At 61.3% G+C, this 112,996-nt stretch carries 100 protein-coding genes, 3 tRNA genes, 1 pseudogene and 1 riboswitch (1 of these 105 only partly in view); of the genes and pseudogenes, 64 read left to right on the top strand and 40 right to left on the bottom strand.

What is annotated here, in order from left to right:
• On the top strand, positions 1-627 hold the 3' portion of the coding sequence (ilvA, locus tag A9D60_RS13810; RefSeq protein WP_065268131.1) for a threonine ammonia-lyase IlvA. Its footprint begins 600 nt before the window's first position; only the last 627 of its 1,227 coding nucleotides appear in the window; the start codon falls outside the window, past its left edge; it ends in the stop codon at positions 625-627.
• A gap of 14 nt (positions 628-641) precedes the next feature.
• Here the strand turns inward: ilvA and A9D60_RS13805 are convergent, their stop codons facing one another.
• A complete protein-coding gene (locus A9D60_RS13805; RefSeq protein WP_065268130.1) occupies positions 642-965 on the bottom strand; it encodes an Hpt domain-containing protein in 324 nt (107 codons plus the stop codon).
• A gap of 186 nt (positions 966-1,151) precedes the next feature.
• Between A9D60_RS13805 and A9D60_RS13800 the strand changes: the two genes are divergently transcribed.
• Positions 1,152-2,405: a PP2C family protein-serine/threonine phosphatase gene (locus tag A9D60_RS13800; protein WP_141117921.1), complete on the top strand. Its 1,254-nt coding sequence runs from the start codon at positions 1,152-1,154 to the stop codon at positions 2,403-2,405.
• A 54-nt stretch (positions 2,406-2,459) separates the two neighbouring features.
• Here A9D60_RS13800 and A9D60_RS13795 read toward each other — a convergent pair whose 3' ends face one another.
• Positions 2,460-2,924, bottom strand: coding sequence for an NUDIX hydrolase (locus A9D60_RS13795; protein WP_065268128.1), 465 nt, complete (start codon positions 2,922-2,924; stop codon positions 2,460-2,462).
• 77 nt (positions 2,925-3,001) lie between these two features.
• Here A9D60_RS13795 and hslO point away from each other — a divergent pair, with 77 nt between their 5' ends.
• The 8 genes from hslO (at position 3,002) to A9D60_RS13755 (ending at position 12,344) form a co-directional block, all read left to right on the top strand.
• Entirely contained in the window at positions 3,002-3,988 is a 987-nt protein-coding gene (gene hslO, locus A9D60_RS13790; protein ID WP_065268127.1) for an Hsp33 family molecular chaperone HslO, read from the top strand.
• Complete coding sequence (locus A9D60_RS13785) at positions 3,981-4,598, top strand: CoA pyrophosphatase (RefSeq protein WP_065268126.1); 618 nt, start codon at positions 3,981-3,983, stop codon at positions 4,596-4,598. Before hslO ends, A9D60_RS13785 begins: the two co-directional genes overlap by 8 nt.
• Positions 4,589-5,740 carry a CCA tRNA nucleotidyltransferase gene (locus A9D60_RS13780; RefSeq protein WP_065268125.1) on the top strand — a complete coding sequence of 384 codons (1,152 nt, stop codon included), beginning with the start codon at positions 4,589-4,591 and terminating at the stop codon, positions 5,738-5,740. The genes A9D60_RS13785 and A9D60_RS13780 overlap by 10 nt, the downstream gene beginning before the upstream one ends.
• A 214-nt stretch (positions 5,741-5,954) precedes the next feature.
• Positions 5,955-7,793, top strand: coding sequence for an ABC transporter ATP-binding protein (locus A9D60_RS13775; RefSeq protein ID WP_065268124.1), 1,839 nt, complete (start codon positions 5,955-5,957; stop codon positions 7,791-7,793).
• Positions 7,790-9,637, top strand: coding sequence for an ABC transporter ATP-binding protein (locus tag A9D60_RS13770; RefSeq protein WP_065268123.1), 1,848 nt, complete (start codon positions 7,790-7,792; stop codon positions 9,635-9,637). Before A9D60_RS13775 ends, A9D60_RS13770 begins: the two co-directional genes overlap by 4 nt.
• Before the next feature lie 54 nt (positions 9,638-9,691).
• Entirely contained in the window at positions 9,692-10,939 is a 1,248-nt protein-coding gene (locus tag A9D60_RS13765) for a class I SAM-dependent RNA methyltransferase (protein WP_065268122.1), read from the top strand.
• 1 nt (position 10,940) lies between these two features.
• Positions 10,941-11,750, top strand: coding sequence for an ion transporter (locus tag A9D60_RS13760; RefSeq protein ID WP_065268121.1), 810 nt, complete (start codon positions 10,941-10,943; stop codon positions 11,748-11,750).
• 66 nt (positions 11,751-11,816) lie between these two features.
• Complete coding sequence (locus tag A9D60_RS13755; protein ID WP_065268120.1) at positions 11,817-12,344, top strand: L,D-transpeptidase family protein; 528 nt, start codon at positions 11,817-11,819, stop codon at positions 12,342-12,344.
• 87 nt (positions 12,345-12,431) lie between these two features.
• Here A9D60_RS13755 and A9D60_RS13750 read toward each other — a convergent pair whose 3' ends face one another.
• Positions 12,432-12,914: a CAP domain-containing protein gene (locus A9D60_RS13750; RefSeq protein WP_065268119.1), complete on the bottom strand. Its 483-nt coding sequence runs from the start codon at positions 12,912-12,914 to the stop codon at positions 12,432-12,434.
• A 170-nt stretch (positions 12,915-13,084) separates the two neighbouring features.
• On the opposite strand from A9D60_RS13750, the gene A9D60_RS13745 reads away from it, so the two are divergent.
• Together A9D60_RS13745 and A9D60_RS13740 are read left to right on the top strand one after the other, a co-directional pair.
• Positions 13,085-13,702: a L,D-transpeptidase gene (locus A9D60_RS13745; RefSeq protein ID WP_065268118.1), complete on the top strand. Its 618-nt coding sequence runs from the start codon at positions 13,085-13,087 to the stop codon at positions 13,700-13,702.
• A gap of 138 nt (positions 13,703-13,840) precedes the next feature.
• Positions 13,841-14,023 carry a hypothetical protein gene (locus A9D60_RS13740; RefSeq protein ID WP_024092111.1) on the top strand — a complete coding sequence of 61 codons (183 nt, stop codon included), beginning with the start codon at positions 13,841-13,843 and terminating at the stop codon, positions 14,021-14,023.
• Positions 14,024-14,100: 77 nt separating this feature from the next.
• Here A9D60_RS13740 and A9D60_RS13735 read toward each other — a convergent pair whose 3' ends face one another.
• From A9D60_RS13735 to A9D60_RS13725, 3 genes are all read right to left on the bottom strand, one after another.
• Positions 14,101-17,109 carry an aminotransferase class III-fold pyridoxal phosphate-dependent enzyme gene (locus A9D60_RS13735; RefSeq protein WP_065268117.1) on the bottom strand — a complete coding sequence of 1,003 codons (3,009 nt, stop codon included), beginning with the start codon at positions 17,107-17,109 and terminating at the stop codon, positions 14,101-14,103.
• Positions 17,110-17,179: 70 nt separating this feature from the next.
• On the bottom strand, positions 17,180-18,241 hold the full coding sequence (gene hemH, locus A9D60_RS13730; protein WP_065268116.1) for a ferrochelatase: 1,062 nt from the start codon (positions 18,239-18,241) through the stop codon (positions 17,180-17,182).
• Between the two features lie 108 nt (positions 18,242-18,349).
• Positions 18,350-19,165, bottom strand: coding sequence for a methyltransferase domain-containing protein (locus A9D60_RS13725; protein WP_065268115.1), 816 nt, complete (start codon positions 19,163-19,165; stop codon positions 18,350-18,352).
• 13 nt (positions 19,166-19,178) lie between these two features.
• Between A9D60_RS13725 and A9D60_RS13720 the strand changes: the two genes are divergently transcribed.
• The 4 genes from A9D60_RS13720 to A9D60_RS13705 all read left to right on the top strand — a co-directional run bounded on the left by A9D60_RS13720 (position 19,179) and on the right by A9D60_RS13705 (position 21,533).
• Positions 19,179-19,907: a ComF family protein gene (locus A9D60_RS13720; protein ID WP_065268114.1), complete on the top strand. Its 729-nt coding sequence runs from the start codon at positions 19,179-19,181 to the stop codon at positions 19,905-19,907.
• An 82-nt stretch (positions 19,908-19,989) separates the two neighbouring features.
• Positions 19,990-20,247 (top strand): glutaredoxin 3, encoded by a 258-nt coding sequence (gene grxC, locus A9D60_RS13715; RefSeq protein WP_065268113.1) that lies wholly within the window; start codon positions 19,990-19,992, stop codon positions 20,245-20,247.
• A 15-nt stretch (positions 20,248-20,262) separates the two neighbouring features.
• Positions 20,263-21,093 (top strand): carbon-nitrogen hydrolase family protein, encoded by an 831-nt coding sequence (locus A9D60_RS13710; RefSeq protein ID WP_065268112.1) that lies wholly within the window; start codon positions 20,263-20,265, stop codon positions 21,091-21,093.
• The gene (locus A9D60_RS13705) at positions 21,093-21,533 is read left to right on the top strand and encodes a MarR family winged helix-turn-helix transcriptional regulator (RefSeq protein ID WP_019295272.1); all 441 of its coding nucleotides are present in this window, start codon (positions 21,093-21,095) and stop codon (positions 21,531-21,533) included. The genes A9D60_RS13710 and A9D60_RS13705 overlap by 1 nt, the downstream gene beginning before the upstream one ends.
• 306 nt (positions 21,534-21,839) lie before the next feature.
• Here the strand turns inward: A9D60_RS13705 and ubiG are convergent, their stop codons facing one another.
• A complete protein-coding gene (gene ubiG, locus A9D60_RS13700) occupies positions 21,840-22,586 on the bottom strand; it encodes a bifunctional 2-polyprenyl-6-hydroxyphenol methylase/3-demethylubiquinol 3-O-methyltransferase UbiG (RefSeq protein WP_065268111.1) in 747 nt (248 codons plus the stop codon).
• Positions 22,587-22,636: 50 nt separating this feature from the next.
• On the opposite strand from ubiG, the gene pip reads away from it, so the two are divergent.
• From pip to infB, 6 genes are all read left to right on the top strand, one after another.
• Complete coding sequence (pip, locus tag A9D60_RS13695) at positions 22,637-23,617, top strand: prolyl aminopeptidase (protein ID WP_065268110.1); 981 nt, start codon at positions 22,637-22,639, stop codon at positions 23,615-23,617.
• Positions 23,614-24,459 carry an ABC transporter substrate-binding protein gene (locus tag A9D60_RS13690; RefSeq protein WP_065268109.1) on the top strand — a complete coding sequence of 282 codons (846 nt, stop codon included), beginning with the start codon at positions 23,614-23,616 and terminating at the stop codon, positions 24,457-24,459. Before pip ends, A9D60_RS13690 begins: the two co-directional genes overlap by 4 nt.
• A 181-nt stretch (positions 24,460-24,640) precedes the next feature.
• Positions 24,641-25,231, top strand: coding sequence for a ribosome maturation factor RimP (rimP, locus tag A9D60_RS13685; protein WP_039172090.1), 591 nt, complete (start codon positions 24,641-24,643; stop codon positions 25,229-25,231).
• Complete coding sequence (nusA, locus tag A9D60_RS13680; protein WP_039184591.1) at positions 25,231-26,847, top strand: transcription termination factor NusA; 1,617 nt, start codon at positions 25,231-25,233, stop codon at positions 26,845-26,847. Before rimP ends, nusA begins: the two co-directional genes overlap by 1 nt.
• 26 nt (positions 26,848-26,873) lie before the next feature.
• Positions 26,874-27,494, top strand: a complete 621-nt coding sequence (locus A9D60_RS13675; RefSeq protein ID WP_065268108.1) for an RNA-binding protein — start codon at positions 26,874-26,876, stop codon at positions 27,492-27,494.
• A gap of 8 nt (positions 27,495-27,502) precedes the next feature.
• Positions 27,503-29,980, top strand: a complete 2,478-nt coding sequence (gene infB / locus A9D60_RS13670) for a translation initiation factor IF-2 (protein WP_065268107.1) — start codon at positions 27,503-27,505, stop codon at positions 29,978-29,980.
• Here infB and A9D60_RS13665 read toward each other — a convergent pair.
• From A9D60_RS13665 to A9D60_RS13650, 4 genes are all read right to left on the bottom strand, one after another.
• Positions 29,961-30,152 carry a hypothetical protein gene (locus A9D60_RS13665; RefSeq protein ID WP_065268106.1) on the bottom strand — a complete coding sequence of 64 codons (192 nt, stop codon included), beginning with the start codon at positions 30,150-30,152 and terminating at the stop codon, positions 29,961-29,963. The genes infB and A9D60_RS13665 overlap by 20 nt on opposite strands.
• A 277-nt stretch (positions 30,153-30,429) precedes the next feature.
• Positions 30,430-30,828, bottom strand: a complete 399-nt coding sequence (gene mutT / locus A9D60_RS13660) for an 8-oxo-dGTP diphosphatase MutT (RefSeq protein ID WP_065268105.1) — start codon at positions 30,826-30,828, stop codon at positions 30,430-30,432.
• Positions 30,825-32,051 (bottom strand): bifunctional glutamate N-acetyltransferase/amino-acid acetyltransferase ArgJ, encoded by a 1,227-nt coding sequence (gene argJ / locus A9D60_RS13655; RefSeq protein ID WP_065268104.1) that lies wholly within the window; start codon positions 32,049-32,051, stop codon positions 30,825-30,827. The genes mutT and argJ overlap by 4 nt, the downstream gene beginning before the upstream one ends.
• A gap of 2 nt (positions 32,052-32,053) precedes the next feature.
• Complete coding sequence (locus tag A9D60_RS13650) at positions 32,054-32,905, bottom strand: peptidylprolyl isomerase (protein WP_065268103.1); 852 nt, start codon at positions 32,903-32,905, stop codon at positions 32,054-32,056.
• Positions 32,906-33,082: 177 nt separating this feature from the next.
• Here A9D60_RS13650 and secA point away from each other — a divergent pair, with 177 nt between their 5' ends.
• The 3 genes from secA (at position 33,083) to A9D60_RS13635 (ending at position 38,563) form a co-directional block, all read left to right on the top strand.
• On the top strand, positions 33,083-35,782 hold the full coding sequence (gene secA / locus A9D60_RS13645) for a preprotein translocase subunit SecA (protein ID WP_065268102.1): 2,700 nt from the start codon (positions 33,083-33,085) through the stop codon (positions 35,780-35,782).
• 282 nt (positions 35,783-36,064) lie between these two features.
• Positions 36,065-36,985, top strand: a complete 921-nt coding sequence (locus tag A9D60_RS13640) for a hypothetical protein (protein ID WP_065268101.1) — start codon at positions 36,065-36,067, stop codon at positions 36,983-36,985.
• 24 nt (positions 36,986-37,009) lie between these two features.
• Positions 37,010-38,563, top strand: coding sequence for a phosphate ABC transporter substrate-binding/OmpA family protein (locus A9D60_RS13635; RefSeq protein ID WP_065268100.1), 1,554 nt, complete (start codon positions 37,010-37,012; stop codon positions 38,561-38,563).
• Between the two features lie 57 nt (positions 38,564-38,620).
• Here the strand turns inward: A9D60_RS13635 and A9D60_RS13630 are convergent, their stop codons facing one another.
• Positions 38,621-40,222 carry a GMC family oxidoreductase gene (locus A9D60_RS13630; RefSeq protein WP_065268099.1) on the bottom strand — a complete coding sequence of 534 codons (1,602 nt, stop codon included), beginning with the start codon at positions 40,220-40,222 and terminating at the stop codon, positions 38,621-38,623.
• A gap of 104 nt (positions 40,223-40,326) precedes the next feature.
• Between A9D60_RS13630 and A9D60_RS13625 the strand changes: the two genes are divergently transcribed.
• The 4 genes from A9D60_RS13625 to A9D60_RS13610 all read left to right on the top strand — a co-directional run bounded on the left by A9D60_RS13625 (position 40,327) and on the right by A9D60_RS13610 (position 44,475).
• Complete coding sequence (locus A9D60_RS13625; protein WP_065268098.1) at positions 40,327-41,559, top strand: TRAP transporter substrate-binding protein; 1,233 nt, start codon at positions 40,327-40,329, stop codon at positions 41,557-41,559.
• A gap of 102 nt (positions 41,560-41,661) precedes the next feature.
• Positions 41,662-42,330 carry a TRAP transporter small permease gene (locus A9D60_RS13620; RefSeq protein ID WP_065268097.1) on the top strand — a complete coding sequence of 223 codons (669 nt, stop codon included), beginning with the start codon at positions 41,662-41,664 and terminating at the stop codon, positions 42,328-42,330.
• Complete coding sequence (locus A9D60_RS13615) at positions 42,330-43,688, top strand: TRAP transporter large permease (RefSeq protein ID WP_019296368.1); 1,359 nt, start codon at positions 42,330-42,332, stop codon at positions 43,686-43,688. The genes A9D60_RS13620 and A9D60_RS13615 overlap by 1 nt, the downstream gene beginning before the upstream one ends.
• A gap of 13 nt (positions 43,689-43,701) precedes the next feature.
• Positions 43,702-44,475, top strand: a complete 774-nt coding sequence (locus A9D60_RS13610; RefSeq protein WP_065268096.1) for an IclR family transcriptional regulator — start codon at positions 43,702-43,704, stop codon at positions 44,473-44,475.
• 328 nt (positions 44,476-44,803) lie between these two features.
• Here A9D60_RS13610 and A9D60_RS13605 read toward each other — a convergent pair whose 3' ends face one another.
• Positions 44,804-45,154: an META domain-containing protein gene (locus A9D60_RS13605; protein ID WP_065268095.1), complete on the bottom strand. Its 351-nt coding sequence runs from the start codon at positions 45,152-45,154 to the stop codon at positions 44,804-44,806.
• A 350-nt stretch (positions 45,155-45,504) separates the two neighbouring features.
• Here A9D60_RS13605 and A9D60_RS13600 point away from each other — a divergent pair, with 350 nt between their 5' ends.
• The 10 genes from A9D60_RS13600 (at position 45,505) to A9D60_RS13550 (ending at position 60,336) form a co-directional block, all read left to right on the top strand.
• Complete coding sequence (locus A9D60_RS13600; RefSeq protein WP_175392962.1) at positions 45,505-51,000, top strand: hypothetical protein; 5,496 nt, start codon at positions 45,505-45,507, stop codon at positions 50,998-51,000.
• 19 nt (positions 51,001-51,019) lie between these two features.
• Entirely contained in the window at positions 51,020-51,724 is a 705-nt protein-coding gene (locus A9D60_RS13595; RefSeq protein WP_065268093.1) for a CpXC domain-containing protein, read from the top strand.
• 264 nt (positions 51,725-51,988) lie between these two features.
• Positions 51,989-53,029: an NAD-dependent epimerase/dehydratase family protein gene (locus A9D60_RS13590; protein WP_065268092.1), complete on the top strand. Its 1,041-nt coding sequence runs from the start codon at positions 51,989-51,991 to the stop codon at positions 53,027-53,029.
• A 251-nt stretch (positions 53,030-53,280) separates the two neighbouring features.
• Positions 53,281-53,772 (top strand): hypothetical protein, encoded by a 492-nt coding sequence (locus A9D60_RS13585; RefSeq protein WP_065268091.1) that lies wholly within the window; start codon positions 53,281-53,283, stop codon positions 53,770-53,772.
• A 627-nt stretch (positions 53,773-54,399) separates the two neighbouring features.
• Positions 54,400-55,086, top strand: a complete 687-nt coding sequence (locus tag A9D60_RS13575; protein ID WP_065268089.1) for a sugar transferase — start codon at positions 54,400-54,402, stop codon at positions 55,084-55,086.
• 173 nt (positions 55,087-55,259) lie between these two features.
• Positions 55,260-55,958, top strand: coding sequence for a fumarylacetoacetate hydrolase family protein (locus A9D60_RS13570; protein ID WP_065268088.1), 699 nt, complete (start codon positions 55,260-55,262; stop codon positions 55,956-55,958).
• Between the two features lie 323 nt (positions 55,959-56,281).
• The gene (locus A9D60_RS13565; RefSeq protein ID WP_065268087.1) at positions 56,282-57,325 is read left to right on the top strand and encodes a TRAP transporter substrate-binding protein; all 1,044 of its coding nucleotides are present in this window, start codon (positions 56,282-56,284) and stop codon (positions 57,323-57,325) included.
• 81 nt (positions 57,326-57,406) lie between these two features.
• Positions 57,407-57,988 carry a TRAP transporter small permease gene (locus A9D60_RS13560; protein WP_065268086.1) on the top strand — a complete coding sequence of 194 codons (582 nt, stop codon included), beginning with the start codon at positions 57,407-57,409 and terminating at the stop codon, positions 57,986-57,988.
• Positions 57,985-59,490, top strand: coding sequence for a TRAP transporter large permease (locus A9D60_RS13555; RefSeq protein ID WP_065268085.1), 1,506 nt, complete (start codon positions 57,985-57,987; stop codon positions 59,488-59,490). The genes A9D60_RS13560 and A9D60_RS13555 overlap by 4 nt, the downstream gene beginning before the upstream one ends.
• 384 nt (positions 59,491-59,874) lie before the next feature.
• A complete protein-coding gene (locus A9D60_RS13550) occupies positions 59,875-60,336 on the top strand; it encodes an acyl-CoA thioesterase (protein WP_254656696.1) in 462 nt (153 codons plus the stop codon).
• Positions 60,337-60,342: 6 nt separating this feature from the next.
• On the opposite strand, the gene A9D60_RS13545 is transcribed toward A9D60_RS13550, so the two are convergent.
• Positions 60,343-61,545 (bottom strand): winged helix-turn-helix domain-containing protein, encoded by a 1,203-nt coding sequence (locus A9D60_RS13545; protein WP_065268084.1) that lies wholly within the window; start codon positions 61,543-61,545, stop codon positions 60,343-60,345.
• Positions 61,545-62,570, bottom strand: a complete 1,026-nt coding sequence (locus A9D60_RS13540; protein ID WP_065268083.1) for a LacI family DNA-binding transcriptional regulator — start codon at positions 62,568-62,570, stop codon at positions 61,545-61,547. Before A9D60_RS13540 ends, A9D60_RS13545 begins: the two co-directional genes overlap by 1 nt.
• A 145-nt stretch (positions 62,571-62,715) precedes the next feature.
• On the opposite strand from A9D60_RS13540, the gene A9D60_RS13535 reads away from it, so the two are divergent.
• Positions 62,716-62,792 (top strand) — tRNA-Arg (locus tag A9D60_RS13535).
• Positions 62,793-63,265: 473 nt separating this feature from the next.
• On the opposite strand, the gene A9D60_RS13530 is transcribed toward A9D60_RS13535, so the two are convergent.
• From A9D60_RS13530 to A9D60_RS13520, 3 genes are all read right to left on the bottom strand, one after another.
• Positions 63,266-63,341 (bottom strand) — tRNA-Thr (locus tag A9D60_RS13530).
• Between the two features lie 315 nt (positions 63,342-63,656).
• Positions 63,657-63,743 (bottom strand) — tRNA-Leu (locus A9D60_RS13525).
• Positions 63,744-63,840: 97 nt separating this feature from the next.
• Positions 63,841-64,251, bottom strand: a complete 411-nt coding sequence (locus A9D60_RS13520; protein ID WP_065268082.1) for a globin domain-containing protein — start codon at positions 64,249-64,251, stop codon at positions 63,841-63,843.
• A gap of 248 nt (positions 64,252-64,499) precedes the next feature.
• Here A9D60_RS13520 and A9D60_RS13515 point away from each other — a divergent pair, with 248 nt between their 5' ends.
• Complete coding sequence (locus A9D60_RS13515; protein ID WP_065268146.1) at positions 64,500-65,489, top strand: complex I NDUFA9 subunit family protein; 990 nt, start codon at positions 64,500-64,502, stop codon at positions 65,487-65,489.
• 60 nt (positions 65,490-65,549) lie between these two features.
• Here A9D60_RS13515 and A9D60_RS13510 read toward each other — a convergent pair whose 3' ends face one another.
• Positions 65,550-66,356, bottom strand: a complete 807-nt coding sequence (locus tag A9D60_RS13510) for an undecaprenyl-diphosphate phosphatase (RefSeq protein ID WP_065268081.1) — start codon at positions 66,354-66,356, stop codon at positions 65,550-65,552.
• A gap of 242 nt (positions 66,357-66,598) precedes the next feature.
• Here A9D60_RS13510 and A9D60_RS13505 point away from each other — a divergent pair, with 242 nt between their 5' ends.
• The 8 genes from A9D60_RS13505 (at position 66,599) to A9D60_RS13470 (ending at position 78,727) form a co-directional block, all read left to right on the top strand.
• A complete protein-coding gene (locus A9D60_RS13505) occupies positions 66,599-68,038 on the top strand; it encodes an NAD(P)-dependent oxidoreductase (protein ID WP_065268080.1) in 1,440 nt (479 codons plus the stop codon).
• A 109-nt stretch (positions 68,039-68,147) separates the two neighbouring features.
• Positions 68,148-68,582 carry a GFA family protein gene (locus A9D60_RS13500; protein ID WP_065268145.1) on the top strand — a complete coding sequence of 145 codons (435 nt, stop codon included), beginning with the start codon at positions 68,148-68,150 and terminating at the stop codon, positions 68,580-68,582.
• A gap of 63 nt (positions 68,583-68,645) precedes the next feature.
• Entirely contained in the window at positions 68,646-69,422 is a 777-nt protein-coding gene (locus A9D60_RS13495; protein WP_254656695.1) for a hypothetical protein, read from the top strand.
• 12 nt (positions 69,423-69,434) lie between these two features.
• Entirely contained in the window at positions 69,435-73,967 is a 4,533-nt protein-coding gene (gltB, locus tag A9D60_RS13490; RefSeq protein WP_065268078.1) for a glutamate synthase large subunit, read from the top strand.
• Between the two features lie 99 nt (positions 73,968-74,066).
• The gene (gene mtgA, locus A9D60_RS13485; protein WP_065268077.1) at positions 74,067-74,804 is read left to right on the top strand and encodes a monofunctional biosynthetic peptidoglycan transglycosylase; all 738 of its coding nucleotides are present in this window, start codon (positions 74,067-74,069) and stop codon (positions 74,802-74,804) included.
• Between the two features lie 66 nt (positions 74,805-74,870).
• Complete coding sequence (gene fzlA / locus A9D60_RS13480; RefSeq protein ID WP_019297524.1) at positions 74,871-75,536, top strand: FtsZ-binding protein FzlA; 666 nt, start codon at positions 74,871-74,873, stop codon at positions 75,534-75,536.
• A gap of 68 nt (positions 75,537-75,604) precedes the next feature.
• The gene (gene queG / locus A9D60_RS13475; RefSeq protein ID WP_065268076.1) at positions 75,605-76,648 is read left to right on the top strand and encodes a tRNA epoxyqueuosine(34) reductase QueG; all 1,044 of its coding nucleotides are present in this window, start codon (positions 75,605-75,607) and stop codon (positions 76,646-76,648) included.
• 72 nt (positions 76,649-76,720) lie between these two features.
• The gene (locus tag A9D60_RS13470; RefSeq protein ID WP_065268144.1) at positions 76,721-78,727 is read left to right on the top strand and encodes a hydantoinase/oxoprolinase N-terminal domain-containing protein; all 2,007 of its coding nucleotides are present in this window, start codon (positions 76,721-76,723) and stop codon (positions 78,725-78,727) included.
• Positions 78,728-78,875: 148 nt separating this feature from the next.
• On the opposite strand, the gene msrA is transcribed toward A9D60_RS13470, so the two are convergent.
• Both msrA and msrB read right to left on the bottom strand, forming a co-directional pair.
• A complete protein-coding gene (gene msrA / locus A9D60_RS13465) occupies positions 78,876-79,391 on the bottom strand; it encodes a peptide-methionine (S)-S-oxide reductase MsrA (protein ID WP_065268075.1) in 516 nt (171 codons plus the stop codon).
• Complete coding sequence (gene msrB / locus A9D60_RS13460; RefSeq protein WP_019297528.1) at positions 79,388-79,837, bottom strand: peptide-methionine (R)-S-oxide reductase MsrB; 450 nt, start codon at positions 79,835-79,837, stop codon at positions 79,388-79,390. Before msrB ends, msrA begins: the two co-directional genes overlap by 4 nt.
• A gap of 170 nt (positions 79,838-80,007) precedes the next feature.
• Between msrB and A9D60_RS13455 the strand changes: the two genes are divergently transcribed.
• Positions 80,008-80,529, top strand: coding sequence for a glutathione peroxidase (locus A9D60_RS13455; protein ID WP_065268074.1), 522 nt, complete (start codon positions 80,008-80,010; stop codon positions 80,527-80,529).
• On the opposite strand, the gene A9D60_RS13450 is transcribed toward A9D60_RS13455, so the two are convergent.
• The 6 genes from A9D60_RS13450 to ade form a co-directional block, all read right to left on the bottom strand.
• Positions 80,526-81,089, bottom strand: a complete 564-nt coding sequence (locus A9D60_RS13450) for a DUF4202 domain-containing protein (protein WP_065268073.1) — start codon at positions 81,087-81,089, stop codon at positions 80,526-80,528. The two genes, A9D60_RS13455 and A9D60_RS13450, sit on opposite strands and share 4 nt — an antisense overlap.
• A gap of 110 nt (positions 81,090-81,199) precedes the next feature.
• On the bottom strand, positions 81,200-82,105 hold the full coding sequence (locus A9D60_RS13445) for a DMT family transporter (protein ID WP_065268072.1): 906 nt from the start codon (positions 82,103-82,105) through the stop codon (positions 81,200-81,202).
• A gap of 75 nt (positions 82,106-82,180) precedes the next feature.
• A complete protein-coding gene (locus A9D60_RS13440) occupies positions 82,181-82,804 on the bottom strand; it encodes a LysE family translocator (protein ID WP_065268071.1) in 624 nt (207 codons plus the stop codon).
• A gap of 164 nt (positions 82,805-82,968) precedes the next feature.
• A complete protein-coding gene (locus A9D60_RS13435; RefSeq protein ID WP_019297532.1) occupies positions 82,969-83,256 on the bottom strand; it encodes an HU family DNA-binding protein in 288 nt (95 codons plus the stop codon).
• 139 nt (positions 83,257-83,395) lie between these two features.
• Positions 83,396-84,862: an AMP nucleosidase gene (locus tag A9D60_RS13430; protein ID WP_065268070.1), complete on the bottom strand. Its 1,467-nt coding sequence runs from the start codon at positions 84,860-84,862 to the stop codon at positions 83,396-83,398.
• Positions 84,859-86,661, bottom strand: a complete 1,803-nt coding sequence (gene ade, locus A9D60_RS13425; RefSeq protein ID WP_065268069.1) for an adenine deaminase — start codon at positions 86,659-86,661, stop codon at positions 84,859-84,861. Before ade ends, A9D60_RS13430 begins: the two co-directional genes overlap by 4 nt.
• A 162-nt stretch (positions 86,662-86,823) precedes the next feature.
• Between ade and A9D60_RS13420 the strand changes: the two genes are divergently transcribed.
• Together A9D60_RS13420 and A9D60_RS13415 are read left to right on the top strand one after the other, a co-directional pair.
• Entirely contained in the window at positions 86,824-87,246 is a 423-nt protein-coding gene (locus A9D60_RS13420) for a glyoxalase (RefSeq protein WP_065268068.1), read from the top strand.
• Between the two features lie 84 nt (positions 87,247-87,330).
• Entirely contained in the window at positions 87,331-88,521 is a 1,191-nt protein-coding gene (locus tag A9D60_RS13415; protein WP_175392961.1) for a hypothetical protein, read from the top strand.
• Here A9D60_RS13415 and A9D60_RS13410 read toward each other — a convergent pair.
• Positions 88,518-89,459: a GlxA family transcriptional regulator gene (locus tag A9D60_RS13410; protein ID WP_065268066.1), complete on the bottom strand. Its 942-nt coding sequence runs from the start codon at positions 89,457-89,459 to the stop codon at positions 88,518-88,520. The two genes, A9D60_RS13415 and A9D60_RS13410, sit on opposite strands and share 4 nt — an antisense overlap.
• A gap of 80 nt (positions 89,460-89,539) precedes the next feature.
• Here A9D60_RS13410 and A9D60_RS13405 point away from each other — a divergent pair, with 80 nt between their 5' ends.
• From A9D60_RS13405 to A9D60_RS13390, 4 genes are read left to right on the top strand one after another with little or no spacing between them, the layout of a single operon-like run.
• Positions 89,540-90,703 (top strand): acyl-CoA dehydrogenase family protein, encoded by a 1,164-nt coding sequence (locus A9D60_RS13405; RefSeq protein WP_065268065.1) that lies wholly within the window; start codon positions 89,540-89,542, stop codon positions 90,701-90,703.
• A gap of 3 nt (positions 90,704-90,706) precedes the next feature.
• Positions 90,707-91,009 (top strand): SelT/SelW/SelH family protein, encoded by a 303-nt coding sequence (locus A9D60_RS13400; protein WP_065268064.1) that lies wholly within the window; start codon positions 90,707-90,709, stop codon positions 91,007-91,009.
• A gap of 6 nt (positions 91,010-91,015) precedes the next feature.
• Positions 91,016-93,043 (top strand): acetate--CoA ligase family protein, encoded by a 2,028-nt coding sequence (locus A9D60_RS13395; protein WP_065268063.1) that lies wholly within the window; start codon positions 91,016-91,018, stop codon positions 93,041-93,043.
• 50 nt (positions 93,044-93,093) lie between these two features.
• Positions 93,094-93,879, top strand: a complete 786-nt coding sequence (locus tag A9D60_RS13390) for a carnitinyl-CoA dehydratase (protein WP_065268062.1) — start codon at positions 93,094-93,096, stop codon at positions 93,877-93,879.
• 225 nt (positions 93,880-94,104) lie between these two features.
• Here A9D60_RS13390 and A9D60_RS13385 read toward each other — a convergent pair whose 3' ends face one another.
• Entirely contained in the window at positions 94,105-94,740 is a 636-nt protein-coding gene (locus tag A9D60_RS13385) for a class I SAM-dependent DNA methyltransferase (protein WP_065268061.1), read from the bottom strand.
• A gap of 73 nt (positions 94,741-94,813) precedes the next feature.
• Between A9D60_RS13385 and A9D60_RS13380 the strand changes: the two genes are divergently transcribed.
• Positions 94,814-95,683: an SDR family oxidoreductase gene (locus A9D60_RS13380; protein WP_065268060.1), complete on the top strand. Its 870-nt coding sequence runs from the start codon at positions 94,814-94,816 to the stop codon at positions 95,681-95,683.
• Positions 95,684-95,736: 53 nt separating this feature from the next.
• Here A9D60_RS13380 and dxs read toward each other — a convergent pair whose 3' ends face one another.
• The 6 genes from dxs to A9D60_RS13350 all read right to left on the bottom strand — a co-directional run bounded on the left by dxs (position 95,737) and on the right by A9D60_RS13350 (position 101,180).
• Positions 95,737-97,665 carry a 1-deoxy-D-xylulose-5-phosphate synthase gene (gene dxs / locus A9D60_RS13375; RefSeq protein ID WP_065268059.1) on the bottom strand — a complete coding sequence of 643 codons (1,929 nt, stop codon included), beginning with the start codon at positions 97,663-97,665 and terminating at the stop codon, positions 95,737-95,739.
• A 42-nt stretch (positions 97,666-97,707) separates the two neighbouring features.
• The gene (locus tag A9D60_RS13370) at positions 97,708-98,589 is read right to left on the bottom strand and encodes a polyprenyl synthetase family protein (protein WP_065268058.1); all 882 of its coding nucleotides are present in this window, start codon (positions 98,587-98,589) and stop codon (positions 97,708-97,710) included.
• Between the two features lie 3 nt (positions 98,590-98,592).
• Positions 98,593-98,835 carry an exodeoxyribonuclease VII small subunit gene (locus A9D60_RS13365; protein WP_019297546.1) on the bottom strand — a complete coding sequence of 81 codons (243 nt, stop codon included), beginning with the start codon at positions 98,833-98,835 and terminating at the stop codon, positions 98,593-98,595.
• Positions 98,832-99,758 carry a histone deacetylase family protein gene (locus A9D60_RS13360; RefSeq protein ID WP_065268057.1) on the bottom strand — a complete coding sequence of 309 codons (927 nt, stop codon included), beginning with the start codon at positions 99,756-99,758 and terminating at the stop codon, positions 98,832-98,834. The genes A9D60_RS13365 and A9D60_RS13360 overlap by 4 nt, the downstream gene beginning before the upstream one ends.
• 210 nt (positions 99,759-99,968) lie before the next feature.
• The gene (locus A9D60_RS13355) at positions 99,969-100,670 is read right to left on the bottom strand and encodes a response regulator (RefSeq protein ID WP_039184943.1); all 702 of its coding nucleotides are present in this window, start codon (positions 100,668-100,670) and stop codon (positions 99,969-99,971) included.
• 6 nt (positions 100,671-100,676) lie between these two features.
• Positions 100,677-101,180 carry a MarR family winged helix-turn-helix transcriptional regulator gene (locus A9D60_RS13350; protein ID WP_039184941.1) on the bottom strand — a complete coding sequence of 168 codons (504 nt, stop codon included), beginning with the start codon at positions 101,178-101,180 and terminating at the stop codon, positions 100,677-100,679.
• A 162-nt stretch (positions 101,181-101,342) separates the two neighbouring features.
• On the opposite strand from A9D60_RS13350, the gene A9D60_RS13345 reads away from it, so the two are divergent.
• Together A9D60_RS13345 and A9D60_RS13340 are read left to right on the top strand one after the other, a co-directional pair.
• Positions 101,343-102,209 carry a branched-chain amino acid aminotransferase gene (locus A9D60_RS13345; RefSeq protein WP_065268056.1) on the top strand — a complete coding sequence of 289 codons (867 nt, stop codon included), beginning with the start codon at positions 101,343-101,345 and terminating at the stop codon, positions 102,207-102,209.
• 204 nt (positions 102,210-102,413) lie between these two features.
• The gene (locus A9D60_RS13340; RefSeq protein WP_065268055.1) at positions 102,414-102,884 is read left to right on the top strand and encodes an MgtC/SapB family protein; all 471 of its coding nucleotides are present in this window, start codon (positions 102,414-102,416) and stop codon (positions 102,882-102,884) included.
• 56 nt (positions 102,885-102,940) lie between these two features.
• Here A9D60_RS13340 and A9D60_RS13335 read toward each other — a convergent pair whose 3' ends face one another.
• Positions 102,941-103,777 carry a LysR substrate-binding domain-containing protein gene (locus A9D60_RS13335; protein ID WP_065268054.1) on the bottom strand — a complete coding sequence of 279 codons (837 nt, stop codon included), beginning with the start codon at positions 103,775-103,777 and terminating at the stop codon, positions 102,941-102,943.
• A 96-nt stretch (positions 103,778-103,873) separates the two neighbouring features.
• Between A9D60_RS13335 and A9D60_RS13330 the strand changes: the two genes are divergently transcribed.
• On the top strand, positions 103,874-104,578 hold the full coding sequence (locus A9D60_RS13330) for an SDR family oxidoreductase (protein ID WP_065268053.1): 705 nt from the start codon (positions 103,874-103,876) through the stop codon (positions 104,576-104,578).
• A gap of 105 nt (positions 104,579-104,683) precedes the next feature.
• Here the strand turns inward: A9D60_RS13330 and A9D60_RS13325 are convergent, their stop codons facing one another.
• A complete protein-coding gene (locus A9D60_RS13325; RefSeq protein WP_065268052.1) occupies positions 104,684-105,619 on the bottom strand; it encodes a DMT family transporter in 936 nt (311 codons plus the stop codon).
• A 94-nt stretch (positions 105,620-105,713) separates the two neighbouring features.
• On the opposite strand from A9D60_RS13325, the gene A9D60_RS13320 reads away from it, so the two are divergent.
• Positions 105,714-107,216: a malonate--CoA ligase gene (locus A9D60_RS13320; RefSeq protein ID WP_083194202.1), complete on the top strand. Its 1,503-nt coding sequence runs from the start codon at positions 105,714-105,716 to the stop codon at positions 107,214-107,216.
• A gap of 51 nt (positions 107,217-107,267) precedes the next feature.
• Here A9D60_RS13320 and A9D60_RS13315 read toward each other — a convergent pair whose 3' ends face one another.
• On the bottom strand, positions 107,268-107,906 hold the full coding sequence (locus A9D60_RS13315; protein ID WP_065268050.1) for a cation transporter: 639 nt from the start codon (positions 107,904-107,906) through the stop codon (positions 107,268-107,270).
• Between the two features lie 72 nt (positions 107,907-107,978).
• Between A9D60_RS13315 and A9D60_RS13310 the strand changes: the two genes are divergently transcribed.
• Complete coding sequence (locus tag A9D60_RS13310) at positions 107,979-108,395, top strand: MerR family transcriptional regulator (RefSeq protein WP_065268049.1); 417 nt, start codon at positions 107,979-107,981, stop codon at positions 108,393-108,395.
• Positions 108,396-108,398: 3 nt separating this feature from the next.
• Here A9D60_RS13310 and A9D60_RS13305 read toward each other — a convergent pair whose 3' ends face one another.
• Positions 108,399-109,553 carry an AAA family ATPase gene (locus A9D60_RS13305; RefSeq protein WP_065268143.1) on the bottom strand — a complete coding sequence of 385 codons (1,155 nt, stop codon included), beginning with the start codon at positions 109,551-109,553 and terminating at the stop codon, positions 108,399-108,401.
• Between the two features lie 86 nt (positions 109,554-109,639).
• A complete protein-coding gene (aroC, locus tag A9D60_RS13300) occupies positions 109,640-110,740 on the bottom strand; it encodes a chorismate synthase (protein ID WP_019297559.1) in 1,101 nt (366 codons plus the stop codon).
• Positions 110,741-110,972: 232 nt separating this feature from the next.
• Positions 110,973-111,064: riboswitch (TPP riboswitch) on the top strand.
• Positions 111,065-111,096: 32 nt separating this feature from the next.
• Here aroC and thiB point away from each other — a divergent pair.
• Positions 111,097-112,074 (top strand): thiamine ABC transporter substrate binding subunit, encoded by a 978-nt coding sequence (gene thiB, locus A9D60_RS13295; protein ID WP_065268048.1) that lies wholly within the window; start codon positions 111,097-111,099, stop codon positions 112,072-112,074.
• Positions 112,050-112,996 (top strand): annotated as a pseudogene (locus tag A9D60_RS26995) (thiamine/thiamine pyrophosphate ABC transporter permease ThiP); the annotation flags it as partial. The gene thiB and the pseudogene A9D60_RS26995, both read left to right, overlap by 25 nt.

The raw sequence follows: 112,996 nt of genomic DNA, 5'->3' as shown, positions 1-112,996 counted from the left end.
GAGCCAGACGGCGGATCTTGTTTACGGGCGGCGCTGGCGGCAGGTAAGCCCGTTCCGCTGGACACTGTCGATACCTTCGTAGATGGCGCAGCTGTGGGCCGGATCGGCGAAATGCCCTTTGATATATTGAAAGACGTGCCATTGCCGGATGTGCTGGCGATTACCGAAGACCGGATCTGCGCGACCATTATAGAGATGCTGAACGTCGAAGGCATCGTACTGGAACCGGCGGGTGCACTGTCTGTTGAGGCGCTGCAGGATGTGCGCTCTTGGATCCGCGGCAAAACCGTTGTTTGCGTTACATCCGGCGGCAACTTCGATTTCGAACGGCTGCCCGAAGTCAAGGAACGGGCACAGCGTTATTCAGGAGTGAAGAAATACTTCATTCTTCGACTGCCTCAACGGCCGGGTGCACTGAAGGAATTCCTCGGCATTCTGGGGCCTGAGGACGACATCGCCCGCTTCGAATACATGAAAAAGTCGGCGCGCAATTTCGGTTCAGTTCTAATTGGGATTGAAACCAAACGGCCTGAGAATTTTGAGCATCTGTTTGCGCGTCTTGATGCCGCGGGCATGACCTACACGGATATCACCAGAGACGAGACCTTGGCGCAGTTTGTTATCTGACCCAGCGCGGAGATTCAGAATTTTTCGGACAGACCGGTCAGAAAAGCAGACTTGGAAGCTTGGAAATTGGCGATGATGGCGGCGACGTCGACGCCTTTTGCTTCGCCCTGTGCGGACCTCCGCTCGCCATCCAGGCACATTGAGGAAAACTCTTCAAATCCAAGGTTGAGCGCGCTACCTTTCAGGAAGTGCAGGTCCTGCTCAAGCTGGCCGCGATCGCCGCTTTTTAGCTTGCCGATAACTTCTTCGACTTCTTCCAAAAAGATTTCAACAACTTCACCGAAGTCCTCGGCGCCGACTTCTTCACGCAGCTCGGTCACGCGTGGCCAGTCAATCATGTGATACGTCCTTACGATCTTTCGCTGTGTGCACTTCTTAAGTTGATTGCAGTAAAAATATGGTGAAATAAAGGAGGAAGCTCAAATTTTAGGCTTCACCGCCTGTTAAATCTCTGCGCCGATAGTATCACAAGATCTTCTGATTTTGCCATTTGTGAGGTGCCTTCGGTGCTGCCAGAAAGTTCGATGGACGATGAGGACCAGACAGTGGCCGGATCAATACGCCGTGTGCTGGTTGTGGACGACAGCCGCCTGCAAAGACGCATTCTTGTGGCGTCTCTCAAGAAATGGGGATTCGAGGTCGTTGAAGCCGACAGCGGCGAGGCAGCTATGGCTATCTGCCAGAAGGAGACCCCTGATCTGATTCTCAGCGACTGGATGATGCCGGGAATGAACGGGTTGGAGTTTTGCCGTGCGTTCCGTGCCCGCACCAGCGAGGACTATGCCTACTTCATTCTGCTGACATCCAAGAGTGAAAAAAATGAGGTCGCTGAAGGGCTTGATGCAGGTGCGGATGATTTTCTGACGAAGCCGGTCAGCTCTGATGAACTGCGGGCAAGGATCTCCGCCGGTGAGCGGATCTTAAGGATGCAGCGGGAGCTTTCTGAGAAGAACCGCATCGTGTCGGAAACCCTGGGCGAGCTGCAGCGGGTCTATGACGCAATCGACAAAGATCTGATTCAGGCCCGAAAGATCCAGGAATCCCTGGTACCAGAGCTGTCCAAGGAATTCGGTTCCTCAACGGTCAGTCTGCTGCTGAAACCTTGCGGCCATATCGGCGGGGATCTGGTCGGGATGTTTTCGCCCGGCGTGAATCGAATCGGCTTCTATTCGATCGACGTGTCTGGCCATGGCATCACCTCTGCAATGATGACGGCGCGATTGGGCGGTTACCTGTCTTCCAATTACTTTGACCAAAATGTTGGTATGGAAAAGCGATTCAACCGCTTCTATGCCTTGCGCCAGCCGGAGGAGGTGGCCAGCCTTCTGAATGCACGCCTGATTGCCGATACCGGGATCGAAGAGTATTTTACGATGGCGTATTGCATTGCTGATCTTCGCAGCGGGGTCGTCAAGATGGTGCAAGCGGGCCACCCGCATCCGCTGCTGCTGCGCAAATCCGGAGAAATGGAATTCATTGGCAAAGGAGGCGTGCCTGTCGGCCTTGTACCGGACATTGGCTACAGTCAGGAGGAGTTCACGATGGAGCGCGGCGACAGGTTGCTGCTGTTTTCTGACGGATTCACCGAAGCGCGGCTGGAGGACGGGTCCATGCTTGAGCCTGAAGGTCTGATGGGTTTGGTGCAGAAATGCGGACCGGAGCAGAACGGCAAGGAATTTCTTGACGACCTTTATTGGCATCTGACCCAAATGATGAGCAAGGAACATGGGCTGGAAGATGACGTGTCGGCCACCTTGTTTGAATACCAAGGCCCATAGGCGCACTATTTACCGCCGAATGCTGACGTCCCGGCTGCGGCTGGGATTTAGCGTTTAGGACTGCCGCCGCCCCAGGCGCAGGCGGACTGCTAACTGAGCAGCAAAGTAGCGGTCGCCGGCATTACCCAGTTTTGAGGCAGCTTTTGCAGGGTCTATCCAGAGCGCTTCATGCCCTTGCTCTGCCGGCGGGCCGATCCTGCGTAGAGGCCGGGCCACATAAATGTGGCACAATTTCTCGGCCCAAAGATCGTATTCGGGCATATAGGCAAAGCGCCTGAAGGCTCCCAGTTTCCGCGGGTCGTGAATTTTCCAGCCTGTTTCCTCATAGACCTCGCGATGCAGGGCGGGGATCGGCGACTCGCCAGGGTCGATGCCGCCTCCGGGCAGCTGCAGATCCGGATGGGGATCATACTGGCAGGTAATCAATAGTTTGCCGTCGCGGGGCAGCAGCGCATACGCGCCCGGGCGCATCTGGTAGCGCCGGCCCTTCTGCGGTGTGTCGCCAAAACGTCTGATCAAGGGCCGGCCCCTTCACTCTGGTGTCGTTTCTCCTATATAGCCCCGGTATGCCAATCCCCGGCGCGTAAGGAAACCCCATGACTCTTGGTTCGAAAATCGCGTGGGACGACACCGTCCTGCCCTTCCAGCTTGATGCATCCGACATGCGCGGCCGCGTGGCGCGTCTTGACGGTGTTCTGGACGGTATCCTGAAGCAACATGATTACCCGCCTGTAGTCGAGGCGCTTGTTGCTGAGATGGCGCTTTTGACGGCATTGATCGGTCAGACGATTTCCCTGCGCTGGAAGTTGTCGCTGCAGGTGCAGTCCAAAGGGGCGGTGCGGATGATCGCAACTGACTACTATGCGCCGCAAAAGGAAGGCGAGATCGGTCAGATCCGCGCCTATGCCAGCTTTGACCGTGACAGGCTGACGGACAGCGGGCCTTTTGAACAGGTGGGTGAAGGCTATTTCGCTATTCTGATCGATCAGGGAAATGGTACCCAGCCTTATCAGGGTATCACGCCGCTGTCCGGCGGGTCTCTTAGTGCTTGTGCCGAGGCATATTTTGCACAGTCAGAACAGCTGCCGACCATGTTCAAGCTCAGCTTTGGAAAATCGGTAGAACCGGGCGTCTCTGAGCATTGGCGCGCAGGCGGTGTTATGCTGCAGAGCATGCCCAAGGCGTCTCCCTTTGCCGCGCAGGGCGAAGGGTCCGGAGAGGTTCTTCAAGCAAGTGACCTGGTTTCCGGGGACGAGGAAGAGAATTGGAACCGTGCCACAACGCTGCTGAGTACGGTGGAAGAGCTCGAGCTGATCGGCCCGTCGGTAACCCCCACTGATTTGCTGGTCCGATTGTTTCACGAGGAACAACCGCGGGTCTATGACACCCAGCCGGTGCGTTTTGGCTGCACCTGTTCCGAAGATCGGGTGCGGCAAAGCCTGTCAATATACTCGGCGAAGGACATCGAGAAGATGACCACGGATGATGGCCGGGTGACTGCCGACTGTCAGTTCTGCGGCGCGCATTACGATCTGGATCCAGTAAGTGTGGGATTTGACGCGGAAAACCCGCCAAGTGAGTGACCCGGCCCAGGATCTGATTGACCGGATTACCGCTGCTCTGAATGGAAAGGGTGGCGGCTCGTCTGATTTTGACTTGAACCCTGAAACTGTACTGCAGGAGGGGCGCAAGCTGCGCCCGGCCGGTGTGCTGGTACCGGTCACTATTGCTACAGGCACGCCGCGGCTGATCCTGACGAAACGCTCCTCAGCACTCAAGCATCATCCGGGTCAGATTGCCTTTCCCGGCGGTAAAGTGGATGCGGGCGACACAGACGCCTGCGGTGCTGCGCTGCGGGAGGCTTGGGAAGAGATTGGCCTGCCGCAAAACCTTCCTCAGGTCATTGGCTGTTTGCCAGAGCATGAAACAGTGACCGGTTTCTGCGTGACACCTGTGGTTGCCCTGATCCGGGACTGGTTTGAAGTGCGCCCTGAAACCGGCGAAGTGGCAGAGGTGTTTTCGGTTCCGCTGGAACATGTTTTGGAACCGGATAACTACATCATCGAATCCCGCCGCTGGCGCGGGACCCGTCGCCGCTATTATACCGTTCCGTATGGGCCCTATTACATTTGGGGGGCCACCGCACGTATGCTGCGCGGCTTTGCGGCCCGAATGGAGGGGGAATGCGGCTAGATCAGCCATGGTTGAAGAACCCGGCAACTCAGGCGGTGTGCCAAGCCGTCGCGGCCGATGGCGCGCAGGTGCTGTTTGTTGGCGGCTGTGTGCGCAATGCGCTGCTGGGTGAATCGGTTTCCGATATGGACCTTGCCACAGACGCGCGGCCGGAGCAGGTGATGGAGCTTGCCGCCCTGGCTGGGATAAAGGCGGTGCCGACCGGAATAGACCATGGCACGGTAACGCTGGTCCGGAACGGCATCCCGCATGAGATCACCACCTTTCGTAAGGATGTGGCCACTGATGGCCGCCGGGCTGTGGTGGCGTTTTCCAACGACATTGAAGAGGATGCCCGCCGTCGCGACTTCACCATGAACGCGATCTATGCACGCCCGGATGGCGAAGTCGTGGATCCGCTGGGCGGTCTGGCGGATCTCACCAGGCGCCGGGTGCGGTTTATCGGGACCGCGGAAAACCGGATCCGGGAGGATTACCTACGCAGCCTTCGGTACTTCCGCTTTCATGCCTGGTTCGGCGACAAGGCAGAGGGGTTTGACGCGGATGCGCTGGCGGCGATTGCGGCCAATTTGGACGGGCTGGCCGCCTTGTCCAGGGAGCGGGTTGGGGCTGAATTGCTAAAGCTGCTGGCAGCGCCCGATCCGGCTCCGTCGGTTGCGGCGATGCGGCAGTCTGGTGTTCTGGCTAACATCTTACCCGGGGCAGATGACCGCGCTTTGGCGCCGCTTATCCATCTTGAGGCTGGGAAAATGCCTTCTGGTATCCGCCGCCTAGCGGCGCTGGGCGGAGAAGGTCTGCAGGCGGCATTGCGGCTTAGCAAATCCCAGGCCTCATACCTGGCAGCAATACGGGAGGCTGCCGCTGGTACCGCTGGTGCAAGTGAGCTGGGGTACCGGATGGGCGCGGAAAAGGCGCTGGATTCGCTGCTGCTTCGCGCTGCTTTTCTGGAACAGCCGCTTTCTTCCGAGTTAGAGATGGATATCGCGCTGGGCGCTAGTGCGACGTTCCCGGTAAAGGCACGGGACCTTCTGCCGGATCTGAAAGGGCCGCATCTGGGAGCAACCTTAAAGGAACTCGAGGCGGCTTGGATTGCTTCGGGCTTTCGCCTCAGCAGGGAACAGTTGCTGAAATCTGTCCGCTGACAAGTGATGTCAGCAGCGTCACAACCTTGGGGGGTGACAAGACAGGAAATCTTGCGTACCCATAAGGCAGCCACCACATGACGGAGGAATGCTGATGTATTACGGGATCTGGTTTCTCTAACGCCTGAGACCTTGCCCCGTGCGACGTGGGAGCCTTGGGCGGCCCGCTGTCTTCATCTGTATTCCGATATGCTCGAACCTCTGGAGCACCCGCATGTTTCGCTTTTTTGAAAACCTTATTGACCCCTATTGTGCCTACCCGGAAACCAACACACCGCCGACGCGGCTGTGGCCTTTCCTGCGCGACTATTCCAAACCTTTCAAAAAGATCTTTTTATTGACAGCGCTGATGTCGGTGATTGTCGCCGCAATAGAGGTCGGGCTGATCTACTATATGGGCCGGGTAGTGGACATCATGTCCGGCACGCCTGAGCAGGTCTGGGGGGATTACGGTACTGAACTGATCCTGGTCGCCCTGTTCATCTTGCTGCTGCGGCCGCTGATCCAGTTTCTGGATGTTGTGCTGCTGAACAACGCCATTCTGCCGAACTACGGCACATTGATCCGCTGGCGGGCGCACAAGCACGTGCTGCGCCAGTCGGTGGGCTGGTTCGAGAATGATTTTGCCGGCCGGATTGCCAACCGGATCATGCAAACCCCGCCTGCCGCGGGGGAGGTGATCTTTCAGGTTTTTGACGCGATCACCTTTTCGCTGGCCTATCTGGCCGGGGCGGCGGTTTTGCTGTGGATCGCGGACGTGCGGCTGATGCTGCCGCTGGCGGTGTGGTTTGCGCTTTATGCGATGCTTGTGATGTGGACCGTCAAACGGGTTGGCCCTGCCAGCCAGGCGTCTTCCGATGCGCGTTCCACCGTGACGGGGCGTGTTGTCGACAGCTATTCGAACATTCACTCAGTCAAAATGTTTGCCCATCACGACAGGGAACTGACCTATGCGCGGGATGCGATCGAGAACACCCGCAAGACGTTTCAGACAGAGATGCGGATCTTTACCATCATGGACGCCACGCTGGTCACGCTGAACGGGCTGCTGATTGTCGGCGTGGTGGGCTGGGCAGTGATGCTTTGGATGCAGGGCTCCGCTTCGGTCGGGCTGGTCGCCGCGGCAACAGCACTGACTTTGCGTCTGAACGCAATGACGGGCTGGATCATGTGGGCGCTGACGTCCTTCTTCCGCCAGTTGGGCGTTGTGGCCGAAGGGATGGAAACCATCGCGCAGCCGATCGATCTGGTGGATGCGGCCAATGCGGAACCGCTGCAGCTGACAAAGGGAGAAATCGAACTGCGAAATCTCTCGCACCATTACGGGCGCGAGGCTGGCGGGCTGGACAAGATCAGCCTCACCATCCAGCCCGGAGAGAAGATTGGGCTGATCGGGCGCTCAGGTGCCGGCAAATCGACCTTGGTGAAATTGCTCTTGCGGTTCTATGATGCTGAGCGCGGACAGATCCTGATCGACGGTCAGGATATCCGTTGTGTCACTCAGGATAGCTTGCGCAGCTGTATTGGCATGGTGCAGCAAGATAGTGCGCTGATGCACCGGTCGGTGCGGGACAACCTGCTGTATGGACGTCCTGATGCGAGTGAGGATCAGATGATTGCGGCGGCCAAACAGGCGCAGGCGCATGAGTTCATTCTGGATCTGGAGGATCCGCAGGGGCGCCAGGGGTATGACGCCCATGTGGGGGAGCGCGGCGTGAAACTGTCCGGAGGGCAGCGGCAGCGGGTGACCTTGGCGCGGGTGATCCTGAAGGACGCGCCGATCCTGGTACTGGATGAGGCCACCTCAGCGCTGGATTCCGAAGTGGAAGCGGCAATTCAAGAAACCCTTTACGGTATGATGCAAGGCAAGACGGTGATCGCCATTGCACATAGGCTGTCCACCATCGCGCAAATGGACCGTATCCTGGTGATGGATCAGGGCCGAATAGTAGAAGAGGGTTCGCATGAAGCGCTATTGCAGGCACAGGGGATTTATGCGCAGCTCTGGGCGCGCCAGTCTGGCGGCTTCCTGAATATTGAGGCAGCAGAATGAACGTTGGCAACCTGATCGATGCTTTCCGCCCCGCCGACGGGCCGCCGCCGCGCAGGCTGGGGGCCTTCCTGCGCTGGTGCTTGTCAGGCGCTTGGCCGATGCTGCTTATGGCTGCTGGGTTTTCGGCGCTGGCCGGCGGAATGGAGGCTGGAACGGCATTTATCCTGGGAATGGTCATCGACACAGCACTTGCCAGCGGGCCGCAGCAGTTTTTCTCCGCTGGGAATGTTGCCGTTATTTCCCTGGCTCTGGGCTTCTTCCTGTTTGTGCGCCCGGTGCTGTTTGGCCTGTCGGCCGCATCAAATGCGATCATTGTGCAACCGAATGTGAACCCGCTGGTTCTATCGCGTCTGAACCGATGGACACTTGGCCAGTCGGTGCGGTTCTTTGACGATGATTTTGCTGGACGTATCGCCCAGAAACAGATGCAGACAGCAACCGCAGTCACGTCGGTCGCTACAGAAATGATCAATGTTGTGGCCTTTGCGTTGGCCTCCCTCGCTGGGTCGTTGGCCTTGTTAGGCTCTATTGACTGGCGCATCACAGGTGTGTTTCTGGCTTGGCTTGCGGCCTATTTCGCGCTGATCCGCTGGTTCTTGCCGCGTATCCGCAAACGGTCCGGCGCACGGGCTGGGGCGCGGGCGATGGTCACCGGCCAAGTTGTCGACTCGATCACCAACATCAAGACAGTGAAGCTGTTTGCCCATGCTGACCATGAGGAGCGTACCGCCCAGGATGCGATGGTGCATTTTCGCGAAAAGTCGCTGCACTTCGGTTACCTCTCCGCCAGCTTCCGCTTTTGTCTCATGTGCCTCGCAGGTATTTTGCCTGTTTTGCTGATCGGTGCGACGCTGTTTCTTTGGCAGTCAGGGACAGCAACGGAAGGTGACATCGTGGCAGCCGGTGCTGTTTCAATCCGGATTGCGCAAATGACGGGCTGGGTCAGTTTCACACTGATGGCGATTTATTCCAACGTTGGTGAAATCGAAAACGGCATGAAGACCTTGTCTGTCCGTGACAGGGTGGAGGATGTGCCTAGTGCAAAACCGCTGGTGGTCGGCAACGGCGGAATTGTTTTTGATCAGGTGGAGTTTGCCTATGGACGCGATGTCGGCGGGGTGCAGGGGATCGACCTGACAATACACCCGGGCGAAAAGCTGGGCATTGTCGGAGCCTCAGGGGCGGGAAAGTCGACGCTCGTTTCGCTCTTGCTCAGGCTCTATGATGAAGAAAAAGGCCGCATATTTATTGATGGGCAGGAGATATCGGAAGTCACGCAGAACTCTTTGCGCAGTCAGATCGGTATGGTCACGCAGGAGACTGCCATGTTTAACCGGTCTGCACGTGAAAACATCCTGTACGGCCGGCCGGACGCCTCAGAGGCTGATCTGATTGCCGCGGCCAGGAAAGCTGAGGCGCATGAGTTCATCACCGAACTCGAGGACGGTCAGGGGCGCACAGGCTATGATGCGCACCTTGGCGAACGGGGTGTGAAGCTTTCTGGCGGACAGCGGCAGCGGATAGCCTTGGCCCGAGCGATTCTGAAGGACGCGCCGATCCTGGTACTGGATGAGGCAACCTCGGCACTGGATTCTGAGGTTGAAGCATCGATCCAGACTGCGTTGCACCGGGTGATGGAAGGCAAAACGGTTCTCGCCATTGCGCACCGTCTGTCGACGCTGAGCGAAATGGACCGGATTGTCGTGATGGAGAAAGGCAGGATTGCAGAAAACGGCAGCCATCAGGAGCTGCTGACGAAAGGCGGTCTTTACGCTTCTTTCTGGGCGCGCCAATCCGGCGGCTTTATCTGCACGGATGATGAACAAACAGCTGCAGCTGAGTAATCATTCCGGCGCATTTTGCTTTTGCTGGCAGGAACGGCGGGGTAATGAGCGCCCATGACTGACGCAGCCAGAACCACAGTAATGATCAGCCGGCTGGGCCATCAGGGCGATGGCGTGGCCGACGGTCCCCTGTTTGCTCCACGGACCCTCCCGGGCGAGCTTGTCACCGGTATCGCGGAGGGCAGCCGCCTGACACAGGTCCGAATTGAAACTCCGTCTGAACACCGGGTGCAGCCGCCCTGCCGCCATTACAAGGCTTGCGGCGGATGTCAGCTTCAGCACGCCAGCGACGTCTTTGTGGAAAAGTGGAAAACGAATGTGGTCCGCAATGCGCTGGCCGCGCAAGGCCTTGAGACGGAGTTCCGCCCGATTCTGACCTCGCCGCCCCGGTCCCGCCGCCGCGCGACGCTGGCAGTGCGGCGCACCAAGAAGGGGGCGATGGCCGGTTTTCACGGTCAGGCATCTGACGTGATTACCGAGATCCCGGACTGCCAGCTTTTGGATCCAGAACTGCTGGCGGCCATTCCGGTGGCGGAGGCGCTGGCTTTGGCAGGTGCCAGCCGGAAAGCGCCGCTGTCAGTTGCAGTGACCGCTTTGGACGCCGGGCTGGATATACTGGTCAAAAACGGCAAGCCGCTGGATGGGTCGTTGCGCATCGAATTGGCGCAACTGGCGGAAAAGCACCGGATTGCCAGGTTGACTTGGGATGACGAGCCCGTTGCGATGGAGCAGCCGCCTGTACAGCCTTTTGGAGCGGCGCAAGTTTGCCCGCCCCCTGGAGCATTCTTGCAGGCAACCCGCGAAGGCGAGGCCGCGTTGCTGGCCGCAGTTCTCGAGATCACCAAGGGCGCCAAACGGATCGTTGATCTGTTTGCCGGTTGTGGCACCTTCTCGCTGCCTCTGGCGCAATTTGCCGAAGTGCATGCGGTTGAAGGTGAGGGGGAAATGGTGAAGGCCTTGGACGACGGCTGGCGCAAGGCAAAGGGGCTGAAGAAAGTAGCCACCGAAGTCCGCGACCTGTTTCGCAATCCCATGTTGCCTGAGGACCTCAACCCGTTTGGCGCGGCATTTGAAGCGGCGGTGATCGATCCGCCCCGGGCTGGCGCAGAGGCGCAGGTCGCCCAGCTGACTAAGGCGCGCACGCCGGTGATCGCCTATGTGTCTTGTAACCCAGTCAGCTTTGCCCGCGATGCCAAGGCGTTGGTTGAGGCAGGCTACTCACTGGACTGGGTTCAGGTTGTTGACCAGTTCCGCTGGTCAGCCCATACCGAGCTGGCTGCAAAATTCACCCTGAAAGACTAAGATGACGGATATTCAAGTGATGACACCGACCCGCCGCATGGAAGCCATTCTGGATAGCAGCCGTTTCGGCCGCTTCATCACCGCCGTCATTTTGATCAATGCGGTTACCTTGGGCCTTGAGACGTCCCCGCCTGTGATGGCTAAGCTGGGCGGGCTTATCCATTTGATCGACAAAATCTGCTTGTCGATCTTTGTTGTTGAGATCCTGGCCAAGCTGCTGGTGCGGCGGCTGCGGTTTTTCCTGAGCGGCTGGAATGTTTTTGATTTTGTGATTGTCGGCATTGCTCTTGCGCCCGGTACTCAGGGGCTGTCGGTCCTGCGGGCGCTGCGTATCCTGCGGGTGTTGCGGGTGATCTCTGTTGCGCCGCGGCTGCGCCGGGTCGTCGAGGGGTTTATTACCGCACTGCCTGGGATGGGATCGGTGTTTCTGCTGATGGCGATCATCTTCTACATTGGCTCTGTTATCGCAACCAAGCTGTTCGGTCAGGATTTTCCGGAATGGTTCGGAAATCTCGGCCTCAGCGCCTATTCGTTGTTCCAGATTATGACACTGGAAAGCTGGTCGATGGGAATCGTGCGTCCGGTGATGGAAGTGCATCCGCATGCTTGGGCTTTCTTCGTGCCGTTCATCATGGTCACGACATTTGCAGTGGTGAACCTCCTGGTCGGCCTGATTGTGAACTCGATGCAGGACGCCCACGGTGAGGAAGAAGGTGAGCGCACAGATGCTTACCGGGATGAGGTGCTGAGCCGGCTGGAGGCAATTGAGCAAAAGCTAACCAATCAGCCGGTTCAGGACAGGAAATTGTGAATTTCCTTAACAGCATTTTCGCGTTAAAGCCTGAATAGAGGCACAAGAAAAATACAGGCTGGGACAATGAACAGAAGGGCATTTGGCATTAGTGCCGCCGCGAGCCTTGCGCTGGCCGGCTGCAGCACCACCGGTGGCTCAGTGAGCAGGTTCAAATCTTATGACGGTCCGCAGGTCACTTCGATCGTGATCAATAAAGGCGCGCGTAAGCTGTACCTGATGCACAACGACGAAATTTTGCGGGAATACAAGGTTGATCTGGGATTTGCCCCGCTCGGACCCAAACGGTTTGAGGGTGATGGCAAAACACCTGAGGGCACTTATTTGGTCAACCGGCGCAATCCGAACAGCCGTTACCATCTGTCGGTTGGCATTTCGTATCCAAACAATCAGGATCGCGCCATTGCGCAGGCCAACGGTAAGCGGCCAGGCGGGGAAATCTTCATCCACGGTCAGCCAAACAACCCCAAGGAGCGCAAGCGCGCAGCCCGGGTTGATGACTGGACAGCTGGCTGTATCGCTGTGACCAACGAGGAAATCGAAGAGATCTATGCGATGGTGCAGGACGGCACAACTATCGCACTGCGGCCCTGATTTAAGGAAACTGCCTAAACAAAAAGGTCCGGCGCGTCAGCGTCGGACCTTTTTGTTTGGAACCGTATTAATTCTAAGCGCAGTGGGTTAGCTGCCCATCACCAAGGTCCACCAGATCTTGCCGTTCGGTTCCTGGAACCAGGAAAAGCCCATGTTTCTAGCCTTGGGATCCAGAATCACCGCACGGGTGGCCGGTTTTTCCAGCCAGGCAGTCAAGGTTTGCTGCTCATTCTCGTAGGTTTCAGAGATGTTTTCACCCAGCAATGTGCCGGCGTAGCCCGCGCGGGCAACCCGGTCCAGCGGCGACGATCCGTCAGACCCGAAATGCCAGGGCCGGTTCTGCACAGACATATCGCGGGAGTGAGTCGCAGCAGCAGCGGTAAGCTCGGCGTTCAGCTGAACCGCCTGCGCACCGGCAGCCTGGCGCAGCGCATTGACCGAGTCGAGCATTCGCAGCTGCACCTTGTCTGCGTTCCTGATGCGGTAGGATCCGCCGGATTCTGATGACGGTGTACAGGCCGCCGCCAGAGTTAGAATTGCAGCAGCCATCAGCAGAAAAACGCGATTCATTATGCTCTCTCGCTCTATCAGTCGCTGATGCATTTATCCTTCCTGTGGCAGCTGTGCAAACGGGCCGGCAAAATTATGCAGACTTGGCCGCCGGATTGATTTGCGACTGCGGCTTTCCGGCCATAAAATGCTTCAATCTAGGATACTGAAAGCGCAAGTTGGAAGATGTGATGTCCCGAAAACCATTTGAAATCTTCAGCCGGAGGCAGTTCCTCGCCGGAAGTGCTGCCTTGATCTCCTCTTCGGCGCTGGCGCAAGAGGACCCTGACAACGTTGAGCAGGCTTTTGATCCCTTGCGTCCGCCGCCAGAGCCGGAACCGCCGGTACAGCGCAACATTTCGGCTTTCCGGGCAAAATCCTGGCGGCCCTATTTCGATAATTTGCGCAACGGAGCGATTCTGGTCGATATCGACAGCCGGGCGCTGCACTATTGGTCCGCGGACGAAAACACCTACAAGCTGTTCCCGTCATCGGTTCCGCTTTCAGACGATCTGACACGCCGCGGCCGCACTCAGGTTGTGCGCAAGGTGGAGGGACCAAGCTGGGCGCCAACACCCAATATGCGCAAGCGAAACCCGGAATGGCCTGCCTACATTCCACCGGGCCCGGATAATCCGCTGGGTACCCATGCGCTGTACCTGGGGTGGAAGTATTATCGGATCCACGGAACCCACGATACGCGCAAGATCGGGCGCAAGTCGTCGAATGGATGCATCGGGCTCTACAATGAGCATATCGCCGAGCTGTTCAGCCTGGCAAAAGTCGGCACCCAGGTGTTGCTTATTTGACGACACGCGGCGGGGCGCTAAGCTGTTAACTATAACAAGCAATTGCAATCCCGCGTTTTTGCTGGTTAGAAAAAAATACGAGGTAAGTCTTGGGTGCGCGGTTCAGATGTTTGATCCGCGCAAATTCTGGAGGTTAACATGAAAAAACTCGTTATCGCTGCTGCGCTGACCGCTGCTGCTTCCACCGCCACTGCTGGCAACCTGTCCGAGCCGGTTGTTGAACCGCCGGTCATCGTGGAAGAAGCACAGGGCTCTTCCAGCGGCATCCTGCTGCCGCTGCTGCTGCTGGTTCTGGTCGGCGCAGCTGTTGCATCGAACTAATTTCGATACACGGTTACAGAAAAGGCGGTGGTTCCCCACCGCCTTTTTTGTCGCTTGAACCAAAGGCGGGAGGTGTGTCAGGCCGCCTCCACCTCCTGCAGAATGCTATCCAAGGTTTTGACGATCATGTCAGTATCGTCTGAATCGATGGTCAGCGGCGGCCGGATTTTCAGGATATTGTCCTTGGGGCCTTCGCTTCCAATCAGGATCCGGTGATCCCGCATCCGGTTTTTGACATAGGAACAGATCTCTGTGGCTTGGGAGCCGTCCGGGTTGATAAGCTCCAGTCCAAGGAACAGGCCCAAGCCGCGGACGTCGCCGACGCAGGCATATTTCTGTTCCAGAGCTTTCAGGCCTTCAATCAGTTGCTCGCCCTGAATACGGGCGTTTTCCTGCAGACCCTCTTCATCGACGATATCCAGGACCTCTTTTCCAATCCGGCAAGAGAGTGTCGAGCCGCCGAAGGTGGAAAAGAACTCAATCCCGTTGTCAAAGCTTTCTGCAATTGCCTTGGTCGTCACAAGAACGCCTAAAGGATGGCCGTTGCCGATTGGCTTGCCCAGAACAACAATGTCCGGCAGGGCGTCCTGATGTTCGAAACCAAAATAGCAGTCGCCAAGCCGCCCCAGTCCGGTTTGCACTTCATCTGCAATGCAAACACCGCCCGCATTGCGGATTTTTTCATAAACCGCGGGTAAATACCCTTTGGGGGGAATGATTTGCCCGCCAACTGACGGAAAGGTTTCCGCGATGAAACCGGCCACACCGTGGCCCTTTTCCTGAAGGCGATCGATCGCTGCATCTACAAAACCGGCGTATTTTTGCGCCCGGTCCGGATCATCTCGGCGGAAAGAGCCGCGGTAATCATCGGCAACTTCAATTAGCTCTACCCAGTCAGCCTGTCCTATACCGCCGGGTTTGTTGAATTTGTAGGCAGAGATGCTGATCGCACCGGTGGTGTTGCCGTGATAGCCGTGATCTGGCGTCACCATGCCTTTGGCGCCAGTGTGTGCCCGCGCGAGGCGCAAGGCCAGCTCGTTTGCCTCTGTCCCCGAGTTGACAAAGAAGCAGACCTCGAAGTGATCGGGCAGCTTGGACAGTACTTTGCCGGCAAAGGCGGTTTGTGCCGGATGCAGGTAACGGGTGTTGGAGTTCATCCGTTTCAACTGATCCGCAGCAACGGCCTGGATGCGCGGGTGGGCGTGTCCCACATGCGGCACGTTGTTGTAGGCATCCAGATATGGCCGCCCCCATTCGTCAAACAGGTGGTGCTTCCAGCCGCGAACCAGCATCACCGGGTCACTGTAAGTCAGGCTCAGGTTGCCGCCGAAATGCGCGCGGCGTCCTGCTAGAACGCTGTCCTTGCTGGTCGGCTTATAATGGACCTTCTCATTCGGCAGATTGAGCAACGCCGCAGGGTTGGGGCACAGTGCGCGCCAAAGATACATCTCGTCCGGATCACCGACACCGGGCCAGTCGGTTTCGATCCCATCGGTGGTCAGCGCCAGCTGGAAATGAACATGCGGTGCCCATCCGCCATTTTGGCTGGGATCGCCAAGACGGCAGAATTCTTCTCCCTTTTTGACAATATCACCCGGCTTCAAACGGTCCAGAAATTCAGGATCCAGATGGCCGTATAAAGTGAAGAAGGAATCGCCCTCGGGTGTTTCATGACGCAGAATGATCACCCCGCCGTAGTCCAGGTGCCCGCTACGGTATTCAGCGACAACCACTTCACCTCGCAGCGGTGCAAACATCGCAGTCCCGGCCCGCGCGAAAGCGTCTACTGCCAGATGAACCGTGCGTCTGTTGCTGGCTTTCCATGGTCCCTTTCTGAAGGCTGCATCCGTGTAAATCAGCCTGGGCTCATGGTAGTAGCCCAGCCAGATCTGGCCGCGGTCTTCGAACTCGGCGCCGACCTGGGCTGCCTCTTCCAGAGGCATGTGGAAGGGATTCTGCGGCCAAGTTGATTGTTCCACCGACAGCGATCCCATCGGAGCTTCTGCTAGGTCTTCTCCCATGAGGGATGCGAAATTGCCGCGTTCCTGTTCAATCCATGCCATGATGCGGTCTGCTCCATCGACCACGGGCAGGCCAGAGGCCGCGCGCAGCCGGGCATTCAGCAATCCTCCATGCAGTGTATTGCCCTCAAGGAACCGCCAGGCTGGCGCTTGTGAAACGGTCACATAAGGATCATCCGGGTTCTCCGCGGCCATGAGGGTAGAGTTCACCACGCTCACTGCAAGCCGCATCCGCAGAAGCGGCCAGACCATGTCTACTTCGGCGGCGGTCAGCGGGCAGGCCTCGTGATACCCGGCAACCAGCGATGCAAGGGCTGTTTCCGGTGCCGGGTGATCCAGAACGATGTAGGCCGCGGCAATTGCCAGATCGCAAACGCGCGGTGCCGCGCACATATCGCCCAGGTCGATCAGCCCGGATACATGCCGAGGTGCGTTCAATTCACCAGCCACCATGATGTTGTAATCATTCGCATCGTTGTGGATGGCTTGTTTGGGGAGCTTCGCCAATACAGGCTCTAACTTAGCAAACTCCGTAGAAATGTCGTCCAGGATGGCAAGGCGCTCTGGGGGGGTAATGCATGAAAGCTTTTCAGTGACCCATCCCGCTCGCATCAGGTCCCATTTGAAATCGCGTTCAAGACCTTCGTGGCGGAAGTCTGCCAGCGCCTTGGCCGCACCGCCCAAGACCCTGCCGACCTCTTGGATCAGCGCATTGCTTTTCGGCTCTGCTTTGGCATAACAACGCCCCGGCAATTGGTTCAGGAGCCAAACCAGGCGGTACTGGCCGCTTTCATCCGGCAGGGTGAGAAGTGACTGTCCGGAAGGCGATGCAATGACCCGCGGGCAGGGCAGGGCAGGCTGGCGTTCCGCGATATGCTCGAAGGCCTTCACTTGCATGTCGACCAGCCATTCGTCGCAACCGGGACGCATAGCTTTAAGGATATAACCTTGGCCGTCTTGTCCTTTGGCCAGGAAATTCAGGTCGTACTCGCCGTCCAGGCGGGTCAGTTCCGCTTCAATGCCCCAATGCTCCCGGAGGGCTTTGGCCCAGTGCGCAAGCGTCATCCAATATCTCCCCGTTTTCCGGCTGGCCCGGAAATTGAATATTGGATACTTTCTGGACCGAGGCGGCCGGTTAGTCCAGCCAGCCTTTCAGGTTTTCCCCGATGACACCGGCCAGTGCCGCAACGTGATCGTCATCGTCATTGAGGCACGGAATATAGAGGAAATCCTCGCCGCCGGCGTGTTCAAAGCTCTCGCGGATCTCTTCGTTGATCTCTTCGAGTGTCTCGATGCAGTCGGCAGAGAAGGCTGGCGCAATCACCGCGATGTTCTTCTTTCCTTCCTTGGCCAGTGTGGCGACATGGTCCACCGTATAGGGTTTCAGCCACTCCTCAGGTCCGAATACCGACTGGAAAGTGGTGGTGATCTGGGTGTCGTCCCACCCCAGCCGCTCCTTCAGCAGCCGAGTAGTTTTCTGGCACTGGCAGTGATACGGGTCCCCCTGCATCAGATACCGCTTTGGCATCCCATGATAGGAAACCACCAGAATATCCGGGCGTTTCCCGGTTTTGTCATAAGCGTCTTCCACCGAGCGCGCCAAAGCGTCTATATAGGCGGGCTGATCGAAATAAGGTGCGATTGTGCGCGCGGCAGGCTGCCAAGGCTCCTCCATTAGTGCACGGAAAAACTGATCGTTTGCGGTGCCCGATGTTGCGCCTGCGTACTGCGGGTAGAGCGGGACAAACAGGATCTTCTGACAGCCTGCCTCAACCATCTGCCGCACCTTGGATTTGGTGGAGGGGTTGCCGTAGCGCATGCAGAAATCGATCATAACCTGGTCGCCGTAACGCGCCTTCATCACCTCTGCTATCTTGGTGGTCTGGTCCTTGGTAATGGTCATCAGCGGGCTTTCGCCCTTGTCGTGATTCCAGATCGATTTGTAGGCGGCTCCTGAAGAGAACGGGCGTTTCGTCAGGATGATCAGCTGCAAAAGCGGCTGCCATTTCCAGGACGGATAGTCGATGACCCGCTTGTCGGAGAGGAACTCACTTAGATACCGGCGCATCGGCCAGTAGGAATAATCATCCGGGGTGCCGAGGTTGGCCAGCAGGATTCCGACCTTTTCCGCCGGGATCTTGGGATGATCGGCTGGGGCGTGGGCAGGGCATTGGGCGGTCCGGGCGGCGTCCAGCATGGGCAGGTCCTGTGCGGCTGAGATTTTTGTTGGCGGATAATTACTGTGTTTACGTGCGGAAGGCCAATTGGATCACATTGGCGCAGCAATAGCTAAAACTAATCAAGGTCACAGCTTTGATTCGGGCACCTTGAGCGCGTCGGCCAATCGCATCTGGGCTGAACCAGGACGCAGCGGTTTCTGCTGGCTGTCCGAAGGCGACCAGCCAGTCAGACAGACCAGTTCGAACGTCGCGGGCAAGCGGCCGTTGGTGTTGGCGAAATGCTCCCGGTAGATGTGATCAGCCAGCTGGAAGAGCGCGCGCGGCGCCGGGCGCCTCAGGCGCTGTGCAAGAACGTTGGTTTCACCCATGCCGCGAAGGTCATGAATAAGGTGGGTCAGGTCGCGGTATTCGGCAGTAAGAGGCACAAGGTCAGCAACCGGCAGGGCAAAGCCTGCACGTTGCAGCAGACCACCCAGATCACGGATTTCCCCCATCGGCGCTATGCGCGGTGAAAGGCCGCCCAGCACAACAGTCTCGGCTTCAGCCATGGCAGCGCGCAGTTCGTGCAGGGTCTGGCCGCCCAGCAGGATGACCAGCAGCAGCCCGTCCTCCTTCAAGGCGCGGCGGCATTGGATCAGCTGTCCGACCGGATCGTTTGCCCAATGCAGGCACATGGCGTGGATCACCACATCGTGTGCGCCGGCTTCCAGATCCAGCATATCCTCATCCGCGACAATTTTCGCCTCAGGTTCAAACCCCTCCCAGACCTCGGGGAATGGGCAGACAACAGCGGGGGCTGTAAAGGTTCTGTTAACCAAGCTCAGGCGATCCTCAGCCTCGTCCCGTGCCATGTGGTGCAGGAACAGTGCATCCTGTTGCCGGCGTGAACGATGGGCTTCAAGGGCGCGACGGTCGAAAAGCTGCAAGGGTGCTTGTGTCATGGGGGCTATTTAGATGCTGACAGCCCGGATTCAAACTGCTGTTTCACTGATTTATCCATCCCAGTGCCTGGGCTGCGGCGGGCTGGTTGGCAGTGACTTCGGACTGTGTGCAGCTTGCTGGGCTGACACGCATTTCATCAGTGGAACAGTTTGCGAAGGCTGCGGTGCTCCGCTGCCAGGTGAAGCGGACGGGTTCCGTTTGGAATGCGACAGTTGCCTGCGCCACCCAAGACCCTGGAGCCAGGGGCGGTCTGCACTTCTGTATGAGGGGCAGGGGCGCAAACTGGTGCTGGCCCTGAAGCATGGCGATCGCACGGAAATTGCCGGCCCTGCAGCAAGCTGGCTGCACAGGGCAGCAGAACCTTTGCTGGATGGCGGTCCGCTGATTTGCCCGGTGCCTCTGCATTGGACCAGGCTGCTGAAGCGAAAGTACAATCAATCCGCATTGCTGGCCGCTGCCTTGGCGTATCGTGGTGGATGGGAGCACTGTCCGGATTTGCTGAGACGTGAGAGGCGAACAGCCTCGCTGGAGGGGAAAACCCGGGAGCAGCGTTACCGGCTTTTGGGTTCATCCATTGGTGTTCGGCGAAACAGAAAAAACAGGGTCAAAGGGCGGACTGTGCTGATTGTTGACGATGTAATGACCTCAGGCGCCACCCTCAGTGCCTGCACCGATGCCTGCTTGCAGGCGGGTGCGGACGAAGTGCGTGTGGCAGTTCTGGCCCGGGTCACGCAAGCGTGAGGCTGACCCGGAACCACTGGCAATTGTTGCAATGAATGCCCAATTCCTCCACAACCTTCGAAACCTGAACATGGGGTCCTGAATGAAACCGGTTGAAATTTACACCTCGCCGCTGTGCGGCTTCTGTCATGCAGCCAAACGGTTGCTGAACCAGAAAGGTGTATGCTTTGCGGAAATCAATGTGATGGCACAGCCGGACCGCAAGGCAGAAATGATCCAGCGCGCCAATGGCGGCCGCACGGTGCCGCAGATCTTTATCGGCGATACACATGTCGGCGGTTGTGACGACCTCTATGCACTTGAGCAAGCGGGCAAGCTAGACCCGCTGCTGGCGGCCTAAGACCGGAGACCGGACATGCGCGCAGCTCTGCTTCAAATGACGTCCACAGACGCTCCGGCTGAAAATCTGGAGACAGTGAAGACGATGATGGCAGAGGCTGTGCGCGGCGGAGCAGGTTTTGTTCTGACGCCGGAAGTCACCAATTGCCTGTCAGGCAGCCGGACACATCAGAACAGCGTGCTGTGCCACGAGGAGGGCGACCCGACTCTGGCGGCCTTGCAGGAAGAGGCTGCCAGGCATGGTATCTGGCTTCTGCTTGGGTCATTGGGGATCAAAACCCATGACGACGACGGCCGTTTTGCCAACCGCCAGTTCCTGATCTCGCCTGACGGTGAAATCAAGGCGCGCTATGACAAGATCCACATGTTCGATGTGGAGGTCACGCCGGAGGAGACTTACCGGGAATCCGATGGCTACCGCCCCGGCAGCAAGGCTGTGGTGGCCGAAACACCGTTTGCGAAGATCGGAATGACCATTTGTTACGATGTTCGCTTTCCGCGTTTGCACCGGGCTCTTGCGAAGAACGGTGCGCAGATTATCACGGTGCCTGCTGCATTTTCCTACGTGACTGGCGCTGCGCATTGGCACTCACTGCTGCGCGCCCGCGCCATTGAAACCGGCTGTTTTGTGCTGGCGCCTGCGCAAACCGGTAAGCATCCGGCGTCCCGTGGCCACAGCCGCCGAACCTATGGCCATTCCCTGGCTGTTGCTCCCTGGGGCGAGGTTCTGGCAGACGCAGGACAGGAACCTGGCGTGACTTACGTTGATCTCGACATGGAAAAAGTGGCAGAAGCACGCAAGCGCGTGCCTTCCCTGACCCACGACCGGGAGTTTGACGGACCCTGATGGACGAGACCCATTCTCTGGCAGTATCGCTGTTCAGCGAAATTCTGATGGCTGACCAGCTGGCCCGGTCACGTCTCAGCAAAGTGCTGCCCAAGGGGATGGAGCTGTCGCATTTTTCCGTATTGAACCATCTTGCTCGTGCAGGGCTTGAACGGTCGCCAGCGCAGCTGGCCAAGGCATTCCATGTCACCCGCGGAGCGATGACCAACACGCTGAACAAGCTGGAAGTGGCAGGCTACATACATGTCCGCCCCGATTGGGATGACGCCCGGCGCAAGATGGTGGCCATCAGCCCTGCGGGAAAACAAGCCCGTGACGCTGCACTTGCAGGAATTATTCCCGTGATTTCTGAAGTTGTGGGGGAGCTGGGCAGTGACCGGGTCCGGGCTACATTGCCAATCTTGCGAGAGCTGCGCGGCAAGCTTGAAGAGAGCGGTTGAAAGTTTGGCGCCCTTTAAAGTGTTGATTTAATAGATTAAAAAAGACGCCTGCAAGCAAGCGTCTTTTTCCCCATCAGTCCCCATCAATCCGTGAGTGGCGGTTCCGGTTACCTTTGGGTGGACCCACCAACGTTAAAGCGGCAAGCAATCACTCGGTTACGGAGCTTGCGCCCCAGCAAAGAGACGAAAATATTCCATTTCCGCTATTTGACGATAGCAAGCGTCAGTCAGCGGCTAAAGTGTTCATAAGGATTACCACCTATCCATTTGGATAGGCGCCGCAGGAAATGGCTGGCGAAGGGGTCGTCAGCCAGGCTTCACGCTGGCGGTCACATAGTTGACAGACAGATCCCGCTCCGAGATTGACCAGTTCCAGGTGATTGGGTTGAACACGAAACCTTTGCGGTCCACTGGTTTCAGTCCGGCTTGCCGCAGCAATTCGAACAGTTCGTCTGGGGTGATGAATTTCGACCAATCATGGGTGCCTCGCGGCAGCCAGCGCATGATCACTTCTGCCCCGACAATTGCCATGGCAAAGCTCTTGGGGTTGCGGTTGATGGTTGAGCAGATTTCCAGGCCCCCGGGATTGAGTAGCTGCTGAGTTGCCGTAAGGTAACTGAGCGGATCAGCGACATGCTCCACAACTTCCATATTCAGCACAACGTCGAACTGCTCGCCTGCATCGGCCAACGCTTCTGCGGTGGAGTGGCGGTAATCGATTTCCAACCCGGATTGTTCGGCGTGAATGCGCGCAACCGGCAGGTTGCCTTCAGCAGCATCGGCACCAACCACTGTCGCGCCCAACCGAGCCATCGGTTCGCTCAGCAATCCGCCGCCGCAGCCAATGTCCAGCAGCCGCAGCCCTTCGAAAGGGCGCTGTGACGTCAGGTCGCGTCCAAACTCACCGGAGATCTGGCTTGTGATATAGTCCAGGCGGCACGGGTTCAGCATATGCAGGGGCTTGAACTTGCCGTTCGGGTCCCACCACTCCGCCGCCATCGCTTCGAATTTGGCGATTTCCGCAGGGTCGACCGTGGATTGAGGCGCTTGCATTCCTGTCTCCGTGTGCTCTTTTGTAGTCTGACGTTTCACTAAGGTCAGTAATGGATAGATACCCGGACCAAAAGCGCGCTGTGCATTATCTTTACCCGCCGGTCGAACCATTTGACCAGCGCATGATCGACGCAGGCCAGGGCCACCGAATTTACGCGGAGCAAAGCGGCAATCCGAATGGTATTCCGGTAATTGTCTGCCATGGCGGCCCCGGCGGGGGCAGCAGCCCGGCGATGCGGCGTTACTTCGATCCGCATATCTTTCGAATCATCCTGTTCGACCAGCGCGGATGCGGCCGGTCGCGCCCGTATGCCTCCTGCGAGAATAACACCACCTGGCACCTGGTGGCAGATATGGAGTTGATTCGAACACAGCTCGGTATCGAGTCTTGGATCTTGTTCGGCGGCAGCTGGGGCGCGACCCTTGCACTTATCTATGCGCAAGCTCATCCGGAACGTGTGCAGCAGATCATCTTGCGCGGTGTCTTCCTGATGACCAAAGCAGAGCTGGATTGGTTCTACGGCGGTGGTGCAGGGAAGTTCTGGCCGGAGACCTGGGCAAAGTTTGTTTCCTTGATTCCGGATGCGGAGCGAAACGATATGATTGCCGCATATAAAAAGCGGCTGTTTTCGGGCAAGCTTGAAGAAGAGGTGCGATACGGCCGGGCCTGGTCTGCCTGGGAAAACGCGTTGGCCTCCGTCCATTCAAATGGCCAAAGCGGTGAAAGCCCTAGGGATTATGCACGTGCCTTTGCGCGGTTGGAGAACCACTACTTCAGCAATGGCGGATTCCTTGACTACGATGGTCAGATCCTTGCCAATATGGGCCGGATTTCGCACGTGCCCGGTGTAATCGTGCAGGGCCGCTACGACATGATCTGCCCGCCATCCTCTGCCTGGCGCCTGAAGGAGCTGTGGCCAAATGCGGAGTTGAAGATGGTGCGTAACGCTGGCCATGCATTGTCAGAACCGGGAATCAGTGCAGAACTGGTCCGGGCAATGGACCGGATCGCAGGAGAGCTTGTGCCATGACGCGCATCGACCGCCGCGCGCTGTTCACCTCAGGTGCTGCTGCTGCCTTGCTGGCGGCGGCTGGCGGGTCGGTCAATGCATCACCCAAGGCTGGCGGTGTCTTGCGCCTGGCGGTTCCGCGCGAGCACGGGATGCTGGAACAGGCCGCCCGCGGCGCGGTTTATGACACGCTGACGGAAATTGCGCCTGACGGTCTGCTGCGTGGTGAACTTGCAAACAATTGGCAGTCCGCACCGGATGCGCGCGCTTGGACCTTTGATTTGCGCGACGGCGTAACTTTTCACGATGGCACTCAGTTAACTGCGGAGGATGCCGCGGCCTCTTTGAATGCGCTGGGCGTGGCCGGGGCTGATCTTCGGGCCGCCACCGCGTTGCACAGCCATCAGCTGCTGCTCGAACTGGAAGCGCCGAATCCTCATCTGCCGTATTTGCTGGCCGGAGCGGACCATCTGATCGCCCCGCGGGGTGAACTGTCAGCCCCTCTTGCAAAGGCGGTTGGAACAGGCTGCTATCGCGTTGAGCGTGCTCAGGAGGACCGCCACTTCCGCGCATCGAAGGTGGCAGGGCATTACAAGGCCGGCACAGCGGGCTGGGCCGAGACGGTGGAAATTATTGTGATTCCGGATGCCTCAGTCCGGGCTGAGGCACTGCGCGACGGCTATGTCGATGTGGCTGCGCTACCTGATCCCCGCGGCCTGCTGAAGCGCGGTGAATTCCTGTATCACCCGTCGTCCAAAGATATGGCGCTGGCCGCCCGCCACGATGTCGGCATCCCGCGTAAGGTAGGCCAGCGTGCACCGCTGGATGACGGCCGCATCGCGGAACGGTGGTGGCGGCTGTAAGGCCGTCCGGAGGCTCGCCACAACACAAGCCTTGCAGTTTTCCCCAATCCCCCCTATATGCCTTTGACAACAGCGGCGCGTTGAACCTCTGGCTCAAGGCTCCACCGGGAATTTCGACGGGCCGCGCGCCCGTTTTTTTGTGTTTGCAGGCGTTTGTCTGCGCGCCCCAAGTGGAGGTCTGATGACCAACGACCTGATTGCCAAAGCTGCCATTGACCGGCGCCTGGCCGAGATCGTCACTCCGGTGATCGAAGATCTGGGATATGAGCTGGTGCGAATCCGGCTGATGTCTGGTAAGGCGACGACGCTGCAGATCATGGCCGATAAGCCTGATGGCGGCATTGAAGTGGACGACTGCGCCGCGATCTCGAACGCGGTCAGCGCAACGTTGGATGTCGAAGACCCGATCATCGACGCCTATGCGCTGGAAGTCTCCAGCCCGGGTATCGACCGGCCGCTGACCCGGCTGAAGGACTTTGATATGTTTGAAGGCTACGAGGCCAAGCTGGAAACCGAAGAGCTGGTCGGTGGCCGCCGCCGCTTCAAAGGTGAACTGGCGGGCACTGAAGAGGATGAAGTTCTGATCAATATCGACGATCAGGGCGAGACCGTGACCATTGGTCTGAAATTCGACTGGCTGAGCGACGCCAAGCTGGTCCTGACCGATGATCTGATCAAGGAAATGCTGCGCCAGCGTAAAGAGGCCGGCACGCTGAACGAAGACGCATTCGACGAAATCGAGACCGAAGAGTCTGACGAGGAGAACAAGTAATGGCTATCACCTCTGCAAACCAGCTGGAGCTGTTGCAAACCGCCGAGGCCGTGGCGCGCGAAAAGATGATCGACCCCGGTCTGGTGATCGAGGCGATGGAAGAGAGCCTCGCCCGCGCTGCCAAGAGCCGCTATGGCGCCGAGATGGATATCCGTGTGTCGATCGACCGTAAGACCGGCCGTGCCACCTTTACCCGCGTCCGTACTGTGGTCGCCGATGACGAACTGGAAAACTACCAGGCCGAGATGACCGTCGACCAGGCGCGCCAGTACATGGCGGACCCCGAGGTCGGCCAGACCTACGTCGAGGAAGTGCCGCCGGTTGAAATGGGCCGGATTGCCGCCCAGTCGGCCAAGCAGGTGATCCTGCAGAAGGTTCGCGAAGCTGAGCGTGACCGCCAGTATGAAGAGTTTAAAGACCGTGCCGGCACCATCATCAACGGTCTAGTCAAGCGTGAGGAATACGGCAACGTCATCGTCGATGTGGGCGCCGGCGAAGCGATCCTGCGCCGCAACGAGAAGATCGGCCGCGAAAGCTACCGCCCGAACGACCGTGTGCGCTGCTACATCAAGGATGTGCGCCGTGAACCGCGCGGCCCGCAGATCTTCCTGTCGCGCACCGCACCGGAGTTCATGGCCGAGCTGTTCAAGATGGAAGTGCCGGAAATCTATGACGGTATCATCGAGATCAAGGCGGTTGCCCGCGACCCCGGTTCGCGCGCCAAGATTGCTGTGATCTCCTACGACGGTTCGATCGATCCGGTCGGTGCCTGTGTGGGTATGCGCGGCTCCCGCGTGCAGGCCGTTGTGAACGAGCTGCAAGGCGAGAAGATCGACATCATCCCGTGGAACGAAGATCAGCCCACCTTCCTGGTGAACGCGCTGCAGCCGGCGGAAGTTTCCAAGGTTGTTCTGGACGAAGAAGCCGGCAAGATTGAAGTTGTGGTGCCGGAAGAGCAGCTGAGCCTGGCTATCGGTCGCCGCGGCCAGAACGTGCGCCTGGCGTCGCAGCTGACCAACCTCGACATCGACATCATGACCGAGGAAGAGGAATCGGCCCGCCGCCAGAAGGAATTCGAGGCGCGCACCAAGCTGTTCATGGAAACCTTGGATCTGGACGAGTTTTTTGCCCAGCTTCTGGTGTCCGAAGGCTTCACCAACCTCGAAGAGGTTGCCTATGTTGAGCTGGACGAACTGCTGGTGATTGATGGTGTCGACGAAGGCACCGCCGAGGAGCTTCAGGCCCGCGCCCGCGACTTCCTTGAAGCTCAGGCCAAGGCAGCGCTGGATGCAGCGCGCGCGTTGGGTGCCGAAGACAGCCTGATCCAGTTTGAAGGCCTGACCCCCCAGATGGTCGAAGCGCTGGCGAAGGACGACGTGAAGTCGCTGGAAGACTTCGCAACCTGCGCGGACTGGGAGCTAGCTGGCGGCTGGACCACGGATGGCGGCGAGCGGGTCAAGGATGACGGTATCCTGGAACCCTTCGGTGTGTCGCTGGAAGAAGCACAGGATCTGGTGATGACCGCCCGCATCATGCTGGGCTGGGTTGATCCGGAAGAGCTGGAAGCGGAAGCCGCTGAAGGCGAAGAGTCTGGCGAAGAGGAAGGCGAGGCCTGATTTCAGGCTTTGCACGGGAGACCTGCATGACACGCGGTGGCGCAACAAAAGACCGGACCGGCGAAAGCGAGCGCAAATGCCTCGCGACCGGCGAGTCCCAGCCCAAACAGGGCCTCATCCGTTTTGTGATGGGCCCTGATGGGCAGGTTGTGCCCGATGTGATGGGTAAATTGCCCGGCCGCGGTGTCTATGTGGCCTCCAGCCGCGAGGCTCTGGCTGCGGCAGTCAAGAAGAAGCTGTTCGCCCGCGGTTTCAAGGCACAGGTCCAGGTGCCGGAAGAGCTGGTGCAGGAAGTCGAGCGCCAGGTTGTCCGCCGCCTGATCGAACTGATCAGCCTCGCGCGCAAATCGGGCGAAGCGGTGTCCGGGTTTGAGCGGGTCAAGGATTGGCTGTCCAAAGAAGAGGCCAGGGTTCTGATCCAGGCCTCCGACGGGTCAGGGCGCGGGAAGTCGAAGCTGAGCACGCCCTACAAGGGCAAATTCATCGGCTGCCTCACGGCGGACGAGCTGGGAATGGCATTTGGGCGCCAAACTGCAATCCATGCCGCCCTCGCCTCTGGCGGACTCAGCAAACGTGTTGTAGATGAGGCGCAACGACTGCAAGGTTTGCGCGAAATGGTGGGCGGCAACGGCCGCACGGAAGGATAAGTAGCTTTATGAGCGATAGTGACGGCAAAAAGACACTGGGTCTGCGTGGGGGTTCCCGTCCGGGGAACGTGAAACAGAGTTTCAGCCATGGACGGACCAAGAATGTCGTGGTGGAAACCAAGCGCAAACGCGTTGTGGTTCCCAAGCCGGGTGCGGCCAAGGGAGGCAGCGGTGCTGCACCTTCCACATCCGGATCGCGCCGGCCTGCCGGCATCAGCGATGCAGAAATGGAGCGCCGCCTGAAAGCTCTGCAGGCCGCAAAGGCCCGCGAGGCAGAGGAAGCCGCGCAACGCGAAGCCGAGGAAAAGGCCCGCGCTGAAGAGCGCGAGCGCCGCCGGGCGGAGCAGGAAGCCAAGGAGCGCGAGCAGCGCGAGGCGGAAGAGCGTGCGCGTGCTAAAGCTGAAGAAGAAGAGCGTCAGCGTATTGCAGCTGAAGAAGCTGCAAAGCGTGCTGCAGCCGCACCGGCACCGGAAGCTGCGAAAGCTGAGCGTTCTGCGCCGAACAAGCCTGCACCTGCCGCAACACCGCGCAAATCCGAGCGCGAGCGCGAGCAGCGCCCGTCCCGCGGCAAGGGCCGCGACGACAACCGCCGTTCCGGCAAGCTGACCCTGGGCCAGGCAACTGGCGGTGAAGGCAACCGCCAGCGGTCGATGGCTGCTATGAAGCGCAAGCAGGAACGTGCGCGGCAGAAGGCGATGGGCGGCTCGGTCGAGCGTGAAAAGGTTGTGCGCGACGTGCAGCTGCCGGAAACCATTGTGGTGTCCGAGCTGGCCAACCGTATGGCAGAGCGTGTCGCCGATGTGGTGAAGTCGCTCATGCAGATGGGCATGATGGTCACCCAGAACCAATCGATCGACGCCGATACCGCGGAACTGATCATTGAGGAATTCGGTCACAAGGTGACCCGCGTTTCCGATGCTGACGTCGAGGACGTGATCAAGGAAGTCGAAGACAAAGAAGACGACCTTAAGCCGCGCCCGCCGGTGATCACCATTATGGGCCACGTCGACCACGGTAAAACCTCGATTCTGGATGCGATCCGCAATGCCCGCGTTGTGGCCGGCGAAGCCGGCGGCATCACCCAGCACATTGGTGCGTATCAGGTGAAAACCGAAAGCGGCACCACGCTGAGCTTCCTGGATACCCCTGGCCACGCGGCCTTTACCTCGATGCGCTCGCGCGGTGCTCAGGTAACCGATATCGTGGTTCTGGTTGTTGCAGCGGACGACGCTGTCATGCCGCAGACCATTGAAGCAATCAACCACGCCAAGGCGGCCGAAGTTCCGATGATCGTGGCGATCAACAAATGCGACAAGCCTGCCGCAGACCCGATGAAGGTCCGCACGGACTTGCTGCAACACGAAGTGATTGTTGAACAGATGTCCGGTGAAGTGCAGGACGTTGAAGTTTCGGCGCACACCGGCCAGGGCTTGGACGAACTGCTGGAAGCCATCGCGCTGCAGGCGGAAATCCTGGAACTGAAAGCCAACCCGAACCGTGCCGCCCAAGGCGCCGTGATCGAAGCCCAGCTGGATGTGGGCCGCGGCCCCGTTGCCACCGTTCTGGTTCAGAACGGCACCCTGCGTCAGGGCGACATCTTTGTTGTGGGTGAGCAGTACGGCAAGGTCCGCGCGCTGATCAACGACAAGGGTGAGCGCGTGCAGGAAGCCGGCCCCTCTGTGCCGGTTGAGGTTCTGGGTCTCAACGGCACTCCGGAAGCAGGTGACGTTCTGAATGTGACCGAGACCGAGGCGCAGGCGCGCGAAATCGCCGCCTACCGTGAGCAGGCCGCCAAGGACAAGCGTGCTGCAGCCGGTGCTGCGACCACTCTGGAACAGCTGATGGCCAAGGCCAAGGAAGACGAAAACGTCTCCGAGCTGCCTATTCTGGTCAAAGCCGACGTGCAGGGTTCCGCCGAAGCCATCGTTCAGGCGATGGAAAAGATCGGAAACGAGGAAGTGCGCGTTCGCGTGCTGCACTCGGGCGTCGGTGCGATTACCGAGACCGATGTGGGCCTTGCCGAAGCCTCCGGCGCGCCGATCATGGGTTTCAACGTCCGTGCTAATGCTTCGGCCCGTAATACTGCCAACCAGAAAGGCGTGGAGATCCGTTACTACTCGGTGATCTATGACCTGGTGGATGACGTGAAAGCTGCAGCCTCCGGCCTGCTGTCGGCGGAGATCCGCGAGAACTTCATCGGCTACGCGCAGATCAAGGAAGTCTTCAAGGTTACCGGTGTTGGCAAGGTTGCTGGCTGTCTGGTCACCGAAGGCGTTGCCCGCCGCTCGGCCGGCGTGCGCCTGCTGCGCGACAACGTGGTGATCCACGAAGGCACGCTGAAGACCCTTAAGCGCTTCAAGGACGAAGTGTCCGAGGTACAGTCTGGTCAGGAATGCGGTATGGCGTTTGAGAACTACGACGATATCCGCCCGAATGACGTGATCGAAATCTTCGAGCGTGAAGAGGTCACGCGTACTCTCGACTGATAGCCGTTTTAAGCTGAGTTTTGAAAAGCCCCGGTTTGACCGGGGCTTTTTCCTTTTGGAATGCATCAATACCGCTTTGCCACATGGAAAAGGGCAGCTTGTTCAGCTGCCCATCTTTGCCTGGCAGGTGTGAGTGGCGCTCAGGCAACGGGTTTGCCCGGACGGCCAGCATACGCTTTCCTGCCAATCCGCACCGTAGTTTTCCCATCTGAGTATGCCCGTATGAAGCTGCCCTGAACCAGTGAAGAGTGTCCCGCTTGGATTGCTCCTATCATGACCGCCTCCTGATCCGCTGACGTGCAGAGCTGTGAGTTGGTTCGCAAACTTGGATTTGAACAGAATGGTTGAAAAGGTTCGCGGCTTCAGCTTGGGGTTGCTAATTGCTTGGCGACAGCCGAGTGGCCTGTAGAATTTTGGCACGGCCCGGAAGAGGCCGTGCCAAAAGCGCGTTACAGCCAGTCTCGCAGAATTGGGATCAGCGGGATGTCCGCCGGGGGCATCGGGTAGTCTCGCAGATCATGCGGCCGCACCCATTTCAGCGTTTGTCCTTCTTTGGCCTGCGGGATGCCCTCCCACTTACGGCAGGCAAACAGCGGCATCAGAAGATGAAAATCTTCGTAGGAGTGGCTGGCGAAAGTCAAAGGAGCAAGGCACGAAGCCCAAGTGCCTATTCCAAGCTCCTCGTGCAACTCCCGGATCAACGCGGCCTCAGGCGTTTCGCCTGGCTCGATCTTGCCGCCGGGAAACTCCCACAAGCCTGCCATGGACTTGCCTTCAGGCCGCTGCGCCAGCAACACCCTGCCGTCTGCATCGATGAGGGCAACGGCAGAGACTAGAATCGTCTTCATGACCGGTAGTCCGCGTTGATCGAGATGTACTGATGAGTCAGATCGCAGGTCCAGACAGTGGCTGCGCCGCTGCCTAGGCCCAGATCCACCTTGATGGTGATTTCCTGCTTCTTCATTTCCGCTGCGCCCAGTTCTTCTTTGTAAGCCGGCGAGACCCAGCCTTTCTCCGCTACCAGAACATCGCCAAATGAGATCGACAGCAAATCACGGTCGGCTGCTGCGCCGGACTTTCCAATCGCCATGACCACGCGGCCCCAGTTTGGGTCCTCGCCGGCGATTGCGGTTTTCACCAGCGGTGAGTTGGCAATTGCCATGCCATGAACTTTGGCGTCAGCATCCGAAGCTGCACCTGTCACCTGGATTTCCACGAACTTTGTGGCGCCTTCACCGTCACGCACGACTTGGTGAGACAGGTCAAGCATGACCCGTTCCAGTCCGGCAGCAAACTCCGCATTGCCTGTTGCATCCACGCCGGAGGCACCAGTTGCGCAGAGCATAAGGCTGTCTGAGGTGGAGGTGTCGCTGTCCACGGTGATGCAATTGAAGCTGCGATCGCAAATTCCGGCCAGCTGGTCCTGCAGCGCTCCCTGTTCTACCTTTGCATCGGTGAAGATGTAGACCAGCATCGTTGCCATATCCGGCGCGATCATGCCGGAACCCTTGGCTATACCGGCAATCTTAACCGTCTTGCCGTCAATGCCGATAGTGGCGCAAGCGCCCTTGGCAAAGGTATCCGTGGTCATGATGGCCTTGGCAGCGCCTTCCAGTGCGCCTTCGTCCAAGGCGCCGTTCAGCTCGCCGATCTTAGCGACAATCCGATCATGCGGCAGCGGTTCGCCGATGACGCCGGTGGACGCGGTAAAGACGCGTTCGACCGGTACGCCGGCCTCCGCTGCAACAGCCGCAGTGATCTCCGCAACCGAGGTTTGCCCGTAGTGGCCGGTGAAGGCATTTGAGTTGCCGGAGTTCACCAGAATTGCTGCCCCGGTGTCTGCAGCCCCGCCAAGTTTGGCTTGGCAGTCCAGCACTGGCGCAGAGCGGGTTTTGGATCGGGTAAAGACGCCGGCAACCGCTGTCCCCGGATCCATCACCGCAAGCATCACGTCAGTGCGGCCCTGGTATTTGACCCCAGCGGCAGCGGATGCAAAGCGCACGCCCTTGATCACCGGAAGGTCGGGGAAGCTGGCAGGCGCCAGCGGCGAAACGGGCATGGATTTGGCCATGATCAGTTCCTTACCAGGCTGAGATCTTTGAGTATGGCCGGATCAAGATCCTCAATCTCAGGCCGTTCGATTTCCGCAGCTGCTGTTAGCTCGTTCACCCGTTCCTCAACCGCTTTCTGGCGCAACTCATCAGCCAGCACGGCACGGACTTCTTCGAATTCGGGCGCTTCTGTCTTGCGGCGCTCGTTCAGCAGGATGATGTGCCAGCCAAACTGCGTTTGGACCGGACCCGAAACTTCCCCAGAGCCCAGTTTCAGGACAGCCTGTTCAAACTCTGGCACCATGCGGCCTGTGGTAAACCAGCCGAGGTCGCCGCCGTTCGGGCCGGAGGGACCGGTAGAGCGTTCTTTTGCCAGCGTGGCAAAGTCAGCGCCTGCATCCAGCTCGGCCTTGACGTCCAGCGCGTCCTCTTCGCTTTCGACCAGGATATGAGCGGCGTGAAATTCATCACCGCCTTCGCCGGTGGAATACTTCGCGTCATAGGCCGCGCGCAGTTTCTCCTCGCCGCTTGCCTTTTCCATGACCGTTTCGATTACCTCCGCTGCCAGCAAGGCGCGTTTTTCGTTATCGACCGAAAGCTCGACATAGTGGGGCACCTGGCCCCGAAGCTGCTGTTTCAATGCTGTTTGCTGGATCAGCTGATCCAGGATTGCGTTGTAGAGGACGTCATCGGGCAGCTGCTTGTACTGCGCCGGCAGGTTTTCGCGGGCCATGACCATATGGCCAATGGTGATCTCCTCGCCATTGACCGAGGCAACCACCGTGTTTGCATGCGGAGATGCTGCTGCGGCCAGCGGCAGCGCAGCACAGGCGGCAACCGCCATACCGCGCAGAAATGTGAGACCTTTACGCATTGAAACCTTCCTATTCCTTGGCCGTTAAGGGCCGTGCCGTTGACACTCTATACCCTGCCGCTTACATCGCCTTGAGGCCATTGGCAGGACCGTCTTTCCACCTTTGTTTATGGGTTGCGGTCACGGCGGGCAAGCCTGCCCGATGCATGGGCCGGATATAGGATCGCTGGAGAAGATATGCTGGGTTTCGGAACAATCGCCAAAAAGGTTTTCGGTACACCTAACGACCGCAAGGTCAAGGCGACACGGCCGCTGATTGCTCAGATCAACGGGCTGGAAGAAGACTTCGCAAAGCTCAGCGATGACGGGCTGATTGCCAAGACCGAAGAACTTCGCAAGCGGGCGCTGGATGGCGAAAAACTGGATGCGCTGCTGCCCGAAGCCTTTGCCAATGTGCGGGAGGCGGCCAAGCGGGCCTTGGGCTTGCGTGCTTTTGATACCCAGTTGATGGGTGGTGTTTTCCTGCATCAGGGTAACATCTCCGAGATGAAGACGGGCGAAGGCAAGACTTTGGTGGCGACTTTCCCTGCCTACCTGAACGCGCTGACGGGCAAGGGCGTGCATGTGGTCACGGTGAACGAATACCTGGCCAAGCGCGACAGTGAATGGATGGGCAAGGTGTTTGCTCAGCTCGGCATGACCACCGGCGTTATCTGGTCGGGCCAGCCAGATGCAGAGAAGATGGCTGCCTACCAAAGCGACGTGACCTATGCCACGAACAACGAACTGGGCTTTGATTACCTGCGCGACAACATGAAGCCGTCTTTGGACCAGGTGTTTCAGAAGCAGCACAACTTTGCCATTGTTGACGAAGTTGACTCGATCCTGATCGATGAGGCCCGTACCCCGCTGATCATCTCTGGTCCCGCGGAAGACCGCTCCGAGCTCTATTCCACCATCGATAAAGTGATCCTGCTGCTGGCGGAACACCATTACGAGGTCGACGAGAAAACTCGCGGCGTGACTTTCACTGAGGAAGGCAACGAGTATCTGGAGCAGACCCTTCGCGAACACGGGCTGTTGGAGGCCGAAGCATCGCTCTATGATCCGGAAAGCACCACAGTTGTTCACCATGTCAACCAGGCTCTGCGGGCGCACAAGCTGTTCCAGAGGGATAAGGATTACATCGTCCGCGACGGCCAGGTGGTGCTGATCGACGAGTTCACCGGCCGGATGATGCCAGGCCGCCGCCTTTCCGAAGGCCTCCACCAGGCCATTGAAGCCAAGGAAGAGGTGCAGATCCAGCCGGAGAATACCACTTTGGCCTCCGTGACCTTCCAGAACTACTTCCGTCTTTACGACAAGCTTTCCGGCATGACCGGTACCGCAATGACGGAAGCCGAGGAATTTGCGGAAATATATGGTCTGGGCGTTGTTGAGGTGCCGACCAACCGTCCGATTGCCCGGGTTGACGAGGACGATCAGGTTTACCGCACCGCCCGTGAGAAATACGAGGCGATGATCAAGGAAGCCAAGGTTGCCCACGAAAAGGGGCAGCCGGTCCTTTTGGGCACAACCTCGATCGAAAAGTCGGAACTGCTGAGCCAGATGCTGGAGCAGGAAGGCATCCCTCACAATGTGCTGAATGCACGCCACCACGAGCAGGAGGCGCAGATCGTCGCCGATGCCGGCCGCTACGGCGCGGTGACCATCGCTACCAACATGGCGGGCCGCGGTACCGATATTCAACTCGGCGGTAATGTCGAAATGAAGGTGCTGGAGGCGCTGGCGGCCAACCCCGAGGCCGATCCAGCGGAACTGCGTGCCGCAGAGGAAGCCAAACACGCGGAAGAAAAGCAGAAAGTGCTGGATGCCGGCGGCCTTTTTGTGATGGCGTCTGAACGGCACGAAAGCCGTCGCATCGACAATCAGTTGCGCGGCCGTTCCGGCCGTCAGGGTGACCCTGGCCGCACCCGCTTCTATCTCAGCCTCGAAGACGACCTGATGCGGATCTTCGGCTCTGAGCGTCTGGACAAGCTGCTGTCGTCTTTGGGCATGAAGGAAGGCGAAGCGATTATCCATCCTTGGGTGAACAAATCGCTGGAACGAGCCCAGGCAAAAGTCGAAGGCCGCAACTTTGACATGCGCAAAAACGTGCTGAAGTTCGACGACGTGATGAATGATCAGCGTAAGGTGATCTTCAAGCAGCGCCGCGAAATCATGGCTGCTGAAGACTTGTCGGAAATCACCAATGACATGCGCCATGAAGTGATCGATGACCTTCTCGACGTCCATATGCCGCCCAAAACCTACGCTGACCAGTGGGACACGGAGGGCTTGCAGGAACAGGTCCGCGAAATGCTGTCCATTGACGCGCCTGTTGCAGACTGGGCAGCCGAAGAAGGTGTTGACGATGAACAAATCCGCGAGCGGCTGGTGAATGCGTCCGATAAGATGATGGCGGAGAAGGCTGAGGCCTTCGGCCCGGAAAACATGCGCAACATCGAAAAGCAGGTGCTGCTGCAGACCATCGACAAGAAATGGCGTGAACATCTGCTGACGCTGGAGCATCTGCGTTCGGTGGTGGGGTTCCGCGGCTATGCGCAGCGTGATCCGCTGAACGAGTATAAAAACGAGAGTTTCCAGCTGTTCGAAAGCATGCTTGACAGTCTGCGTGAGGAAGTCTCCCAGCAGCTCAGCAGGGTGCGTCCGATGACTGAGGAAGAGCAGCAGCAGATGCTGATGGAGATGGCAGCCCGTCAGGCAGCCATGCAGCAGATGGCGGCACAAGCCACTGGCGCGGAAGCGTCGGCAGACGCAGCCGTGCCAGGTTTTGTAGAGGGCGATCCGTCAACCTGGGGTAATCCTTCGCGCAACGACAAGTGCCCATGCGGATCCGGAAAGAAGTTCAAGCATTGCCACGGCAGCTTGGTCTGATTGACCTTTCGTTCCTATCGGTCTCCGGTTTCGCGGCCCTTGGCGGGCTGCGTGACAGGACACTTGGCAAAGAGCGCTCCCGTCAGGCGCTGTGCTGTGTGCAGCGCCGGGCCTAAGGCCGTTGCGCGGCCCCAAAAACCGCAGGCGCGGGAGTGCCCCTGATTTTGTTTCCAGGACCGCAACGAAGGCTGGTAATTCGCCGGATTTTCTCCCGCTTGCAGCCACAAACTGGCCGTCATTGAGGGGCAGGCTGTGAAAAGCAGTCTGTCTCAGGAGGGCTTCATGCTGACCAAACAGGTAATGCTGACGGGGGTATTGACGCTTGCAGGTGCCTTGGGCATCGGCGTCTATATGCAGGCATCCGAAACGCGTTGGGGGACCGGCGAAACCGGCCAGCCCGCCGCGGCAGATACTGGGACATTTGCGGAGCCGGAAACGGAGAGCCTTCTGATCGAGAAGATTTCTCTGACCTCCGCGCCTTCCAGCCCGTCTTCTGAAACAATTGGCTTGCCAAGGGCAGAACCGGTGAATGAAGCCTCCTGCCAGACGATGGCTAAAGCCGAAGCAGCTCCTTTGGCGATGGTTAAGCTGTCCGTTGACGCCCCGTGCCGCCCGAATGAGCGTCTTACAGTGCATCACAGCGGAATGAGCTTCGCCGTTTCCCTGGATGACACTGGGAGTTACGAAACTTTTGTGCCGGCCTTGACACGAACTGCTGTGTTTATCGCTGAAACTCAAAGCGGTTCCGGTTCCGGTGCCGTAGCGGTGGCCGAGGTTGATGGTATCGAAGATTTTGAGCGTGTCGTAGTGCAGTGGAGCGGTAATAGCGGCCTCGAATTGCACGCCCGGGAATTCGGTGCCGCTTATGGAGGTGAGGGGCACGTCTGGCACGGTGCAGAGGACCATGCTGGCATGGGCCGGATAGATCGGCTGGGAGAACAAAGCCTTCTGGTTCCGAGGATCGCAGAAATTTACAGCTTGCCCTCAAGCCTTCCGGGTCAATCCGGAACAGTGTCTTTGACAGCAGAAGCCGAAGTGACCGGAGGAAACTGCGGACGGGATATCTTCGCACAAGCGCTGCAATTGACCGGTGGCAGGCTCAGCAGCCGCGATCTGGTGATGGGAATGCCAGATTGCGAAGCTCAGGGAAGCTTTCTGGTGTTGAATAATCTTCTCGAAGACCTGAAGATTGCCGCCAACTGATTTGCGGTAACTTCAGGTATCCACATGACCTTCTTGCGTGCGGCCGTTTGTGCCGCACTTTTTCTGACAGTCCTGGCACGCGGTCTTGCAGCTCAGGATGTCACCCTGTCTTCTCCGGATGGCACAGTTGAGATCACCGGCACGCTGCTGGGGTTTGATGGCGAATTCTACCGAGTACAGACACAGTTCGGTGAGCTCACCGTGGATGGCTCCGGTGTGGCTTGCGATGGGCCAGGGTGTCCCAGCCTGTCTGCCTTTGTTGCGGAGATCACTTTTGCTGGATCTTCCGCCATGTCGGAGGTGCTGTTGCCGGCGCTGATTGAAGGCTTTGCGTTGCGCAATGGCTACCAGACACGCCGGGAGCCGCTGCCTGAGGGAAACTTCAGCCATGTCTTGCTGCGAGGGCAGAAGCCCGCCGCACGGTTTACATTTGCAGTCAGTAATACAGATGCTGGGTTCGCAGCGCTTGTTGCGGATGAGGCCGATGTTGCGATGGCAACACGTGAGATCCGCGTTTTGGAACGCAAGGCCGCGCGGGCCGCAGGTTTGGGGGATTTGACCGGGACCGGGCGCAGCAGGATCCTGGCGCTGGATGCTTTTGTGCCAGTTGTCGCGCCGGCAAATCCCGTGCGTGAGGTTACCTTGCCGCAATTGGCTGGTATCTTGTCCGGCCGGATCAGCAACTGGCAGGAGCTTGACGGCCCAGATGCTCCCATTTCCATTCATATGCCTGTGTCCGGTTCCGGTCTCTCACAAGCAGTCGAAGACAAACTGATGGCGCCAACCGGCGCAGGCTTTACTGCCAAGATCAACCGTCATGACCGCAGCAGCACGCTGGTCCGGCGGGTTTTGATTGATCCCTTTGCCATCGGCATAGCCAGTTACGCTGAGAAAGGCGCAGCCCGGGTTTTGACCCTTTCAGGACCTTGCGGATTTTCGCTGCAGGCCAGCCGGCAGGCGGTAAAGACCGAGGATTACCCGTTGACCGTGCCGATGTTTTTATACTTGCCGGCCCGGCGCCTGCCTAAGGTAGCGCGCGACTTCCTCGCTTATGTGCGCGGACCCGCTGCGCAGGCAGTGATCCGCCGCGCAGGTTTTGTAGATCAGGCCCCGGAACTAATCCCGGTGAGCCGCCAGGGGAACCGCCTGTCCAATGCTATTCTGGCTGCAGACCAGAAAGGCGGCCTGACTGAATTGCAGCGGCTGGTGACCGCCCTGGGAGGGATGCGGAGATTAACAGCCACATTCCGGTTCGAGCCGGGATCGTCGCGCCCTGACGCCCAGTCCCGCAGCAACATCGAACAATTGGCCCGGGCGCTCGAAGCAGGCGAGTTCGATGCTCAGGAGCTTGTGTTCGCGGGGTTTTCCGATGGGGTCGGCCCGGCCGATGGCAACAGGCAGATCGCAATGAAGCGGGCTGGAGCTGTGCGTGATGCGGTGATCAAGGCCGCGGAAACCGCAGACGTCAGCCGCGTGAAAATTCGGACTGAGGGATTTGGTGAGGTCTTGCCGATGGCCTGCGATGATAGCGATTGGGGCCGCCAGATCAACCGGAGGGTAGAGGTCTGGGTACGGTAAGCGTGCTTCTGTTTTCTCAGCTTTACCAGAACCCTAAGTATTCGCTCTAATAATGGTTTAACCAGTTTCGGCGATCAGATCACTGGCCTTTTCCCCGATCATGATTGCGGGCGCATTGGTGTTGCCGGAGACGATTTCCGGCATGATAGAGCAATCGGCTACACGCAGCCCCTCAACGCCGTGAACCCGCAGCTTTTCATCTACCACTGCATTCTCCCCCGCTCCCATCTTGCAGGTCCCAGTGGGGTGATAAATTGAAACCGAGTTGCTGCGCGCCCAATCCAGTGTTCCTTCGTAATCTTCCATTGCCAGGCCAGCGCTGGGGCGGAATTCCTCGGCAATCTTGGATGCCAGAGGATTGTGCCGGGCAATGCGCCGGGCAATGTTGATGCCGTCGACGATTGTCCGGCAGTCGGTCTCGGCGGAAAGGTAGTTCGGAAAGATTTTTGGGTAGGTCCTGGGGTCCGGCCCGTTCAGCCGGATTTCGCCCCGGCTTTCGGGGCGCAGCTGGCAGACCGACATTGTGAAGGCGGAAAATGGATGTACCCCTTCACCGGGGCTGTCCGCTGACCAGGGCTGCACATGGAACTGGATGTCAGGCGTTGCCACTTCAGTCCGGGTTTTCATGAAACCGGTTGCGAGACTCGCCGCCATGGTCATCGGTCCGGCCCGGAACAGCGCATACTTCAAGGCGATCCGGGCCTGGTTGAACAGGCTGCGGACTTCGTCATTGAGCGTTGGTTCATTGCATTTGTAAACCAGTCTTGCCTGCAGATGGTCCTGCAGCCCTTGGCCTACCCCGGGCAGATCGACAAGTGGTTCGATACCGTTGGCCTGCAACTGGTCAGCCGGGCCGATACCTGACAGCATCAATGTTTGCGGTGAATTGATAGCACCGCCGGACAGGATGACTTCCCTGCGGGCCGTGATGGAGTGGCGCTGGCCTGCTTTGTCCAGGTAGCTGACGCCTGTCACCCGGCGCCCGTCTAGACTTATCTTTTCGACGAGGGCATTTGTGATGATCTGCAGATTGGGCCGGTTCCGCGCAGGTTTAAGGAAGGCGACTGCCGCACTGCAACGCCGGCCGTTACGGGTGGTGAGCTGGAAGTAGCCGACGCCTTCTTGCTCGGCTCCGTTGTAATCGGGGTTGAACGGGTATCCTGCTTCCTGCGCGGCAGCCACCCATGCGTCACAGATTGGGCGCTGGATACGCATGTTTGAAACCGCCAGCGGGCCGCCTGTGCCATGGAAATCATCCGCGCCGCGCTCCTGATCTTCGGAGCGCTTGAAGAGCGGCAAGACATCTTCCCAGCCCCAGCCTTCGTTGCCCATCTGGCGCCAGCGGTCGTAATCCTCTTTTTGGCCGCGGACATATAAAAGTCCGTTCAACGAGGAAGACCCTCCTAATACCTTGCCTCGCGGCCAATCAATCGAGCGGCCATTAAGACCCGGATCCGGTTCGGTCCTGTAACACCAGTCCACCGACGGGTTGTGCATGGTTTTGAAATAGCCGACCGGAATATGAATCCAGGGATTCGTGTCACGTCCTCCGGCTTCCAGCAGAACCACCTTGTTTTGCGGGTTTGCACTCAACCTATTGGCGACAACACAGCCGGAAGACCCAGCGCCGATGACGATGAAATCCGCGTCCAAATCCATTCCTCCCGAACTCCCGATGAAAAAACTTCTATACAGGATGCGCAAATTGGTCTAGCGTTTTTTGATACGAAACGTCTCAATAATTGATCTTAGGGAGGAGAATTATGGGGCTGACTAACAAACTGGGCCGTATTACGCGGCGGGATCTGTTCCGGGTGGCAGGGACTTACGGGATGAGCTCGACCCTTCTGGCGGCAGGAAGTTTTGGTGGCGCGATGAGTTTGGCGAACCTCGCCTCCGCTGCGGAATCAACCTATGAAAAACGCTACGCAAAGCCCGCCAAGCACACACTGAAGTTCGGCGCCTCGGGCTTCAACGCGCGCAACCTGCTGATCGAGCGGGCAGGGGCACTGGAATTCGCCCGTGACTTGGAAGCACGCACAGACGGCGAGATCCGCATTGAGTTCATCGGCGACAACCAGATCTGCGGCCAGCTGAGCTGCGTTGAGAAAACGCAGCAGGGCATTGTCGATATCTATGCCGCTTCAACCCAGAACTCGGCCGGCGGCGCACCTTACCTGAACGTGCTGGACTATGCCTTTATGTTCCCGGGCCGCGCGTCCCAGTACCATTTCCTTTATCACCCTAAGAGCCAAGAAATCCTGCGCGATCCGTTGGAGAAGCGCCACGGGCTGAAATTCCTGTTCAGCCATTGCGAGCTGCGCGGCATCCAGCTGGGCTTGAAATACAAGGACCAGCCGACCATCACCAAGCTGGAACAGCTGTTTGGCACCAAAAACCGTGTCACCGGCACTCAGTTGGGCCGGATCGCCATGAACGCGCTGAACCTGAACCCGGTGCCAGTGGCCTGGGAAGAAACCCTCGACGGTTTGAAGCAGGGCCTGATCGACGGCGCCGAAACCTGGGCCTCCGCAGTGGCCTATGCCAACATGGCACCGGTGGTTTCGCAGTCCGTTGACCTCAAGTTCTTCTGCGGCACCGAGCACACCTCGATGTCCGCCAAGGTTTTTGACGGCCTCGAAGGCTACCTGCAGGACGCGGTGATGGAGAGCGCCTATTGGGCACAGGCCCATGTGCAGGCTGCAAACGAGGCGGCGCTGGTGAAGACCGTCGGCTTCTCCGACCCGCAGCTGCCGGGCACGGTGTTTGCGGAACACGGCGTGCGACCGGCATTCCTGCCGGACAGCGAAATCCGCATGGCCGAGGAAATGTGCTCACCCGAGTTCCAGCCGCAACTATGGGAGCAGTGGCGCGACCGCCTGAACAAATGGGCTGGCGGCATCGACACTTACCAGGAAATCTACAACATCGCGCGCGAAGTCGACAAAGACATGAAGCCCGAAAACGTGGAGCCGCGCCGCTGGTGGAAGGGCTGACAAAGGCCTGATCAATGAGCATAGGGCCGGCGCCAGACTGCGTCGGCCTTGTTTGCCTGACAGGATCCGTCAGGATCACAGGGGCAATGAGGGGAGGAACACATGCAGCTTTGGTCGGATATCGCCGCTATTTTCAGCGCCTTCGCGTCCCAGGACAGCTGGGAAATCCGTAACGCTTTGGAAAGCAATGCCGCCTGGGTGCTGGGCACCGCCGCTGCCGCAATCGGCGGTCTTCTGGTGATGATAGTCTACCGGCTGGTGCCGCTGTTGGACCGTCATCTGGAGCGCACCATCATGGTGTGGAGCTACCTGGCGATTGCCTTCATCATTTTCTGGGGGGTGATTGACCGCTTCGTGTTCAAGAACCAGCAGCCCTGGTCCACCACCATTCCGCCGCTGCTGTTCATGATCATGGCCTGGTTCGGCGCGGCCTTTAATGTGCGGCTGCGGACCCATCTCAGCTTCTCGGAATTCCGCACCGTCATGCCGCGCTGGGCGCAGATGGGCTGCCTCGCCCTGGATGCGGTGCTGTGGTTCGGCTTTGCGGTGATCGTCTTTGTCACCACCACCCGGCTGACGGCGCTGTCGGCCTCCAACTTCCAGATTGTTCTAGGCACCGACAGCGTGCTGCAGTGGTGGTTCCTGATCACCGCACCCCTGTCCTTTGTTCTGATGATCGCCCGGGTGTTTGAAAATCTGGCAGACGACATCGGAAACTTCCGCAGCGGCGCGCCGCTGATCAAACAGGCCGTGATCGGAGGAGACGTGTAATGGATACGGGAACCTGGGTCACGCTGATCTCGATTGGGGTCACCTTCCTGTTCATGCTTGGCGTGCCGGTGCTGCTGGTGATCGGCTATTGGGTGATCGGCTGCTCCTTCGTGCTGGGGCTGACGCTCGACAACATGGGTGCGGAGCTCCTGAATGTGTTCAACAAGGGCTTTGCGCTCCTGGCGATGCCGCTGTTCATCCTGACTGGCGACCTGATCAACCAGTCCGGAATCGCCCGGCGCCTTTCTGACTTTGCCTACGCCTGTCTCGGCTGGATGCGCGGCGGGCTGGCAATGGCTTCGCTTGGCGCCTGCGGGTTGTTTGCCGCCATTTCAGGCTCTAACTCAGCAACCACCGCCACAATCGGCTCGATGCTGCACCCGGAAATGGTTAAGGGCGGCTATGACGAGCGCTTCTCTGCCGCCACCGCCGCCGCAGGCGGCACCGTGGGCATCATCATCCCGCCGTCGATCATCTTCATCGTCTACGGTTTCCTGATGAACCTGCCGATTTCCGACCTGTTCGTCGCGGGCATCCTGCCTGGCGCGATGATGGTCATCGGCATGCAGCTCGCCTGCTGGATCATCTGCCGCAAGAACGGCTGGGGCTTCCTAATTCCCTTGCAACTGAACCGGGTCCTGAAAACCGCCTTTGGAGCCTGGCTCGGCTTCTTTGCCATAGGGCTGGTTCTGTGGGGCATCTACACCGGCAAGTTCTCCCCCACCGAAGCGGCGGGTGTGACTGTTGGCTTCTGCGTCATCGCGGGTGTGCTGTCCTGGGTCGTGACCAAGATTACCGGCGCCCGCAGCGACAAGACCTGGGAAGAGAAATCCTATGCCGAAATGCTGGTGGTCGAAGGCTTCACCATCCCGCAGATCCCCGGCATCGTGGTGCGCTCGGCCCAGATCACCGGCATCCTGGCACCCCTGATCGCAATTTCGGTGGTGATGCAGCAGATATTGTCGCTCCTCGGAGCGCAGCAGGCGATCGGCGGGTTTGTCACCTCGATGGGCGGCTACCACGCGGTGCTGTTCACCTCGATGGTCATCGTTTTCTTCTCCGGCATGGTGCTGGAAAGCCTGCCAGTGACCATCATCCTGGCGCCGATCCTGGCCCCCATTGCGGCCTCTGTCGGGGTCGATCCGATTCACTTCTCGGTGATCTTCCTGGTCGGTGCCTCCATCGGCTTCATCACCCCGCCCTACGGGCTGAACCTATACGTCGCATCCGGTGTGACCGGTGTTCCGTATTTCCGCCTGCTCCGCTATACGGTTCCTTACCTTGCAGCCCTGATCGGGGTCTGGGTGCTGGTCTCCCTGGTTCCTGACTTCGCGCTGGTGCTGCTGCCCAACAAGTAGCGATGAGGCGGCGATGGCAGCGGATGCGCCGGAAAAGAAAGAGGGGCAGATCCCCACCAACCTGCGCCTGCTGGTGCTGTTGGAGGAGGTTGTCCGCCGCGGCGTTGCGGTGAAGCCGGCCGAGATGATCGAGGCCATGGGATTGCCCAAGCCTACTGTGCACCGGCTGATGCAGACGGCTGAGGCCGAGGGCTTCCTGCAGCGCGACCTTGACGGACGGGCCTACGGGCCAGGCCCGCGGCTGCGAAAGCTGGCATTCAACACCATGTCGTCGGAGCATCTGCGTACGGCCCGCCTCAGCATCCTCAAGAGCGTGGCCGAGGAGCTGGGCGAGACCTGTAACCTCGCCACGCCGGACCGGGAGGGGATGATCTATCTGGACCGGGTGGAAACAAAATGGCCGCTGCGTATTCAGCTGCCAATTGGCACTCAGGTTCCGTTCCACTGCACTGCCAGCGGCAAGATGTACCTATCGACACTGAAGGCAAACACCCTTGACGCAGTGTTGCGGGCTCGGTCTCTGGAGGCGGTAACCCCAAAAACCTGTACCGACCCTGATAAACTCAGTGCGGAATTGGAGGCCATTTCCAGCCTCGGCTACTCCACCGATGATGAGGAATTCATTGCTGGAATGGTCGCCGTTGCGGTCCCTGTACAAGACGCGCGCAACCGGCTCATTGCCACACTCTCAGTGCATGCTCCGGCCCAACGCCGAAGCCTGCAGGAACTGATGGAGTTCCTTCCAGAACTGCAGAAGGCTGCAGTGGAACTGGCTCGTTTGTCCTGACAGGTCAGATCGAAGCACGGTCAGTGCCGGAAATTTTCGCGATTCAACGAGGTTAGCCCATTATGGCGTTCAACCAGGTTTCCGAAACCTGGTTTGACTAGAATAGTTTTTACGACTCTCCATATTCGCACTGTGTTTTTGGCCGCAAGACCACCTGCGACCTGCTTGCCATAGCCGAATGCCGGCCGCCGGGCTAATCGGTTTGCATAAACATCGATGTGGAGGCCAGGCATTCACTGGTTCCCCCCGTACTCCGGGTCAAGGACAACAGAACACGCAACCGACCTGATCAAGGGAGAACCGAAGGCATAGCCGCCTGGGCGCTGTGTTAACCAGGCAGCCGATTGGCCCAAAGCAGTGGCTGATCAAAGTTATACATGACCAGTTGACCTTCCTTATCCACTTCCATGCGGTTAACCAGACTGATCTGCTGCATGAAGTCCCGTTCAATGATCATAGTCTCTTCGTCACATAGCCCGCCACCTGTCTGGACAGGCGAAAACATCAGGTTGTGCAAGTCAGGTCCGAAGGTCGTTGTGAAACTGCGGCAGGGGCTGGAGCCATAGAGCGTGCCAGCGTCAAAATCGAACCGCAGATCATCGAAAGCTTCCAGGTCGACGTCCTTGACCTTCTGAACGATCCAGGCGCCGTCGAGGTCTGCTGCCGTGGTTGAAGCCATGGGAATTCCTCCGCTCTGTCCGGTCCCGCTATCAGAGGCAAAAGAGCACACGGCCAGCCCGCCGCAAACCCCTGCAAAGGCCGCGAATATCGCGGCCTGAGCGGGGCGCAGGCCCATCATTCGGCAGAACCGACTGGCTGGAACATCATCAGCGTCTCACCTCGATGCGCATCGGTTTTGAGTCTGCGCAGCCTGAGGCGATTGACAAGAAAAAAATCTTGCCGGACTCCGGGTTCCATGCGACGCTTAAGGGAGCGCGAAGTTAAGGCGTTAATTTTAAACAGTTTTTTAGTCCAGGGAGCTGCCCCATGCCTCTTGACGGATCCGCCGCAAAAGAAATCAAGCAACAGATGGCAATCGCGCGCAAGCGTGAGTTGGCCTTTGGGTTGTGCTTCGGCAAGAAAATCGAAAACTCGGTTTTCCTGACCCACAAGACCAAGGCCGCCAAGGTTTTGGGCAAGCAGGCCAAATCCGACGGAGAGACGCCGCAGTTCACCTTCGGAATGCTGAAGCTGGACGGCAAGGAACTGTCGATGTCGGTCGAGGGCAAGATCCTGCCCGGCATGGCCCGCAAAGCCAAGAAGATGTTCATGGTGGTCGGGCTCAAATACAAGATCCTCATTCTCGACCCTTCCGGGAATGTCGTCGAATCGGAAGATGATGACGCAGATGAAACGGCGGAGGACACGCCTCAGGCTGCTCCGGCTTCCAGCGGCGACACCGCCACCGAAGCGCCGTCCGATGCGCCGGCCGCCCCCTCCGCGGAACCGGATCCGGCAGAGGCCAAGTGGAAAACCACCGCCGCCAAGGTGGAGGCCAACATGGCCAAGCTCCGGGACATTGCTGGTATCGACCTCTCCAAGGCAGAGGCGCTGTGGAAGGCGATCCAGGCCAAGGCAGATGGAAGCGGTTTTGCCGCCGCTCTGGAGCATGTCGCCAAGCTCTCCGCGGAGATGAAAACCGCCGCCCAGGACGCGGCCGCGCGGGCAAAGCGGCAAAGCTTGCTGGAAGGTAAGTGGCAACAGGCAGCGGCCAAGCTGGAGCCGCTGATCGGCGAGGTGCTGGCACTGAAGACCGCGCAGTCGGAGAAGATCGAAACCGTCTGGACTCAGATTAAAGCCCGCGCAGCTGCCAGCCCGCCGGATTACGAAGGCGCGCTTAAGGCAGTCGGCCCGCTGGCCCAGGCTATTTCCAAGGCCCGCCAGGCCGCCGCGGACACCGGCGGCGAGGAGGCTCCGGCAACCGCCGAGGCGACGGCAGGCGATGGCGGCGCTTCCACAACCACCAAGCCAGAGGCACCGGCCAAGGCGCCGGAGCAGGCTGCTCCGCCCTCCGGCGACACCACCAGCGAGACCGGGGATGCCACTGTCGACGAACAGATCGCCCGGATCGAGGCCGCGCTCAAGGCGCTGGAGGACGGGCCGGTCAAGACATACAACACGATGGTTCCGGAAGCAGCCAGCCAGACACCGGACAAATGGAAAGCCGCGCTCGACAAGGTCGCAGCACTGGCCGCACAGGCCAAAGCCAAGCCAGAGGACGCCAGCGGCGCCAAGCTGGATGCCGGTGAAAAGGCACTGGATGCGCTGGAAAAGGCGGTTGCCGCCGACACCCAGGCCAAGACCGCCTTCCAGAAGGCGCTGGAGATCTTTGACTTGCGGATGGTGCCGCTGACCAGCCACCCCAAGGCCGCAGCACCTGAAATCGCGCCAGAGATCACCCGCATCAAAGATTTGCGCACCGCTGCGGTGGACAAGGCCAAGGCGCACGACCTGAAAACCGCCGCCGCCGACCTAGCCTCGGCCGAGATGGCGATTGCCAAGGCCGAAATCCTGGCAGATGAGTTCGCCCATTTCATGGCGCTCGACCCTGACCGCAAGGCGCTGGCCGATGCCGCCCGCGGAGTAACCGTCGGCGACCCGGCGGTGGACGACGCCGCGCGGGCGATGGAGCGGCTCTACGACGCAGCCCAGCAGGACAAGGCAGCCAAGAAATTCAAGGACGGCATCCAGAAGCTGGACGAGATCGCGAAGGTTCATGAAACAACCGCCAAGGTGCGCAAGCAGCGCAAGCTTTATGAAGACTGGCGGCCCAAGGCCAAGACCTGGGTCGACAGCTGGGCAGGCCTTGCTGCGCCGGTCAAGGCACTGCTGCAAGACAAGCTGGATGAGGCCAATGGCTTTTACACCAGTTCAGACGTGGCCACGAGCAAGGATTACACCGAGTCTATCAAGCTATTGGGTAAGTTCTGGGATATCCGCCCCTTCATCGAAAAGGAAATCCCGGTTGTTCAGCAGTACGGCCCCAAGCTCACCGCTTTCGAGGCGAAGCTGAAAGAGTTCAAGGACCACGACGGTGCCTCGGGCATTCAGGTGATCATCCTCAAAATGGAGGCTGACCTTGCCTCTGCCAAGGCCGAAGCGGTGCTGCACAAATACTCGACCGCCTTGACCCTGCTGGACGCCTCCCAGGGCGAATGGCCCGCTGCGACCGCCCAAGCGGATGCCTGCAAGTCCTACAAGGAAAAACGTGTGGCCGTTCAGGGTAAAATCGATCCCCTGAAAAACGTACCGCAGGCTGCAGCGATGGTGGAAGACGCCAAGGCACTGATGACGGAGGCAGCGGCAGCTGCGCTGAAACAAGATTTCACCACTGCCAATGCTTGCGTCGCGGACGCCGAAAAACGCGCTGACAGCGCCAAGGCAGCGGCAGAGTCCGCGGTGGAGCTGGACGGGATGACCGATACCGCCGCGCTCGACGATCTAAAAAAGAACTGGGATCCGGCCTTCAAGGTCTTCACCGCTATCCGCGACAAGGTGGTCGCGGCGGACACCGGAAATGACTTCACCGCGCTGATCGCCAAGGCGCAATTGCCTGCGGCAGAAGCCGAAAAAGCCAAGACGGCCAAGAAATATGATGATGCCAGGGCGCACCTGGACAGTGCCATCTCCAACCTGAAGATGGCCATGGTGCTGATCCACCAGCACCGTGCGTATGGCGAGCTGAAGGGCTCGCTGGCTGCGCAGGCGGCAACGCTGGCGCCGCTGAACGATGCCAATTGTCTGCAGCCGCATTTGGATGACATCACCCGGCTGACCGGCGAAGCTGACGACCTGATCAAGCCGGATGCCTATGACTACAAGGGCGCCGAGGCCAAACTTGGTGCCGCCCGCAAGATCGCCGAACAAGCCCGCGCGGATGGAGATCTTTACAAGACCATCAAGGCGGACCGCACCAAGGCCACCGCGATAATCACCAAGATCACCACGGAGGGCGGCGATGTCGAAACCCAGCTGACCCACCGCAAGACCGAGATCCAGGACCTGCTCGACGAAAGCACCGCCAAGCAGACGGCCCGCGATTTCAAGGCCGCCGCTGATAAGGCCAAGGCCGCCGCAGGCTGGGAGAAGGCAACGGACGAGGATCTGAAGAACCTGAAAACCGTGCTGGGCTGGGAAACCCCCTTCTTTAAAACACCACGCGCCACGCTGATTGGCCCGGGCAAGGAGGCCGGGGTGCATCAGATTGCCCGCGCCGATGCTGATTTTGCCAAATACGAGGCTATGAAGGCCGCGCATACTTATTCCGCTGCGCTACGGATGTTCGAAAAGGCGTATCAAAAGATTGAGGCCTGCAAACTGCTTCTGGCCGCAGCAGCGCCCTATGATCAGACCGTCACTGACACCCAGGCAGCAGTGGATGCGCTGGCGCCGGAAAACAATGCTGCTACCAAGGATAGGATCAAGGCGCTGACCGACAGGCTGGCGGCCGCCAAGCTCGATTCCGCGCGGACCGATCTGACCGACAACGACTACACTCAGGCGATCAAGCTGCTGAAGCAAATTGCCGAGGACGCCAAGGCGCTGCTGAAGTCGGTTAAGGGTTCGTCCGATTTTGAACCCGCCCGTGCCGCCGCTGAGACCAAACTGGCCGAGGCCAAGGGCCACAAGCACGCCGACGCGATTCAGGCTCAGCTAACCCGGTTGACCACCAAGTATGATAATTTGGTCAAACTGGCTTCCAGCGATTATGCCACTGCCAAGACCATGGCCGAGGAAGTGGCCAGCTCTGCCGAGGAGGCGATCAGTTCCGCCAATACCCATGGCATCCTTGAAGCGGTGAACTCTGCAATCGGCGGCGATGAGGATAGCGCGCCCTGGTGGCCACAGGTTCAGGCCGCGAAACTGTCGATCAAGGTGGTCGGCAGCCGTGAAAACGCTGCCGTGGCCAAGACCCACTTGGACACTGCAAATACCGAAATCGAAAACTGCCAGAAAGACGGCTTGGACGCAAAGACTGCCAAGGGGCATCTCAAAGCAGCGCTGGAAGCTTGCAACACTGCTGATGAGGTGATTTCACAATATGCCTTCATCGAGCAGGAAATCAGCCGCGCCCGAGCCGCCCTGCCGCCCGTCACAAGCCACGCCGAGGCCGCCTATGTGAAGGATGAGACGGACGCGGTTTCAAAGCTGCTGGACGGTGCCGAAACAGCCGCCAAGGGCGGCCAGAACTACGCCAAGGTCAGCGCCGATATCGAAGCTGCTATCACCCAAACCAAAACCGCGATGGAGATGGCGGAGCAGCACAAAAAATATAAGGAACTTCGCGCCAAACCGGAGGTGGAGCCGCGCCTGGAAGTGCTGGAAAAGCACGAGCACCGTTACGCGATAAAACCCAGCATCGACACTATGCGCAAGAAGCTGGGTGATGCCGCGGCGGCGGTCGCCGTCAAGAAGCCTGGCGATGGTGTCAAGCTGCTGGAAGAGGCCCGCGCAATTGGCACCAGCGCCTTTGTGATGGCAGAAATGCGTGCCAATACCCCGCCCAAGGAAGACGATATCAAAGAAATTCTGTCGCGCCCCAATGGCACGGCAGAACTTGATGCGATGATCGACAATCTGGAGCCGGAAGCGCAGCGCGCCGTGGTCAAGGTTGCGTTCAAAGCGCGTTTCGGTTGCGATATTAAGAACTTCAGCAACGAAAACCTGGCTCCGGCCTCAGAGATTGCCGACAACAATCTGAAGGGGCCGAATATCGTAGCCTTTTACAAGGCAATGCAGGACCTGCCGCTGGATCACACGCTGAACAATGACTCGCTGCAAAACTTCGCAGTGAACGAGGCCGCCAAAGGCGGTTCAATGTATCAAGGGGACAAGAAGCGGATCGTTATGCATGAAGGCGATGCTGGGGCTTCGCCCAATTATGCTTTTGGCAGTGACGATGCCGTCGGCAGCCTGGATGACGCCGCGACCCCGGAAGAGCGGGCCGAACTGGAGAAATGCAAGCCCGCCAATGACGAACCGGTCACCTTCTTCAACTGGAACACCCTGCATGAGGTTGGCCATGCGGTCGACGACAAGCATGGTTTTATGAACAGCAACGGCAAGAAGAAGGAATACGGCGGCTGGACCGAGCATGGTATGGATATCTCCGGCATCGCCGACAAGATTGCCAAGAAATTCAGCTATGACACCGCCTATGTCACCGAATACATGGCGCATAACAAAAGTGCCCATGTGCCGCCCAGGCCGGAAGACGAAGCATGCACCGACGAGGAGTGGGAAAGCCGCCGCGTCCAGATGGAGGCGTTTGTCGATATGGCGTCTGAACCAGCCCAGCCCTGGTCCAGCATGGCCACCGCCAAGAAGCTGGCGATCGGCGGGGTAGTCTACCAGGAAAGCTACCCCAACGCCTGGAACTCCTACCTGCTGAGCGAGCGGGCCAAGGGGATCACAGGCTACCAGTTCCGGGCGCCGGGGGAATGGTTCTCGGAGCTTTATGCCGCCTACCACTCCGGCAAGCTGAAGCCGAACCATCCCGCCGTTGGCTGGCTGTCGAAACTCTGACCCGTTGAAAGGCTGACCAATGTCCCTATTTCACCCCGTCAACCTGGTCTGCCCGCACTGCGAAGCGCCGGTGACCATGATGGCCGTGGGCAGCGTGAACGCTGATCGCCGCCCAGATCTGCGCGAAGACATCCTGGAGGACCGGTTCCAGGACACCGGATGCGGCGCCTGCGGCGAAGGCTTCCGGCTGCAGCCGCAGTTCAACTACCTGGATGCGGGCCGCGGCCAATGGATCGCGGCAATGCCGGCCAGCCGCCTGCGCGACCACCTGGAACTGGAGGACGAAGCCAAGGCGCTGTTTGACACCAGCTATGGGGCGCAGGCTCCAGCGGCAGCGCGCGACGTCGGCAACGGACTGGCGGTGCGTCTGACCTTCGGCTGGCCTGCGGTGCGGGAGAAACTCCTGGTCAAGCAATTGGGTCTTGATGACACGATTGTTGAGATGATGAAGCTGCATATCCTGCGCAGCGTGGAGTCGGTTCCAATGGCCGAAGGCATCGAACTGCGCCTGGTCGAGGCGGATGAAGAGGCTGATGGCTATGTCTTCGCCTGGCTGGAAACCGGGTCAGAACAATTTCTCGAATACATGACAATCCCGGCGGAACTTTACAGGGCCATCCAGGGCAACCCTGAAGGCTGGGCAGTGATCCGGCAGCGGCTGGAAAACGGCTGCTTCGTGGATATGCAAAAGCTGTACATGGGCGAAGGGCGGCAACCTGGCTGAATGTTTGCCCGCCGTTGGCTGAAAGAACGGGAACAAGGCCGCTGGCGGGCCTGATTTTGCAGGTAGACCTCGTTTGTCTGGAGAGTGGAACAGCCTAGGTTGTTTAACCTTTTCGATGGCTTGCGTATTGGGCAAGGCTACCGGGTATGGCGTGACCCAACCCGGTTTGCCATAATGTACAGCGGATGCCGTGGCACCCGCGAAAACAGCACCATCGCGCCGGGCTTCAACCTTGGCAGCTCAGACAGATCCAGGAGCAGACTGATGACCCAGCAAACCGTTCTTGTCACCGGGTCATCCGGATTTATTGGCTACCACCTGTGCCAGTTGCTGCTGGAAGCCGGCTTTCGCGTTGTGGGTATCGATAACCTCTCTGACTACTATAGTGTCCAGCTCAAAAAAGACCGTCAGGCGATGCTGGAACAGCACCCGGATTTCACAGTGGTCAACCGCAGCATTGAAGAGCCGGGTATCATGCTGGATCTGTTTGCAGCGCACAGGCCGGAATACGTTGTGCATCTCGCAGCCCAAGCCGGGGTACGTTATTCCATCGAAAATCCGCGGTCTTATCTGGAAAGCAATATAACCGGCACATTTGAAATCCTGGAGGCTGCCCGCGCTTATCCGCCGCGCCACATGCTGCTGGCCTCCACGTCGTCGGCCTTTGGCGCCAATACCGGAATGCCCTACAAGGAAACCCAGAAGGCCGATCACCAGATGTCCTTCTATGCAGCCACCAAGAAGGCGACTGAAAACATGGCGCATTCCTATGCGCATCTTTTTGATCTGCCGGTTACCATGTTCCGCTTCTTCACCGTCTACGGCCCCTGGGGGCGGCCCGACATGGCGCTGTTCAAATTCACCAAGGCGATCCTCGAAGGTACGCCGATAGACGTTTACAATTTCGGCGATATGAAACGTGACTTTACCTATGTCACTGATTTGGTTGAGGCAATCCGCCTGTTGTTGGATGCAGTGCCGGTCCGCCCGGCAGACGGTGTTGTGCCGGAGGGGGACAGTCTTTCGCCGGTCGCGCCGCACAGGGTCGTCAATATCGGCAATTCCGAGTCCGTCCGGCTGACCACATTTATAGAAGCTATTGAAGCGGCGACTGGCTGCAAGGCTCAGCAGAACCTGATGCCTATCCAGGCCGGCGACGTGCCAGCGACTTGGGCTGATGCGTCGCTGCTGCAAAGTCTCACGGGCTACAAGCCGCAGACCGACGTGCATGAGGGCATTTCACGCTTCGTGGATTGGTATCAGGATTACTACCGCGAAGCAGTCTTGCCGCACGCCGCTGGATGAGCAACTTGCCGGTATGCAGCGAGTGTTGTTGCGGCCGCGGCCCTTGCTGCCGGGGATTTCGGGCTGATCTGAGCGGGCTTGCCCGGTCTGCGCCTGCGGCGGCGGGCTGCGTTAAGACCCCTTAAAATTTTCCTAACATGCGGGCTAAAATGTTGATAATGTACTAACTTTTGCCACATCCGCACCCCGGCGCGCACGCAGGGGGTGTCTATCCAGTCTCCAACGCCCGTCTTTGCATTGGAGATCTAACCATGCCGGCCTTTGCACCCCTGACCCGCGCCCGTTCCGCCTTTCGCCTGGCCGCCCGGGCGGCCGCAGCCTGCGGCCTGGCGCTGCTGCTGCTGCAGCCCTCTGCGGCGGCGGCCCAGCAGACCTATGTGGTGGGCAGCGACCGCGGCGGCTATCTGCATGACCGGCTGATCGAGCTCCACAACCTGCAGAAGCACGGGGTGCGGGTCGAGATCCGCGGCAGGGTCTGCTATTCCACCTGCACCATGTTCCTGGGCCTGCCGGGCGCCTGTGTCGACCCGGCCACCACCTTCGGCTTCCACGGCCCCTCGCGCGGGGGGCGCCGCCTGACGCAGGAGAAGTTCGACTATTTCAGCCGGGTGATGGCGCAATACTACCCGGCGCCGCTGCAGTCCTGGTTCATGGCGGAGGGGCGCAACCGGATTTCCGGGGTGCACAAGATCAAGGGCAGCGAAATCATCCGCATGGGGGTGCCCGCCTGCAGCACCGCCTGAGCGCGCCGCCTTGCCCCGCGGAGGGGCTTTCACACTCAGACAATTTCTACCCCGGTGTGCTGCCTCCGCCGGGGTTTTTGATGCATCCGGGTCTGTAAGGGCACAGTTGCTGGCCATTTCCGGCGGCGCCTTGCGCCGGAATTGCGCAGTTTTCAGGAAAATGTTAACGATCTTGAAAAGGGAGCAAATCCTGATCTGGTGAGGCCGGAGCAATGAAATCCTTTACGACTGCTGCAGCTGCCGCATGCGCGGCGCACTGCTTTACCCGGCTTGCCGCATTTGTCACGGGCAATGGGCACGGAACCTGCACGGGCAAAGGCAGCAGCAATGTGAAGGCCGGCGGCAATGCTGCCGGAAACCCGCACACCAGGGTGAAAACTGATGCCAGCTTGGGCTTGCTGGCGCCGGCATTGGCGGGCCCGGCACTAGTACCGGTTCGGACCTTGAAGCGCTGGAGCGAGGTTTGAACTCCGCCGTGATCAGGCCGGGGCGGCAAGCTGCAGCCAAATTACAAAAGTATAGAAATTATTACTTAAACTTGTTGCAAACTGGGTGTATTGAACCCCTGCCCATCCCGTTTGGCGTGTGGGTTTTGGTTGAATTATTTTACATTCCGGGTGTTTGACGATGCAGGATTTTGCACTGACTGCGTATTCCGTAGAGGGCTCTGCTGATCACCGCCTGCCTGCTCAGGCACCGGCCAGTTTTTACGCCAGGGCCGGCAAGCGGGTCTTCGATACCGGTTTTGCGCTCTTGCTGCTGCCCGTGCTTGCCCCTGTCATCCTGTTCTTGTGGATCCTTGCACGCCGCGATGGCGGCCCCGGCTTTTTCGGCCACACCCGGGTCGGCCGGGACGGTAAGCCGTTCAAATGCTGGAAGGTGCGCAGCATGGTGGCGGATGCCGAAGCCCGGCTGCAAGCGCATCTGGATGCCGATCCCGCAGCCGCTGCCGAATGGGAGCGCGATCACAAGCTGGCCAATGATCCGCGTATCAGCCGCTTGGGTCATGTCCTGCGCAAGACCAGCCTGGATGAGCTGCCTCAGATCTGGAATGTGCTGAAGGGTGAGATGAGTTTTGTCGGCCCGCGCCCCATCGTCACCAGAGAACTGGCCAAATACGGCAGCAGCGCCCCGGCCTATCTGGCCCAGACGCCCGGCATCACCGGATTGTGGCAGGTCTCGGGGCGCAATGATATCAGCTATAGGGAACGGGTGGCGCTGGACGTGGACTACCTTAGCCGCCGCAGCTTCGCGGCCGATCTCAAGATCATCGCCAGAACCGGCCTCGCAGTACTGGGTGCCACAGGCCGCTGAGCGGCGGTGTTCTATCGATTGCTTCCAAAGGTCAGCGAGCAAGGAAAACCTTCCGGCAGTTTCATTTCCGGGCCGGTGCATGCTGCCACCGTCAACAGGGGTTTACAGCTACGGCACTTATGGGTCTGACTTGGGATGAAACCTGAAGGCAGGAACACATAAGGAAAACACCGATGAGCAAGCTTCTGTTCGGGCTTCCGGAGACGCCGGTTGTTCCGGTGAGGGGGAAAGATACTGGCTATCCTGTAGGGCGGATATTCTGTGTCGGGCGCAACTATGCCGCCCATGCCGCCGAGATGGGAAACGAGGTGGACCGCGAAGCGCCGTTCTATTTTACCAAGGCGGCCGCAAATGCGGTTCTGACGGATGCGGTTGTGCCTTATCCCCCAGGCACTGAAAACTTTCACTATGAGATGGAACTGGCTGTGGCGCTGGGCGCGCATGTGTTCCGGGCTTCACCGGATGCCGCGCGTGCCTCTGTATATGGTTATTGTTGTGCGTTGGATATGACCCGGCGCGACCTGCAGATTCTTGAGCGGCAGAAGCAGCGGCCCTGGGATCTGGGCAAGGACCTGGAAAACGGAACCGTGCTGGCGCCGCTGATGCCGGCGCAAGAATGGGGAGGCCCCTCAGATCAGCGCATCTGGCTGGAAGTGAACGGAGAGATCCGGCAGCAAGCAACGCTTTCAGAAATGATCTGGTCCGTCACTGACATAATCTGCCACCTGTCCGGATTCTATCACCTGCGGCCAGGCGACCTGATTTTAACCGGTACACCTGCCGGAGTTGGGGCCGTGCAAAGTGGCGACAGAATACGCGGCGGGATCGACGGGCTGCCCGCTGTTGGTCTGGAGTTGGCTGCTGCGGAATGACGCACGGCGGTCCCTGGCTCGATAGTTGTTGCCAGGCGGCTGATTCAATATGTATCAATTTGGATGGGGTGTCTGTATATTTCGTAACATTATGGCGGCCTTTCGCCGTAGGGAACGAAATCTGACAGATTTCATGAGTAGGAAATGCATAATCTGCTGTTGATGGTTACAAACGCACCTAATAGCAGGGAAGCAACTGGTTCGTTAAACGAACCCATTTGGGGGGATTTGGCGGCAGAAATGGAAAGAAGTTTGCCAAGCGGCGCAGCAAAATTGCGGAAGCGTCCACTCCGGCAAGTGACTTGGTCAAAGGGAGGACACAAATGACCACTCGCAGAAAGCTTATGGGGGCAGCGGGCGCAGCGGCCCTGGCAATGTTCGGTGCGATGCCGGCTTTTGCCCAAGAGGTTACCTTGAAACTGCACCAGTTCCTGCCTGCACAGGCAAACGTGCCGAAGCTGATCCTGGATGTCTGGGCGGACAACGTTGAGGAATCGTCCGGGGGCCGGATCAAGATCGACCGCTTCCCTTCAATGCAGCTGGGCGGCAAGCCGCCGGAGCTGATGGACCAGGCCATTGACGGCGTGGCTGACATCGTCTGGACCGTGGTGGGCTACACCCCGGGCCGCTATCCCTCGACAGAGGTGTTCGAACTTCCGTTCATGATGACCAATGCGCGCGCCGTGTCGCACGCCTATTGGGAAATGTTCGACAAGCACATGAAAGACACCGAGTTTAAGGACGTGCATATCCTGGGCACTTGGGTGCATGGCCCCGGCATGATCCACAGCAAGGATCCGGTGGAAACGCCTGAGGATCTCGAGGGCATGAAGATCCGCGGCGGCGGCCGCTCGGTCAATGCGCTGCTGACAGAGCTGGGCGCAACCCCGGTCGGGATGCCGGTGCCTGCGGTGCCGGAAGGGTTGTCCAAAGGCGTGATCGACGGAACCACCATCCCGTGGGAAGTGACCCCGGCACTGAAGATTCCGGAACTGGTGGAGAACCACACCGAATTCACCGGCAAGGCGCTGTACTCCCTGACTTTCGTTCTGGCGATGAACAAGGAGAAGTATGAGAGCCTGCCCGATGATCTGAAGAAGGCGATCGACGACAACTCCGGTCTTGAATTCTCCGTATTTGCCGGTGGCACCCAGGCGGATGCAGACGGGCCTGCGCGGGAAATTGCGCTGGACCTGGGCAACAATGTGATCACTCTGGATGAGGAGCAGACAGCTGTTTGGCGCGAACGAGCCCAGCCGATCTATGACCAGTGGATTGCTGATATGAAGGAAAAGGGCATCGATGGTGTTGCGCTGATCGAAGAGGCCAGCGGGCTGATCGAGAAATACACGCCGCAGTACCAGTAAGGCGTTTGGATTGAAAAAGGTAAAGGGCCGCGCGGCATTGGGACTGCGGCCCTTTGCATACCGGAACAAGGCAACAGAACCATGCACAAGCTCATGATGCGGCTGGCCAAATCAATGGCCTACCTGGGCGGTGCGGTCCTCACTCTTCTGATCATCCTGACATGTGTTTCGATCGCTGGGCGTTTGCTCAACGGTTTGTTCCATGGCGATTTGATGGAGCGGATTGCGCCCGGGTTTTCGAAATGGATGACGGGCTGGGTCGGACCAGTTAATGGCGACTTTGAGCTGGTCGAGGCCGGGGTGGCCTTTGCTATCTTTGCCTTTCTGCCGCTGTGCCAGATCACCGCTGGACACGCCTCGGTCGATGTTGTGGCAAATGCGTTTCCGCGCGGTGTGAAACGGTTCCTTCGGATGGTGACCGAAGTGGTTTTTGCTGCGGTTCTGGTGCTGATCGCCTGGCGGCTGGCGGAAGGCCTTGCTGGAAAATACTCCAATGGAGAGACCTCCTTCCTGCTCGAGTTCCCGATCTGGTGGGCCTACGCCATCAGCCTGCTGGCGGCGATCGTTGCCGCAATTGTGGGTATCTACATGGGTGCCGTGCGCACCATCGAATTCTTTACCGGCCGCATCCTGATCTGGGACGGCGTGGAGGGTGAACAGTGACAGCTCTTGAAATTGGCATCGCCTCCTTCCCGGTTCTGATGCTCTTGATCTTTTTGCGGGTTCCTATCGGGCTTTCAATGTTTCTGGTCGGTCTTGGCGGGCTGATCTGGGTGACTGATGGAACACAAGTTGCGTTTGGCCGCTTGAAAAGCGAGACCTATACGACCTTTTCTTCCTATTCGCTGACCATCGTTCCGATGTTTCTGCTGATGGGGCATTTCGCGACGCTGGGCGGTATGTCCACTGCGCTGTTCAAGGCGGCCGAAGGGTTCCTTGGCCATCGCAAGGGCGGTATCGCTATGGCGGCCATTGGAGCCTGCGCAGGTTTCGGCGCAATTTGCGGCTCATCGCTGGCTACTGCAGCCACAATGGGCCGGGTCGCGTTGCCGGAGCTGAAGCAATACGGGTACGCTGGCGGGTTTTCGACTGCAACACTGGCGGCTGGCGGCACGCTGGGCATCCTGATCCCGCCCTCGGTTGTGCTGGTGATCTACGCAATTCTGACCGAGCAGAACATCGCCAAACTGTTCCTGTCGGCCTTCATTCCGGGCCTGCTGGCGGCGCTTGGTTATGTCATTGCGATTTCCATTTATGTCCGCCTGTACCCGGAAAGCGCAGGGACTCGCCCGCCGGTCCCGTGGGGCGAACGCTTTGCCGCATTGTTCCATGTATGGCCGGTGCTTCTGGTGTTTGGCCTTGTGGTTGGCGGTATCTACCTGGGCTGGTTCACCCCGACGGAAGGCGCGGCTGTGGGGGCGTTCGGCACCGGCTTGATCGCCTGGCTCAATGGTGGTCTGAACCGCGAAACTCTGGCGGATAGTTTCCTGGTGACCGCACGCTCCACTGCGATGATCTTCTTCATCGTTCTGGGCGCAGGTTTCTACAACGGCTTTCTGGCGCTGACCAAGGTGCCGCAGGAACTGGCCGACTTCGTGGTGAGTCAGGGCCTAAGCCCCTGGATGGTGCTGGCGCTGATCCTCGCCTTCTACCTGGTGTTCGGCTGCCTGATGGATTCGCTGTCGATGATCCTGCTGACTATTCCGATCTTCTTCCCGGTGATCTCGGCGATGGATTTTGGTCTTTTGTCGCTGCCTGCAATGCAGGCCGATGCGGCCATGGAAGTCCTGAGGGCGGGAGTGCCTGAAGGGATGGGAGCTGAGATGCTGGCCTCGATACAGGATGCCATCGCAACTGGGGCCGAACTCACCCGCGAGCAGATGAAGGAACTGGGCATCCGTGTAACCGAAGGCCGGGTGAACCGGATCGAGGCAGAATATGTTGCCATCTGGTTCGGTGTGCTGGTGCTGATCGTTGTTGAGGTCGGCCTGATCACCCCGCCGGTTGGCATGAACCTGTTCATCATCAATGCGATGGACCGCAAGACCCGAATGATCGACACCTACAAGGCGGTCATGTTCTTTGTCGCTTCCGACATTGTCCGGGTGATCATTCTTGTGGCTTTCCCGATCATCACTCTGCTGCCGCTGATGCTTATGCAGTAACGCACTGCTCTCTCCCGCTGTGAGCGGGAGAGGGTCTTCCGCCTGCTGGTGCAGGATATGGAAATATTTTGTGACAACGGCCCGGATTGACCTGAATCACCTTTCAGGGTTCCGCTGGTTCTGTCCGACACCGCGCACAAGGGGAGACCCGCCATGCAAATCAGCCGAAACAAAGCCGCAGCAACCAAGGTCAGGGCGTTGGCCACCGAGGTTTCCGGGCTGCAAGGGCCCTGTGTGGGCTGCAGCAACTGCGTTGGTCTGTGCGAGGCGCTGATTGATGCACTTGTGCTGCCGGATCTTATTCTATCCCGTAAGCGCGGCAGTTCGTGACACAGCGGTTCCGCTTGCCATAGCGGTTTGATACCTCAGACATGCGCCGCTACCATGCGCGGGCAAGCAGAGGCAGGGCGCTGGAAAATGGCAGAGCAGGACACTTTCATCCATGAAATCCGTGTGGGCTGGGGCGATTGCGACCCGGCGCGGATCGCCTATACCGGGCGGTTGCCGGCCTTTGCACTGGAGGCAATCGACGCCTGGTGGGAGCATCACCTGGATGGCGACGGCTGGTACCAGATGGAACTGGATCGGGGCACCGGCACTCCGTTTGTGCACATGAGCATCGACTTCCGGTCTCCGGTCACGCCGCGGCACCGGTTGCTATGCGAAGTTTGGCCCTCGGCGCTGGGCAGCAAGTCGGTCACTTTCAGGGTGAACGCGCGGCAGGACGGCAAGCTGTGTTTCGAGGGGAGGTTCGTCTGCGTTTTCATTGCACCGGAAACCTTCACCGCTAGGCCCGCGCCGGAGGATTACCGTCAGGTTATCGAGGCGCAGTTGAGGCCGGAGTAAAGCGGATCAGCGCAACCAGCCGTCTGAAAAACGCACTTGGCCAACGCCCGCAAAACGGGCAACCCGCTCCAGCTCGGCTTCCAGCCGTCTGGTGCGGGCAGCTGTCCATTTGATATCCTGTTCCGGCCAGACCGCAGTCACGCGCAGGAGATCCGCGTCGCGGTCCGCCTTCATGTCAATGCGGCCCGCCAGGCGCGCGCCTTCCATAAGCGGAAAGACGTAGTATCCGTACTGCCGCTTGGCGGCAGGAGTGAATACCTCGATCCGGTAGTGGAAGCCAAACAGCCTTTCAGCCCGCTTGCGGTCGCGCAGGGCGGGATCGAACGGGCTGAGCACCCGCATCCGCCCGGGAGCAGGGCCAAGTTCCGTGGCGGCCTCTACCGTTCCCGGACGGGCGAATACTTTGCGCAGCTGGCCGTCTGCTTGCGTTACTTCAACTTCTTCCAGCTCGCCCTGGCGCAACTGCCCGGCGCACCAAGATTTGGCTTCCGCTGGCGAAGCCGTGTCCCAGAAGGCGGCGAGTTCACCGGAGGTGGCAAAGCCCAGCCGGTCTAATGCCGCGGAGCAAAGCCAGTTGATTGTTGCGGTCTCGTCGCAGTAAGCGCCGGGGCGCAGGTGTTCCTCGATAACTCTCTCAGTCAGGTCATAGCGCTTCTGAAATCCGTCGCGCCCGACCACGGTCAGCGCGCCGGATCGCCACAGGTACTCCAGCGCTGTCTTGGACGGATGCCAGTCCCACCAGCCGCCTGATCCTTTCTTCTCGTCCTTGCCCACATCAGAGGAGCTGACCGGCCCGTGGTCCCGAACGTGGTTCAGAACGGTTTCGAACCGCGCCTCAAACCCGTCGCGGCGCCAGTTGCGCCAGCGCTTTCGCAGCAGTTCGGTGTCGCGCTGAAACCTCAGGTGCCAATGGTTGTAAAAGGCCATCGGGATCACGGCAGCGTCATGGGTCCAGTGCTCAAACAGCTCCCGGTCGCGCTCGTAAAGCCGCTTGAGGTTCTTTGCCCGGTAGCTTGGCCGGCGCGAAAAGAGAATCATGTCATGGGCGCGTGCCACGGTGTTGATGCTATCAAGCTGCACAAACCCAAGCCGATGGATCAGCGCCAGCAGATCGGCGCCTTTGGCGGCACCTGCGGGCTGTTCCAGCAGCGCATGGCGGTCCAGGAACAGCCGCTGTGCCTCTTGATTGCCAAGCCGTTGAAGCGCCATCAGCGCCGTTTCAGCGTGTCGCCATAAGAAATGGTCGGAGTCAGAGTGACATTTTTCTCAATGTCAGCGTCAGGATCTTCCAGCTGGGCTGCAATGATTTCCGCCGCCTTGCGCCCGATCTCCAGCCTGCATGCATCCATGGTGGCAAGCTGCCTGGGCAGCCCCTGCAAGAGTTCCACGCCGTTGAAACCTGCAAGGCCGATCTGGCCGGGGATGCTGACACCTTGCTCTTGCAGGTACAGCAAGCCGCCGGCGCCTATCATGTCGTTGGAATAATACAGAAAGTCCAGTTCCGGTGAACGTTCCAGCATTGCCTGGGTCATCTCCCACCCCTTGGCAAGCGCAGAGCCGCCGGAATAGAATTCCCGGTCTTCGATCTCCACGCCTTCCTTAGCCAGCACCTCGGTAAACCCTTCGAACCGTTTGCGTGCGCGGTGGTCCAGCGGCATCTTGGTGCCCATGAAGCCGATATGGCGGTAGCCTGCCTTGAGGATCGCTTTGGCCATCTCGCGGCCAGCACGGCGGTGAGAGATACCGACCATTGCGTCCACCGGCTTGCCGTCGGTGTCCATGATTTCCACAACGGGAATGCCTGCGCTGCTCAGCATGGCGCGGGCAGCATCCGTGTGTTCCAGGCCTGCGATAATCACACCTGACGGCCGCCAGGAGAGCATCTCGTACAGAACCTTCTCTTCCTTTTCAGGCTGGTAGTCCGTCACGCCCACAACTGGTTGAAGCTCGGTATTCTCCAGAACTTTGTTGATGCCTGTCAGCACCTCAGGAAAAACCATGTTCGACAGCGACGGGATGATCACCGCCACTAGGTTCACCCGGTTTGACGCCAGCGCACCGGCAATCTTGTTCGGCACGTAGCCCAGTTCCTTGGCAGCACTCAGCACCTTGGAACGGGTTTTTTCCGAGACGTCGCCCCGGTTGCGCAGAACCCGGCTTACGGTCATTTCGGAAACACCGGTTGCTTCGGATACATCGCGAAGGGTAAGCGGGCGCTTGCTGTCCGTGGTCACGTTCCTGAGCCTCTTGTTATGTCTGTCTGCAACGTTAGCGCAGACATCGCGTGCTGCACAATGGAAACTGCGCGCGGCAAAACGGCTTTCGCCGAGGCCCATCCCATTGTGATTGCTGGACGGATTTGGTATCGCGAAAGCCTACGGCCCCGTGGCTCAACTGGATAGAGCAGCCCCCTCCTAAGGGGCAGGTTGCAGGTTCGAATCCTGCCGGGGTCGCCACATGCACGATGCACAGATAAGTATTTGATAATTATATGTTTTTGGGGTGGCCGAATTGCACTCCGCACATCCGAATGATGGCATCCTGCTTCTTGCCCGTTACGTGATGTCCGCTGCCCGGGCAGCCGCGAAAGCCTGCTGGCTTTCGCACATGCCGCAAGCCTCAGGTTCTGGCTGCGACGCAAAATGTGTTCCTGGCTCGGCAAGCCGCCGCAAAGTGGCCGCACTGGCGCTTCGGCAGCAGTCCTGTATCCAACTCAGTGATGCTCTGGTTTCAGAGTTCAGAAAAATTCGGTTCCAGCCGGTGCCGGCCGATTATGCTATGCTGGCTGCACCTGAGCGGCGGCTCATACTGTCAATCCTGTCCGCGGCCAAGCCCAGGTATCCGGAAACCGGATTGGCAATCGTCACCCTATGGAAATGCCAACCCTGTTGAGTCCGGAATCAAATTTCCAGAGAGTGATGAAGAAGAATGGTGCCGGTGATAGGACTCGAACCTACGACCCCATCATTACGAATGACGTGCTCTACCAGCTGAGCTACACCGGCATTCTTCTTTCCGCAGCCTTGCTATGGCCCTGGCAGCTGCTGTGCGCCAAAATTAACCCGTTGGCACCAAACGTCAATTGCGGTTGAATCCGCTGTTTGCGTTAAGGGCGATTCATCAGCCGGGCTTCAGCGTCACCAGTACCGGCCAGAGGCGGCGGTTGGTGCCGACCCTTTAACCATAGAGAAAAACTTGCGCAAGTAGGCATCATGAAGCCAGATCGCGGTTTTTGGATCTGTCGGGCACGGCACAAGCCCATGCGCTCAGGCGTGTGCAGTCTCGACGCTGCAGCTCTAACGTATTTCACAAAGGGGGAATGGTGCCCAGGAGAGGACTCGAACCTCCACGTCCATACGGACACTAGCACCTGAAGCTAGCGCGTCTACCAATTCCGCCACCTGGGCAGGTGTCGTGGAACCGGCGTATAAGCGGAGTCGCAGGCAGCGTCAAACGGAAAACAGGCTGAATGTTGCGGAAGGCAAAAATGCAGCCGACCCGCTCTCAGATCCGCGTCATAAAGTTCATCTTTACGGCCACTTCGGTCAGGAAACCGGCCCATGCCTTATGTGTTTCGCGGTTCCAATCCGGCCCAAGCGTGTCTGACAGCGCACCAGTGAAACTGTTGATGAAGCCATCGAAATGGTCATCTGACACCTCCAGCTTACGATGCTTTTCGCCCTGCAGCTTCAGGATCGCATCCAGCCGTTCGGAATCGTCCAGTGCTTCTGCAATATGGGTCAGTGACGCCAGGAGCTTTTCTTCCTGCTGGGTCAGATCCTCTGGAAACAGACCGCGTATGTCCGGGCAGGCGGCAAAGAATTTGGCGTAGAAAGCCGGAACAAATGCGTCGAGATCCATCTTCTCGTTTTCGATGCTTTTGCGGATCAGGTCCTTGCTGTCTTCGTCCGTCATTGTGATTGGCCTCCTGAACAACTGCCTGCACCAGTAACAACCGCAGAAACATGTGATTTTACTGCAGCATTTTCCTTCTACCTGGCAGGACTGAAGGCCGGGTTAACCAATTCGCTGCAATTGCAGGGAAGGACCGGTGTTTCACGCGTTTTCCGCCGTCACAGTGACCGTATTCCCACGTTTTGCGCCTTGTTCGGCGCCTTCTGCGGCGCTACAGCATAGGGGCAGCTAAGTTCAGGAGCCAAATGATGTCCAAACTGGTCACGATCTATGGCGGATCCGGTTTCGTGGGCCGCTACATCGCGCGGCGCATGGCCAAGGAAGGCTGGCGGGTGCGGGTTGCCGTGCGCAGGCCAAATGAAGCCATGCATGTGAAACCCTACGGCGTGCCGGGCCAGGTGGAGCCGGTGTTCTGCAACGTCCGTGATGACATGTCGGTCGCATCGGTGATGCAGGGGGCGGATGCAGTTGTGAACTGTGTCGGCGTGCTGAATGAGCTGGGCAAGAACACCTTCGGCGCCATTCACGCCGAGGGCGCAGGCCGCATTGCCCGCATCGCGTCGCAGCAGGGTGTTGCCGATCTGGTGCATATCTCTGCGATTGGCGCCGATGCGGATGCCGCCAGCGAATATTCTCGAACCAAGGCCGCAGGCGAGGCTGCTGTTCTTCAGCATTTCCCGGGCGCTGTGATCCTGCGCCCCTCGGTGATCTTCGGGGCCGAGGACGGCTTCTTCAACCGCTTTGCCGGCATGACGCGTTTGTCGCCCTTCCTGCCGATTGCGGCTGGCGGTACAAAATTCCAGCCGGTGTTTGCGGATGATGTGGCCAAGGCTGCGGTCAAAGGTGCGCTGGGTGAGGCTGAGGGCGGCGTCTATGAGCTGGGCGGACCGGAAGTCAAAACCTTCCGCGCGCTGATGGAACAGATGCTGGAGGTGATTCACCGCCGCCGCGTCATCATCTCTCTGCCGGGCTTTGCGGCCAAGCTGGTGGCGTTTGGCTTTGACGTGCTTCAGTTCGTCAGCTTCCAGCTGATCGAGAACAAGATGCTGACCCGCGACCAGCTGAAAAGCCTGAAATCGGACAATGTGGTGTCTGACGGCGCCAAGGGGTTTGCGGATCTGGGCATTGACCCGGTGACGGTTGGCTCCGTGCTGCCGGACTACCTGTGGAAGTTCCGCCCCTCTGGCCAGTATGACGAGATGACAGGTTCTGCCCGCAATCTGCGCAACGGCGCCTGATCTGCAGAGATTTTCAAGGTTTGAGAGCGCGGGGATTGTCCCGCGCTTTTTCTTTGCGCCTCAGCTGGTGTAGGCGATGGTCAGCAGCACCAGGCCCAGGATCACGCGGTAGATCACATAAGGCGTGAAGCTGACGGAGCGCAGCAGCCGCATCATCAGGCTGAGTGCGGCCAGCGCCGATAACATTGCCAAGAGGGCAGCGATCCCGGCATCGCGCAGCAGCGCTGTATTGGCCTCCAGCGCCACTTCGGTTCCCAGCAGCAGGCCGGAGGCGATGATGGTCGGGATCGACATCAGCATAGCAATGCGGGCGCCGTCTTCGCGGGTGTAGCCCAGCTGCCGCGCGCCGGTGATGGTAATGCCGGACCGCGAGGTGCCGGGGATCAGCGCCAGCATCTGCCACAGCCCCATGATCAGCGCATCGCGCAGACCCCAGTCGCCGGCCTGTTTCGCTTCGGAGCCTTTCTGGTCGGCCCAGTAGAGCACCAGCCCGAAGCCGAGCATGGTCCAGCCGATCACGGTGATCGACCGCAAGGCATCGCTGAGGCCGGTGAAGTGCAACAGGGCGCCGAACAGGACGGTGGGAATGGTGGCCACGATCAGGCCCAGGGCCAGCCGCGCGCCGGGCGTGTCCATTCGGCCGGTCAGGGCGCGGGGCAGGCCGATCAGCCCCTCGCGCACATCGCCCCAGAAATAGATCATCACAGCCGCCAGGGTGCCGACATGCACGGCGACGTCGATCACCTGGCCCTGATCCTCCAGCCCGGTGAGGCCCGGCAGCAGAATCAGGTGGCCGGAGGAGGAAACTGGCAGGAATTCGGTGATGCCCTGGATCAACGCAACAAGGATCAGCTGAAAAAGCGGCATGCTGAAATCATTCCTCAAGGGCCGCGGACGGGCCGTAAACTGTCGCGACTCTGTATAAATCCCGGCTCTGGATTGGAAAGTCATTATTAAGGTCCGTTGTGGACCTAAAAATTCTGTACATTTCCATCAAACACGATATCAGAAGAAAAGCGCTGGCAAAATAGGTCAGCAAAGTTGACATAATAGCGCAACCGTACCTGCAAGGGTGCCTGCGCAGCCAGACAAACGATGGAGTCCAGCCCGTGGCCAAGCAACCGATGCTGAAATTTGTGCAGATCGAACGCGACATGCCTCAAAAGCGTGACGCGAGTGTACGCAAGGAAGACTTCAATGAGATTTACGCGGAGTACGCTGCTGCCAAGGCGGAGGAACAGGCCAGCCGCTGCAGCCAGTGCGGTGTGCCCTATTGCCAGAGCCACTGCCCGCTGCATAACAACATCCCCGACTGGCTGCGCCTGACTGCGACCGGTCGCCTGGAAGAGGCCTATGCCACCAGCCAGGCCACCAACACCTTCCCGGAAATCTGCGGCCGCATTTGCCCGCAGGACCGCCTGTGCGAAGGCAACTGTGTGATCGAACAGTCCGGCCACGGCACCGTGACCATCGGCTCTGTCGAGAAATACATCACCGACACCGCCTGGGAAAACGGCTGGGTGAAGCCCGCCGCGCCGCTGGCCGAGCGCAGCGAGAGCGTCGGCATCATCGGCGCCGGCCCCGGCGGCCTGGCGGCAGCGGACATGCTGCGCAAGTCCGGCGTGCAGGTCACGGTCTATGACCGCTATGACCGCGCCGGCGGTCTGCTGATGTACGGTATCCCCAGCTTCAAGCTGGAAAAGGATGTGGTCGAGCGCCGCAACAAGCTGCTGGCGGACGGCGGTGTGACCTTTGTGCTGAACTGCAACGTCGGCGAGGACATCTCGTTCGAAGAAATCCGCAAAAAGCATGACGCGGTGATCATCGCCACCGGCGTCTATAAATCGCGCGATCTGGCGATGCCGGGCAGCGGCTCGGAAGGCATCGTCAAGGCGATCGACTTCCTGTGTGCCTCCAACAAGAAGAGCTTTGGCGACGAAGTTGCGGAGTTCGACAACGGCAGCCTGAATGCTGAGGGCAAAAAGGTCGTGGTTATCGGCGGCGGTGATACCGCGATGGACTGCGTGCGCACCTCGATCCGCCAGGGCGCTACATCGGTCAAATGCCTCTACCGCCGGGACCGGGCCAACATGCCGGGCTCCCAGCGCGAGACCCAGAACGCCGAGGAAGAAGGCGTGATCTTTGAATGGCTGTCGGCACCCAAGGGTTTCACGGACGAGGGCGGCAAGGTATCCGGCGTAATGGTGCAGAAAATGCGCCTGGGCCAGCCGGATGCGTCGGGCCGTCAGGCACCGGAAGTGATCGAAGGCGCGGATTATGTCGAGGAGGCCGATCTGGTCATCAAAGCCCTGGGCTTTGAGCCGGAAGAACTGCCCGCTCTGTGGAACCAGCCGGAGCTGCCGGTGACCCGCTGGGGCACCGTCAAGGCCGCGTTCAAGACCGGTGCGACCGAACTGGACGGCGTTTATGCGGTGGGCGACATTGTGCGTGGTGCCTCGCTGGTGGTCTGGGCGATCAAGGACGGCCGCGACTGCGCCGAGGCGATTCTCGACAACTTCAACAGCAAGGCCGCAGTGGCGGCAGAATAACCCGGCACCCCCTGTACACCGTCTGTGCAACCCCTGTGCACCGGCGGAGCAGCGAAGGAGCCGCAGCAAGGTCAGCATTGCTGACCCAGCCAGCAGAAGGACAATGGATATGAGCGAATTGCAGGGACAGTGCATGTGCGGCGCGGTCAGCGTCACCGCAACGCCGGTTCAGGCGTCCCTGACCGCCTGCCATTGCGACATGTGCCAGCGCTGGGCCAGCGGACCGTTCCTGAGCTTTCAGGCTGATACCGGCTATGCGGCGCTGGGTCCGGTGCGGACCTACCAGTCTTCGAAATGGGCGGAACGGGCATTCTGCGGCGAGTGCGGATCGGTGCTGTGGTACCGGATGACGGCGCCTGGAAAGATGCATGGCCACACGCAGATTTCGGCGGGCCTGTTTGAAAACGCCGGCGGCGCTGCGCTGAAGCTGGAGTTCTTCGTCGACGAAAAGCCCGTAGGCTATGGTTTTGCCGGTGCACACCGGCGGATGACCGGCGAAGAATGCCTCGCCATGTTTGCCGAAACCGCTGAAGGAGAGGCCTGAGGCCCGCCCGGCCCGCTGCTGATTGCCATGCCGATGAAGATCCGCAAATCCCTCCGTCAGGCAATGTTCCGCCTGAGATCCCGCCGCCTCCACGCGGACGCGGTGCTGGAGATCCGTGCGCTGGAAGGGCGCGGGGATGGCGGCATGATCGTGTTCACCAGCTATCACGCCAATGCTGCCAAGCGCGGACTGCTGGAGTTTGCGGCCAGTGCCTCGGACGGCGGCGCGCGCCATTGCATCTTTGTCACCGACCGCCGCCAGGGATGGTTCCAGGGGGCAGGCGTTGCGGCTTCGATCCTTCGGGCCGTGTCCGGCTATGTTCAGCACCACGGTTTGCGCCGGCTGATGACGGTCGGGGTGTCGATGGGCGGCTATGGTGCGCTGTCTTATGCCGCGGAGCTGGGCGCGGGCCGCGCGCTGGCGCTGGCGCCGCAATACTGTCCACGCCCGGAGACGTTTCCGGCGGACCGCCGATGGATCGGGGCGCGCAGCCGGATCACGGATTTCAGCCGCCCCGCGCTGGATCAGGCGATGGGCGGGGAGGTGCAGTACACCCTGCTGCATGGCCGCAACAACGCCGAGGATGCGCTGCACTGGCAATCCTTCCCGCAGGGGCCGGGCATCCATCATTATCTGGCTGACCGCGACAGCCACGATGTCATCGACCCGCTGCGCGACGCGGGCATCCTTTACCCGGTGATCGGCGCCGTCTGGCAGGACGATCAGGACCGCGTGAAAACCCTAATGCAACGGATCCGCGCGGTGCCCCGCGCCTGGGGCGAACGCGCCCTGGATCTGCACACACAACCGGCCGCAGCAGCCTGCTGCGCCATCAGTTAATCGGAGAACGTCATGACCAATTTTGATGCCGCATGGGTCAAGGCCGAGGAAAACAAGCGCAAGTGGATGGCCGAAAACGGTCTCTATTCCGAGGAAGAAGAGCATTCTTCCTGCGGCGTGGGCCTGGTGGTTTCGGTTGACGGCAAGAAAAGCCGCAAGGTGGTTGAGGCCGGCATCGACGCGCTGAAGGCGATTTGGCACCGCGGCGCGGTGGATGCCGACGGCAAGACCGGCGACGGCGCGGGCATCCATGTGCAGATCCCGGTTCCGTTCTTCTATGACCAGATCCGCCGCACCGGCCACGAGCCGCGCCAGGATGAGCTGATGGCGGTGGGCCAGGTGTTCCTGCCGCGCACCGATTTCGGCGCCCAGGAGCGCTGCCGGACCATCGTCGAGACCGAAGTTCTGCGCATGGGCTATTCCATCTATGGCTGGCGCCATGTGCCGGTCGATGTGACCTGTCTGGGTGAAAAGGCCAATGCGACCCGCCCTGAGATTGAGCAGATCCTGATTTCCAACGCCAAGGGTGTGGATGAGGAAACCTTTGAGCGCGAGCTGTATGTGATCCGCCGCCGGATCGAGAAGGCGGCCAATGCGGCAGCAATCTCGGGCCTCTACATTGCGTCGCTGTCCTGCCGCTCGATCATCTACAAGGGGATGATGCTGGCAGAGCAGGTTGCGGTGTTCTACCCGGACCTGATGGATGAGCGGTTTGAGAGCGCCTTTGCGATCTATCACCAGCGCTATTCGACCAACACCTTCCCGCAGTGGTGGCTGGCGCAGCCGTTCCGGATGCTGGCGCACAACGGTGAGATCAACACGCTGAAGGGCAACCTGAACTGGATGAAGAGCCATGAGATCCGCATGGCGTCGGCGACTTTTGGCGACTATGCCGAGGACATTAAGCCGATCGTGCCGGGCGGTGCCTCCGACTCTGCCGCGCTGGACGGCGTGTTCGAGGTTCTGGTGCGCGCGGGCCGATCCGCGCCGATGGCAAAGACCATGCTGGTGCCGGAAAGCTGGTCCAAGCAGGCGGTGGAGCTGCCGCAGGCCTGGCGCGACATGTATTCCTACTGCAACTCCGTGATGGAGCCCTGGGACGGCCCCGCGGCGCTGGCAATGACCGACGGCCGCTGGGTCTGCGCGGGCCTGGACCGCAACGGCCTGCGCCCGATGCGCTATGTGGTTACCGGCGACGGGCTGGTGATTGCGGGCTCCGAGGCGGGCATGGTGCCGATTGACGAGGCATCGGTGGTCGAGAAGGGCGCCCTGGGCCCGGGCCAGATGCTGGCCGTGGACATGGAAAAGGGCAAGCTGTTCCGCGACACCGAGATCAAGGACAAGCTGGCGCGCGCGCTGCCGTTCGGCGACTGGGTCAAGCGGATCAACGATCTGGACGCGACCCTGGCCAAGGTGAGTGAACAGCCGCTGTTCAGCGGCGAGGAGCTGCGCCGCCGCCAGGTGGCCGCAGGCTACACGATCGAGGAACTGGAGCAGATCCTGGCGCCGATGGCCGAGGACGGCAAGGAATCGCTGGCCTCGATGGGCGACGACACCCCGTCGGCGGTGCTGTCAAAGATGTACCGCCCGCTGAGCCATTTCTTCCGCCAGAACTTCAGCCAGGTGACCAACCCGCCGATCGACAGCTTGCGGGAATTCCGGGTGATGTCGCTGAAGACCCGCTTCGGCAACCTGAAGAACGTGCTGGACGAGGACAGCTCCCAGACTGAGATCATCGTGCTGGAAAGCCCGTTTGTCGGCAACGCCCAGTGGGACAAGCTGGTGGACCAGTTCAACGCGCCGCTGGCAGAGATCGACTGCACCTTTGCGCCGGGCCGCGGCTCGCTGAATGCGGCGCTGGCGCGGATCCGGGCGGAGGCTGAGGAAGCCGTGCGTTCGGGTGCCGGCCACATCGTGCTGACCGACCAGCATTCCGGCGCGGACAAGGTTGCGATGCCGATGATCCTGGCGACCTCGGCGGTGCATTCGCATCTGACCCGCAAAGGCCTGCGTACATTCTGCTCGCTGAACGTCCGGTCTGCTGAATGCATCGACCCGCATTACTTTGCGGTGCTGATCGGCTGCGGCGCCACCGTGGTGAACGCGTATCTGGCCGAGGATTCGCTGGCGGACCGCATTGAGCGCGGGCTGCTGGATGGCTCGCTGACCGAGAACGTCGCGCGCTACCGCGAAGCCATCGACCAGGGCCTGTTGAAGATCATGGCCAAGATGGGGATTTCGGTTGTTTCGTCCTACCGCGGCGGTCTGAACTTCGAAGCCGTGGGTCTGTCCCGCGCCATGTGTGCGGAATACTTCCCGGGCATGACCTCGCGCATTTCGGGGATCGGTGTGACCGGCATTCAGACCAAGGCGGAGGAAATCCACGCCAAGGCCTGGAAGGCGCCGGAAGGCATCCTGCCCATTGGCGGTTTCTACAAGGCGCGCAAGTCGGGTGAGACCCACGCCTGGGAAGCCACCAGCATGCACATGATGCAAATGGCCTGTAACAGAGCCTCATATGAGCTGTGGAAGCAGTATTCGGCGAAGATGCAGTCGAACCCGCCGATCCACCTGCGCGACCTGCTGCAGATCAAGCCGCTGGGCAAGGCGGTGCCGATTGAGGAAGTGGAATCGATCACCTCGATCCGCAAACGGTTTGTCACGCCGGGCATGTCGCTGGGCGCGCTGAGCCCCGAGGCGCATAAGACGCTGAACGTGGCGATGAACCGGATCGGCGCCAAGTCGGATTCGGGCGAGGGCGGCGAAGATCCGGCACACTTTGTGCCGGAGCCGAACGGCGACAACCCGTCTGCGAAGATCAAGCAGGTGGCGTCGGGCCGCTTTGGCGTGACCGCAGAATATCTGAACCAGTGCGAAGAGCTGGAAATCAAGGTGGCCCAGGGCGCCAAGCCCGGCGAGGGCGGCCAGCTGCCGGGGATGAAGGTCACTGACCTGATCGCCCGCCTGCGCCACTCGACCAAGGGTGTGACCCTGATCTCGCCGCCGCCGCACCACGATATTTACTCGATCGAGGATCTGGCGCAGCTGATCTACGACCTGAAGCAGATCAACCCGCGCTGCAAGGTGACGGTGAAGCTGGTGGCGTCTTCGGGCGTTGGCACCATCGCCGCAGGCGTTGCCAAGGCGAAGGCCGACATCATCCTGATCTCGGGCCACAACGGCGGCACCGGGGCGTCGCCGGCGACCTCGATTAAATATGCCGGCCTGCCGTGGGAGATGGGCCTGACTGAGGCGCATCAGGTGCTGGCGATGAACAACCTGCGCGAGCGGGTGACCCTGCGCACCGACGGCGGCCTGCGCACCGGGCGCGACATCGTGATGGCGGCCATGCTGGGGGCCGAGGAATACGGCATCGGCACTGCGGCCCTGATCGCGATGGGCTGCATCATGGTCCGCCAGTGCCAATCCAACACCTGCCCGGTGGGCGTCTGCACCCAGGACGAATCCCTGCGTGCCAAGTTCACCGGCAATGCGGACAAGGTGGTGAACCTGATCACCTTCTACGCCCAGGAAGTGCGGGAAATCCTCGCTTCCATCGGCGCCCGCAGCCTGGATGAGGTCATCGGCCGCGCCGACCTGCTGGCGCAGGTGTCGCGCGGTTCTGCCCATCTGGACGACCTGGACCTGAACCCGCTGCTGATCACCGTCGATGGCTCTGCCAACATCGTCTATAACCGTGAGCGCGAGCGCAATGCGGTGCCGGACACGCTGGATGCGGAAATCGTGCGCGATGCCGCCCGCTTCTTGCAGGATGGCGAGAAGATGCAGCTGTCTTATGCGATCCAGAACACCCACCGCACCGTGGGCACCCGGACCTCCAGCCACATCGTGCGCAACTTCGGCATGCGGAACTCGTTCCAGCCGGATCACCTGACGGTGAAGCTGCAGGGTTCCGCCGGCCAGGCGCTGGGCGCCTTTGCGGCACCGGGGCTGAAGCTGGAAGTGTCGGGCGATGCCAACGACTATGTCGGCAAGGGCCTTTCGGGCGGCATCATCGTGGTGCGCCCGCCGCAGGTGAGCCCGCTGGTGGCGTCTGAAAACACCATCATCGGCAACACCGTTTTGTACGGCGCCACCGATGGCTACCTGTTTGCGGCTGGCCGCGCAGGCGAGCGCTTTGCGGTCCGCAACTCCGGCGCCAAGGTGGTGATCGAGGGGTGCGGGTCCAATGGCTGCGAATACATGACCGGCGGCGTTGCGGTGATCCTTGGCTCGATTGGTGCCAACTTTGGCGCCGGGATGACTGGCGGCATGGCCTATCTCTTTGATCCCGAAGGCAAAGCCGAGGACTTGATGAACAAGGAATCCCTTGTCACCTGCCCCGTCACCGTTGCCCACTGGGAAGCGGAGCTGAAGGGCCTGATTGCCCGCCATCTGGATGAAACCGGCAGCCGCAAAGCCGCGGAGATTCTGCAGCACTGGGACATCGAGAAGGCGAACTTCCTGCAGGTCTGCCCGAAGGAGATGCTCGACAAGCTGCCGCATCCTGTGATGCAGGAGCAGGCGGCTGTGCCGGCGGAATAAGCCCGGTTAGAGACGAAATTCAGAATCCCGCAGGCAAATGCTTGCGGGGTTTTGTTTTTGGCAGTTGGTTACCGGGGGCATGCTGGCCTATAGAGGGGCATGGCGAAGGCAGTTGCAAAAAAGAAGAAAGCCAAGAGCAGCAAGAAGACGGCGGCGCTGAAGATTCAGCCGTTGCGCTGGCTGCGGCGCTGGGTTTTGCGGGGGGCGCTGGCGGTTGCCGCGGTGTTCTTTGCGCTCATCCTGCTTTACTCGGTTGTGAACCCGCCGATCACCCATACCATCTGGGCCGAGCAGCGCCGTCTGGGCGAAGTGGACCGGATGTGGGTGCCGCTGAAGGAAATGGCTCCAGTGCTGGCGCGGTCGGTGGTGGCGGCCGAGGATGCGCAGTTCTGCCGTCACTGGGGGTTTGACGCCCGCGCCATTCAGGCGGCGATCGAGGCGGGCGGTTCCCGCGGCGGCTCGACCATTTCGCAGCAGGTGGTGAAAAACGTGTTCTTGTGGCAGGGCCGCAGCTGGCCGCGCAAGGTGCTGGAGACGCTGCTGACCCCGGTGGTGGAGATTGTCTGGAGCAAGCGGCGCATCCTGGAAGTCTACCTGAACGTGGCGGAAATGGATGAGGGCGTGTTCGGGGCCGAAGCGGCGGCGCGCAAATATTTCGGGGTCGGGCCGGATCAGCTGAGTGCCCGGCAGGCGGCGCTGATTGCCGCGGTGCTGCCAAATCCCAAGGAGCGTTCGGCGCGCAAACCGTCAAACTTCGTGCAGCGCCGGGCACGGCGGATCCAGGACGGGGCGGCCACCATTCGCGCAGACGGGCGGGCGGATTGTTTCGAGGATTGAATCTTTGCCCCGCCCAAGGCATTGCTGAATCAACTGTTGTAAGTTTTCTGGAGATCCCCTGTAGCCATGGCGCGTCTGTACCACGTTCCCCTGTCCCCCTATTGCCGCAAGGTTCGGCTGTCGCTGGCAGAGAAGAAGATCGAGGTTGAACTGGTCGAGGAGCGCTACTGGGAGCAGGATCCGGATTTTCTGCGTCGCAACCCGGCTGCCAAGGTGCCGGTGATCCGGCTGGACGGGCAGATGATGGCCGAAAGCGCCGCGATCTGCGAATACCTGGAGGAGACCCGGCCTGAGCCGCCGCTGATGCCCAAGGATGCCGAGGGCCGTTACGAGGTGCGCCGCCTTGTGAGCTGGTTTGACGACAAGTTCCACCATGAGGTGACCTCGAAGCTGCTGTATGAGCGGGTGAACAAGAAGATCACCGGCGAGGGGTATCCCGACAGCCGCAACGTCAAGGCCGGCGCCAAGGCGATCAAGTACCACCTGGATTACATGGCCTGGCTGCTGGACCACCGGCGCTGGCTGGCCGGGGATATGATGACGCTGGCGGATTTTGCCGCGGCGGCGCATCTGTCGTCGCTGGACTATATCTCGGATGTGGACTGGAACCGCTCGGCGGTGGTCAAGGACTGGTACGCCAAGATCAAGTCGCGGCCTGCGTTCCGGTCGATCCTGGCGGATCAGGTTCCGGGGTTCCGGCCGCCGCCGCATTACACCGATCTGGATTTCTGATATCAACCGGTTGAGGGGCGCTGCCCCCGCGGCCCGATGGGCCGCTCCCCCGGAGTGTTTGGGCAAAGATGAAAGACGGGTCCGGCATCAAGGAAAAACTGGTGGCGCAGGCGCTGGCCGAGGGGTTTGTGTCCTGCCGTATCTGCCGGCCCTGGGACGTGCCAGAGGTGCCTGGACGGCTGCAGGTCTTCCTTGAGGCCGGGTATCACGGGCAGATGGGCTGGATGGCGGAGCGCACTCATTGGCGCGGCGACCCGGCGCAGCTGTGGCCGGAGGCGCGGTCGGTGATCATGCTGGCTGAAAGCTACACACCTGAGGAAGACCCGATGGCGGTGGTGGGGCAGGCGGACCGCGGCGCGGTGTCTGTCTATGCCCGCAACAAGGACTATCACGACCTGGTCAAGAAACGGCTGAAGCGGCTGGCGCGCTGGCTGATTGCCGAGGTCGGGGAAGACTGCGAGGTGAAGGTCTTTGTCGATACTGCGCCGGTGCCGGAGAAGGCGCTGGGCATGGCGGCCGGACTGGGCTGGCAGGGCAAGCACAGCAACCTGGTGAGCCGGGATTGGGGGAATTGGGCCTTTTTAGGGTCTGTTTTCACCACAGTGGAGCTACCCGCAGATGCGGCAGAGCGGGATCGTTGCGGGTCTTGCCGGGCTTGTCTGGACAGCTGCCCGACCGATGCTTTCCCGGCGCCCTACCAAGTGGATGCGCGGCGCTGCATCTCTTACCTGACCATCGAGCATAAGGGGCCGGTCGAGGAAGAACTGCGCGGCAAGCTGGGCAACCGGATCTATGGCTGCGACGACTGCCTGGCAGCCTGCCCCTGGAACAAGTTTGCGGTGGCGGCCAGCGACATGCGCTATGCCGCACGCGAGGAGTTGAAGGCGCCGAAGCTGGCGGAGCTGGCGGTGCTGGATGATGCGGCATTCCGGGAGAAGTTCTCCGGCTCGCCGATCAAGCGCATCGGGCGCGATAGGTTTGTGCGCAATGTGCTGTATGCCGTTGGCAATTCCGGCCTGGCGGAGCTGCGCGGTGTAGCGCAGGGGCTGGCGGAGGATCCGGATCCGGCGGTGGCGGATGCGGCGCGTTGGGCGGTTCAACGGCTTTCGTGACGCAAACAGGATGGACGGGCCGCAAATAGGCGTTACACCCGGTCCGGCGAACAGAATTTGAAGGGGCTGGGCATGACGCTGCTGCTGGGAGTGGACACGGGCGGAACCTACACGGACGCGGTGCTGATCCGTGACGAGAAGGAGGTAATCGCCTCTGCCAAATCGCTGACCACGCGCCAGGATCTGGCGATTGGCGTCGGCGGCGCGATCCGGGCGGTGCTGGAGCAATCCGGAGTACAGCCGCAGGAGGTATCGCTGGCGGCGCTGTCCACAACGCTGGCGACCAATGCGCTGGTCGAGGGTCAGGGCGGCCGGGTGGCGTTGATCTATATCGGCTTTAAGGAGGATGATCTGGACCGGCACGGGCTGCGGGACGCGCTGAAGGGCGATCCGGCGCTGGTGATCGGGGGCGGTCATACCCATGCGGGCAGCGAGGCTGCGCCCCTGGACACAGAGGCGCTTGAGTTGTTCCTGCGCACCGAGGGCCAGGGGGTGACAGGCTTTGCCGTGGCCAGTGTCTTTGCCACCCGCAATCCGGCGCATGAGGTGGAAGCAGCGCGGATCATTCATGAGATGACCGGCGCACCGGCCACCTGCTCGCACCAGCTGTCGGCCAAGCTGAATGGGCCCAAGCGGGCGGTGACCGCGGTGCTGAATGCGCGGCTCATCGGCATGATCGACCGGCTAATCGGGCGGGCGCAGGACACTTTGCGCGATCTGGGGATCGAGGCGCCGATGATGGTGGTGCGCGGCGACGGCGCGCTGATGAGCGGCGAGCAGGCGCGCGAGCGGCCGATCGAGACTATCCTGTCCGGCCCGGCGGCCTCAATCGTCGGTGCGCGCTGGATGACCGGCGCGGATCATGCGCTGGTGAGCGACATCGGCGGCACCACGACGGATGTGGCGCTGATCAAGGACGGTAAGCCTGCGATTGATCCGGCAGGCGCACGGGTCGGGGCGTTCCGCACCATGGTGGAGGCGGTGGCGATGCGCACCACCGGCCTGGGTGGTGACAGCCAGGTGCATCTGAACACCAGCGGGCTGTCCGGCGGGCTGACCCTGGGGCCGCGCCGGGTGGTGCCGGTCTCGCTGATTGCCACCGACGCGCCGGAGGTGGTGCATGCGGCGCTGGATGAGCAGCTGCGCAATTCCACCGTGGGCGAGTTTGACGGGCGTTTCGTGCGGGCGGTGCCGGGGGTGCCGGTTGCGGGGCTGAGCGAGCGGGAGGCCGGTCTGCTGGCGCGGATCGGGATGCAGGTGCACCCCTTGGGCCAGATCCTGCGCACCCGGATGGAGCATGGCTCATTGGGCCGGCTGGTGGACCGCGGTCTGGTGCAGGTCAGCGGTGTGACGCCTTCGGATGCCAGCCATGTGCTGGGCCGGGTTGAGGCCTGGGACCGCGAGGCCGCGGAAAAAGCGCTGACGCTGTTTGCGCGGCGCCGGGTGGGCAGCGGCGACATGGTGGCCAAGGATGCGGCGGTGCTGGCGCAGATGATCATTGACCAGCTGACCGAACAGACAGCTTTGACCTTGCTGGAGTCTGCTTTTGCCGAGGAGGCCGAAAGTTTTGGTCTGCCGGAGGATCAGCTGGCGCGGCATGTGCTGATGCAACGCGGGCTGGCAAAACATCGCGGGCTGCTGGCGCTGGATGCGGCGCTGAATGTCGATGTGGTGGGTCTGGGTGCCTCTGCCCCCAGCTATTACCCGGCGGTGGGGGAGCGGCTGCATTGCAACATGATCCTGCCGGAACACGCGGGCGTGGCGAATGCCATCGGCGCTGTCGTGGGGCGGGTCACCATGCGGCGCAGCGGCACTGTGACCTCGCCCGCAGAGGGCAAATACCGGGTGCATCTGGAGAGCGGGCCAGTGGATTACCAGGCCTCAGACGAGGCGCTGGCAGCGCTGGAGGCGGCGCTGGCAGGTGAGGCCCGCGGTGCGGCAGAGGAAGCGGGCGCCGAGGACATCCATGTGCATGTGGAGCGGGATATCCGCACCGCGCAGGTGGAGTCGCGGGAGGTGTTTGTCGAAGGCACGCTGACCGTGGAAGCCAGCGGGCGGCCGCGGGTGGCGCACGTCTAGCGCAGGTTTAACTGAGTGGGTTTTCAGGAAAACCCGCTGCCTCCGGCGGGGATATTTGGAGCCAGGAGACGCAGGCGCGCCTGTTGGGCATCTGGCATGTGAATAGCCCCGCCGGGTTACGGCGGGGCTGAAAGTGCGTTGTTAGAGCCTACTCTGCGGCAGTATCGCGCTTGGGCAGTACCCAGTCCGGCCGCGCGAAATGGCAGGTGTAGCCGGAGGGCAGCCGCTGCAGGTAGTCCTGATGCTCGGGCTCGGCCTCCCAGAAGTCACCTACGGGTTCAACCTCTGTCACCACCTTGCCGGGCCAGAGGCCGGAGGCGTTGACGTCGGCGATGGTGTCCTCGGCCACGGCCTTTTGCGTCTCGTCCGTGTAGTAGATCGCGGAACGGTAGCTCATCCCCAGGTCATTGCCCTGACGGTTCAGGGTGGTGGGGTCGTGGATCTGGAAAAAGAACTCCAGCATCTCCCGGAAGGAGGTGACGGCAGGATCAAAAATGATCTCGATCCCTTCGGCATGGGTGCCGTGGTCCCTGTAAGTGGCATTGGGCACGTCGCCGCCGGTATAGCCGACACGGGTGCTGATGACGCCGGGGCGTTTGCGGATCAGTTCCTGCATGCCCCAGAAACAGCCGCCTGCCAGGACGGCGCGTTCGGTGGTGCTCATTTCACGACCTCCACTTGGTTGATATAGGCGCCATAACCCTCGGCCTCCATGTCGTCCAGATGCACGAACCGCAGCGAGGCGGAGTTGATGCAGTAGCGCAAGCCGCCGCGGTCCATCGGCCCGTCCGGGAACACATGGCCCAGGTGGCTGTCGCCATGGGTGGAGCGGACCTCGGTTCGGATCATGCCGAGGGTGCGGTCCTCCAGTTCCTGGATATGCGCGGATTCGATGGGCTTGGTGAAGCTGGGCCAGCCGCAGCCGGATTCGTATTTGTCGGAGGAGGCAAACAGCGGCTCGCCCGAAACGATGTCCACGTAAATGCCCGGCTCCTTGTTGTAGAGCAGCTTGCCGGTGCCGGGGCGTTCGGTGCCCGCGTTCTGGGTCACATAGAACTCTTCCTCCGACAGCGCTGCAACGGCGTCCGGGTTTTTGAAGTATTTGGTCATGGTGTCCTCCCGCCTGTTCGCGTTGCAGCAGAACATGGGGTCTGGAGGCGCAAATGCAAAGCCCTGTTACAGGCGGCTCGCAAAGCCGTGTGCTGAGTGGCAGGCAATCCTGCATAGGGTCTGAAACTCTGGTAATGTGTGACGGCAGGACCTTGAGTGAGGATTTGGCTATGCGGTTCTTTCTTTTGCTGGCGGCTGCATTGCTCACGGGCGCGGCCGCAGGGGCGGCACCGGCGGGCGGCAGCTTTGCCTCCATTGATGGCGGAGAAATCCGGCTGGAGGATTTCCGCGGCCGGCCGGTGCTTGTGGTGAACACGGCGTCCAAGTGCGGATTCACTGGACAGTATGCCGGTCTGCAGAAGCTCTATGACACATACCAGGCGCAGGGGCTGGTGGTGCTGGCGGTGCCGTCGGACGATTTCAACCAGGAACTGGCCAGCGCTGAAGAGGTGAGGGAGTTTTGTGCCGTGAACTACGGGCTGACTCTGCCGATGACTGAAATCACCCAGGTAACCGGCCCGGGTGCGCATCCGTTTTACCAGGCGGTACGAGCTGAAACAGGGTTTGAGCCTGGCTGGAATTTCAACAAGGTTCTGGTTGCGCCGGACGGTTCTGTCGCGGGCACCTGGGGGTCGGCGGTGAAACCGGGGTCCAGCCGTATCGTGAATGCCGTGGAGAAGTATCTGCCTTAGGCGGCGAAGGCGCCGGCCAGCTCCGCGGGCAGGGTGAACTCGCCCAGCACCCGGGCGCGGGCGTCAGCCGACATCTTGCGGGCGGTCTTCTCGACAATGCGCTGGACCTTGTCCGCCGGGTGTTTGGCGGCGAAGGGTTCAAAATACCATTTCAGGAAGACAAAGCAGATAATGTCCTCCAGCGCCTGCACCTGATCGTCGCGCTTGATGCCTTCCTTGCGCAGCATTTTTGCCGCGGCGTCCACGTCCTCTGCGCCATAGCCCGCGTCCTGCATCAGGGTTGTGACCACGTCGGCGTGGTGCTCTGCCTCGGCCTTGCGCCAGGCGAGGTAGCCGGCACGTCCTTCCGGGAAAGCGCTGCGTTCCAGCTTCCAGCGTTCCACATGCTGGCCGCGGGCAGCGATCTGCAATGGTTCGGCAGCGTCCGGGAACAGGCGCTCCTGTTCTGCGCTCATCCGCTGGCCATACAGCAGCGCGGCGGGCTGGCCGTCTTCCAGGGTCGGGTCCTTGGCATTGGCGGCGTCGATGGCGTCCAGCACCTGGGATAGTTGCGCGCTCATGCCGCGTCCTCCTGTTTATGTCCTTGCGGATCAGGTTAAGGCGGAAACGCAAGCACTTGCAACGGGTCCGCGCCGCGGCAGCGGCGCCGGGCCCGAGGGGCAGGCGGGCGTCACCCCGGCTTGGCCGCGCGGGAGAGCTCCGGTTGCGTTCGTCCGGGCTGGCGGGCGAGCTGAACCGCCAGAATGCCGCCGGTGACGATGGCAACGCCCAGCACGTCGAGCGGGCCCAGTTTTTCCCCCAGCAGAACGCTGGCGACGGCGACGCCGAACACCGGGTTCAGGAAGTGGAAGGTGGCGGCGCGCACCGCGCCGATGCGGTTCAGCAGCAGCACCCAGATGAAGGTGGCCATCAGCCCCGGCACGATGGTGGTGTAGGTAAAGGCCGCCGCCAGCCGCCAGGTGGGGTTCACAAAGATATCCTCGCTCAGCGGGGCAGCGACAAACAGGATGGCAGAGCCGATCAGCATTTGCAGCCCCACCACCATCATGAAGTTGCCGCCGGAGGTGGCACCGCGCAGGGCGAGTGTTGCGGTGGTGAGGGCAAGCACGCCGATCACGCAGAGGAAAACCCCCATCAGGTCCACACCAGCGCTGAGGCGGGTGCCCATGATCAGGGCGACACCCAGGATGCCCGCGAGCAGACCTGCGTAGCCAAGGGGCCGCAGCCGCTCTCCGAACAGCATCCAGCCGGCCAGCGCCACCAGCAGCGGCATGGTGGAGGCGATGATGGCGGCCAGGGAGGCCTCGATCCATTGCATGGCGACGAAGTTGAGGCCGAGGTAGAGCGCGTTCTGGCAGAGGCCGAAGATCACCGTCGCGCGCCACTGTCCCGGAGTCAGCCGCCATGTCTGGCCCATGGCGCGGGCGATGGCGACGCCGATCAGGCCGGAAATCAGGAAGCGCACCGCCAGCGAGAACAGCGGCGAGGCGTCCTGCACGATGATCCGGGCCGAGGTAAAGGCCGAGGACCACATAAGGGCAAAGGCCAGCCCCATGGCAATTGCGCGTGCGTCCATTGTCCCAACCCTTTCTGCTGCGGGGGACTGTCGGGGAAGCGGGCGGCGGGATCAAGCCCCGTTATTCAAGCCCTGTCAGCTGAGGCGGGCTGCAAAGATCTGCCAGCTGGCGGCACCGAAGGCGGCGGCGAACAGCGCCTCGAACAGGCGGCGCAGGCGGATGTAGATACGGCTGGCGGCGGCGCTGGAGAACAGGATCGCGTAGCCGTGGAAGATCAGCGTGCTTTGCACCGCGATGGCGGCAATCACCACCAGCAGCGCCGAGGGTTCGGTGCCGGGCGGAATGCCGATGGCGTAGAGCGAGCCGAAGAACAGGATCGCCTTGGGGTTGGTCAGGTGCAGCGCCAGCCCCTTGGCGTAAGCTGCCCGCAGCGAAGGCGCTGCAGAGGGGCGCAGTTCCGGGGCGCCGGAACGCAGGGCAGAACGCGCCGAGCGGATCGCCAAATACATCAGATAGGCTGCGCCGAAGTAGCGGACCACCTCGAACATCCAGGCATTGGCCAGCATCACCGCGCCCAGTCCAAATGCGGCAGAGACCGACCAGATCAGCGAGCCGCTGCTGACCCCGGCCGCCAGTGCCAGCCCGGCGGCGCGGCCGCGCTGCATGGCGGTGCCGGCGATGGTCAGGGTGGCGGGTCCGGGGCTGGCGCCGGCCAGCAAAGCGGCACCCAGGATCAGCAGCAGATTGACGTTCTCCATGGTGCAGGCTCCCTTGTGCGTTGGCCTCAGCCTGCGCCTCTGGGGCCGGTTTGGCAATCAGCAACGCTGCGGTGGCGGGCGAACAGTTTGGCCGGGCCTGCGGGGCAAAAGAAAAGGGCCGCCCGCAGCGGGCAGCCCTCAAACCGTCCGGATCACATCCGGTATCAGCCGTTGACGCTGTCTTTCAGCGCTTTGGCGATGGTCATTTTCACAACCTTGTCGGCTTCCTTGGTGAACTTCTCACCGGTGGCCGGGTTGCGCACTTCGCGCTCGGGACGCTCGCGGCAGTAGATCTTGCCGACGCCCGGCAGGGTCACGGCACCGCCGCCCGACACTTCGCGGGTGATCAGCGAGCAGACCGCTTCCAGGGCGGAGCCTGCGACTTTCTTGTCGCTGCCCATTTCCTCTGCCAGAGCGGCAACAAGCTGGGTTTTGGTCATCGGTTTGGACATTCTTCGTCTCCTTAAACTGCCCGAACTGTGGGGCCTCATCGCGTGACATTATCGTTATGTTGTATGATAACACAACTTCTTGTGTGCTCCGCACAGGCCAAAAAGGGCATTTTTTCTAGGAAAACTGCAAAAAACCGCCCTACAGGAAGGCTGTTTCGTCGAACGAGCGCAATTTCCGGCTGTGCAGACGCTCCAATGGCATCCCGCGCAGGCGTTCCATAGCTCTTATGCCGATTTGCAGATGGCGCGCAACCTGGGTGCGGTAAAAGTCCGACGCCATGCCCGGCAGCTTCAGTTCGCCATGCAGCGGCTTGTCCGAAACGCAGAGCAGCGTGCCATAGGGAACCCGGAACCGGTAACCGTTGGCGGCGATGGTGGCGCTTTCCATATCCAGCGCCACGGCGCGGGATTGGGACAGGCGCTGCACCGGGCCGGACTGGTCGCGCAATTCCCAGTTGCGGTTGTCGATGGTGGCGACTGTGCCGGTGCGCATGATCCGCTTGAGGTCGAAGCCTTCGTATTCGGTGATCTCGGCCACCGCCTCCTCCAGCGCGACCTGGATTTCCGCCAGCGCCGGGATCGGGGTCCAGATCGGCAGGTCGTCGTCCAGCACGTGATCCTCGCGCAGGTAGCCATGCGCCAGCACGAAGTCCCCCAGCGCCTGGGTGTTCCGGAGGCCCGCGCAATGGCCGACCATCAGCCAGGCATGCGGGCGCAGAACCGCGATGTGGTCGGTTGCGGTTTTGGCGTTGGAGGGGCCGACGCCGATGTTGACCAGGGTGATGCCGTTCCCGTCCTCGCGCTTCAGGTGGTAGGTGGGCATTTGCGGCAGCTTGCCGGCTTCGGGGATCACCGCGTCAGGATCTGTGATCTCGTGGTCGCCGGTGCTGACAAAGCTGGTGTAGCCGCTGTCCGGGTCAGCCAGCCGGGCGCGGGCATAGGCTTCGAACTCCGCCACGTAGAACTGGTAGTTGGTGAACAGGACGTGGTTCTGGAAATGCTCAGGGCTGGTGGCGGTGTAATGGCTGAGCCGTGCCAGCGAATAGTCGATGCGCTGGGCGGTGAACAGCGCCAGCGGGCCGGTGCCGTTTGCGGGCTGATAGGTGCCGTTGACGATGTCGTCATTGGTGGTCGACAGATCCGGCACGTCAAACACGTCGCGCAGGGTAAAGCCGGCCGCACCGTCCTGCGGCACGGTCAGATCCGGACGCGAGGCAACTGCGAAATGCACCGGGATCGGGGTGTCCGAGACGCTGATGGTCACCGGCTGGCCGTGGTTGCGGATCAGCAGGCCGATCTGCTGGATCAGGTAGTTGCGGAACAGGTCCGGCCGCGTGACCGTGGTGGCATAGGTGCCGGGCGCGGAGACATGGCCGAAGCTGAGGCGGCTGTCCACTTGGGCAAAGGTCAGGGTGGAAAACCGGATCTCCGGGTAATAGGCGCGGATGCGCTGGTTGTCCGGCGCGCCGTCCGCCATCGCGCGGATGAACTCATCGCACAGGAAACCTGTGGCCTGGCGGTAAAGCAGTTCCAGCCGGTCCACGGCCTCGGTTGCGTCGTTGAAGCTTTCGTCCGGCGGATGGCCGGGGTGTTTTGTTGTTATCATTGGGCAGGCTCGATTACCGGGATTTTCTGGAATGTGCGCACATCGACCAGGCCGAGGTCGGAGATCCTGAGTTCCGGGATCACCACCAGCGCCAGAAGCGAGTGCTGCATATAGGCGTTGTTGAGGGCGCAGCCGCAGGCCTGCATCGCCTCCATCATCACCTGCGCCTTGGCGGCGACATCGGTGGCGGGGCTGTCGGACATCAGGCCGGCAATCGGCAGTTCGACCAGCGCCAGTTCCTGCCCGTCCTTATACAGGGTGATGCCGCCGCCTACCTGCGCCAGCCGGTTGGCCGCCAGCGCCATCTGTTCGCGGCCGGTGCCGACCACGATCATATGGTGGCTGTCATGCGCCACGGTGGAGGCCATCGCCATTTTGCCGCTGTAGCCGAAGCCGGAAACAAAGGCGTTGGTGACGCCGCCGGTGGCGCGGTGGCGTTCGACCAGGGCGATCTGGCAGACATCGCCGCTGCCTTCGACCAGCCCGTCCACCACCGGCAGCTCCGCCCGCAGCGCCTTGGTCGGGGCCTGGTTTTCGACCACGCCGATCACATTGGCGGTGACGGCATTGGCGCCTTCCGGCGCGGCTAGTTCGAAGTCCTGTGCGGTCAGCTCGTGGCCCAGGTGCACGGTGCCGCGGGCGCTGGCGGGCCAGTCGTAATGCGGGCAATCGACCTTGATAGAGCCTGATTCCGCAACGATCTGCCCGCGGGCGATCACCACCTCGATGGGCAGTTCGCGCAAATCGGAGGTCAGGATCACGTCGGCGCGCCGGCCCGGGGTGATGGAGCCGATCTCGCGCTCCAGCCCGAAATGGGTGGCGGTATTGATCGTCGCCATTTGCAGGGCCACAACGGGATCGCAGCCGCAGGCAATGGCGTGGCGCACCACCCGGTTCATGTGCCCGTCGTTGACCAGCGTGCCGGAGTGGCAGTCATCCGTGCAGAGGATGAAGTTGCGCGGGTCCAGCCCTTTCTCGGTGACGGCGGTGATCTGGCTTTCGACGTCATACCAGGCCGAGCCGAGCCGCATCATCGACCGCATCCCCTGACGCACCCGGGCAATGGCGTCGGCCTCGCAGGTGCCCTCGTGATCGTCCGCCGGGCCACCGGCCACGTAAGCCGCGAAATCGGGGCCAAGGTCGGGGGAGGCATAGTGGCCGCCCACGGTTTTGCCCGCCCGTTGGGTGGCGGCGATTTCCGCCAGCATCTTGGGGTCGGCGTTGGCAACCCCGGGGAAGTTCATCATTTCCCCGAGGCCGATGATGCCCGGCCAGTTCATCGCCTCTGCCACATCCTCGGCAGAGATTTCATAGCCGGTGGTTTCCAGCCCCGGCGCCGAGGGCGCGCAGCTGGGCATCTGGGTGAAGATATTCACCGGCTGCATCAGCGCCTCGTCATGCATGTAGCGCACCCCGTCCAGGCCCAGCACATTGGCAATCTCATGCGGGTCGGTGAACATCGAGGTGGTGCCATGCGGGATCACTGCGCGGGCAAATTCCGCGGGGGTGAGCATGCCGCTTTCAATATGCATGTGGGCATCGCACAGGCCGGGGATCATGTAGCGGCCATCCGCCTCGATAATCTGCGTCTCCGGCCCGGTGCAATAAGAGGCATCCGGCCCGACATAGGCGATGCGCCCGGCCTTGATCGCAATATCATGGCCCGGCAGCTGTTCGCGGGTGTGGACATTGACCCAGATGCCCTGCCGGATCACCGTGTCGGCAGGCGCGCGGCCTGCGGCTACTTCGATCAATTGCGGGGCGGAGTCGGGCCAGCTCGGAAAAATGTTATCTGACATAATCCAATTGTTCCGATTGCGGGCGGGAAGGCAAGCGGATTGCTCGCTTTGCCATCAAAGCTTCATGCGGGTGGTGGAAAGGCGCCGGAGACTGACGCATTTGGCATTGCGGTGGCAGAACGTTCACTTGCAGGGTGGTTAGGTTGCTATCGGAAGGGCGGCATGGATTATGAACAGACAGATGCGGACAGTTTCGGCCGCTCCCTGCGCGGGATCGGGATCAACCTTCTGGTACGGGATGTAGCGGCAGAAGTTGCCTTCTTAGAGACTGTTCTTGCGATGAAAGGCCATCAGGTGAGCAAGGATTTTGCCATTGTCACCTATGGCGGTCAGGTGTTTCAGCTGCACAGCGACGGCACCTATGCGGAAAATCCGCTGCTGGGGCTGCTGCCGGAAAACCCGCCGCGGGGGGCCGGGATCGAACTCCGGCTTTACGATACCGATCCGGATGCGGCTGTGGCCCGGGCGGAAGCAGCAGGGTTCACTATTTTGCAGGCGCCTGCGGATAAGCCGCATGGCCTGCGCGAGGCCTATATCCTGTGTGAAAACGGATACGCCTGGGTGCCCAGCAGGCCCAAGGGGTAAGGGCTGGGAATTCCTCCCCTTTCCCCCTGGCGAAGGCCAGTCCATGCTGGACGGAAATCTTTTGGATGCCGCGAGGGACCGCTGATGCACGCCATTGCCGATACAACCGCCCTGGTCGAGGAAGGGGTGCTGACCCCGGATCAGGCCCGCACCATCGAGGCGCGCTCGCGCGAGGTTATGGTATCGCTGGCGGTCAACGCGATCCTGTGTTTCGGGATTATCGCCGCCACCGCCGGCTTCATCTTCTGGCTGGCTGATCCGCTGGCGGTGGCAGTTACTGGTATCTTGATGCTGGGCGGCGGGCTGGCGGTTCTGGCCCGCGGAAGCGAGACGCTGCGGATGTTCGGCAATTCCGCCACCCTGATCGGCGCGGGCATGCTGATGGGCGGCGCCGGAATTGAGCTGGTGGACAAATACGAGGACATCGCCGGCTGGGTTATGCTGCCTGCCGGCGCGCTGGTGGCGCTGATCTGCACCTGGCGCTGGCGGCACGGGGCCTGGTCGGCCGGCTTTGTGCTGGGCGCGATCCTGCTGATGGGGCTGGCGATGCATCTGGCGGGGATCGAACTGCTGCTGCAGCAATACGGCATCGGCTCACCGTTGCGGAACCTGGCGCTGCTCTATTATGCGGCGGCGCTGGCGCTGGCCGGCTGGCAGGTGGATGTTCGGTTTGTCACCGCGCTGGCGATTGCGCCTTTTGCGCAGATGCTGGAGACCGGCACCAGCTATTTCCATGCGGCCTATGTGTTCTATTCGCCGGAATCGACGCTGACGATCCTGCAGATGGTGCTGCTGATCGTGTTGTGTGTCTGGGGCGCGTCCCGGCTGGCGGAGCGCGATGCGCGGCACCTGCGCATCTTGGCGATATTGGGGTTTGTGGTCGCAAACCTCTGCGCGCTGGTCGGCTCCTTGTGGGGGGACGTGGTGGGCGAAACCGTCTGGGGGCCGGGCCGCTACAGCGATGGTTATGAGGATTGGGAAAGCTACTCTGCCGCCCGCGATGCCTTCCGTGACAGTGCGCTGTTTATCTCCGAGAACGTCTATTCGGTGCTCTGGGCGGCGGTGCTGGCAGCGGTGATTTTCTGGGCGGCGCAGCGGCACCAGCGCGGGCTGTTCAACGCGGCGCTTACCTTTGCCGCGATCCATGCCTATACGCAGATGTTCGAATCCTTCGCCGATGAGCCGCTGGCCTATGTGATCGGCGGTCTGGCCGCGATCCCGCTGGCCTGGGGATTGTGGCGGCTGAACCAGTGGATGGCTGCAAAGCAGGCCTAACCGCTGCTGCGCAAGCTGCGCGGAGTCGTTCCGAACTCTGCCTTGAAGGCCCGGGTCAGCGCGCTCGGGTCGTCATAGCCGCAGCGCAGGGCGACTTCGGAAACGCTCAGAACAGTCTCTAACACGAGCTTTCTTGCCTGTATCAGCCGCAGCCGCCGGTAAACCGCCTGCGGCGTTGCCCCAAGTTCGGCTTTCATCCGCGCCTCTAGGTCCTTTTGACTGCGGCCTGCCTTTCTGGCAACAGCAGCAATCGGCAAGGGTGCCTCCAGATTGGCCTGCATCACCGCAACCGCACGGGCAACCGACTTGCCGCGCACCAGGATCGGGTCCTGGGTCTCTGTCGCCTCGGGCGCCATGAACAGCGTGGCAACTTCCAGCCGCAATGCAGCGCCATGCTGGTCGCCGATCAGCTCCATCATGGTATCAAACGCCGCCAGCGCGCCGGTGCAGGTGATGCGGTCGCCGTCCCGGACCTGCCGCGCTCTTTCGGCCTGAACTTCCGGGAAAGCCTCGGTGAAGCGGTCCAGTTCTTCCCAGTGGATGGTGGCCCGGCGCCGGTCCAGCAGCCCGGACTGCGCCAGCAGCCAGGCGCCGGTGTCAAAGCCCGCAAGTCCCTTGTACCGGCGGGCAGCGGATTTCAGCGCCCGGGCGGTCGCCGCATTAGCATGGCGCAGGAAGTCATAAGACGGCATCGCAATCAGCAGATCACCGCTGCAATCGCCCAGTTTCCCATGCGCCCGCACCTCCATACCTGAGGACGACACCGCCGCCCTGCCGTCCAGCGTCAGGAACCGCCAGGCATAGACCTGCCGCCCGGCGAACGTGTTGGCGGCACGCAACGGCTCCACCGTGTTGGCCAGGCAATGGGCCGAAAAGGCATCGAACAGCAGCACATCCAATTGCTGCGCCGCAGCGGCATCTTTTGTCCAACTTCGCATGATTATCTCTATCCTTGCATGATGAACGTGTGCAAGCGGCGTAATCTGATCCGCAACAGATTTGCCGAAGGAAGACCGCCATGCAGTTCGGGATGACCGAAGAACAGATGATGATCGTTGAGACCACCCGCGCCTTTGTGGAAAAGGAGCTCTATCCGCATGAGGCGGAGATCGAGCGCACCGGCCACTTGGACATGGATGTGATCCGCGATGTGCAGAAAAAGGCGATGGAAGCGGGGCTGTATGCCGCCAACATGCCCGAGGAAGCGGGCGGTGCCGGTCTCGATACCCTGACCTGGCTGATGTACGAAAAGGAACTGGGCCGCGCCAACTATGCGCTTCACTGGACCGGTGTTGCGCGGCCGTCGAACATCCTGCTGGCGGGCACCGAGGAGCAGAAGGAAAAGTACCTGTTTCCCTGCATGAAGGGCGAGAAATGGGACTGCCTGGCGATGACCGAGCCGGACGCGGGCTCCGACCTGCGCGGCATGAAGGCCACCGCACGCCAGGACGGCGACGACTGGATCCTGAACGGCACCAAGCATTTCATCAGCCACGCCGACATCGCTGATTTCGCTATCTGCTTCATGGCCACCGGGGTGGAGGACACGCCGCGCGGGCCGAAGAAGAAGATCACCGCCTTCTTTGTCGACAAGGGCACGCCGGGGTTCGAGGTGCGCGACGGCTACGGCAACGTCAGCCACCGCGGCTACACCAACGCGGTGCTGGAGTTCGACGACTGCCGCCTGCCGTCCTCCGCCATTCTGGGTGAGGTCGACAAGGGATTTGAGGTGGCCAACACCTGGCTGGGCGCCACCCGCCTGCAGGTTGCCGCCACCTGCCTGGGCCGCGCTGAGCGGGCGCTGGAACACTCGATCAGTTACGCGGCAGAGCGCAAGCAGTTCGGCCAGCAGATTGGTAAGTTCCAGGGCATCTCCTTCAAGCTGGCCGACATGGCGCTGGAGCTGAAGGCCGCGAATCTTCTGACCTGGGAAGCCGGCTGGAAGTTCGACCAGGGCACCGTCACCGAATCTGACATGTCGATGGCCAAGCTGAAAGCAACCGAAATGCTGGCGATGGTTGCCGATGAGGCGATTCAGATTCACGGCGGCATGGGCCTGATGGACGAGCTGCCGCTGGAACGCATCTGGCGCGACGCGCGGGTGGAGCGTATCTGGGAGGGCACCAGTGAAATCCAGCGGCACATCATCAGCCGCGAGATGCTGCGTGCCGTCGGAGGCTGATCCATGACCCTACCTGGGAAACCAATTGTTACCATTACCTACTGCACCGGCTGCAACTGGCTGCTGCGGGCGGGCTGGATGGCGCAGGAACTGCTGCAGACCTTCCAAGGCGCCTTGGGCGGGGTGACACTGGTTCCCGGCGATTTGGGCGGGATCTTTGAGATCCATGTTGATAAGGAGCTGGTCTGGGAACGCAAACGGGACGGCGGCTTTCCTGATGTGAAAGAGCTGAAGACCCGCGTGCGCGACCGGATCAATCCTGAACAAGACCTCGGCCATCTGGACCGCGGCAAGACCGGTGAATAAGATCAAATGCAGTCTCTAAACAGGCTTTTCCGCCCGAAAACCATTGCTGTGATCGGCGGCGGCGCATGGTGCCGCCTGGTGATCGAGCAATGCCAGAAAATGGGGTTTGAGGGCACCATCTGGCCCGTCCACCCCAAGGCTGAAGAGGTCGCGGGCCTGCCGGCCTTCAAGGATGCCGACAGCCTGCCGGAAGCACCTGACGCAGCCTTCATCGGCGTGAACCGCTTTGCCACCATCGAGGTGGTGCGGGCACTGTCGGCGCGCGGTGCCGGCGGGGCGGTGTGTTTTGCCTCCGGCTTTCTGGAGGCGGCCGCTGAGGACGCCGAAGGTGCAGACCTGCAGGCGCAGCTTCTGGAAGCCGCTGGAGAGATGCCCTTCCTTGGGCCAAACTGCTATGGCTTCATCAACTATCTGGACGGCGCGCTGCTGTGGCCGGACCAGCATGGCGGGCAGCGGGTTGAAAAGGGCGTGGCATTGGTCACCCAAAGCTCCAACATCGCGATCAACCTGACCATGCAGAAACGCGGCCTGCCGCTGGCCTATGTGGTGACCGCGGGCAATCAGGCGCAATCGGGCATTGCTGCGATTGGCGAGGCGCTGCTGGAGGACGACCGCGTCACCGCGCTGGGCCTCCATATCGAAGGATTTGGCGATCTGCGCGCCTTTGAGGGCCTGGCCGCGCGGGCCCGCGAACTGGGCAAGCCGGTCATTGCGCTGAAGGTCGGCAAATCGGCTGAGGCCCAGGCCGCAACTGTTTCTCATACCGCCTCGCTTGCGGGCGGTGACGCGGGTGCGGGGGCTTTGCTCTCACGCCTTGGCATTCCGCGTCTGGATGACCTGCCGTCCTTCCTGGAAACGCTGAAGCTGCTGCATGCGGCAGGGCGGCTGCCCTCGAACCGCATCGCAACCATCAGCTGCTCCGGCGGGGAGGCAAGCCTGGCGGCGGACACCGGCCATGCGCGGAAGGTGGAGTTCCCGCCCCTGAACGAGCGTCAGAAGACGGACTTGCGCGCGGCACTCGGCCCGATGGTGGCGCTGGCAAATCCGCTCGACTACCACACCTATATCTGGCGCGATACCGAAGCGATGACCAAGGCGTTCTCAGCCATGATGGATCCGCAGCTGGCGATGACCATGCTGATTGTGGATTTCCCGCGTGACGACCGCTGCGATGCCTCGGACTGGGAATGCACCATTCAGGCGGCCATCGGTTCGCGTGAGCGGACTGGCGCCAACGTTGGCCTGGTGGCGACTCTGCCGGAGCTGCTGCCGGAGGATGTGGCGGCCCGGCTGATGGACGCGGGCGTAGTGCCGTTCTGCGGTCTCAGCGAAGCGATTGCCGCCTGCGAGGCGGCCAGCCTGCCGCTGCCGGACGCACCGGCAGCCTTGCTGCTGCCAACCCCAACCGTAGAGCCTGATTTGGTGCCAGAGGCCGAGGCCAAGTGGCAGCTTTCTAGTTATGGGCTGCGCACTCCGCGCTCCAAACGGGCGGCGTCTGCCACCAATGCCCGCGCGGTGGCAGTGGATGTCGGCTTCCCGGTGGTGCTGAAGGGTGAAGGCGTCGCGCACAAGACCGAAGCCGGAGCAGTGACGCTGAACCTGAACTCAGGTCAGGAGGTGAGCGATGCCGCCTTCAACATGCCTGCGGAGCGTTTCCTGGTGGAGGAGATGGTCACCGGCGCGGTGGCAGAGCTGCTGATCGGTGTGGTCAAGGACCCGGCGCACGGGTTTGTCATGACACTGGCGGCGGGCGGCACTTTGACCGAACTGATGGAGGACAGCGCGTCTTTCCTGCTGCCGGCCTCGGATGCGGAGGTTGAGGCGGCGCTGAAATCGCTGCGGGTTTCCAAACTGCTGGAAGGCTACCGGGGCGCCCCGGCGGCGGACCGCGAAGCGATCCTGCGCGCCATCCGCGCGGTCGAGGCTTACGTGGTGGAGAACGCGCTGGGTCTGGAGGAGATCGAGATTAACCCGCTTCTGTGCACCCCTTCGGATGCGGTTGCAGCGGATGCGCTGATGCGCCGGAAATACTAGGGCTGCGGCCCGGAAACAGAACGGCATGCCAGATGCCAGGAGGAGATGAGATGAGCGATAGCCCTGTGAAAACCCGCCGCGACGGCGCCATTCTGGAAGTCACGCTGGACCGGCCCAAGGCCAATGCCATTGATCTGGCCACCAGCCGGGTGATGGGTGAGGTCTTCCGCGAATTCCGCGACGATCCGGAACTGCGGGTGGCGATCCTGACCGGCGGCGGCGAGAAGTTCTTTTGCCCCGGCTGGGACCTGAAGGCGGCGGCTGATGGCGATGCGGTGGATGGCGATTACGGCGTCGGGGGCTTTGGCGGGCTGCAGGAGCTGCGCGATATGAACAAGCCGGTGATTGCCGCAGTGAACGGCATCGCCTGCGGCGGCGGGCTGGAGCTGGCGCTGTCGGCGGACATGATCATTGCCGCCGATCACGCCACATTTGCGCTGCCGGAGATCCGCTCCGGCACCGTGGCGGATGCGGCCAGCGTGAAACTGCCCAAGCGCATCCCCTATCACATCGCCATGGAGCTGCTGCTGACCGGCCGCTGGTTCGATGCCGAGGAGGCCAACCGCTGGGGGCTGGTGAATGAGATCGTGGCCGCAGATCAGCTGATGGACCGCGCCTGGGAGCTGGCACGGCTCTTGGCCTCCGGCCCGCCGCTGGTCTATGCGGCGATCAAGGAAATCGTGCGTGACGCCGAGGACAGCAAGTTCCAGGATGCGATGAACCGGATCACCCAGCGCCAGCTCAAGACGGTGGATGTGCTTTACGGCTCCGAGGACAACCTTGAAGGCGCCCGCGCCTTTGCCGAAAAACGCGATCCGGTCTGGAAGGGGCGGTAACGCAATTCTCCCGCCTGCTGCGGGACATCTGCAGATGCCCCTGCTCAGTTGGGCCAAGCGTCGCGCTTCGCGCGGCGTTTTCCTTGCGCTGAGAAGCTCTTGAGGAGCAGGTCTGCTCCTCAAGCAGCCAGTTCGAGTGTGTGATCCGCCATCGCCGCCTCAAGGACAAGCCGCGCGTGCGGCGCGGAGGCTGCGCCTCCCTTGACCCGGCGCTGACGGGGGGCGCTAAACCTTCTGGAACAGTGCAATAACGGCGGTGTCGTCCTTGTGCGCCCCGGTGGCGCGCGGGCCGTAGATGCGCAGTTCCGGCAAGGTAAGGCTCTTGATCCAGTGCCCCTGCAGCAGCCGGTCGAAGGCCTCGGCAAATCCGGCTTTTTCATAGAACTTGCTATTCACCGACAAGGCAAACCAGGCATCGGGCGCAGCCACGCGCAGCAGGGCCGGCAGCACCTCGGGTCCAAGGTGGCCGTGAGTGAAGGTGCCGGAGGAGACCACCCCGCGGTATGAGCCGCGCGGCACCGGGATGCCTTCCAGCAGGTCAGCCTCGATCACGTCGCGGTAGGCGTCCTTGCGCAGGGCCTCGGCCAGCATGGCGGCGCTGATGTCGGTGGCGTCCACAGGCTCAACCCCAAGCGCCCGCAGCGCCTGGCCGCAGAGACCGGTGCCCGCGCCCGCGTCCAGCACCGGGCCTGTTCCCCCGGCGGCGGCAAAGGCCTTGGCCGTCAGCCCGGGCAGCAGGTAGTCCTGATCAACGGCGAAATCCTGATCGTAGGAGGTGGCCCAGTCCGCATAAAGCCGCCGCGAATCTTCAGGCGTGCTCAGCGCATAGGCATCGGACAATCCGGGTGTCTGCTTTTTCATCGGGCCATCAAAGCCGTGCGGGGGATTCGAATCAACCCTTGCGCCCTGGCCGCCGCCAACGCATCTAGGAGGCATGAGAAAAACGCTGCTTTGTCTTGGATTTGGCTATACCGCCCGGGCGCTTGCCCCGCGCCTGCTGGCGCAGGGCTGGCGGGTCATCGGCACCTCGCGCGAGGTGGCGGCGGGGGATGGCGTGGAGATGATCACCTGGCCCGGGCAGGACGTTCCGCTGGACGGGGTGACGCATATCCTGAACTCGATCGGCCCAAATGCGGATGGCGATCCGGTTCTGGCTGCGATGGGGGACCGGATTGCTGCCGCGCCGGATCTGGAGTGGGTCGGGTATCTATCGACCACAGCCGTTTACGGCCACCACGACGGCGCATGGGTGGATGAGGATACACCTGTGACGCCCTCCAGCCAGCGCGGCGACTGGCGCGCCCTGGCGGAGGCGCAATGGCAGGCGATCCCCGGCCTGTCGCTGCACATCTTCCGGCTGGCCGGCATCTACGGTCCCGGACGCGGCCCCTTTGCCAAGCTAATGGCAGGCAAGGCGCGGCGGATCATCAAGCCGGGGCAGGTGTTTTCCCGTATCCATGTGGACGACATCGCCCAGGTGCTGGCGGCCTCCATCGCGCAGCCGCGTCCGGGCGCCATCTATAACGTCTGCGACAACGACCCGGCCCCGCCGCAGGATGTACTGGGCCATGCCGCCGAACTGCTGGGCCTGCCGATGCCTGCTGAAGTGCCCTTTGACGAGGCCGGTATGACGCCGATGGCGCGCAGTTTCTATGGCGAGAACAAGCGGGTCAGGAACCGCCTGATCAAGGACGAGCTGGGGGTGGCGCTGCTCTATCCCACCTACCGAGAAGGTTTGCGGGCGGTGCTGGAGGCTGAGGACATGGAGAGCTTTGTGCCGCCGGCGGAGCCGCCGGGGGTGTAACTGAACAATAGCCGGGCCTGCCCAGGCAGGATCCAGCCTAGTGTTGGTCCGGGTTAGGCCCGTTTCTCACCAATCGTCGCCACGCCCAGCACCTCCAGAACCTTGGCCTCGATTTGCGGTGCGTTCATGGCCGCGGTCTCATACATATCCGCCGGGCTGGCCTGGTCGATGAAGGTGTCGGGCAGCACCATCGAGCGGTATTTGAGGCCGCTGTCAAAGACGCCTTCCTCCGCCAGCAGCTGCGCCACGTGCGAGCCGAAACCGCCCACCGCGCCTTCCTCGATGGTGATCAGCGCCTCGTGATCCGCGGCCAGCTGCAGGATCAGATCGCGGTCCAGCGGTTTTGCAAAGCGGGCGTCGGCAATTGTCGGGGTGATGCCCTTGGCAGAGAGTGCCTCGGCAGCTTTGCGGACCTCGCCCAGGCGGGTACCGAAAGAGAGGAGAGCGACGCGCTTGCCGGGTTGGATCATCCGGCCCTTGCCGATTTCCAGCACCTCCGGGGTTTCCGGCATCTCGACGCCCTCGCCTTCGCCGCGCGGGTAGCGGAAGGCGATGGGGCCGTCGTCATGGGCGGCGGCGGTGGCGACCATGTGAACCAGCTCCGCCTCGTCGGCAGCGGCCATCACCACCATGCCGGGCAGGTTGGACATGAAGCCGATGTCGAAAGAGCCGGCGTGGGTGGCACCGTCGGCACCGACCAGCCCGGCGCGGTCGATGGCAAAGCGCACCGGCAGGCGCTGGATTGCCACGTCGTGCACCACCTGGTCATATCCGCGCTGCAGGAAGGTGGAATACATCGCGCAGAACGGTTTCATGCCGCCCGCCGCCAGTGCCGCCGCAAAGGTGACGCCGTGCTGTTCGGCAATGCCGACATCAAAGCAGCGCGAGGGGTAGCGTTCGGCCATCAGGCTGAGGCCGGTGCCATCCGGCATCGCCGCGGTGACGGCGCAGATCTTGTCGTCCTTGGCGGCAAGTTTCACCAGTTCATTGCCGAAAACCGAGGTATAGGAGGGCGCGTTGCTGGGCGCCTTCTTCTGCTCGCCGGTCACCATGTCGAACTTGGCGGTGGCATGGCCCTTGTCGCGGGCGCGCTCGGCGGGGCCGTAGCCCTTGCCCTTCTTGGTCAGTACGTGGATCAGGATCGGGCCGGTGGCGCGGGCCTTGACCGTGCGCAGCACCGGCAGCAGCTGGTCCATGTCGTGGCCGTCGATAGGGCCGAGATAGGAGAAACCAAGTGCTTCGAACATGGTGCCGCCAACCGCCATGCCCTTGAGCATATCCTTGGCGCGCTTGGCGCCTTCGCGGAAGGGTTCGGGCAGCAGCGAGACCGCGCCCTTGGCAGCGGCCTTCAATTCCTGGAACGGTTCGCCTGCATAAAGGCGGGACAGGTAAGAGGACAGCGCGCCGACCGGCGGGGCGATCGACATTTCATTGTCGTTCAGGATCACGAAAAGCCGTTTGCCCAGGTGGCCTGCGTTGTTCATCGCCTCAAAGGCCATGCCGGCCGACATCGAACCGTCGCCGATCACTGCGATGGCGTCGCCGTTGCCCTCGGGGATCACGCCGCCGAGGTCACGCGCCACGGCAAAGCCAAGTGCTGCGCTGATCGAGGTTGAGCTGTGGGCGGCACCGAACGGGTCAAAAGGCGACTCGGAGCGTTTGGTAAAACCGCTGAGTCCGTCCTTCATCCGCAGGGTGCGGATGCGGTCACGGCGCCCCGTGAGGATCTTGTGCGGGTAGCACTGGTGGGAAACGTCCCAGATCACCTTGTCCCGCGGAGTGTCAAACACTGCGTGCAGGGCGGTGGTAAGCTCCACCACGCCGAGGCCCGCGCCCAGGTGGCCGCCAGTGACGGAGACGGCAGAGATGGTTTCCTGACGCAGCTCATGGGCCACCTGCACCAGCTGCGCATCCGTCAGCCCCTTCAGATCCGCGGGGCGCGAGATCTGGTCCAGAAGCGGGGTCTTGGGCCGGTCGGACATTGTGTCTCCTTGGGCTGCGCCTTTTAGCGGCGTGGCGCGGGGTTAGCTGTCGCGCGCAATAACGAAACGCGCGGCTTCCTTCAAGGTTGCGGCGTCTTCACCATAGGGTGACAGCGCGGCGCAGGCCTCCTCGCAAAGCGCCTGTGCGCGGGCTTTTGCCTCCGCCAGACCGAGCAGCGAAACAAAGGTCGCCTTGCCGGCATCGGCATCCTTGCGCACGGCCTTGCCGACCTTGGCGGCATCGCCTTCCACATCCAGGATGTCGTCGGCGATCTGGAAAGCAAGGCCCAGGGCGCGTGCGTATTGCCGCAGCGGGTCCGGGTTGGCGCCTGCCAGCACCGCGCCGGCAGTGGCGGACCATTCGATCAGGCAGCCGGTCTTGCGGCCTTGCAGTTTGGTGATTTGTTCGAGATTGAGCGGCTCAGCAGCACTTTCCGCTGCGATGTCCAGCATCTGGCCCGAGACCATGCCGTCCTTGCCGGAGGACTGCGCCAGCCCGCGGATCAGCTCCAGCGCGTGGGGGCCAACGGTCGGACTTGCCAGCAGTTCAAAGGCAAAGGTCTGCAGGCTGTCGCCGGCCAGAACCGCCATCGCCTCATCCCATTTCTTATGCACAGTGGGCTGGCCGCGGCGCAGGTCGTCGTCGTCCATGCAGGGCAGGTCGTCATGCACCAGGGAGTAGGCGTGGATGCACTCAATCGCCAGTGCGGCGTCAAGTGCGGCCTCTGCCGCAACCCCATGCAGCCGGGCGCTTTCCAGCACCAGGAAGCCGCGCAGCATCTTGCCGCCGGTGATGGCATAGCGCATCGCGGCGTGCAGATCATCACTGCCCGCCAGCCGCAGCTCCATATGCGCGGTGATCTGGCCTTGCGCGTCTTTCAGCGCCTCCGCGAAGGGGCGTGTTTGGGTGTCTGCGGCGGTCATGGCTCAGCCGGCGTCCAGCGGCTGGGTGCCCTTAGGGGTGCCATTGGCGTCCAGAGTGATCGCGGCAACCTTTTCCTCGGCGCGCTTCAGCTCATCCTCGCAGCGTTTCTTCAGCGCAGCACCGCGTTCATAAAGGGCAATCGAGGCATCCAGCGCCACATCGCCGCGCTCCAGCTGGTCCACCACGCCTTCCAGCTCGCGCATCGCCTGTTCAAAGCTCATCTGGTCTACGGGGGTCTCAGTCATGCCGGTGCCTTCATCAATTCTTCCACATGCGCGCGGGTTGCCGCGGACAGCGCGTTCAGATCATATCCGCCTTCCAAAGTCGAGACGATACGGCCTTGGCACAGCTCACTGGCAAGTTTGCAGAGTTCGGCGGTGATCCAGGCGAAATCGGCGGTGGCCCAGTTGAGGCTGGCCAGCGGGTCGTCCTGATGGGCGTCAAAGCCCGCGGAGATGATGATCAGCTCCGGCTTGAAGGCGCGCAGGCGCGGGAAGGCCTGGCTCTCATAGGCTGCCTGCATCTCTGCCCGGCCCGAACCCGGCGGCAGCGGCATGTTGAGGATCTGGCCGTGGGCGCCGTCCTCATCCGGGCGGCCGGAGCCGGGCCACAGCGGCATTTGCTGGCTGGTGATGACCAGCGCGCGCGGTTCATCCCACAAGAGATCCTGGGTGCCGTTGCCGTGATGCACGTCGAAATCCACCACCGCGACACGGCTGAGGCCGTGATGATCGAGCGCGTGCTTGGCCGCCAGCGCCGCATTGCCGAACAGGCAAAAGCCCATTGCAGTGTCTGTTTCGGCGTGATGCCCCGGCGGGCGCACCGCGGCAAAGGCGTTCTGCACCTCGCCGCCCAGCACCATGTCGACACCGCGCACTACGGCACCCGCCGCGCGGAAGGCTGCGTCCAGCGAGCCAGGGGACAGGAAGGTGTCGCCGTCGATCTGCGCCCAGCCCTCTGCCGGGGAGGATTTGCGCAGGTCCGACAGGTAGGAGGCCGGATGGATGCGCAGGATATCATCCTCGGCCGCCATCGGGGCTGTCACCTGCTTCAGCTCCAGCGGCACCAGCGCGTGCAGGATGTGTTCCAGCCGGGCGACCCGTTCCGGGTGGCCCTCAGGTGTGACGTGATTGAGGCAATCCGCGTGGGTGATCAGGGCGGTGGTCATGGGCGCGTTCCTCCGGCTGCGGGTCCTGGCGCGACACTAGGTGGGGGCGGGCTGCGGCTGCAAGGGGAATCGGGGGGTGACATGCGTGCACTGGGCGTGCACCCCCTGTGCACCGCCTTGGCAGTATGCGGACGGAAAAGGGAGGGGCGCTGGCCCGGCCTGCCGGCCTCACCCGGGATGATTATTGCCAGAAGAAGAGGCAGGCCGGTTCTAGTCGGGCGCCAGCATGTAGCCCGCACCGCGGACCGTTTGCAGGTATTGCGGCTGTTTCGGGTTCGGCTCGATCTTGCGGCGCAGACGGGTGATCTGCACGTCCACCGCGCGTTCCTGTGCCTGGCCGCGGTCACGGCCCAGATCCTCGACCAGCTTGGTGCGGGAGACCGGCTCACCCGGCTGGGCGGAGAAGATCTTCATCAGCTGGCTTTCGGTGCCGGTCAGGCGGATCAGTTCATCGCCCTGCCACATCTCACCGCGTTCGATGTCATAGCGGATGGCGCCCAGGTGCAGCACCTTGGGCGCGGCCTCCTGTGCAACCGTGTCCGGCATCCTCCGCAGGATCGCGTTGACGCGCAGCAGCAGTTCCTTGGGTTCAAAAGGTTTGGGGAGATAGTCGTCCGCCCCGGCCTCGAACCCCGCAATCCGGTCCTCGGTTTCGCCCTTGGCGGTCAGCAGCAGGATCGGGGTGGTCATGGTTTCGCGCAAAGAGCGGGTCAGTGACACACCGTCCTCGCCCGGCATCATCACATCCATCACGATCAGGTCAAAATCCAGCCCCGCCAGCACCCGGCGGGCATGGGCGGCGTCGCGGGCGGCTGTTACCAGAAAGCCGGAGCGCATCAGGAATTTCTTCAGGAGACCGCGGATGCGCTCGTCGTCATCGACGATCAGCAGATGGGCGTCATGGGTGCTCATGCCTGATCAGTCCCGCAGCTTGGCGTAGGCGCGGCGCATGTCCGCGTCCATCATGGCTTCAAGCACTTTCTTGAAGCCCTGCACCGCCTCGGGGCCTGCGTCCTTATACGCAGCGCGCATCCGGGCGCGCTGGGCGTCCGACAGCGTCGCCTCCAACGCTGCGCCCTGATCGGTGAGGTAGAGGTGGCGTTCGCGCTTGTCGAGTTCCCCCACCTTGGAGATCACCAGCCCGTCGCCGATCAGCGTGCGCAGCACCCGGTTCAGCGATTGCTTGGTGACGCCCAGGATGCTGAGCAGGTTGTTCACCGTGGTGCCGGGGGAGCGGTTGATGAAGTGGATGGCGCGGTGATGCGCCCGGCCATAAGACATTTCGGCCAGGATCCGGTCCGGATCGGCGGTAAAGCCGCGGTAGGCAAAAAACATTGCCTCGATCCCCTGGCGCAGCTGCTCATCTGTCAGAAACAGCAGGCTTTCGCCGCTGTATCCCTGCCCTGTCCGGCCCTCAGGCATGTGGTGCCCCCTCGTCTGTATTACCGGTCAGTTTATGTCAGTGTTGTTGACATTCCAAGGGTGAAGATGTATCGAATCGCAGCTTTGGCGCAAGATTGTGTCCGGTTCGGCCTTAACTTGCGCAATAAATGAAAATCACCGCAGAAATCAGGAGGGTGCGGCATGGCTGGTTACGACGACCGCGACGGTGTGATCTGGATGGATGGGGAGCTGGTCGACTGGCGGGATGCCAAGGTGCATATCCTGACCCATGCGATGCATTATGCCTCCTCCGTGTTCGAGGGCGAGCGGGCCTACAACGGCAAGATCTTCAAGAGCCGCGAGCATTCCGAGCGCCTGATTGCATCGGCCGAAGCGCTGGACATGCCGATGCCCTATACCGTCGATCAGATCGAGGCGGCCAAGGAAGAAACCCTCAATGCTTCCGGTCTGCAGGACGCCTATGTGCGGGCGCTGGTCTGGCGCGGCTCGGGTGAGGACATGGGTGTGGCCTCTGCCAAGAACCCGGTGCGGATGGCGGTCGCGGTCTGGGGCTGGGGCGCCTATTACGGCGACGCCAAGATGAAGGGCGCCAAGCTGGATATCGCGGAATGGAAACGCCCGAGCCCGGAAACCATCCCGGTCCACGCCAAGGCGGCGGGCCTCTACATGATCTGCACCATTTCCAAGCACAAGGCCGAGGCCAAGGGCTGCTCTGACGCGCTGTTCATGGACTGGCGCGGCTATGTGGCGGAGGCGACCGGCGCCAACGTGTTCTTTGTGAAGGACGGCGAGGTGCACACGCCGCTGGCCGATTGCTTCCTGAACGGCATCACCCGCCAGACCGTGATCCAGATGCTGAAGGATAAGGGCATCACCGTGCATGAGCGCCGCATCAAGCCGGAAGAGATGGAAGGTTTTGAGCAGTGCTGGCTGACCGGTACCGCCGCAGAAGTGACCCCGGTGGGGCAGATCGGCGACTATACCTTCGAGGTTGGTGATCTGACCCGCGAGATCGCCGAAGACTACGAGAAGCTGGTGCGCAGCTAATCGCGTCAGTCAGCAGAGTACTGGAAACCCCCGCCGCCGTGCGGGGGTTTTTTGTTTCGCACGTCTGCACCGCTGCGTAGCAAGTATCTGGTAAGTATATTTTAATTCACTTTCTTCTTCCCTGTGCCATAGTCGTAAGCATTGCCGGAGATGCGTGCCGGGGCCGGTTTGACCTGCTGGCCGTAATGACGGACAGGGGAAGTGATGGATTTAAGCATGGCTTATGTCAGCTATTGGGAATTGTGCCTGCGGCTGGCTTGTGCAGCCGGAGCGGGGGCGCTGCTGGGGCTGGACCGGGAGCTGCGGCACCGCAAGGTCGGGATGCGGACCTATATGCTGGTCTCGCTTGGGGCGGCGGGATTTGCGCTGATCACCATGGAGATGTCGCTGGAGGTCCTGCGTCTGGATATGGGCGCGGATCCGACCCGGACCATTCAGGGGCTGGTCGGGGCCATCGGTTTCCTGGGCGCGGGCGCAATCATCCAGGGCGACAAGACCGTTGGCGGCATGGCGACGGCGGCCAGCCTGTGGGTGGCTGGGGCGGTCGGAATGGCGTCGGGGCTGGGGTATTATGTTCTGGCGGTTCTTCTGGCCGCGGTCGCCGCGGCGGTGCTGTCGATGAGCCGCCTGATGGATAACCGCGGCCGCAACAACCGGCCGGATCTGAGCGACTGACAGCCGCCGCGTGCGGGGAGAAAGGGGGGGGAGGGCGGCCTGCTGCCGCCCGCCTGCTATTGCCGCAGCAGCCAGTCCACCACAGTCTTGGCCCGGCCCTGAGTGCTGGGCCAAAGCACGTAGAAACCCTGATCCCCCAGCCGCGGCGCCTGCCACAGCTCTGCCAGCGGCTGGCTGCCCAGAAAAATGCGGGGCACCAATGCGATGCCCTGGCCGTTCAGTGCTGCATCCATCGCCAGCGCGGTTTGGTTGAATTGCAGGACCCGGCCGGTGGCGGTGAGCCCCTGCTGCCGCAGCAGAAGGTCCCAGTGCCGGTGCCCGTCCTGGATCAGGGTGTGCTGCGCCAGATCCGTCAGATCAGGAGAAACTTCGTTAGTTAGAGCCGAATCCTGATGTGCCACGGCCACCAGGTCCACCAGTGAAAGCAGCGCAGAGTTCAGGCTGCTTTCCTGCGGTTTGCCGCCCTGGCGGATGGCAATGTCGATGCCGCCCTGCTTGAAATCCGTCAGGCTTTCCTCTGCCACGATCCGCAGGTCGATGCCGGGGTGGCGGGCCTCGAACTCCGGCAGCCGCGGCACCAGCCATTTCGAGGCAAAGGAGGGCGGCACCGACAGCGTCACGCGCTGCACCGCAGGGGCCAGATGGTCCGTTGCCTCGCGGATCAGGGCCAGCGCCTGCCGGACCGGCGCGTGATAGCTGCGGCCGGTGTCCGTGAGCGTCAGGCCGCGGGCGTGGCGGTGGAACAGCTTGTGGCCCAGATCGGCCTCCAGCCGCCGCACCTGCTGCGCCACGGCGCCCTGGGTCAGGTGCAACTCCTCTGCCGCGCGGCCGAAATTCAGGTGGCGGGCGGCGGCGTCGAACATCCGCAGGGCGTTGAGGTTGGGCAGGCGCATCAGGTCTCAGCCAGTAGTTTTCCTACAGTCTGGCGCGATGAGACATGATTGGTCAAGCGCGCCCGGAGCATCCATCCTGAGGGCAAGCAAAGGAGTATGGACATGACCAAGGTTGCTCTCTTCACCGCCGCGGGCAGCGGCATGGGCGCGGATGCTGCCCGCCACCTTCATTCGCAGCGCTATGAGGTCGCGATCCTGTCGTCCTCCGGCAGGGGCGAGGCGCTGGCGCAGGAACTGGGTGGGGTTGGCCATACCGGCTCTAATTTGGAGCAATCCGATCTGCAGGCGCTGGTGGACAGGGCGATGGAGCGCTGGGGGCGGATAGACGTGCTGGTCAATTCCGCTGGCCACGGGCCCAAGGGCGATATCCTGGAGATCAGCGACGACGACTGGCATCTGGGGATGGAATACTACCTGATGAACGTGATCCGCCCGGCGCGGCTGGTGGCGCCCATTATGGCGGCGCAGGGCAAGGGATCGATCATCAACATCTCCACCTTTGCGGTGTTCGAGCCGGATCCGCTGTTCCCGACCTCCGGGGTGTTCCGGGCCGGGCTCGCGAGCTTCACCAAGCTGTTTGCCGACAAGTTCGCGGCCCAAGGCGTGCGGATGAACAACGTGCTGCCGGGCTTCATCGACAGCCTGCCGGAGACTGAAGACCGCAAGGCGCGCATTCCGATGGGACGCTATGGCTCTGCGCGCGAGGTGTCTGCGCTGATTGCCTACCTGGCCTCGGATGATGCGGCTTACACCACCGGGCAGAATATTCGCGTGGACGGCGGATTGACCCGCGCGGTCTGAACCGGCCCGTTGAGGCGTAAACAGCGGGCACTCGCCCTTTCAATTGAGGGCGGGAGCGTCGACCTTGAGGGCTCCGGCTTTGGAGAAGCCTTGGTTAGAGTCTGATCAGACGCCCTTGGGGTTGCTTGCGGCGCGGGCCTTGCCGCGTTGCAGGCCCAGCCGGTGCTCGCGCCAGATTACCAGCACATTGCCGGCAATGACCAGCGCCGCACCGGCCAGCATCACCAGCGTCGGCCATTCATCGAACCAGACATAGCCTATTACGATGGCAAAGATCATTGATGCATAGTCATAGGGCGCCAGCATCGAGGCGGGCGCAAAGCGGTAGGAGGAGGTGACCAGGATCTGCGCCACCCCGCCGACAAGCCCGGCGCTGACCAGCAGCGCCGCGGTTTGGGCATCCGGCATCACCCATCCGAAGGGCGCCGTCAGCAGCGCCAGGGCGGAGGCGGTCAGCGAGAAGTAGAACACGATGGCCGCGGTATGCTCTGACTGCACCATGCGGCGGATGTGGATCTGCACAAAGCCGCGGGCCACGGTGGCCCCGACCACCAGCAGCACCCCCAGCATGGCGCCATCGCCCAGATCGCCGCCCAGACGCGGCCAGATCATGATCAGAACGCCCAGAAGGCCGATGGCGACGGCGCTTATCCGTACCAGCCGGATGGTCTCGCCCAAAAACAGGGCCGCCAGGATCAGGGTGAAGATCGGTGTGGCATAGCCGATGGCGGTGACCTCCGGCAGCGGCAGCAGCGCCAGCCCCATGAAGGTCATGCCCATCGCCGAGGTGCCGACCAGTCCGCGCCACACGTGAAACATCGGTTTCTTGGTGATCAGCCCGTGCCTCAGCTCTCCGCGAGTGGTCAGCCAGATGACAATCACGGGGATCGCAAAGAAGGAGCGGAAGAACACCGCTTCGCCTGCGGGCACGGTTTCCGAGGTGGCCTTGATGATCCCGGACAGCGCGGTGAACAGCGCAATGGCGGTCACTTTCAGAAGGACCGCCAGCACAGGCCGATGCGATGTTAAGGAGTTTGCCATGGCGCGACCCTGCGCCCAAGCGCCGCAAAGATCAATGGCTTGATTTCAGCCGGCAGGAGCGCGCAAATGGCGCCGCCAGATGAAGGAGCCGCCGATGTATGACGCCAACCACCTGATCCGCCAGCTGCGCGAGTCGTCCCTGGGGCGCGAAGACGAAGTGTTTGCCCGGCTGCCGGATGGCGGCACGGTCACCTTCGGTGCGCTGTTTGCCGGTGCGGAGCGGATGGCGGCGGCGTTGGCCGCCCAAGGCGTGCAGCCAGGTGACCGGGTGGCGGTGCAGGTCCAGAAAACCATTCAGGCGATTGAGCTGTACCTTGGCACTGTCATGTCAGGCGGTATTTTCCTGCCCTTGAACACCGCCTACACCGGGCCGGAGGTGGCGTACTTTGCCGGTGATGCGACGCCCCGGGTGGTGGTCTGCGATCCGGCGCGGCTGGAGGAAATCAGCGCGATCTCCGGCGCGGCCAAAGTGCTGACATTGGATGCGGCGGGGCAGGGGAGTTTGCGTGATCTGGCGGATGGCCAGTCCGGCTTTGAAGCGGTTGCCCGGCAGGCGGATGATCTGGCGGCAATCCTTTATACCTCCGGCACCACCGGCCGTTCCAAGGGCGCGATGCTGAGCCATGACAACCTGGCATCCAACTCGCTGACATTGCGCGACTATTGGCGGTTCACCAAGGACGACGTGCTGATCCATGCGCTGCCGATTTTCCACACCCACGGGCTGTTTGTGGCAACCAATGTGGCGCTGTTTGCCGGTGCGCAGGTGGTGTTCCTGCCGGGGTTCGATGGGGATGCCATTTTGGGGGCGATGCCGGCGGCGACCGCGCTGATGGGGGTGCCGACATTCTATACCCGGCTGCTGGCAGATGAGCGGCTGACCCGTGAGCGTGCCGCCAATATGCGCCTGTTCATCTCCGGCTCCGCGCCCTTGCTGGTCGATACCCATGAGCAGTGGGAGGCCCGCACAGGCCACCGCATCCTGGAACGCTACGGGATGACCGAAACCAATATGAGCACCTCGAACCCCTATGAGGGCGAGCGCCGCGCAGGCACCGTCGGGTTCCCGCTGCCGGGAGTTGAGGCGCGGGTGATGCAGGATGGTGCTGAAGTTGCGCCCGGAGAGATCGGGGTGCTGGAAGTGCGCGGGGCCAATGTGTTCCAGGGGTACTGGCAGATGCCGGAGAAGACGGCGGAGGAGCTGCAGCCGGACGGCTGGTTCATCACCGGCGACATGGCGAAGATCGACGCTGACGGCTATGTCACCATTGTCGGGCGCGAGAAGGATCTGATCATCACCGGCGGCTTCAATGTCTATCCCAAGGAGGTGGAGAGCCTGATCGACGATCTGCCCGGCGTGCTGGAAAGCGCGGTGATCGGCGTGCCGCATCCCGACTTCGGCGAGGCTGTGGTGGCCGTTGTGGTGCCGGAGGGCGAGGGCACCAGTGCGGAGGCGATCAAGGCGGCGCTGATGGGGCAACTGGCCAAGTTCAAGCAGCCCAAGGAGATCATCCTGCTGAACGCGCTGCCGCGCAACACCATGGGCAAGGTGCAGAAGAAAGCCCTGCGCGAGGAACACGCGGGGCTGTTTGCTTGAAGTCCGACTGCCCGGGCCGTTGGTCCGGGCAGCCCCCGAACTGCCGGGACTCTAATGCTGGTGGGCTTCCGCGTGCGCCTCTTCCTCGCGCCACTCCCGCACCGCCTGCACCAGGATCTGGAAGGCGGAATTCAGGAACAGCCCGCCCATGATGCCGGCCACGATGAGGTCCGGCCAGCCGGTGGCGGTGCCCCAGACCCCCAGGGCGGCGATCATCACCGCCACATTGCCGATGGCGTCATTGCGTGAACACAGCCAGACCGAGCGCACATTGGCGTCACCGTCCTTGTAGCGGGCCAGCAGCATGACCGAGATCAGGTTGGCCGCCAGCGCCATGAAGCCGATGACCCCCATGATCTGCGCCTGCGGCACGCCGACGTAAAACACCTGGTACACTGTGGAGCCAAACACCCAGGCGCCCATCAGCAACAGGCTGATGCCCTTGCCCAGGGCCGCCAGCGCCCGGGTGCGCAAGGTGGCGCCGATCACCGCCAGCGAGATGCCATAGGTCAGCGCATCACCCAGAAAGTCCAGCGCGTCGGCCTTCAGCGCCTGGCTGCCGGACATCTGGCCCGCGCCCATTTCTACAGCGAACATGCCGGCGTTGATGGCGATCACCAGCCAAAGCCTGCGTTTGTAGTCGGCCGACACCCCGTCGAACCTTGCGTTGTGATTGCAGCAGCCTGCCATTGCTCTTGTCCTCATTCCTGATTCGATATCAATGTAGGACCTCTAGTCACTAGAGCATCAAGAGGGTTTGCGATGTTTTCCATCGGTCAGCTATCCAAGGCCACCGGCGTGAAGGTGCCCACCATCCGCTATTACGAGGAAATCGGCCTGCTGCCGCAGCCGGGCCGCAATGCCGGCAACCAGCGGCGTTACGGGCAGGACGGCATGGATGCGCTGGGCTTCATCAAACATGCCCGCGACCTCGGCTTCTCGCTGGAGGACATCAAGGTAATGATGTCGATCGAAGGCCAATTGGGGGAGGATTGCTCAGAAGTTCACCGCATTGCCGAGGCGCAGCTGAGCGCCGTGCGGGCGCGGATTGCCCGGCTGGAGCGGCTGGCCGGGGAACTGGAGCGGATCACCCATCTGTGCGGCCACGGGCAGGGCGGCGACTGCAAAGTACTGTCGGCGCTGGGCGATCATGCGCAGTGCGGCAGCGATCACGGCTGAGAGTCAGCGTTTCGGCCAGCTCCAGCGCGGCGGCTCCAGCCCGTCGATCCTCGTTTCCCCGAACTCCTTTTGCAGGACAACAGACAGCGCCCCGGCGTCTTCCAGTTCCCGCGCCAGATGGCTGTTGTGGGAGACCACGATGATCTGGCTATCGCGGCTGGCGCGTTTGATCAGCCGCGACAGGGGTGAGATCAGTTCCGGGTGCAGGCTGGTTTCCGGTTCGTTCAGCACCATCAGCTCGGGCGGGCGCGGGGTCAGCAGCGCGGTGGCAAGGAGGACATAGCGCAGGGTGCCGTCCGACAGCTCCGCCGCCGACAGAGGGCGCAGCAGACCGTGCTGCTGCATCTCCACCGCAAACAGCCCGCCCTGCAGGGAGACATCGACGCTGGCACCCGGAAAGGCATCCTCTATGGCTGCGTCAAAAGCGGGGCCATCGCCAATTTCCCGCAGGGTGGCAATAGCGGCGGCCAGGTCGGCGCCGTCGCCAGACAGCGCCGGGGTGCGGGTGCCGACCGCCGGGCGCCGGGCCGGGGAATCGCGGTCGGTGCGCAGGCTGTCATAGAACCGCCAGCCGCGCATCCGTTCCCTCAGGGACAGCATCTCGGGCGCCTGCACCGGATCGGCTGCATGGGTCATCATGCTGTCAAAAGGGCGCAGGTCACGCGACAGCTCAACCTTGCGGCCGCTGCTGTCCCGGCCTGTGACAACCGCGCCGCGGCGTTCGGCAATGCTGTTGGCGCGGCCCAGGCTCTCGCCGACCCAGAGCGCTTCGGATTTGATTTCGGGGTCGTTGCCGAACAGTGTCCGCGGCACCGGCGCGGGCAGGCCCAGATCCACTGCATAACCATAGTCTTCAGCCGCAAACCCCAGCTTGAGTGCGACTGAATTCTTGCGGCGGGTGCCCTCAACCGGAATTTCACCGCGCCGCATCCGGGCGCTGATGTGTTCCGGACCGGCCCACAGCGTCGATTCCAGCCCGCCCTCTGTGGCCAGCGAGGCTATGGCCCGCCCCTGCGCCACCTCTGCCAGCACCCGCAGCGAGCGGTAGAGCGAGGATTTGCCCGCGCCGTTGGAGCCGCTCACCACGGTGAGTTGCTCCAGTGGCAGGGTCGCATCACGGATCGAGCGGTAGCCGGAAACGGCCAGGGTAATCAGCATATCAAAGGACCGGATGTGAAAGACACTGCGCAAAACCTGCTTGGTTTTGCAGCGCTTCGCAACCGGTCCCGTCAGGTGTCAGCGATTCAGCCGATACGGCCCTGGTTCTCACCGATCTGGCCGCGGTGCAGCAGCAGGTGGTCCAGGATCACGCAGGCCATCATTGCCTCGGCCACCGGCACCGCGCGGATGCCGACGCAAGGGTCGTGGCGGCCCTTGGTGATCACTTCGGTGGCGGAGCCGTCCTTGCGGATCGACTTGCGCGGGGTGAGGATCGAGGAGGTCGGCTTGACCGCAAAACGCACCACAACATCCTGCCCGGTGGAAATCCCGCCGAGGATGCCGCCGGCGTGGTTGGAAGAATACTCCGGGCCGTTTTCGCCCATGAAAATCTCATCGGCGTTTTCCGAACCTTTGAGGCGCGCAGCGTTCATGCCTTCGCCGATCTCAACGCCTTTAACCGCGTTGATCGACATCATCGCGGCAGCCAGATCGGTGTCCAGCTTGCCGTAAACCGGCGCGCCGATGCCTGCGGGGACACCCCGGGCAACAACCTCAACCACGGCGCCAACGGAATCGTGCGCCTTACGCAGGGCTTGCAGGTAGTCTTCCCACTCCTGCACCGCGCCAGCATCGGGGATCCAGAAATCATTCTGTTCGATCGCATCCCAGTCGAACCGGCTGCGGTCGATCTCCAGCTCGCCCATTTGGGTCATGTAGCCCTTGATCTCCAGCCCCGGCACCAGCGCCTTGATTGCTTCACGTGCAACACCGCCGGCTGCAACCCGTGCTGCGGTTTCGCGTGCCGAGGAGCGGCCGCCGCCGCGATAGTCGCGGTTGCCGTATTTTTGGAAATAGGTGATGTCGGCATGGCCCGGGCGGAAGGTCTGGGAAATCTCGCCGTAATCCTTGGACCGCTGGTCGGTGTTTTCGATCATCAGCTGGATCGGGGTGCCGGTGGACATGCCGTCGAACACGCCGGACAGAATCTTCACCGCGTCCGGCTCATTGCGCTGGGTGGTGTTCTTGTTCTGACCCGGGCGGCGCTTGTCCAGCCACTGCTGCAGCATCTCCGGCTCCAGCGGCACGTTCGGCGGGCAGCCGTCGACGGTGGCGCCAAGCGCGGGCCCGTGGCTTTCGCCCCAGGTGGTGACGCGGAAGAGGTGTCCAAAGCTGTTCATCGACATGAGGCGCGGTCTCCTTTGCGGGACGTGCTTAGCGGGCAGGGGGCTGTGCCTCAAGCGGATTCCTCTGCGGCATAGGCACCGGAGGCGCTGCCCCCGCCGCCTGGGGCGGCTCCCCCGGGGATATTTTCAGCTGGAAGAACACAGGATCGGCGCGGGCAGCGGTCCAGTTTGCAAGGGTCATAGGTCCTGACGGGGCTTTGGCTTGTCTTTGCCGCGCCCGGGGCATAATGTCCGCGCCACCTCGGGGTGCGCGTAAGCGCTGAGATGACACCCGTTGAACCTGAACCGGATCACACCGGCGGAGGGAAGGTACTGGACAGCCTCCACCCTTGCCCAAAGCCGCAAAGGAGGATGGCATGAAACATCTTGCATTTGCAGCGGGACTGCTCGGCGCCTCGGCAGCCTTTGCCGAAACGCCCGAACTCACCGTTTACACCTATGACAGCTTTGTCTCTGACTGGGGGCCCGGCCCGGCAGTGGAAAAGGCGTTTGAGGAGGTGTGCGGCTGCGACCTGAAACTGGTGGGCGCGGGCGATGGCGCGGCACTGCTGGCGCGCGTCAAGCTGGAAGGCGCACGCTCTGACGCCGATGTGGTGCTGGGGCTGGATACCAACCTGACCGCGGCGGCCAAGGAAACCGGCCTGTTTGCTGAGCATTCCGTGAGTGCCGAATTTGCGCTGCCGGTCGAGTGGAGTGACGCGACCTTTGTGCCCTATGACTGGGGCTACTTTGCCTTTGTCCACAACGCTGACGCGGCGGCGCCTGCGGATTTCAAGGCGCTGGCCGCCAGCGACACCAAGATCGTCATTCAGGATCCGCGCTCCTCAACCCCCGGTCTGGGCCTGCTGCTGTGGGTCAAAGCTGCCTATGGCGAGGAGGCGCCGGAGATCTGGAAGGGTCTTTCCGACAATGTCGTGACCGTGACCAAGGGCTGGTCCGAGGCCTATGGCATGTTCCTGGAAGGTGAGGCTGACATGGTGCTGTCCTACACCACCTCGCCCGCCTATCACCTGATTGCCGAGGAAGACGGCTCCAAGGCGGCGGCGGCCTTTGATGAGGGGCATTACATGCAGGTGGAAGTGGCTGGCAAGCTGGCGAACACCGACCAGCCGGAGCTGGCGGATCAGTTCCTGGCCTTCATGGTGTCGGATGCGTTCCAGTCAGTGATCCCGACCACCAACTGGATGTACCCGGCAGTGACGCCTGAGGGCGGCCTGCCCGAAGGGTTCGAAACCTTGATCGCGCCGGAGAAATCGCTGCTGCTGAGCGAGACTGAGGCAGCAGAGGTGCGCGATGCGGCGCTGGGCGAATGGCTGGACGCGCTCAGCCAGTAAGCGCTTACCCCGGTATCAGCGCGGCCCTTCTGGTGGCGGCGCTGATTCTGGGGACGCTGGGGGCTGTTGCCTTGCGGGCCGAGGCCGGCACCGGGTTTGGCGCCAGCGACTGGGCCGCGCTGCGGTTCACGCTGACCCAGGCGAGCCTGTCAGCGCTCCTCAGCGTCGGCCTGGCGGTGCCGGTAGCACGCGCGCTGGCGCGGCGGCGGTTTCCGGGGCGGAGCCTGCTGATCGCGCTGCTGGGCGCGCCCTTTATCCTGCCGGTCATTGCTGCCATCCTTGGTTTGTTGGCGGTCTTTGGCCGGGCGGGCTGGCTGAGCCAGGGGCTGATTTCCCTTGGTTTAGAGCCGGTAAAAATCTACGGGCTGCACGGGGTGGTGCTGGCGCATGTGTTCTTCAACCTGCCGCTGGCGACACGGCTGATCCTGCAGGGCTGGCAGGAAATTCCTGCCGAGCGTTTCCGTCTGGCGGCGCAGCTGGATGCCGGGCCGCTGGCGATGTGGCGGCTGCTGGAAGGCCCGATGCTGCGGCGGGTGGCACCCGGTGCGCTGGCGGTTGTTTTCGCCATCTGCCTGTCAAGTTTTGCGGTGGCACTGACCCTGGGCGGGGGGCCGCGGGCGACGACCATTGAACTCGCCATCTACCAGGCGTTCCGTTTTGATTTCGACCTGGGCCGTGCGGCGCTGCTGTCGGGGCTGCAGCTGCTACTGACCGGCGCGGCCGCACTGGTGGCGCTGCGGGTATCGGCGGGGGAGGGCTTTGGTGCCGGGCTAGACCGTGCGGTGCGGCGCTGGGACGGGCAGGGGGCACTGGCGCGCGGATTGGACGGGTTCTGGATTGTCTTGTCGGCGGCGTTTTTGCTGCTGCCGCTGGCGGCGATTGTGCTGGCGGGGCTGCCGGGGCTGACGGCCCTGAAGGGATC

Source organism: Leisingera sp. JC1, from assembly GCF_001679925.1.
Classification (GTDB): domain Bacteria; phylum Pseudomonadota; class Alphaproteobacteria; order Rhodobacterales; family Rhodobacteraceae; genus Leisingera.
This window is presented reverse-complemented; position numbering and strand designations above follow the sequence as displayed.

Excerpts from the sequence above, each read along its gene's own strand:
- A9D60_RS13640 (WP_065268101.1), top strand. The coding sequence starts at position 36,065 with ATGCTGACCAAACAGGTAATGCTGACGGGGGTATTGACGCTTGCAGGT.
- A9D60_RS13575 (WP_065268089.1), top strand. The coding sequence starts at position 54,400 with ATGCAGGATTTTGCACTGACTGCGTATTCCGTAGAGGGCTCTGCTGAT.
- A9D60_RS13665 (WP_065268106.1), bottom strand. The coding sequence starts at position 30,152 with ATGCTGGCCGTCCGGGCAAACCCGTTGCCTGAGCGCCACTCACACCTG.
- A9D60_RS13740 (WP_024092111.1), top strand. The coding sequence starts at position 13,841 with ATGAAAAAACTCGTTATCGCTGCTGCGCTGACCGCTGCTGCTTCCACC.
- hslO (WP_065268127.1), top strand. The coding sequence starts at position 3,002 with ATGACTCTTGGTTCGAAAATCGCGTGGGACGACACCGTCCTGCCCTTC.
- A9D60_RS13550 (WP_254656696.1), top strand. The coding sequence starts at position 59,875 with ATGCGCGGGCAAGCAGAGGCAGGGCGCTGGAAAATGGCAGAGCAGGAC.
- A9D60_RS13675 (WP_065268108.1), top strand. The coding sequence starts at position 26,874 with ATGACACGCGGTGGCGCAACAAAAGACCGGACCGGCGAAAGCGAGCGC.
- A9D60_RS13720 (WP_065268114.1), top strand. The coding sequence starts at position 19,179 with ATGCTGACAGCCCGGATTCAAACTGCTGTTTCACTGATTTATCCATCC.
- A9D60_RS13690 (WP_065268109.1), top strand. The coding sequence starts at position 23,614 with ATGACGCGCATCGACCGCCGCGCGCTGTTCACCTCAGGTGCTGCTGCT.
- A9D60_RS13515 (WP_065268146.1), top strand. The coding sequence starts at position 64,500 with ATGTCCAAACTGGTCACGATCTATGGCGGATCCGGTTTCGTGGGCCGC.
- A9D60_RS13380 (WP_065268060.1), top strand. The coding sequence starts at position 94,814 with ATGAGAAAAACGCTGCTTTGTCTTGGATTTGGCTATACCGCCCGGGCG.
- A9D60_RS13770 (WP_065268123.1), top strand. The coding sequence starts at position 7,790 with ATGAACGTTGGCAACCTGATCGATGCTTTCCGCCCCGCCGACGGGCCG.
- A9D60_RS13760 (WP_065268121.1), top strand. The coding sequence starts at position 10,941 with ATGACGGATATTCAAGTGATGACACCGACCCGCCGCATGGAAGCCATT.
- A9D60_RS13520 (WP_065268082.1), bottom strand. The coding sequence starts at position 64,251 with ATGACGGACGAAGACAGCAAGGACCTGATCCGCAAAAGCATCGAAAAC.
- A9D60_RS13560 (WP_065268086.1), top strand. The coding sequence starts at position 57,407 with ATGCACAAGCTCATGATGCGGCTGGCCAAATCAATGGCCTACCTGGGC.
- hemH (WP_065268116.1), bottom strand. The coding sequence starts at position 18,241 with ATGCTGGACGCCGCCCGGACCGCCCAATGCCCTGCCCACGCCCCAGCC.
- ubiG (WP_065268111.1), bottom strand. The coding sequence starts at position 22,586 with ATGCAAGCGCCTCAATCCACGGTCGACCCTGCGGAAATCGCCAAATTC.
- A9D60_RS13315 (WP_065268050.1), bottom strand. The coding sequence starts at position 107,906 with ATGGCAGGCTGCTGCAATCACAACGCAAGGTTCGACGGGGTGTCGGCC.
- A9D60_RS13340 (WP_065268055.1), top strand. The coding sequence starts at position 102,414 with ATGGATTTAAGCATGGCTTATGTCAGCTATTGGGAATTGTGCCTGCGG.
- A9D60_RS13735 (WP_065268117.1), bottom strand. The coding sequence starts at position 17,109 with ATGACGCTTGCGCACTGGGCCAAAGCCCTCCGGGAGCATTGGGGCATT.
- A9D60_RS13370 (WP_065268058.1), bottom strand. The coding sequence starts at position 98,589 with ATGACCGCCGCAGACACCCAAACACGCCCCTTCGCGGAGGCGCTGAAA.
- secA (WP_065268102.1), top strand. The coding sequence starts at position 33,083 with ATGCTGGGTTTCGGAACAATCGCCAAAAAGGTTTTCGGTACACCTAAC.
- A9D60_RS13635 (WP_065268100.1), top strand. The coding sequence starts at position 37,010 with ATGACCTTCTTGCGTGCGGCCGTTTGTGCCGCACTTTTTCTGACAGTC.
- A9D60_RS13800 (WP_141117921.1), top strand. The coding sequence starts at position 1,152 with ATGGACGATGAGGACCAGACAGTGGCCGGATCAATACGCCGTGTGCTG.
- A9D60_RS13625 (WP_065268098.1), top strand. The coding sequence starts at position 40,327 with ATGGGGCTGACTAACAAACTGGGCCGTATTACGCGGCGGGATCTGTTC.
- A9D60_RS13350 (WP_039184941.1), bottom strand. The coding sequence starts at position 101,180 with ATGCCTGAGGGCCGGACAGGGCAGGGATACAGCGGCGAAAGCCTGCTG.
- A9D60_RS13345 (WP_065268056.1), top strand. The coding sequence starts at position 101,343 with ATGGCTGGTTACGACGACCGCGACGGTGTGATCTGGATGGATGGGGAG.
- pip (WP_065268110.1), top strand. The coding sequence starts at position 22,637 with ATGGATAGATACCCGGACCAAAAGCGCGCTGTGCATTATCTTTACCCG.
- A9D60_RS13710 (WP_065268112.1), top strand. The coding sequence starts at position 20,263 with ATGCGCGCAGCTCTGCTTCAAATGACGTCCACAGACGCTCCGGCTGAA.
- ade (WP_065268069.1), bottom strand. The coding sequence starts at position 86,661 with ATGTCAGATAACATTTTTCCGAGCTGGCCCGACTCCGCCCCGCAATTG.
- msrB (WP_019297528.1), bottom strand. The coding sequence starts at position 79,837 with ATGACCAAATACTTCAAAAACCCGGACGCCGTTGCAGCGCTGTCGGAG.
- A9D60_RS13470 (WP_065268144.1), top strand. The coding sequence starts at position 76,721 with ATGACGCTGCTGCTGGGAGTGGACACGGGCGGAACCTACACGGACGCG.
- A9D60_RS13330 (WP_065268053.1), top strand. The coding sequence starts at position 103,874 with ATGGACATGACCAAGGTTGCTCTCTTCACCGCCGCGGGCAGCGGCATG.
- A9D60_RS13360 (WP_065268057.1), bottom strand. The coding sequence starts at position 99,758 with ATGACCACCGCCCTGATCACCCACGCGGATTGCCTCAATCACGTCACA.
- msrA (WP_065268075.1), bottom strand. The coding sequence starts at position 79,391 with ATGAGCACCACCGAACGCGCCGTCCTGGCAGGCGGCTGTTTCTGGGGC.
- dxs (WP_065268059.1), bottom strand. The coding sequence starts at position 97,665 with ATGTCCGACCGGCCCAAGACCCCGCTTCTGGACCAGATCTCGCGCCCC.
- A9D60_RS13385 (WP_065268061.1), bottom strand. The coding sequence starts at position 94,740 with ATGAAAAAGCAGACACCCGGATTGTCCGATGCCTATGCGCTGAGCACG.
- queG (WP_065268076.1), top strand. The coding sequence starts at position 75,605 with ATGAAAGACGGGTCCGGCATCAAGGAAAAACTGGTGGCGCAGGCGCTG.
- A9D60_RS13320 (WP_083194202.1), top strand. The coding sequence starts at position 105,714 with ATGTATGACGCCAACCACCTGATCCGCCAGCTGCGCGAGTCGTCCCTG.
- mtgA (WP_065268077.1), top strand. The coding sequence starts at position 74,067 with ATGGCGAAGGCAGTTGCAAAAAAGAAGAAAGCCAAGAGCAGCAAGAAG.
- A9D60_RS13605 (WP_065268095.1), bottom strand. The coding sequence starts at position 45,154 with ATGGCTTCAACCACGGCAGCAGACCTCGACGGCGCCTGGATCGTTCAG.
- A9D60_RS13510 (WP_065268081.1), bottom strand. The coding sequence starts at position 66,356 with ATGCCGCTTTTTCAGCTGATCCTTGTTGCGTTGATCCAGGGCATCACC.
- A9D60_RS13725 (WP_065268115.1), bottom strand. The coding sequence starts at position 19,165 with ATGACACAAGCACCCTTGCAGCTTTTCGACCGTCGCGCCCTTGAAGCC.
- A9D60_RS13585 (WP_065268091.1), top strand. The coding sequence starts at position 53,281 with ATGCCGGCCTTTGCACCCCTGACCCGCGCCCGTTCCGCCTTTCGCCTG.
- A9D60_RS13410 (WP_065268066.1), bottom strand. The coding sequence starts at position 89,459 with ATGCGAAGTTGGACAAAAGATGCCGCTGCGGCGCAGCAATTGGATGTG.
- A9D60_RS13765 (WP_065268122.1), top strand. The coding sequence starts at position 9,692 with ATGACTGACGCAGCCAGAACCACAGTAATGATCAGCCGGCTGGGCCAT.
- A9D60_RS13590 (WP_065268092.1), top strand. The coding sequence starts at position 51,989 with ATGACCCAGCAAACCGTTCTTGTCACCGGGTCATCCGGATTTATTGGC.
- A9D60_RS13445 (WP_065268072.1), bottom strand. The coding sequence starts at position 82,105 with ATGGACGCACGCGCAATTGCCATGGGGCTGGCCTTTGCCCTTATGTGG.
- thiB (WP_065268048.1), top strand. The coding sequence starts at position 111,097 with ATGAAACATCTTGCATTTGCAGCGGGACTGCTCGGCGCCTCGGCAGCC.
- A9D60_RS13745 (WP_065268118.1), top strand. The coding sequence starts at position 13,085 with ATGTCCCGAAAACCATTTGAAATCTTCAGCCGGAGGCAGTTCCTCGCC.
- grxC (WP_065268113.1), top strand. The coding sequence starts at position 19,990 with ATGAAACCGGTTGAAATTTACACCTCGCCGCTGTGCGGCTTCTGTCAT.
- A9D60_RS13325 (WP_065268052.1), bottom strand. The coding sequence starts at position 105,619 with ATGGCAAACTCCTTAACATCGCATCGGCCTGTGCTGGCGGTCCTTCTG.
- A9D60_RS13405 (WP_065268065.1), top strand. The coding sequence starts at position 89,540 with ATGCAGTTCGGGATGACCGAAGAACAGATGATGATCGTTGAGACCACC.
- argJ (WP_065268104.1), bottom strand. The coding sequence starts at position 32,051 with ATGGCCAAATCCATGCCCGTTTCGCCGCTGGCGCCTGCCAGCTTCCCC.
- A9D60_RS13430 (WP_065268070.1), bottom strand. The coding sequence starts at position 84,862 with ATGATAACAACAAAACACCCCGGCCATCCGCCGGACGAAAGCTTCAAC.
- A9D60_RS13600 (WP_175392962.1), top strand. The coding sequence starts at position 45,505 with ATGGCAATCGCGCGCAAGCGTGAGTTGGCCTTTGGGTTGTGCTTCGGC.
- A9D60_RS13495 (WP_254656695.1), top strand. The coding sequence starts at position 68,646 with ATGTTCCGCCTGAGATCCCGCCGCCTCCACGCGGACGCGGTGCTGGAG.
- mutT (WP_065268105.1), bottom strand. The coding sequence starts at position 30,828 with ATGAAGACGATTCTAGTCTCTGCCGTTGCCCTCATCGATGCAGACGGC.
- A9D60_RS13615 (WP_019296368.1), top strand. The coding sequence starts at position 42,330 with ATGGATACGGGAACCTGGGTCACGCTGATCTCGATTGGGGTCACCTTC.
- A9D60_RS13750 (WP_065268119.1), bottom strand. The coding sequence starts at position 12,914 with ATGAATCGCGTTTTTCTGCTGATGGCTGCTGCAATTCTAACTCTGGCG.
- A9D60_RS13450 (WP_065268073.1), bottom strand. The coding sequence starts at position 81,089 with ATGAGCGCGCAACTATCCCAGGTGCTGGACGCCATCGACGCCGCCAAT.
- A9D60_RS13440 (WP_065268071.1), bottom strand. The coding sequence starts at position 82,804 with ATGGAGAACGTCAATCTGCTGCTGATCCTGGGTGCCGCTTTGCTGGCC.
- A9D60_RS13570 (WP_065268088.1), top strand. The coding sequence starts at position 55,260 with ATGAGCAAGCTTCTGTTCGGGCTTCCGGAGACGCCGGTTGTTCCGGTG.
- A9D60_RS13455 (WP_065268074.1), top strand. The coding sequence starts at position 80,008 with ATGCGGTTCTTTCTTTTGCTGGCGGCTGCATTGCTCACGGGCGCGGCC.
- A9D60_RS13630 (WP_065268099.1), bottom strand. The coding sequence starts at position 40,222 with ATGGATTTGGACGCGGATTTCATCGTCATCGGCGCTGGGTCTTCCGGC.
- rimP (WP_039172090.1), top strand. The coding sequence starts at position 24,641 with ATGACCAACGACCTGATTGCCAAAGCTGCCATTGACCGGCGCCTGGCC.
- A9D60_RS13500 (WP_065268145.1), top strand. The coding sequence starts at position 68,148 with ATGAGCGAATTGCAGGGACAGTGCATGTGCGGCGCGGTCAGCGTCACC.
- A9D60_RS13355 (WP_039184943.1), bottom strand. The coding sequence starts at position 100,670 with ATGAGCACCCATGACGCCCATCTGCTGATCGTCGATGACGACGAGCGC.
- A9D60_RS13335 (WP_065268054.1), bottom strand. The coding sequence starts at position 103,777 with ATGCGCCTGCCCAACCTCAACGCCCTGCGGATGTTCGACGCCGCCGCC.
- A9D60_RS13705 (WP_019295272.1), top strand. The coding sequence starts at position 21,093 with ATGGACGAGACCCATTCTCTGGCAGTATCGCTGTTCAGCGAAATTCTG.
- A9D60_RS13565 (WP_065268087.1), top strand. The coding sequence starts at position 56,282 with ATGACCACTCGCAGAAAGCTTATGGGGGCAGCGGGCGCAGCGGCCCTG.
- A9D60_RS13415 (WP_175392961.1), top strand. The coding sequence starts at position 87,331 with ATGCACGCCATTGCCGATACAACCGCCCTGGTCGAGGAAGGGGTGCTG.
- infB (WP_065268107.1), top strand. The coding sequence starts at position 27,503 with ATGAGCGATAGTGACGGCAAAAAGACACTGGGTCTGCGTGGGGGTTCC.
- A9D60_RS13395 (WP_065268063.1), top strand. The coding sequence starts at position 91,016 with ATGCAGTCTCTAAACAGGCTTTTCCGCCCGAAAACCATTGCTGTGATC.
- A9D60_RS13775 (WP_065268124.1), top strand. The coding sequence starts at position 5,955 with ATGTTTCGCTTTTTTGAAAACCTTATTGACCCCTATTGTGCCTACCCG.
- A9D60_RS13420 (WP_065268068.1), top strand. The coding sequence starts at position 86,824 with ATGGATTATGAACAGACAGATGCGGACAGTTTCGGCCGCTCCCTGCGC.
- A9D60_RS13595 (WP_065268093.1), top strand. The coding sequence starts at position 51,020 with ATGTCCCTATTTCACCCCGTCAACCTGGTCTGCCCGCACTGCGAAGCG.
- A9D60_RS13755 (WP_065268120.1), top strand. The coding sequence starts at position 11,817 with ATGAACAGAAGGGCATTTGGCATTAGTGCCGCCGCGAGCCTTGCGCTG.
- A9D60_RS13435 (WP_019297532.1), bottom strand. The coding sequence starts at position 83,256 with ATGTCCAAACCGATGACCAAAACCCAGCTTGTTGCCGCTCTGGCAGAG.
- A9D60_RS13805 (WP_065268130.1), bottom strand. The coding sequence starts at position 965 with ATGATTGACTGGCCACGCGTGACCGAGCTGCGTGAAGAAGTCGGCGCC.
- A9D60_RS13390 (WP_065268062.1), top strand. The coding sequence starts at position 93,094 with ATGAGCGATAGCCCTGTGAAAACCCGCCGCGACGGCGCCATTCTGGAA.
- aroC (WP_019297559.1), bottom strand. The coding sequence starts at position 110,740 with ATGTCGATGAACAGCTTTGGACACCTCTTCCGCGTCACCACCTGGGGC.
- A9D60_RS13365 (WP_019297546.1), bottom strand. The coding sequence starts at position 98,835 with ATGACTGAGACCCCCGTAGACCAGATGAGCTTTGAACAGGCGATGCGC.
- A9D60_RS13305 (WP_065268143.1), bottom strand. The coding sequence starts at position 109,553 with ATGCTGATTACCCTGGCCGTTTCCGGCTACCGCTCGATCCGTGATGCG.
- nusA (WP_039184591.1), top strand. The coding sequence starts at position 25,231 with ATGGCTATCACCTCTGCAAACCAGCTGGAGCTGTTGCAAACCGCCGAG.
- A9D60_RS13610 (WP_065268096.1), top strand. The coding sequence starts at position 43,702 with ATGGCAGCGGATGCGCCGGAAAAGAAAGAGGGGCAGATCCCCACCAAC.
- A9D60_RS13780 (WP_065268125.1), top strand. The coding sequence starts at position 4,589 with ATGCGGCTAGATCAGCCATGGTTGAAGAACCCGGCAACTCAGGCGGTG.
- A9D60_RS13310 (WP_065268049.1), top strand. The coding sequence starts at position 107,979 with ATGTTTTCCATCGGTCAGCTATCCAAGGCCACCGGCGTGAAGGTGCCC.
- A9D60_RS13650 (WP_065268103.1), bottom strand. The coding sequence starts at position 32,905 with ATGCGTAAAGGTCTCACATTTCTGCGCGGTATGGCGGTTGCCGCCTGT.
- fzlA (WP_019297524.1), top strand. The coding sequence starts at position 74,871 with ATGGCGCGTCTGTACCACGTTCCCCTGTCCCCCTATTGCCGCAAGGTT.
- gltB (WP_065268078.1), top strand. The coding sequence starts at position 69,435 with ATGACCAATTTTGATGCCGCATGGGTCAAGGCCGAGGAAAACAAGCGC.
- A9D60_RS13545 (WP_065268084.1), bottom strand. The coding sequence starts at position 61,545 with ATGGCGCTTCAACGGCTTGGCAATCAAGAGGCACAGCGGCTGTTCCTG.
- A9D60_RS13620 (WP_065268097.1), top strand. The coding sequence starts at position 41,662 with ATGCAGCTTTGGTCGGATATCGCCGCTATTTTCAGCGCCTTCGCGTCC.
- A9D60_RS13400 (WP_065268064.1), top strand. The coding sequence starts at position 90,707 with ATGACCCTACCTGGGAAACCAATTGTTACCATTACCTACTGCACCGGC.